The sequence below is a fragment of the Psychrobacter sp. PSP genome (assembly GCF_024085615.1).
Taxonomy (GTDB): Bacteria; Pseudomonadota; Gammaproteobacteria; order Pseudomonadales; family Moraxellaceae; genus Psychrobacter; species Psychrobacter pacificensis.
The window spans coordinates 230,686-346,028 of record NZ_JABLTF010000016.1; the positions used below are offsets into that span (position 1 = coordinate 230,686).

Sequence of the window (115,343 nt, forward strand, 5' to 3'; positions counted from 1 at the left end):
ACTACTATTTGCCTGAGGAGAGTTACTTACAATAGGACGAATACCTTCGACAAACTCTTCATAACCGTAAGCCTGATGAAAGCTCACCATACTAAAACGCTGCTGACCAGAGTTTTGGTTTTGATTGGACTGGTTATCATGCTGTGCCTGCTGAAACTCCGCCAATTGCTGTGACAACTCTGTTAGCAACACCATACTCTCAGGCAGTAAATACCATGCGCCGCTGTTATCTTTATCAAAATATGCTTGGTTGGCACGGTTTTTATAACTCACTGTGTCTGACGTCGTAGGACTGTGCATTTGCAATACAGACCAAGCGGTATTGCTTAGGTTTTTCTCTCGATCGTTTTGCAGTGCTTTTGTAGCAAAGAAAATATGATTAACCAATTCAGGTACTTTTACCAAATCTTGCTTTTTTGACTGAAGATCTAAAAATATCAAGCATACAACTTCGCGCCAGCTTAGGCTTTGCAACAGCTGCCCAAGTAGCGCTTCATTATCTGTCTCAGGCAGGTAATCGGTATATTGCTTCGCGATTTGGAGCAATCGATAGGTTTTGCCAGTACCCGCGACGCCAGTATAAATAATATTGGTCGGCTCGTGAGTAGACATATCAGACATAGCATCATCCAGTATTGAAAATTTATGAAATAAGACGTACCAACATCACGCTATTATAGCGCGGTGGTCTCGTAAGAGATTGTCTACTAAGCAGATCCGTGCATCACCATTGAGCCATTTTAATTATTTAAAACTATATCCTAGCAACACAATATAGATGACTGCTGTTTTATAAGCGCAGCAGTTCATGCTAATAATAGTAGGGAAGCAGCGGTTAATGTACCATAGTGTTTGTAATGGCTTTGCTAACACTTACTGTTTGCCACTATCAAAAACAACATTCGATTTATCTACATTAAGGAAATTTGTATGTCAGGATTATTAAAAAAACTGCCCGTCAAGCTGACCAATAAAAAACCAGCCAAAGTCTCTGACAGCACAAGATCATCCATCGAAAAACCTAGCAGCACGCTAAAACCAATCAGTAATCAATTTACCAAACTGTTGTCTGTGACCAAATATCTACCTGTCAGTGCACGCTCAAGTATTCTCTCAAAAGCCTTTGGCAAAGTTGTACCCTACGTAGGGACAACAGGCGTGTACTATGAAATGGTTGAGCCCAATCAAGTCATCGTCAGTCTAAACAATGTCAAAGCAGTACAGAACCACATTGGCTCAATCCATGCGGTAGCCATTACTTTACTGGCTGAAACAGCAACGGGATTTATCTTGGGCTTAAATCTACCCTCTGACCGTGTCCTACTGATTAAATCTTATTCCGTTAATTTTTATCGCCCGATCAAAAAAGGTCAAATTGCAGCCGTAGCCAGCCTATCTGATGAGCAGCGCTTGCAGATTTTAAATACGCCAAAAGGTGAAATGGTTATCCCTTGCGTCATTGATGACCGTGAATCTGATAGTGACCGCGACCCGATTGTAGTGGAGATGACTTGGGCTTGGATTCCAAAATCTGAACTAGAGGCGCGCCGCCAAGGCAAAGCACATGAAAATGCCTCAGAAAATAATACGGATACTACAGTAGATAAGGAGCAAGACGACACACTCTCTGCAGATGACGAGACTATTAATAACAAATAATCGATTAAACCGACATAACATTTGCTATCTGCATTTTGTGGCGCATCTAGCATGTTTATGATCAATCAACTTAATAAGGAAACAAGGATGTCCAAACTTAGCACCTATTTATCTATCGTACCACTGGTTGCTATGTGCTCATTAGGCTTGGCTGTTGGTGCTAACGCCAATCCGGCGACAGCTTCTGCCGCTAATATTAAATCTAGCCCAACTTTTTTGGGTGATGGCGGTCCCTACCCTTTCTCAGAAGCCGTACGTGTTGGCAATACATTATATATGTCGGGACAAATTGGTATTAAAGACGGCAAGTTGGTCAAAGGCGGTATCGACGCTGAAACCAAGCAAACATTAGATAATATCCAGAACACGCTATCCAAATACGGTTATCAAAAATCCGACCTGATCAAATGCACAGCCATGCTGGCAGATATGGATGACCTTGATGATTTTAACAAAGTCTATAAGGCAGAACTGTCCAAACCTTATCCTGCACGCTCAGCGTTTGGCGTATCGGAGTTGGCCGCAGGAGCGAGCGTTGAGATTGAATGCATCGCTGCCAAGTAATAGCAGTTGAAAACGTTACCCTGTTAATTTCGAAAAAAAAGATCAGATAACTGGCTATTTCGCTCAGTTATCTTTTTCTGCTTTTCAGACATTGCTCTCTAGACACTGTTCTCCAAATACTGTTTCTCATCGTTTATAGCTAAGCATTTATACCAGTATCGTATCATCCGTTAGGGCGCTTTCTTTCGTCACTCTCAGCACCTCTTCTAATGTCGTGCGCCCTTCTATCACTTTACGTAGACCATCCGCGCGAATCGATGGTGTCTGCTGGCGAGCATACGCTTCTAACTCATACTCAGCGGTATTACTATGAATCATACGGCGCAGCGTATCATCAACTGGTACGACTTCATATATCGCCGTACGTCCTTTAAACCCTGACTGATTGCATTTATCGCAGCCTACTGGCTTGGGTAGACGAATCGCATTACTTGCTGCATTTTCAATATCGCTGTCCAATACTTTCTCAATACCAATTTCGGTAAAAAGCTTGGCTTGTTCGGTGTCCGCTGCTTGCCAGCCATGACAATGTGAGCATAAAGTACGCACCAAGCGCTGTGCCACCACGCCGATCAGTGACGACGATAATAAAAATGGCTCAACACCCATATCTTGCAAGCGAGTGACCGCGCCAATCGCGGTGTTGGTATGCAGCGTTGATAAAACCAAATGCCCTGTCAAAGACGCCTGTACAGCGATCTCTGCCGTCTCTAAATCGCGAATCTCACCCACCATCACCACATCTGGATCTTGACGCAACATCGCACGCAGACTTTTGGCAAAGGTCATATCCACCTTATTATTAACCTGTGTCTGTCCGATACCGTCGAGCTGGAACTCAATGGGATCTTCGGCGGTCAAGATATTGCGCGTTTGGTCATTCAAATCAGTCAATGCCGAATATAGCGTGGTGGTCTTACCTGACCCCGTCGGCCCTGTGACCAAAATAATCCCATGCGGACGATGAATCAAGCGCTTCAGCTCAGTATAGTCATTATCAGATAGTCCCAAATACGTCATGTTAAGACGTCCCGCTTGCTTGTCTAGTAGACGCATCACCACGCGCTCGCCAAAGCTCGACGGCAGTGTCGATACACGCACATCAACTTCTCGCCCTGCCAGTCGTAAGCTAATACGCCCATCTTGCGGTACACGCTTTTCAGCGATATCCAGCTTGGCCATGACTTTGATACGCGAGACTAATAATGGCGCGAGTTGGCGTTTTGGCGTGATAATTTCTTTAAGCTCGCCATCGACTCGAAAGCGAACCACCAAGCGTTTTTCAAAAGTTTCGATATGAATGTCCGAGGCATTTAGGCGAATGGCTTCTGACAACAGCGCATTAATCAGACGAATAATCGGCGCATCATCTTGCTGATCCATCAAGTCTTCAGTCTCAGGGACGCTATCTGCTAAACTATCAAGATCCGGATGATCCTCAAGCCCAGCAGCGATATGCTGCGACTCTCCGGTATTACCAGCATAAGCCGCGTTCATACGTTTTTCAAAATCATCCGAGCTGACACTTTCGTAAGTTGGTACGCCGCGACTGCCTTGCTGCTGCAAAAACCGCACCGCTTCATTGATTGCGGATAATGGGGTGGCTTTCGTCAATACCAAAGTTGGCGGCAACTCAGGATCAATGGCAAGTATGGCCAAAATCTGATGGCGTTTCGCAAAGCTGTACGGCAACTGCATCATAAAGACAACCTAATAAATAGAGATAGTGTCAAATAGACAATCACACCAAAGCACTGTAAATACACTGAGCTTGACTGACCAAGCCTAAAAAGATTGCAAGTAAGATTGCATGAGTTTGTTATAATAACATTTTGTTTTAGACGCGTATTATTTTATGTGGTCGGCGTTTTTTATGTATCGCCACTCGCCTATTTTTACGGTATATATAGCCAACTTATCATGCGATTTTTTATTTTGCTAACAGTGCGCTATTATTGTCTACTGCACTTTTTTAATATTACTTAGAAATCTCGTTATATTTTTTCTGTCCACCTTGCCCGCTCGCCATTAGGATTTTTAGTTATGTCAGAGACCGTTAGCACTGCTACTCACCCGACACCACTTTTGCAAGATACCTTTACCGTTGGTAGTCGTACCTTTTCCTCTCGCCTGCTGGTCGGTACAGGCAAATATAAAGACCTGAGCGAGACTGGAGAAGCCATTGCCGCTTCGGCAGCAGAAATCGTGACCGTCGCTATTCGCCGTACCAATATCGGACAAAACAGCGACGAGCCAAACTTGCTCGATGTCATCTCCCCTGACAAATACACGATTTTGCCGAATACGGCTGGCTGCTTTGATGCCGAAACTGCCATTCGTACGTGCAAACTTGCGCGCGAGTTATTGGACGGGCACAATCTGGTTAAGCTTGAAGTATTGGGCGATGAAAAAACCCTTTATCCTAATATCACTGAGACCTTAAAAGCGGCGCAAGTACTGGTCGATGATGGCTTTGAAGTCATGGTCTATAGCTCAGATGATCCTATCGTCGCCCAAGAGTTAGAGAGCATGGGCTGCGTCGCTATTATGCCACTTGGTAGCTTGATTGGCTCGGGACTTGGTTTGCTTAATCGCCACACCCTCAGCCTCATCATCGAAAACGCCAAAGTACCTGTGTTGGTCGATGCAGGTGTCGGTACTGCCTCTGATGCTGCGATTGCCATGGAGCTTGGCTGTGATGGCGTTCTGATGAACTCAGCAATTGCCCATGCACAAAACCCTGTGATGATGGCACATGCCATGAAACATGCCGTATGGGCAGGCCGCGCCGCATTTTTGGCAGGTCGTATGCCAATGCGTAAGATGGCAACTGCTAGCTCACCGCAGACGGGCTATTTTTTCCAGTAAGCGCTTGCTCGGGTCAGCCCTAACAAAAAACCGATTATAAAATAATAAGACGGAAATCTGGTTGGGTCAGCACGCCGTCAGCTATCATTTTTATTCATTATCGTTTATTCATTATCGTCATAAAAGGATTTATTATGCGACTTCTCACAGCAGTCGACCAGTTGTTCTTACTTCTTGAGTCGCGTAAACAACCAATGCACGTTGGCGGATTGTTTTTATTTGAATTACCCGAGGGCGCTGATAGCGACTTTGTTTATCAGCTAGTAAAACAAATGCAAGAATCTGATGTACCGCCGAGCTTTCCGTTCAATCAGGTGCTAGAGCATTTGGTGTTTTGGAAAAAAGACAAAGACTTTGATGTTGAGCATCATTTACATCATGTGGCGCTACCGAGTCCTGGGCGTATTCGTGAGCTGTTGATGTATGTCTCAAGAGAGCATGGGCGACTGTTAGATCGTGCGATGCCTCTCTGGGAATGCCATGTCATAGAAGGAATTGAGCCAGAAGTAGAAGGTGGGCCTGAACGTTTTGCTTGGTATTTTAAGATTCATCACTCGCTCGTTGATGGTATCGCTGCCATGCGTTTGGTAAAAAAATCCTTATCACAATCCCCTACCGAACCCGTCTCGCTACCAGTATGGTCACTGATGGCGCGTCACCGTAATCAAATGAATGCTATTTTGCCTGCCGAAAGATCTATCAGGCGCATCATGAAAGAGCAGATATCTACCATCAAACCGGTATTTACAGAACTGATAGACAATCTGAAAAACCATGGTGATGAAGGCTATGTCGGTACGTTTGACGCGCCGATGAGTATTTTGAACAGGCGCATTTCCGCATCGCGTCGTATCTCGGCGCAGTCTTATGACATACAGCGCTTTAATAAAATTGCCGAAAGATTAAAAATCAGTAGAAACGATGTGGTATTAGCCGTCTGTGCTGGCGCTATTCGTCGTTATTTGATCTCAATGGATGCGCTACCCAGCAAGCCGCTGATTGCGTTTGTACCGATGTCACTGCGTACTGATGATAGTATATCGGGCAATCAGCTGTCATTTGTACTAGCGAATTTGGGCACACATTTGGACAACCCATTACGCAGATTGGAGCTGATCCATCGTAGTATGAATAATGGCAAACGTCGCTTTCGCCGTATGAATCAAGCGCAAGTCATTAATTACAGCGTCATCGCCTATGCATGGCAAGGTATCAACTTGGCGACTGGTATCTTTCCCAAAAAACAAGCCTTTAACCTCATTATTTCTCACGTTCCTGGTTCTGAGAAGCCGCTATATTGGAATGGTGCACGCTTACAATCACTGTATCCCGCTTCTATCGTATTCAACGGTCAAGCCATGAATATTACTTTGGCCAGTTATTTAGATAGAATTGAGTTTGGCATCACTGCTTGCAGTAAAGCATTACCGCGTGTCCAAGACATGCTCATGCTGATAGAAGAAGAGCTACAGTTGTTAGAAACTGTCAGTCAAGAGTTGGCGTTTGAAGGTATCACCGTTGAAGACAAACGCGCTAAAAAAACAAAAAAGCTGGCTCCTTAACGGAACCAGCTTTTTTATGTTTGACTCGCTCAGCGTTTAAGCCTGCTTATTTTATAATTAGAGCACATCGCCCCAAATTGGCACGACGGTTTGCATCAATGGCTTGAGCAGTTTGACGTTACAAGCAAAGATAGAGCCTGATGTCATAGAGTTGTGCGCGCCCGTGTGATCGACCACCACGCCGCGTGCTTCAGTGACGATAAGCTCACCTGCGGCGATGTCCCAAGGCTTAATCGACATCTCAAAATAGCCATCAAAGCGTCCAGCAGCAACATAACACAAATCAAGCGCCGCTGAACCCAGACGACGTACCTGACCACCAGCTTCAGAGATCTTTTGTAAGCTCTCAAAATGCTGCTTGGCATAAGAGATCACTTCGCCATTACGCTTACGCTCAAGCGGATGACCTGTGGTAAAGAAACCACCATCGATGGTTTTGCGTTCGCTGACGTTAATGCGGCGTTGGTTCAAACGTGCGCCTTTACCACGGCTAGCAGAGAACATCTCGTCACGGACTGGGTCATAAATGACACCGTGCTGCGTCACGCCTTTGTGCTGTACAGCGATAGATACGCAGAACTGCGGTACACCATGAACGAAGTTCTTAGTACCATCTAGCGGATCGATAATCCAGCACCAGTCGGCGTCTTCGCCGCGACCTTCTTGCATACCAAACTCTTCACCCAAAAATGAATGATTCGGATAGCTGGCTTTTAGGGTTTCAATCGTGAGCTCTTCGCTAAAGCGATCGATGCGCGTCACCAGACCATCAAGTCCTTTAGACTCGATATCTAACTCGATTTTGTGACGGTTTTGATGCGCATATAAAATCTCTTTACCAACTTTTTCAGCAGTACGCGCTGCGATGACGACCATGGGTTCCATAAATAACCTATTTGCTTGATGAATGAATATAAAAAATAAAACCAACTCTGTGCCCACAACATGCCAAACAGCCGCCGCATCACACCACATCTATGCGATTAGAAACGTGTCTTTTATAAATAAAAACTTATAAACGACACCCGCATTATACTAAAATTGTTCGATAAAAACGAAAAAACCGTCACGCTGACCAAGCCAATATTTTGGTGGTCATACAAACTGCGCAAGTTGTAAAAAAGTTGGCACCTACGGCTAGCAGGCGTTTGCTCTGTTTAAAGAGCGAGTATCTGTTTACAGTAATAGCTTTTAAAACAATAATTTGTAAATAATACTGCAAATCTAAAAAGTAAAATTTACGACAACAGTTGCTTAAGCTGCTTAATAACACCTGTCACATCCAAACCACAATCCGCCCACTGCTCAGCTTGCGATCCGTGCGCGATAAAGCGATCAGGAATACCGATGTTGCCAACAGCTGGACGCTGACGTTTAAAAGCAGCCGATTCATTGAGCAAGTATTCATTCACTGCACTACCCGCGCCACCCATAATCACATGCTCTTCTATGGTTGCGATATGCGTCACCCCTTGCGACAGTAAACTCTCAAGCATGGCTGTATCTAGCGGTTTTACCCAGCGCATATTGACCACATGTACCTGACACTCTAACGCTGTATCATCACTGGTTAAGCTCTCGGCCGCTTGCTGAGCAGTCGCAACCATCGTCCCAAAAGCCAATAGTGCTAGCTTATAAGGCGCATCATTGCTGCCCAATACTGACTCAATAACGGCTTCACCGATTTTATAAGTCTGTGCTGGCTGCTCGATAGCGGCGCCTGTACCGGTACCACGCGGATAACGAACTGCCGTACATCCTTGATACTCATAGCAAGTATTGAGCAGATGATAGCATTCGTTTTCATCTTTTGGCGCAGCAATCACCATGTTGGGAATGCAGCGTAAAAAGCTAAAATCAAACACGCCTGCATGCGTGGCACCATCTTCACCAACGAGGCCTGCACGGTCAATTGCAAACATGACATCGAGATTCTGTAGCGCCACGTCATGAATCAGCTGATCGTATCCGCGCTGTAAGAACGTCGAGTAAATCGCCACAATAGGTTTGACACCTTGCGTTGCCATACCGGCCGCTAGCGTAACCGCATGTTGTTCGGCAATAGCCACATCAAAAAAGCGTGTTGGAAAATGACGAGCAAAGTCAATCATGCCCGAGCCTTCTTCCATAGCAGGAGTAATCGCGAGCAACTTATCGTCTTCAGCCGCTTTATCGCATAAGAAATTACCAAATACTTGCGAGTATTTTAGCGCAGGTTTCGTGTTTTGCTTTAATGCTTCTGCAGATTTGCTCTGAGACTCATTATGAATCTCTGCTGGTAGCTTACTAATCGCGTGATAGCCGACCGGATCTAGTTCTGCTGGTGCAAAGCCTTTGCCTTTGGTGGTATAGATATGTACCAAAACAGGCCCTTTGACTTGCTTGGCAATTGACAACACACGTAGTAACTCAGGGATATTGTGCCCATCAAACGGACCAAAATAGGTAAAGCCAATCGCTTTAAATAAGTTATCTTCTAATTGCGGTACATCACGCATCTCTTTGTGACGTTTGCGGCGATCAAATGCTTGCATATCAGGACGCTGGCAAAGCACAGGCTCACCTGACTCAGAGATATCGACTTGGTAGCCCGACTCCCAAAGCATCGCTAAATGCCGCGAAAAACCACCGATAGAACAAGAAATCGACATATCGTTGTCGTTCAAAATGACTAGTAGATCGGCATCTTGTTGGACTGCATCGTTCATGGCCTCAAAAGCCATACCACCAGTCATCGCACCATCACCAATGATACAAGCAACCGTTTGCGCGAGGCCTTGATAGCGCAGCGCCAAGCTCATGCCCAAACCGGCTGAGATAGAGGTTGATGAATGCCCAACGCCAAATGTATCGTAGATAGACTCTGCACGCTCTGGGAATGCAGTCAGACCATCTTTTGATCTGATCGTTGCCAGCTGCTCACGGCGACCGGTCAGGACTTTGTGTGCATAGGCCTGATGACCCACATCCCATACAATCTGATCCTGCGGAGCATCAAGTAGGTAATGCAATACAATCGTCAGCTCAATCACACCCAAATTGGCGCCAAAATGCCCACCGCTTTGTCCTGCTGAATACAGCAAAAAAAGACGCAGTTCATCAGCCAGCGCAATCAGCTGAGTGGTTGAAAGCGTATTCATATCAGAAGGTGTGTTAATGGCATCAAGCAATGGCGTATGCGGACGCACGCGAGGAATCACAGTATAAGTCTGCTGTAAGCTCGATAGCTGGGCGGCAGAATCAGATACTGATGCAGATGAGGACTGAGACTTTGGGGAATGAAGTGACTGCTGCATAAACCGTACGATACCTACCAATCTGCTGACAAGACGTGTCTCCAATATAGCAATAGCTACAATTGAGAGACGTCAATAATATCTACATCATTATTGATGTAATCGACCATATAATTATTCATGCAACTTTACGTGTATATAGCTGCGCTACGTATCATATGAACACGCTACCACAGTAGATCGTGCCTCAAAACTACGTGCTTTAATACCAAGGACTATTATTATGCCCTATTATTTTGCATCAATATCGGATGTTAGTGACGACATAGTAATGTAAGGATAAAGACTTGTCACTGTATCCACCAAAATAGTATGGCATAATAGCATTTTTTTTTAATTGTCGCTTTAATCATCGTGCGTCGTCTGTGAACTTTGTGTGTTTTTATAATAAATACAATAAGCACGCGTTCTTTATGAAAAGGTTATACTGCTATCATCTTGGCCTTACCGTTCAGGCTAGAATGTTATCGCGGGTTTAATAGCATTATCACAAACCCTTCACCGCCACGACTTTAGGCTTATGCAGGACAGTAATGTCATATCAATTTATCACTAGTGCCAAACTACCCACTCGTCATGGCGAGTTTGATATTCATATCTTTGAAAACGACGAAGGCCAAGAGCATGTCATGCTGACCGTCGGTCTGTCTGTGGTCGATCAAACGACAGCACCTAGCTCAGATGACACGTCGTCGCAAAGACCAATTCCGCTGGTTCGGATTCATTCTGAGTGCCTAACAGGCGATGCGTTTAGCTCATTAAAGTGTGACTGCGGACCACAGCTCAATACTGCCATGCAAGCCATCCAAGAGTCAGGTTGCGGTGCGATTTTGTATTTGCGTCAAGAAGGTCGCGGTATCGGTCTGACCAACAAGATTCGCGCTTATGCCCTCCAAGATCAGGGACACGACACGCTGGATGCCAATCTCATGTTAGGCTTGCCTGCTGATGCGCGTATCTATGATATGTGTGGTCCGATGCTTGCCCATATCAGTGTCAACGCTGTCAGACTCATCACTAACAATCCAAACAAAGTTGCTTATTTGACGGAGCACGGTATTGACGTTGTTGAGCGAGTGCCTTTATTGGTCGGTGTCAACGATATGAACGCTGAGTACCTAGCGACCAAACGCGATCGTATGGGGCACATGCTCGATAAAGATTTTAATACAGCCATACACCTAAATAAATAGATGTCTTATGAGTATTTCAAATATAGATAACCAAGCAGACCTATCAACCGTAGCGTCAGAGACCACGCCAACCAGTCAAGACATCCTGCGCGTACGGGCGTTTTTGGTGGACCTACAGGCTCGTATCTGCGACGCCTTAGAGGCACAAGAACGCGATGGCGGCGGCAATGCAACTTTCGTCCCTGACGATTGGGAGCGCAAAGAGGGTGGCGGCGGTCGTTCGTGCGTATTGACAGATGGCACGGTCATCGAAAAAGCAGGCGTGATGTTCAGTCATATCCATGTCCACAATTTGCCTGCTTCTGCCACTGCACGCCACCCCAATATCGCTGGTCGCAAAGCGCAAGCCATGGGTGTGTCCTTAGTGGTACATCCCAAAAACCCAAATGTCCCAACCAGCCACTCCAACGTACGTTTGTTCGTGGCAGAAGCAGAAGGCGAAGCGCCGATTTGGTGGTTTGGCGGCGGCTTTGATTTGACGCCTTTCTACCCCGTACTCGCTGATTGTGTACACTGGCATCAGGTCTGTCATGATCTATGCGCGCCTTTCGGTGACCATATTTATGCTGATTTCAAACAGTGGTGCGATGAGTATTTTCATCTGCGTCACCGCGATGAGCAGCGTGGTATCGGTGGTTTGTTTTATGACGACGTCAGTACAGAGAGTCGCGGCTGGGACTTTGAGACTTGCTTTAACTTTATGAAGGCCGTTGGCAATGGTTACCTTGACGGTATCATGCCGATTTTTGAGCAGCGTAAAGATATGCCTTATACCGAAGCACAGCGTGAGTTTCAGCTCTATCGCCGTGGCCGTTATGTAGAGTACAATCTGGTCTACGATCGTGGGACTTTATTTGGCTTACAAAGTAACGGCCGTATTGAGTCGATCTTAGTCAGTATGCCACCTCTTGCCAGCTGGCATTATCGGTTTGAGCCGGCTGAGGGCACACCTGAGTTTGAGTTGACTGATTATTATCTCAAGCCGCGTGATTGGTTGGCTCTCTAAGCTTTTTTAAAGCTCAAGAATGTTAGGTTTGAGAGTGTAGGTCAGCGATTATCGTTGGCCTTTTTTATATCTAACAAACGATTTGCTAAAGGGGTTTTATATCATCCGATGATTACGAGGATATAACATTATATTGCTCCCATTCTGCCGATAAACGCTACAATAGTAGAGACTATTTCGCAGCCACTGTGCGCAAAAGAATCTTAAGAAATATTTTTATAATAATATTTGAGGTAAGGCAAGCGTGATAGCGATGCCTACTATTAGCCACGTTTAAAGGAGTAAGTCATATGGCACAGGTTTATACCAAAAAATCTTTGAAATCTTTTTTTAGCATCACCTTAATGGCAGCGGCGCTGGGTTTGACAGCGTGTAGCGGTGCAGGTGACGATCCTGATATCAAAGCGCGCCAAGACAGCATGAAAAGCTGGGGCGATGCGATGGGCGTCATGGGTGATATGGTCAAAGCCCCTGATACCTTTGATGCGGCGGTTTTCAAAGAGCAGGCATCATTCTTGGCAGAAGATGCGGCAAACCCTTGGAGTCACTTTGAAAACCAAGAAGCCATGGGCAACGCGACTGAAGCCGTATGGTCAAATGCTGATGGTTTCAGTGCTGAAGCGGACAACTTTCAAAAAGTGACGGCTGAGCTAAATGCTGCTGCACAGTCGGCTACTAGTGTCGAAGACGTCCAGGCTGCCTTTGGTGAAGTTGGTGCAAGTTGTAAATCGTGCCATACCGAATTTAGAGCAAAGAATGACTAACTTTTTGTACTGGCCTAGTATAATCAATCCTAAATAAAACAGATACATTATATATCAAGGTGGAACTGGTCTAAATTTTTCTTACGTGCTGTGCCTACGCTGCTCGATGCTGCGAAAAATTTATCCCAGTCCCACTGTATCGTTTTTATACTGAATTCACTATAGTTTGTAGAAAGACAAAAAAACCGCCATATCATTGAATATGACGGTTTTTTATTGCTCAAAAAACATCACGTGAAGACAGCTCTTTGAAATAACGCTCTAAGCAAATTACTCTGTCTCTGCTTTTTTGGCATTATCATCATCATTAACATTGTCATCTTGCTGCTTATTTATCTGCTTAACAATAGATTTCACTGAAGGATCGCTCAAATCTATTGTACGTATAGGGAAAGGAATATTGATACCGGCTGCATCCAGCGCTTTTTTGACTTCTACAATGACTTGATGAATAGAAGCGACTTTATTAGCCTGAGTGCCGTTATCAATAAACCAACGTACTGTCAAATCCATAGAAGAGCCGCCAAACCCTGTCGCAATTACGCTTGGCGTCGCTTTTCTCGATACGCTATCAACTTTATCCAAAGCTTGTAGAATCTCAGCTTTTGCTGTTTCGATATCATCCTCATAACCAATACCGACCGCCACTTGCAAGCGGCGCTGTTTGTAGGCGGTATTGACGGTTAATGCCGAGGTATACAGCTCCGAGTTTGGAATCACTACTTGCCGGCCATCATAAGTCTTGATGGTCGTTGCACGGATTTTGATATCTTCTACCGTTCCTTCGTAGTCCCCTGAGACGATTTGATCGCCGATACGAAACGGTTCTGAAATCAGCAACAAAATACCAGAGAGCAAGTTTTGAAAAATATCTTTAAAAGCAAAACCAATCGCAACCGAACCAATACCCAGCGCGCCGATTAATTTGGCTGGTGTAAATCCTGGAATAGCGACAACCATGGCGATCATAAAGCCAATAAACAGAATAAGCGCCCCGCCTATGCGCTGAAACACCTTCACCAAGTTTTGATGACGCACGCGCGCGCCTAAGGTTTTATGCACGACTTTTTTGAAAATAATCGACAACAGCCAAAAAATCCCCAACACAATGAGCGCCGCTATAAAATATGGAATGCGCTCGATAAAGCCACTTGCCAAGTCTTGCGTGGTATAGACCACTTGTTGATAGACGGTCACACCATCGGTTAGCGTGTTCGATAGGCGACTCACGTCGGGGGTGGGCATAAAGGGTTGCTCCTATTGCTGTTTTAGCGCGCGTTTAAGGGGATAAATAAATGAACATCTCACTGCTGTTTTGCCAGTTATGACATCAAATCAGCTTGTACGATTTCAATCCAGTAGCCATCAACATCCTTGATAAAGGCAATGTTTTTCATGCTGCCGTCTTCTGGACGTTTTTTGAACTCAACATCGTTCTTATCAAACCAAGCGATGGCTTCATCTAGGTTCGGTACGCTAAAACAAATGTGTCCAAAGCCTTGAGGGTCTTGGTTGCCATCATGATAGCTAAAGTCAGCTTTTGTCTCAGTGCCATAATTATGGGTCAGCTCTAAGATACCGCGCTGACGGAACGCAAAGATTTCTAAGTCATCACCAGCAGGCAGGTTCTCACGCTCGCTCTCAGTTAGCTTTGCCAAGAAATACAGATCAAACTCCATATCAGGGAATTTTTTGACCGCCAGCAACGTCATTCCCAAAACCCCAGTATAAAACGCCAATGACTTGGCAGGATCTTTGACGCGTAGCATGGTGTGGTTAAACGTAAAACCTGTCGTTTGCGTAGAGATTGACTGGACGCCATCTGTACTGATACTGCTCGCAGGCTGTGCGATGGTCGCATTATTATCGTTAGTAGACATAGTTATCCTAAGGTTATTCAAAAAAGAGTATTATAAATAAGCGAATCACGACTGTCATGATTCACTGCTGTCTCTCATCATAATAAAAAATGGCAAAATAATTGATAGGGTTTTGTAAGAATATGAACAAAGTATGTTCATGTTTAGATATATATTAGCTGTCTAAGAACCTCACCTTACCTGTCTCTAGGTCATACTCAGCACCCACAACAAGCAGTTGACCACTATTCGTCAAGTCCTCTAGTGCCCGCGATCCATGTCTGAGCTGACTCACTGACATACGCACATTGGCACGGATAGAGCGATCAACCAACTCATCGGCATCGACGTCTTGACCATTGGCCGTTGCCAGCTCATGCAAGTTATAGACACTTGGGCGAATGCGATCAACGATCGATTGCAAATTAGGAGAATAGTTCTGATCAGGATTGATCAAGGTCTCAACGCAGGCCGTGACCGCGCCGCATTTTGAATGTCCAAGGACTACCACCAACTTTGTGCCAAAGGCTTCGGCGGCAAATTCGATTGAGCCAATCTGTGATGGCGCCACCACATTGCCGGCCACACGTATGACAAACAAATCCCCCAAGCCTTGATCAAAAACAATCTCAACAGGTACTCGTGCATCCGAGCAGCCCAAAATAATCGCCAATGGATTTTGATCCTTGACCAATTCTGGGCGACGCTGCATATATTCATCGGTACTGGTGAGACTATCCACGTAACGGGCATTACCTTCTTTTAAAAGCTCAAGGGCTTCTTGACCTGTTGTTGGACGTATATCAGTAGGCATGAGAGATCCTTTATTATCAATAATATGAGAGTTATAAACGGCTTTATATACTTGTATGCAAACATAAATGGGCAGATGACTATTCACACTCACCCATCAGATGCCTTACGTTTGTCAGCCATACCGTGATTGTATAGGAATAGAGGCCAAAAAACGGTAAAAAATTTTGTTTAAATGTCGTTATACGCCAACTTATAACTGTAAAAATATAGCCGTAACCATCGCTGCTATGACGGTACGACTCGCGTAACTTATAACGAACTTGCACTGATTTATATCACGGGTTTGTTATAATACGCAGCAATCAGACAGCTATCAGGCAGCAATCAAATCGTGCTTACGCTCTTGCCAGTTTTTTGATGACATCGAGATACCTTGATGGCTGCATTGATTTACTGCTCTGATCTATTTGACGCTTAGGAACAGATATTATGACCGACCCATCGCCAAGCACGCACAAAACCTCTGCGTCACCTCAAAATGACAAGACGTTGCTGCAATTAAATGGTATCAAAAAAACCTACGATCAAACTGAAGTGTTAAAAGACATCAACCTTGATATCAAGCACGGCGAGTTTTTGACACTGCTTGGGCCCTCAGGCTGTGGCAAAACGACATTACTGCGCTTGATTGCAGGTTTTGAGCAGCCCAATGCGGGGACAATCTATCTAGATGGCGTACAGATGGCAGGCTTATCCGCTGATAAACGTCCGGTCAATACGGTATTTCAGCAGTACGCATTGTTTCCACATATGAGCGTCGCCCAAAATGTCGCGTATGGATTAAAGCTAAAAAAAGTGCCAAAAGCTGAGATTCAAGCTCGCGTCAGCGAGATGCTGGCTATGGTGCAGTTGGAGCATTTGGCCAATCGCAAACCGCAGGATTTATCTGGTGGGCAGCAGCAGCGCGTGGCGATCGCCCGTGCGGTGATCAATCGCCCCAAGCTATTACTACTCGATGAGCCACTATCCGCGCTTGATCACAAACTACGTTTGCAAATGCAATCAGAGCTCAAGCGTCTACAACGTGAGCTGGGCATTACCTTTGTATTTGTCACGCATGATCAAGAAGAAGCGCTGTCGATGTCAGACCGCATTGCCGTGATGAAAGACGGCATGTTCCAGCAAATTGGCACGCCTATTGAGATTTATGAGACTCCTGCCAACTTGTTTACTGCCAAGTTTATCGGCGAGACCAATCTGTTTAGAGCTGAGGTCAAGGGTGTCTATCCAGACCTTCCAGATCGTGATGGCAACGTGACCAATGGACGCATCGAAGTTGAAGTCTGTGAGGCTCAAGCGCAAGAAGGGCCAACAACGCTACGTAACTTGCGTCGACCCAATTTTGCCAATGATGTACAAGTGGGCGATATCGTCAATTTACTACTTCGTCCCGAAGACTTACGCATATATGATCCAAAAGATAATGAGCATAGCGGACTACTGGGGCGCGTCATCGAAAGTAATTATAAAGGCAGTACGTTAGACTCGATTATTGAATTGGCAAATGGCCATATCATTAAGGCCTCTGAGTTTTTTGATGAAGATGACCCAAGCTTTGATTACAAACTCAACGAAGGCGTCAAGGTCTCATGGGTTGATGGCTGGGAGTGGGTATTGCCAGAAGACGCTGACCATACAAACAAGGCGACTGTACAAAAGGATGGTAGCTGATGGCCCGCAACCACTTAGGCAGCAAAAGTCCGTTTCGTACGGCAACGCTCTGGCTGATCTGGGGTTGGCTACTGATATTTGCGCTATTACCAAATATATTGGTCATCGCGGTCAGTTTTTTAACCCGAGATAGCAGCGCCTTTATTAGCTTACCTATCAATATTGACAGCTATGTGCGCATGGTTGATCCGTTATATTTTGAGGTGTTCGTTCATTCATTGTGGATGGCAGGTATCACAACGGTTATCTGTCTACTGCTGGGCTATCCTTTTGCATGGCTCGTGTCCAAGGTAAAAGTGCGATGGCAGCCGTTACTCATGCTGCTGTTGATCCTGCCCTTTTGGACCAACTCTCTGGTACGCACCTATGCGTTAAAGCTGCTCTTCGCGAATAATGGCTTGATTAATAAGTCACTGCTGGCAATCGGTACCATTGATGCTCCTATCGATATTTTATATACGCAAGGCGCGGTCATTGCTGGTCTAACTTACTTATTATTCCCATTTATGGTATTACCGCTATATGCCGTGTTTACCGATTTACGCAATGACATGCTATTGGCTTCTCAGGATTTGGGTGCATCAAAAACACAGACCTTTTGGCATGTGGTACTACCACTGACGACGCCAGGGATTATCTCTGGCGTACTGCTCGTGCTGTTGCCTGCGATGGGTATGTTTTATGTGGCGGATATTTTGGGCGGCTCTCGCAACCTACTCGTCGGTAATATCATCAAAAACCAATTCTTAGACGCCCGTGACTGGCCGTTTGGTGCTGCTGCTAGCGTGTTATTGACAGTGGCAATGGCGGTATTATTACTGGCTTATCGCGCCAGTAGTCGCCGCATTGGCAAGACTGACTTTAACGAGGTGGCCTAATGTCTTATTCACGTAAGCTCAAGATTGGCAGTATCGCTGCCAAAGGCTATCTCGGTCTTATTTATACTTTGTTATATCTACCCATCATTGTTTTGGTGGTGATGTCATTTAACAAATCAAAAATTGGCTATAACTGGGGCGGCTTTAGCCTAAAGTGGTACGAGTCATTATTTAATAACCAAGCGATGCTCGATGCATTTTGGCACTCTATTGTCTTGGGTTTGGTCGCCGCTACGGTTTCGACTTTGATTGGTACGCTCACTGCGCTCGCACTACATCGCTATAACTTTCGTGGTAAAGGCTTGCTAAACGGGCTGCTATTTGTGCTGATGATGTCGCCTGAGATTGTACTGGCTATCTCACTACTGGCACTGTTTTTATTGATAGGTTTACAGCTAGGCTTTGTGTCTTTACTGATAGCGCATATCACTTTTTGCCTACCGTTCGTGGTCATTACTGTTTTTGCGCGTCTGAGCAGCTTAGATGAGCGGCTAATGGAGGCAGCGCGCGATTTGGGCGCATCTGAGTCGACGATGATACGTACGGTATTGATCCCCGTTATCTTGCCTGCGGTAATGGCCGGTTGGTTATTGGCTTTTACCTTATCGCTCGATGATGTGGTGGTATCGACCTTTGTCACAGGCCCCAGTTATGAGATTTTGCCGCTGCGTATTTATTCTATGGTGCGGGTGGGTCTCAAACCAGAAGTCAATGCGATAGGTACGTTATTGCTGGTCGCCTCGCTAGTATTGGTGGTCATCTCACAGCTATTATTACGGCGACGCTAGCAGCAATCACTCATTGACAACATCTATGAGTGAAAATCAACACAGTATCCACTATAATGAGTTCTTCTCACTTTAGCGGTTAGGTCTTATCATGCTTGAGCTTCGTCATCTTAATACCTTAACTGCGCTACGGGCGCATGGTTCACTTGCGGCAGCGGCCGATGAGCTACATGTCACGGCGTCTGCAGTCTCGCATCAGCTCAAAGAGCTAGAAAACTATTACGACGTCAGCCTCGTCAATCGCCGCACGCGCCCGCTTAGCTTTACACCAGCGGGCAAGGCCGTGCTAGCCTTAGCGGATAATATCATGCCGCAAGTCACGCGTACCAAAAACGATCTAAAGCGCTTGGCACATGGTCAAGCGGGCAGGTTACGACTGGCATCAGAGTGTCACAGCTGCTTTGATTGGCTCATGCCGATACTCAATCACTATCGCCGTGAATGGTCGGATGTCGAGCTTGATTTTGCCACGGGCTTTGAGCCTGAGCCGCATCATCTCTTGATGGAAGGCGATATCGATTTGCTTATTACCACCAGTGATTTACCGCTCGACGGTATTAGCTATCAGCCATTGTTTGAGTATGAGAGTCGCTTGGTGCTGTCACCAACGCATGATTTAGCGACGCAAGAATTTATTGAACCTAATGATTTGGTTAACGAGACATTGATTGCCTATCCGGTAGAAGCCAAACGCCTCGATATCATTGCCAACTTTATGACGCCAGCACAAGTGAGCTTTGAGAGTGTTCGTACCACAGAACTGACCGCGATGCTGATTCAGTTGGTCGCCAGTGAACGTGGCGTAGCGGCATTGCCTGATTGGGTGGTGGCTGAATATGAGAAAAAAGGCTGGGTGGTCTCCCGTCCATTGGGGGACGGCGTGTATTGTCAGCTTTATGCCGCAACGCGCACGGCGAGCCAAGATATGGCTTATATGCAGGGGTTTGCGAGTTTACTTGATGGAATTGTGAAGCCGTTGTAGTTTCATTACTAATTACTTTTTTATAGTGATGAAATATTATTCACCTTTTCATATCGTAATGAATGTTATGGTAAATAATGGTTCCCTAGCGAGGACTTAAATATTTGGCTGTGGGCTACTGGTATCAATGTTTTATCTCGCTGAAACAGTCACAATGTACTTCATGGTGTACATGAACTGAGCTTTTCGAATATAAAATTAACTAAGGGCTTTCTGCTAATAAATTATGATAAATACTGTATTTGCATCAAAGATCGATCTCTGGTTAGCTTTTTTAATATTAGGTTTTAGCTTATTACTCATTTTGGTGCCTGTAGGAGAATGGATATACAACAATAGTTCAATTAAAAGAACAATATTTATTAGTCTTTTTACTATGCCAGGTGCAATATTACTCTTATTAATATTTTTCAGCGTAAAGTACAGTTTGTCAGATGACGAACTGTTAGTGAATTATGGTTTTTCTACTCGAAGCATTTCATTGAAAGATATTACCCAAATCACTCCTACCAACAGTACGTTATCTGCTCCAGCACTGTCCTTAGATAGGATTGAGATAATATATAAAGGGGGTAGCATAGTGATATCACCAAAAGACAAAGATGGGTTTTATCATGCAATACAAGAACGTGTTCCTACATTAAAGAATGATGGTAATGATGGATTAATAAAGAATTAATAAAGAATTAGCCTATAGTTCGGTGCGCTATACAGGCATCGCACTGGCAGCCGTAACCAGTATCATTCAAGATATAGAGAAACTAAACGTGAAAAATATTAGTATTCCATTTTCTTTTTTAAAAGAAAACGATATTGTCTTATCTGAGAAGGAAGTCGATTTTGCTATCAGTCGCAAGATAATAGATTTACAAGACTTAGGAAAGATAGTTGACGTTTCCCTAATTAACTACCCTGACAGTAAATACTTACTTGAAATTGCTCTTGATATTTTATTGAACGGCAGCTATCTGAACCCTCATGTTCAATATTTAGAGATAGATGACAGTGGTGTAAGTAGAGAGAATGGCACCATAACTATAGATGATGAACGTGTAAATGATAGATTGCGATATATTATCTTACTTTGGTTATTTAAGAACAGACTTAACAGTGATGCTGACTTTAATAAGGTAAACAGCGTTTATGATGATTTTGGCTATCCTTCTGATATGGTAGGGTTTATCAGTTATATGCCTACTAAAGAAAGTGGCGATAAAGGAAGGAGCAACCTAATATATAATCACTGGCAGAGCTATCTAGAGACGTATAGCTATCTGTTAAAAACCTGACACTGTCATATTGACACAAACTATGCCGTCAAAACTAGAGATATAACCTAGTTACCTAGTCATCTTGTAATGTTGCGGTATACCCCAGCGGAACCAGTCATTATGCCCTCTAGACTCATTAACAGACCATTTAAAACAGACTGTATTTCGATAACCACTTAAATCAGACCACTCATTAAGCAGGTGATATCGATACAAGCTCAAAGTACGCACTTAAAAAAATAAAACCCAAGCGCGGTTGCTAATAATGTCAAGCCAACATGCAAACCAACGAGCGCTAAGCCTGCTAGCAGCCGCCCATCATGAATAAAACCAAATACTTCTGCACTAAACGTACTAAAGGTAGTTAACCCGCCCAAAAATCCGGTAATCACAAACACGCGCACATGATCAGATAAGTTGCTACCCATACGCTCGAACCACACCAGCGCAAGGCCAATCAGCAGGCCGCCCAAGACATTTGCGCCAAGCGTGCCAAGTGGTATCCAATGATGCAGTGGATTAAAGCGCGCTAAATAGCCACGTAAACATGCGCCTAATGCTGCTCCTAAGCCGATTGCTAGCCACTGCATAGACTGTCCTTAGTTCAAATAGGTTTGGTGGACAAAAGGCTCAATTATACGGCTGGCAACTCTGTCATTGGCCAGCGCGGAATACAGCTAACCGCCAGATCATCAGATTGCCCAGCTTGCAGGCGCTCAAATCCGGCATAAGCAATCATCGCACCATTGTCCGTACACAGCGCGGGCGGTGCATAGTGGACCGTTGCATTGATCTTAGCCAGCTCTGCCTCTAGCATCTCGCGCAGATGTATGTTGGCACTGACGCCGCCTGCAATGACCAGACGGCTCATACCTGCTTGCTTGAGTGCTTTGACGCATTTTTTTACTAGCGTATCGACCACTGCATATTGGAAGCTCGCGGCGATATCCGCGCGAATGTGCGGATCACTATCAGAGCCAGCAGTGTCTTTAATCAGGTTATGTACCGCTGTTTTCATACCACTAAACGAAAAGTCCAAACCTCGATGTAGCATCGGTCTTGGCAGTGCGTAAGCATCAGGGTTGCCAGCTTCTGCCAGTTTGGCAACATTAGGCCCACCGGGATAAGGTAAGCCTAGCATCTTAGCCACTTTATCAAAGCACTCACCCGCCGCGTCATCGATCGACTCACCCAAGATTTCATACTGTCCCACACCATGAGCGGCTATAAGTAACGTGTGACCACCAGAGACCAACAGCGAAACAAAAGGAAAAGCGGGCGGATTGGCACCCATAAGCGGCGCGAGCAAATGCCCTTCCATATGATGAATACCAATGGCAGGAATATCCAAACCATACGCCAGACTGCGGCCAAATAATGCGCCGGTCATCAACGCACCGATCAGCCCTGGCCCTTTAGTATAGGCAATCGCATCGATGTCGTTTTTACTCATATCACACTGCTCAAGCAGCTCGTTGAGTAAGGGCACGAGCTTACGAATATGATCACGACTGGCAAGCTCAGGTACAACGCCGCCATAGAGCGCATGTAGCTCAATCTGTGAGTACAGTACTTGCCCGACCAACCCTTGATTGTCATTATTGATCTGCTCGCTATCAAAGATCGCCAGCCCAGTTTCATCACAAGACGTCTCTAAACCCAATACCTTCATACTTTTGCCTTTATGCTTTTGTTTTCGGACTATTTTTTGCCGCGTTTTTATTGTATATCGCTTTAAAATTTTGAATAGCGAATCAAATCCGCTTCGCACAGCCAGTCATGTTGTTAAAATCGATAGTAATAGAAAACGCGCATAAAAAAACCGCCATTGTCAGTCACAATGACGGTCAGTTTAACAAATTTCAATGACTGGTATACTCTATATATACTATATCAGCTTACTGACGCGAGCATATAATCAACAGCGGCTTTGACTTGTGCCTCACTGACACCATTTACCGCTTGTGCTGGCATTTTATTAAAGCCCTTAGCGGAGTGCATGTATAGAGTCTCTTTATCTTTGGTCAGACGAGTCGCCCAAGCGGCTGTGTCACCATATTTCGGTGCATTCAATAAACCCGCTGTATGGCAGACTTTACAGTTTGACTCGTAAAGTTTAGCACCAGCATCTGCAGCGAGCACTTCAGGCTCAGCGACAACAGCAGTCTTTTCTTCAACCACCATGTCGGTAGTCTCAGATTCAGCCATAGGCTCAGGCACCGTAGTTTCAGATTCTGTTGCAACTGTTTCTTCAACACTCGTAGCAGCAGGTTCGTTGGCTGCGCTGGACGCTTCCGTAGTCGCGTTATCACTACTACAAGCGCTCAATACTAATAACGCACTTAGACTGATAACAGATAAACTCAGTCTTTTTATATGCTGCTGTATATCGATCATGACCTTACCTTTATTTGATGCGTCTGTGGCCAAATTTTTTGTAGCAGTTCATAGACTCACAATATTATATTACGAGTCTAATTAAAAGCTTATTCAGCAGGTGTTGCCATATCGGCGCTGTCAGTGGCAGCAGGCGCAGCCGCGGTATCAGCACTCTCTGTGGCTGGGGTTGTCGCGTCTGCCATGCTTGTATCCGCCGTACCTGCTTCAGCAGTGGCATCAGCTTCTGTCCCATCTGCAGCTGTTGCATCCGCCGCTGGCATCGGTGCCGCCTCTGGAAACTCCATGTCTTCTGCTTCAGGGGCGTTTGCGCGTGCCAGCTCAGCCGCTTCATCTACCATATCGATCGCCAATACTTCTTCGTGCTCTTCGCCGCCGCTACAAGCACTCACGCCCGCACCCAAAGCTACGATAAAAGCTGTGCTCAACGCTGTGTTTAATACTGTTTTTTTCATTCCAACATCCTCAATAAAATACGCACAAAACGGTTCATAGACCCTACAATATGGGAAATATCATAGCATAAACTCCCACTAAACCGTTATAGACCGTAGGGATTTTTTATTAACACTAAACTTTGTGCTCTAACTCACCTAAAACCTGACAGCTCAGCCTCGATACATTTTAAACAAAGTATAAATAGACAATAAACTGTTAAAATCATTGACTTTGTTGATATTTTTTATTAAAATACCTGCCCTTGCGCCAATGCGTGAGAATTGTCCTAGTTTGAGCTGATGCCTGTAATCTTGAGATATTACGGCTAAATACTAATACACAGCCAAACTAATGCCCTTATATCTCATCCTAATCGAGGAGTCTTCATGCCTGCAGTTAAGGTTAAAGAAAACGAACCAGTTGATATCGCTATCCGTCGTTTCAAGCGCGCTTGTGAAAAAGCTGGTGTATTATCAGACGTACGTAAGCGTGAGTTTTATGAAAAACCAACGCAAGTACGTAAGCGCAAAAAAGCTGCTGCCGTAAAGCGTTATAAGAAGAAGTTACAACGCGAAACTATTCGTACTACTCGTATGTACTAATCAATAATCTGATTAGTTAAGTACAAGTGCTACACTAACGCCACTGTTATCCATCGATATCAGTGGCGTTTTTTATGCTACAATTTTCGTTGTTACTGCTGACGCAATTTTTTATCAAAGCCCGCTCTCAGCAGGTTTTACCCAAAAAAACTTATTAAACAGTACCCAACAAATAGCATTTAACAAACGAATAAGGATAATAGCAGTGAGCCAACTTAAACAGACGTTATCAGACAACATCAAAACTTCTATGAAAGCTCGTGAGCTTGAGCGTGTCAAAATACTGCGCAACGTACAATCAGTCGTCAAACAGATCGAGATCGATCGTCAGACAGAGCTTGATGACGCGCAAGTATTAGAAGTGCTACAAAAGCAGCTCAAACAACGTCAAGAGTCGCTCACTATTTTTACAGAAAATGGTCGTGATGATTTGGCGGCCAAAGAGCAGTTTGAGATTGATATTATCAATGAGTTTATGCCACAGCAAATGAATCAAGATGAAATCATGGCATTGGTCAACGCGGAAATCGCAGAGCAAGGTGCCACTTCTATGCGTGATATGGGCAGCGTGATGGGTGTACTGAAAAACAAGACCGCTGGTCGTGCTGATCCTGCGTTGATCTCTAAAATGGTTAAAGATGCGCTACAAGGCTAATTTTTCGTTTTGGGTAGCAAGCCGGCATATGAGCTGCTATTACTGAAAATGATGTTGTCGAGCGCACCTGTTGTTGTACAAAAAACTGACTATTTACAAACCGCCTAAGGCTCAAAGTCTTTGGCGGTTTTTATTGCTTTGATTTCTGCATTGATATTGGCTAGCAATGGGCGCGCACTATTGCTTTGTGCTGTGGCTTGCAGGTTTTCAGTCAATTGCTTGGCCTGCGTCAGTGATGTCAACGCACTCTCATAGCGCCCATTCCAAAGTTGATCATAACTGCGATAACGCAATGCGTTGATCGTTGCAATATTAGCCAGTTGTGGTGACGTTGCGGTTTTAGCGAGCTTTTCATTAGCAAGCTGCAGACTTTGCCATGCATAGTGATCGCTTGGTTGTTGCTCTGTGAGTGGTTTTAGCAGTACTTGTGCCCTTAATGGCTGATTGCTATTGGTCAGTGCTTCCGCCAAATACAGACGCAAGTCACGGCGCTCAGGATACAGACGCTGCTGACTCTCTAAAATATCTGCAGCTTGTTGCCATTTGCCTTGTTCGCTTAAAAGCTGACTATAAGTAATCGATAGTAAAGGTTCTAGGCTTTGACGCTGCGTATTTGGGAGTTTATTAATCTGTGCCAATACCTCATTAGCCTCTTCGATGCGCTGCTGTTCTCCGTACCAACTCACTAAGGCAAGTTTGGCACCCAGACTATTTTTAGCAGCGGTTGTGAGCGTCACTTCAGAAGCATGTTTGCCAGTAGCTTGTACACGCCAATAGAGCAAATCAAACAAGGCTTGATGGCGCTGCTGCTGGCTCAATGACAGTGTGGGATACTGCCCAGCACGGCTCTGCGACTCACTCAGTCGCTCATCACTGAGCGGGTGTGAGCGCACAAAGCTTGGTAAAAAGCGATTTTCAACCTGATTGAGCTGGCTTTGTTGATTCATCGTGGCAAAAAACCGTGGCATTGCCCGAGGGTCATAGCCTGCCTGAGTCATGATTTGCATCCCTACTCGGTCGGCCTCGCGCTCATTGTTACGGCTAAAAGCCATGCTGCTATTCATAGAAGCTGTCTGGCTACCCGCCATTACAGCCGCCGCCGCATCACCATCGACTGCTGATGCGGCAATCGCAGCCAACATACCGCCTACTTGCATCAGTAAGGCTTTTTTGCGCTCGTCTGCGCTGTGCTCATAGTGACGTTGACTGATGTGCGCGACTTCATGGGCGATGACACTTGCCAGCTCATCCATACTTTTGGCGGCCAATATCGTCCCTGTATTGATCCCGATGACTCCACCAGGTGCCGCAAAAGCATTGATGCTGGGATTATCAAGAATAACTAAGCCAAGTGGTGCTTGCTGACGGGCTTGCGCATTCAATCGCCATGTCATGTCTTTTACCGTTTCTTGCACCCAAGGGTCGTGCTCCATTTTGACCCGACCATTGATGTTCTGTAATGACCACTCACCCAGCATTTTATTTTGGTATTGCTCAGCAAAGCTCAGTCCTTGCCCGCGCAAATTGGGTAGCTCTAACGATTGTGACTCTACTGTTTGCCATGAATGATTGGCAAATGGCATAGCTTGGCTATCATCACCATCCTTGCTATGAGCACTTGTAGCAATTACCAGAAATGTCACTGACAGTCCGATTTTGATACTATTTGAAAAAGATAAAACCACAGAGTTGCGGCTATCTGTTTGCCCAAATAGTTTAGATAGCGAGCTTTCCGACAGCTTATTTAACGAATGGCTGGTGGCTTTAATAAGTCGTGGCGGTCTATTAGCGTGGTACAAATTCGTATCCTATCAGATTGTTGACGACGTCTTTTCGACTATACGAGCTTGTTTGTATAAGGTCAATTCTACTATGTGCTTAGCTACCAATCACTCAGCCACCCGTCACGATTGTGCAACATGACTGTGTGATTCTAATGAACCGAACATGGCGTTGATTATATTCAAATGCAATTATACATCGGCTATTTGGTATAATGGTTAAACACAATAATAGTAAGCTCATGGTTGCCGTAAATAGATTGACGATATTCAAAAATAATTGTTAGAGCCTTTTTTGATAAAGAAACCGAAATACTGATACTTGTAAGGTTTGTATTATGTCCGCTGATAGCCAATTACCCATCAAACGTGCATCACACTCTATTTACTTATCAGCGAGCTTATCCGATCCAGAACAGCAAGAGATCAATCATCTGTTAGACTTGTTGCCAGTAGAGAATGATGGCCCAGATGTTGGCACTGAGACGAAAATAGATGAAGAGCAACCTTTACTAAATATCAAGCGTTTCGTCGATGGTCGCGGGCTTGCATGTCCAATGCCACTGCTGAAAACCAAGGTTGCGTTACGCGATGTAGCCGCTGGTGAATCATTATATGTGGTCGCGACAGATCCCAACTCACAATCTGATATCACAGCGTTTTGTCGTCAGAGTCAGCAAACACAAACGGGCGACTACTTAGCGTTAATCGTCAACGAAGTTACTGATTTGTCAGGCAATAGCATATCATTGCAGCGTTTCGCTACAATATATCACTTCATCATTACCAAAACTGATAGCAACTAAACGCTGCTGTCCTTTACAATTACAACTATAGAGATTTTTATCTGACTGTTTGCTTAACTATTTAACCAAGGTCAAGAATATGGCTACTACTACTTCTGATGCTGCGAATGCGAATAAAAAAGACAGCACAGCTCCTATAAAAAACGATGCGCGCGATGCGGCACTAAAAGCCGCAGCTCAGCGCCCACCTTATGATGCCAGTACATTAGGCAATACCAGTACGCGCGATTTGGTGCCAGCAATGCCAACCCATTTGGCAGCGCCGGGGGTTAATCTGGGCGCCTACATCAATACTGTGCATCAAATTCCGATCTTAACGCCTGTACAAGAGCAAGAATTGGCCCATCGCTATTATGATGAGGGCGATGTTGAGGCAGCGCGTCTGCTGGTGATGTCGCATCTGCGCTTTGTCATTCATATTGCGCGCAGTTACTCAGGTTATGGTTTGCCTCAAGCCGACTTAATTCAAGAAGGCAATTTGGGATTAATGAAGGCGGTCAAACGGTTTGATCCGAATAAAGGCGTGCGCTTAGTGTCTTTTGCCGTACATTGGATCAAAGCTGAAATTCACGAATTTGTCATCCGTAACTGGCGTATCGTAAAAGTCGCGACCACCAAAGCACATCGCAAGTTATTCTTTAATTTACGTAGTTTAAAGAAAACCAATAATCAGCTCACGCTAGAAGAAGCAGACGCGATTGCCAAAGACTTGAATGTTACGCGCAAGCAAGTGCTCGAGATGGAGTCACGCCTGACTTCTTATGATGCCTCGTTTGAAGCGCAATCCAGCGACGATGATGACGGTCGCTATGCACCGCAGCTGTTTTTGGAAGATGGCATCGATCCTGCTGAGCAGTTGGAAGAAGAAGACTGGGAAGAAAATAACTCGTCCGCCCTCATCGCAGCTATGGGAACATTGGACGATCGCTCACGTGATATCGTCGAGCAGCGCTGGCTCTCTGAGCAAAAATCCACTTTGCACGAGCTGGCCGCGGTTTACTCTATATCTGCTGAACGTGTCCGTCAGATCGAAAAAAACGCGATGGATAAAATCCGCGATGCCATGACCATTGATAGCGTGATCTTACCAGATGACATTCAGTAGCTCTAAAAAGATACGAGTTTTGCCATGCTAAACTGGATCGGTATTGCCGCGATTAATATGGTTATTGCTGTCGCTTTGGGTGCATTTGGTGCTCATGGTTTGGAGAATATTGTCAGCGCACAACAGCTTGAATGGTGGCATACCGCGACGTTGTATTTGTTCATACATGCGCTGGGTCTATTAGTTGTGGGCTTACTGATACGCTTAAAATATACCACTCAAGCTACGGCTTGGTTATTGCAAATCGGTATTATTATATTTGCCGGTAGTCTATATGCCATGACGCTTGGAGCACCGCGCTGGTTTGGCGCGATTACCCCCATTGGCGGGGTTCTTATGATTGTAGGTTGGTTATGGCTTGCTATCTCTACATTTCGACTTGAGAACTCAATGGATTAATCCATTCTACTCATACCTGCCGAAGATTGATTGATATTATGAGTATAGATACAAATAGTCGCCTATAAGATTAAAAGCATCTATACTGCGGTTAATACAAGGAATCTCAAATTATTAAGGAGGATTTTATATGAGCACCATTAGCGTTAATGGTAAAAACTTACAAACCACTCATCAGACAGTGCAATTAGTCATCAATGAACTTGGACTCAGTCAAGGACGCTATGCCGTTGAAGTAGATGGTGAGCTAACTCCAAAGAGTGAGCTGGCTCAATTGCGTATTGTAGAAGGTATGAATATAGAAGTCGTACAGGCTGTGGGCGGAGGCTAATTTTTTATATTTCAGTCTGTCATTAGTTTTTATTAATTATGAACTCTTAACCGCATCATTAGAGACGTACTAAAAAAGACCTCAACGTGTCAAACGTTCGAGGTCTTTTTTCTTTTATAGATCACCAATGAATGAAATAGCTGTTTATCAAATTTCTTATTTTTTAGCTCGTTCAGACGCTCTTGATGATTTGATTGCCCACTTAATCAACGTTATTCAAACCTATGATTAAGCTGCTGGTACTGCTTCAGCAGGCGTGGTGTCTTGATAGCGATCTTCACGCCCAGCACCCTGAGTCTTTTTGCGCTCTTGACGGGTCTTGTACTTACGTACTTGTCTATCAAGTTTGTCTGCCATCTCATTAATGGCTTTATACATATCATCTTCTAAGGCTTGGACAAACATTTCTTGACCTGAGACGCGCATAATTGCTTCAGCTTTATGGCTTTTTTTACCGCCATCACTTGCGCCACTATTGTCTAACGATAATATCACTTTAATACTCTGTATCTGATCAAAGTGTCGCTCTACTTTTTCAAGCTTTTCACGAACTGCTGTGTCCATAGCTTCGGTAACACTGATATGGTGACCACTGATAGAAACATTCATATTATTGTCCTTGTATTTGTAACTTACATTCAACAGATGAAGTCGCATTCCTGCTCTTATCATCCTGCCTTACCAATAATCTATCTAATGCCTCTAGTAAGATTTCGACGTATCCTTTTATCGTCTCCTTTATTCATTACAAGTAAATACTATAGATTGGCACTTAGATTTCGTTGTTGGTATGACTCTAATTTGTCATGAAAGAGGGATAGTAGCAAGACGTTAAATTGTAATTAAGTGTAACAATAGCTGTTGTTTCCATCATGTTTCTATATAATCAAAAAATTTTATTTTTTATATCTTGCCACAGAAATGTCAATGATTACTCAAAATTGTTGCAGATGGCTGTATTTAAACGATTAATACTTCTGTTTGCGCTGAGTAGATGAGCCAATATTCATGGCTTCACGATATTTGGCAACAGTTCTTCTGGCAATATCGATACCGTCTGCCAATAATTCTTTTTGAATACGGCTATCCGATAGCGGTTTTTTGGGATCTTCATCAGCGATGAGCTTTTTAATCATGGCACTGATGGCCGTTGATGAGATATCGCCATCCGAACTGCTGACGTGAGAAGAAAAAAAGTGCTTTAGTGAAAATAGTCCTTGCGGTGTCAAAATCGTCTTACTGGTCGTGAGACGTGAAACGGTGGACTCGTGTAGATTTACTTCTTCTGCGATTGCCTTTAGAATAAGTGGTTGCATGGCCGTTGCACCGTGCTGCAAAAACTCCTGCTGATAACGCACAATGCTAGTGGCTACTTTTAATAGGTTTTGATTGCGCTCCTCAATACTGCGGATAAAGAGGCGCGCATCGGTGAGGTTTTCACGCAGATATTGGTTGTCCGGACTGTCATCACCGCGTTTGACTAAATTGGCATATTCTTGGTTTACTCGCAGCTTCGGCAAGGTGTCAGGATTGAGGCGTACATGCCAACCGTCTTCTAATGCCTCAGTATTGGCAGTGGCTTTACGACTCCTAATGGGTGTGACTAATACATCTGGAATGTCGTAACTGTCGGGCTGCTGGGTATAATCAGGCTGGTTGATCTGAAAGAGTAATCCGGGTGAAGGGTTTAAGGTGCGCAGTAAGTTAAGCGCAGGGGTGATGTTCTCAGGGGCAAGGCCTGTCCGTTCAGTCAGCGCTTTGATATTGTTGCTCACCAAAAGCTCGCCCGCCGTTAGCAGCGCTTTTGCTTCTTTGAGATATGCAGTATTGGCATCTAGCTTGGATAACTGAATCGCTAGGCACTCACTCAAATGACGTGCGCCAACGCCAATCGGATCGCAAGATTGGATCATACGCAATACGGCCATGACCTCGTCGTACTCAACGCGTTCATCCCACTGATAAAAGTTGGCCATGGTATCAAAGCTCTGTAGCAGCTCATCGATATCAATTCGTATGAATCCCATGTCGTCCATAGAGTCCATCAAATACTCTGCAATCAATGTGTCCGTCTCTGATAGGCGCTTAAAGTTGAGCTGCCAACGTACGTGATCTTTGATAGTCGACGAAGTACCGCCCTGATAACTATCAAAATCCTCATCGCCTCTATTATTGCCTGCGCCTGTTGATGTCGAAGCGTAATTCTCTTTATCAAAGCTGCTAGCATCGAAGCTATCAGTGTCAAAACTGCTATCACTATCCATCGCTCCATCATCAATACGAGATTGCTGCAGTTTCTCCCAGCTGTCAGTGCTATCGTCACCATAGTCTGTATGGTTATCAGATCCTGCGCTAGATGCGTCACTGCTGCTTTGGTTCCAGCTATCAAGTGTTAATGACTCGCTTAGCTCATCTGCTCTATCGTCACGGTTATTCTCGTACTCGTCATCATCCTCTTCGATACGTTCAAGCAGCGGATTACTATCCAGTTTGGCTTGAACCTCTTGTGCAAGCTCAAGACTAGAGAGCTGCAGCAATTTAATGGCTTGCTGCATTTGCGGTGTCAGTTTTTGTGAGGTGCTTAGCGTGCTCGCCAATCCGAATGACATACTCATGGGCGGCTTATTACACTCCAGTCTTGGTCATATTGTATTTATTTTGCCAATTAAGGCGATGATGTCACCTTAACAGGACATGACGATAGCATTTTTTATCACAATTTTGCTACGTTAATTTATATCCTATCCAGATACGATTGGTATGTTTGTGATACAAATTTAGCATGTTTGCCTTAATAACCAACCGATAACTATGAATGGTTTGTTCAGCGTCATCAACATTTTATAATAAAAAACGTCATAAAAAATTGTCATGAGCAGCCATCAAGACTTACCCGTCACGGAGAATATTGTCATGACTGACACAACAATGCCCTCTCAATTTAGCACAGCTGCCATTCAAATGAACAGCCAGCAAGACATCGATAGCAATTTAGCGAATATAAAAGCGGCGATCATTGATGCCAAATCGCAAGGTGCTAAACTCGTTGTCGTACCTGAAAACTGCTGTAGCATGGGCCAGCAGTTTGCGACTGCAGAGCGTTTTGACGCGCTATCAGCGACGATGGCAGAGTATGCCCGCACTCATAATATATATCTACTGGCAGGCTCACTGCCTTGCCCTTATCGGCCTGATGGCATGATCGTTCCTGATGGTCGGCTGCGTCAAGTCAGTCAGTTGTTTGCGCCAGACGGGTCGCGAGTGGCACGATACGATAAAATTCATCTGTTTACCGCGACTGTGGCTGATAAGCAAGGCAGCTACAATGAAGCGGCGACGTTTGAGCCGGGCACGCAGACCGTGGTTGCGCCTCTTGAGTCAGAAGGCTCTGTCTATCAGTTGGGTATGATGGTCTGTTTTGATTTGCGCTTTCCTGCTTTAGCGCAGCGCTTACGTCAAGCAGGTGCTGATATATTAAGTGCACCGTCTGCTTTTACTTATCTGACTGGACAAGCGCATTGGTCGCTATTGTTACAGGCACGTGCTTTGGACAGTCAGTGCATGGTGATCGGTGCAGCACAGGGCGGCGATCATGCATATAAAGATGGCAATACTCGCCAGACGTGGGGACATACTACCATTACTGCTTTTGATGGCAGCGTTATTGCGAGCCATGATAGCAGTGAGCTAAATCTGTCTACGACATCTGACATAGATAAAGGATACGCCATCGTCATGGCATCATTAGACAAGCAAGCTCAAGTGCAAGGTCGACAGAAATTACCTATCTTTGATTGTCATCGTTTGGCATAACTTAAGAAGTCCCGTAGATTGCTTAAACCATAGATTACTCAATTAGGTAGGATTTTCATCATTTTGAGTGTGGGTGGCTCGTGGATGGGCGCGATCATAGACTTGTGTTAATTTGGCAAAATCAACGTGGGTGTAAATTTGCGTGGTACTGATATCGCTATGTCCTAACATCTCCTGCACGGCACGCAAGTCACCACTACCTGACAGCATGTGTGAGGCAAAGCAATGACGCAGTAGATGTGGATACATGTTTTGCGCAATACCTGCGCGAGTCGCCGCAACTTTTAGACGCTGCTGTACTGCTCGCGTCGATAGTCTGGTGCCGAGTTTTTCGCTAATGAACAAGGCGCTGTCCATCTGTTCGACCCATAGATTGCGATGCTGTAGATAGCGTGTCATCGCCTCTGCTGCCTTTGCACCTAATGGTACTAAGCGGGTTTTATTACCCTTACCAGTGACTCGCACCCGTAAATCAGACAAGTCCACATCAGCCATATCGAGTGCGACCAACTCGCCAACACGTAGACCACTACTATAGAGCAGCTCAAACATGGCTTTATCACGCAACCACAAACGCGCCTGCTCTGGCGTATCAGGGATTTGTTGATCGAGTAACTGCGTCAATAAATCCACATCAGCGATAGAGGGTAATGGTCTAGGGCTACGCTTGAGCTGATAGCCGGTCGTTGGATTGATACGCGCCAAATCCTCCTCTATGAGCCAACCATAAAAATGCCGAATCGCTGACAGCTCTTGCTGAACGCTAGCAAGCGCAAGCTTGTCTTCATCGAGACGCTGACTAATATGCTGAGCCAGTTGGCGCTTATCACAACGCGTCCACGTCAGACGCTTACCGCGTAAGAACAGTGCCAGTTGGTTTAAGCCAGCAAAATAAGCGGTCAGCGTATGCGGCGAGTGATTACGCACAGACAGCGTATTGAGCCAACGATGGACAGGTGCTAATAACGCTCGTAGCGCAGCATCTGACTCTATATTCGCCGCCAGCTCAGCTGATAGCCAAGGTGCCGTTTGCGTTGTCTGACCGTCTTGATGAGTGGACATAACCATATCAGAAGCACCCATGTTATTGATATCATTTTTCTAAAGACAGATATCAGCCTTCAGAACTTGGCTTAATACCTGCTTGCGCCATCAAACCATCTGGACTAAAGACTCCTTCATAAACAAAAGCAGTCGGACCTGTCATCATAACTGAATAGCCAGGCTGCCACTTGATGATCAAGCTGCCACCATAGAGCTGCGCGCGCACTTCTTCGCCTTCATCGAGCCAGCCCTCTCTTATACCGACTGCAACTGCTGCACAGGCGCCCGTGCCGCAAGCTTGCGTCTCGCCCACGCCGCGCTCATACACACGCAGACGAATATGACGCTGGTTCATCACTTGCATAAAGCCCACGTTGACGCGATCTGGGAACGCTGGATGGGACTCAATGGCCTTGCCTAACGTCTCAACCTCAGCGTCAAGCACGTCATCAACTTTGATAACGGCATGTGGGTTGCCCATATTAGCGACATATAGCTGTACAGGTGTGCCATTGACATCGAGGTGATAAGTGTTTTGGATTTTGGTCGTGGCTCTTGGGCTAAAGGGAATCTCATTTGGCTCAAACTTGGGCTTACCCATATCGACTTCTACCCAACCAAACCGATCAGTGGTCAAAGAGATAATGCCGCTCGCCGTCTCAACCCGTAGCCGCTGCTTAAATGACAGTTTACGTGCTTGGACAAAACGGGCGAAACAGCGCGCACCATTGCCGCATTGCTCCACCTCGGTGCCATCCGTGTTAAAAATACGGTAACTAAAATCAACATCGGGGCGCATCGGTGGCTCGACCACAAGCAGTTGATCAAAGCCAATACCTAGGTGGCGATCTCCCAATAACGCTACCAACTCCTTGGTCAAATCTAAGCGCTGGGTCACCAAATCGATAACCATAAAATCATTGCCCAGCCCATGCATTTTAGTAAATTCTATTAGCATATCTTTGATGTCCTATCCTATTTTTATGTATGGCTTATATTAGCACGCTGTCAGATACAATCATAATTATCACCGCTATCAAATACTAACTTATCGTTATACCTCAAACTCGATATACCCCATTCGAGTTTGCCATAAAAAACCCACCGTTATTATCACAGTGGGTTTTATTTATTATGCAAAAACAGTGTCAGTGTTGGCGTGTTGGCGGCTTTATTTATCCTGCCACAGTATTTCGTCAGCATACAATACTTCAACCGTTTCACGTTTGCGGATGAGCTGATGGTTATTGCCTGATACCATCACTTCGCTGGCACGCGGACGCGAGTTGTAATTACTACTCATAGTAAAGCCATAAGCCCCTGCGCCCGTCACTGCCAAGACAGCTCCTGCCTCTAATGACAGTAAGCGATCTTTTGCTAAAAAATCCCCTGTCTCACAAATCGCGCCAACGATGTCCCACGGCTTTGTACCATTTGTATCAATACCATCGCTCGGTAATGTACTTGGAATCACGGCCATTTCAGCTTGATATAAAGCAGGACGAATCAGGTCATTCATCGCAGCATCGACAATCGCAAAGTTCTTATGCTCAGTCGGCTTAAGTACATCGACTTGCGTCAATAGCACACCAGCATTGGCAACGATACTACGACCTGGCTCAAAGAATACGGTCAAACCAAGCTCGCTAAGCTTTGGTAATAAAGCCTCGGCAAACTCATCGATAGACACGGGCGTCTCATCAATATAACGCACGCCTAGACCGCCACCCAAATCAATATGACGCAGCTCAATACCATGATCGCACAGGCTATGTATCAGCTCAATGACTTTATCTAGTGCGGCGACAAACGGCGCGACTTCCGTCAACTGCGAGCCAATGTGACAATCAATACCAACGATATCAATATGTGATAAATCCGCCGCTTGCTGATAGACCGCTAAGGCGTCTTCGTGGGTAATACCAAACTTGTTGTCTTTAAGACCTGTTGAGATATACGGATGCGTCTTGGCATCGACATTTGGATTGACGCGTAATGAGATTGGCGCGCGTTTATTCAGTGCTGCCGCTACCTCGTTGATCAAGGTCAGCTCACTGATCGACTCGACGTTAAAGCAGCCAATACCTTGGGTCAGTGCGTATTCGATATCGCCGTAAGTTTTGCCAACACCTGAGAAGACAACGCGCGACGCGGCGCCGCCTGCAGCCAGTACGCGCATCAGCTCACCATGAGAGACGATGTCAAACCCAGCACCTGCCTGCGCAAGCACCCCAAGCACTGCAAGATTCGAGTTTGCTTTTACCGCGTAGCATACCTGATGATCGAGACTGGCAAAGCTATCGGTATAGGCTTGATAAACATCCAGTATCGCCTGCTTTGAGTAGACATAGCATGGCGTACCATATTGTTTTGCCAACTCATCAACACTAACCTGCTCCATATATAGCGCGTCGTCGCGATAGCTTAGCGCGGGCAGATGAGCGCTCAACGCTTTAGGATCAACATATAGACCGTGCTCAGTTTGGATAGTGACAGATTCGCCAGTAGCAACATCGGTTACGTCAGCAGGTAGTTCAGAATAACTCATATAAACATCTCTAATATAATCAGGGTATCAAGGGTAAGAATAAACATTAATAATCGTTAGGATCTGTACTCGGCTCGGGCAGTATTTGCTGTTCATCTAGATAGTCATTTTTTTGATAGGTATCATCATCAATACCAGCAAAAGCGGCATCTTGTGGATGGCTCGTACTATTTAGTACAGATGGGCTACCCTTTACCGTTTGGCTACTGGACTTTGGTAAGTACAAAGCGCCTTTTTGCCCGCAGCCTGACAACCCTACCATCATCGCACTGCCAATGACTAAAGTAATAATGGCGCGGCGACTGGCAAGTCTCCATAAGGCGATATACCCAGTTTCTGATGAGCGAAGTATAGTAGACATGGAGTGGATCACCTGTGAGCGTGTAGCGGTGTAAGTGCGATTAAAAATCGTAATAAATAAAGATCGAAAAAGGCAGCCCAAAAATGGCCAATATCAAAGTTTTAATCATAGCATTATGACACAAAGCTGTACGCATACTGAACAGCATTGGCCAATAAATTTGGCTCATAGTGGGGATTGATTTGATGCTTTCATCATAATTTACTGACGGTGTCGCTTGATAATTTGCGCATAAAAACATGTCTGATAGGAATTTGGACAATATTTCTTACAATTTTTGATATTCATAAGGCAGCTCTACAACAGCCAATAATCAATGGCTAAAGTACCTAAGAGCCACTAGCTATAACAGATGTACCAATATTTTGAACGCTTGATAGACACCAATTTTAAACCTTACCATTATCGCGGTATAGCTACAAAAATATGTTACATTATACCGCGGCCTTACGGCTATGCTGAGGCTCAGGCCTACGATTCAGCGGTACTGCTATATAGTAATAAGATACAACCATCAGCCTCAGTATGACTAAGATCGATCATATACTTGTTTGATAGATCAGCATGGATATGGCTAATCTTGTGTTAAATACGATCAATCTATCATCACCTTAATATGAACACGATGCGATGTCAGTGTCGTTTTTATCATAGTAATCTGACGATATGATGATTTTCAACCTACAAAAACCCACCTATAAAAACCAATCTAAGGATAGAGTATGAGCGACAGCCTAACCACCACTTTTGATGATAAGAACTCTGAAACATCAACCCTGACCAGCCCAACCTTGGTTTTAAACTGCGGCTCGTCTTCCATCAAATACGCGTTGATTAGTGATGACAACTCTACTCGTATCACCGGTCTTGCCGAAAACCTAGGTCTCGATACCGCCCGTATTAAGCACACGACCTTAAACGGTGAAAAACTTGAAATCTCTATTCCTGGTGGTCGCCATAAGCTGGCGCTACAAAAAATCCTTGAGCTACTAGAGCAGTACCACTTCATCGCCGTTGGGCACCGCGTGGTACATGGTGGCCGCGAATATTCCAAAGCCGTTCGCGTTGATGAGCATGCGTTAGAAGAAGTGAAGCGTCTCAAAATATTAGCTCCGCTACACAACCCTGCAAACGCACTGGGTATCGAAGCGGTTCAGGCGATCTATCCTGATATGCCGCAAGTGGTGGTGTTTGACACCGCTTTTCACCAAACCATGCCGCCCGTTGCTTTTCGCTATGCGCTACCCAAATATCTATACGAAGAGCATAAAATCCGTCGCTATGGCTTCCATGGCACATCACATGCTTACGTCTCAGAACGCACCAGCCAAATCACTGACGCAAAAGGCCCGCATGGCTGGCTAACAGCACATCTAGGCAATGGTTGCTCAACCGCCGCAGTATACGATGGCAAAAGTCTCGATACCAGCATGGGTCTGACCCCACTTGAGGGCCTTATGATGGGTACGCGTAGTGGCGATGTGGATCCTAGCTTGCACATGCACCTGAAGCGTCAGCTCGGTATGAGCTTAGAAGAAACCGACAAAATGCTTAATAATGACAGCGGTCTACTTGGTATCTCAGGACTGTCTAACGACTTGCGTACCATCGAGCAAGCAGCCAGTGAAGGTCACGAAGATGCCAAGCTCGCTATCGAGATGTTCTGCTATCGTGCTGGTAAATATCTGGCCAGCCTTAGCTGTGCGCTACCAGAGTTTACCGGTATTGTCTTTACTGGCGGTATCGGTGAGAACTCCAACATTACACGTACCAAAATCCTGGCAGTGATGCGTCATTTCGGTATCAAAATAGATGCTGACAAAAATGCCAGTTTGGTTCGTGGTAAAGAAGGCAGCTTCCACGCAGATGACAGCAGTATCGAGTTATGGGTCGTCCCAACTGATGAAGAGTGCCGTATTGCTCAAGAGACTCGTCAGGCATTGAATTTAATATAAGCGTGAGCGTGTTTGATACGCCATATCTATATAATTAACATTTGCTATAAGGCTATGGCGTACATACTCAGCACATTGCTCATTCTGCCAAGGATGAATTGAACTTAATAATAAAATAAACCGTAGGATACACTATGCAGACCATTTTACTTGTTCCCATTAGCCGCGGTATCGGTGTGACATCAGCCGCGCTTGGACTGATTCGCGCCTTTGATTATAACGGTATCAAAGCGGGCTTTATGAAGCCGTTTTTGCAAGACGATACCCTAGATAAGCAGCACAGCTTAGACAGCTCAAGCGCATTGACCATGCATGCCTTTGGTCTAAAGCCGCCCAAATCGATCAGTCGTCAGCACGTCGAGCGGATGTTGGGCGATGGCAACCTTGATGATTTGATGGAAGAAGTGATTGCCAATTATCACACAATAGATGATGGCCCTGACGTCATCATCTGTGAAGGTCTGGTGCCGACCACTGAGACCTCTTACGCTTCACAAATCAACCGCGCCCTCGCCCATGCTTTAGATGCCAAGATCATATTTGTTGGTGCCGCTGATATCAGTCAACCAGCGGCGTTGGCGGACAAGCTTGATGTGCATGCGCGCGAGTTCGGCGGTGTCATGGATGCGCGTACATTAGGCGTAATATTGATGCGGGTACAAGACGTGCCTAATACCTTTGAAAATCAACCAGTCGCTCCGGGTGAGGCGGTCGTCAGCTTAGATCCAACCTTTTTGCAAGAAGTGCAGCGTCTATCGCCTTCGTTCAATACCGACGCGTTTCGCCTCATCGGTGTCGTTCCCTTTAGCGATTCGTTGTCTGTACCGCGCACTTGGGACATTGCCACCGAGCTTGATGCCACTTGGCTTAACGTTGGTGAAGCAAAAACACGTCGTATCAATCGCATCAGTCTAACGGCGCGCTCAGTCGCTCGTGTCAATCAAGTGTTCAAACGTGGTACGTTGATGGTGGTCCCTGGTGACCGCGATGACTTGCTATTGGCCGCAGGATTGGCCTGTATCAATGGTATTCCGCTGGCAGGATTGGTCTTGACAGGTGGTATCCTACCAAGCGAGACCGTAACGGAGCTGTGGCAGTCGGCGCTCAAAACGGGCATCCCTATCATGAGCGTCGAGAGTGACAGCTATCAAACGGTACAGAGCCTTGTCCATATGAGTTCAGAGATTCCAAGTGATGACACCGATCGCGCTGAAGAAGTGGCGCGTTATGTCGCTGCCCATTTGGATTTGAGCTGGATTAAAGAATACTTTAGCCGTAATCATGAACCGCGCTTGTCCCCATCGGCGTTTCGCCATCAGTTGGTCAAAAAATCACAGCACGCTAAAAAACGTATCGTATTGCCAGAAGGTTCTGAACCACGTACCGTCGAAGCAGCCTGTATCTGTCAGAGCCGCGGTATCGCTGATTGCGTACTGCTCGCAAAACGCAGCGATGTCGAACAAGTCGCCAAAAATCGCGATTTGACGTTGCCAGAAGGTCTAGAAATCATCGACCCTGACACCCTTGATATGAGCAAATATATCGCTGCTGTTGTTGAGCGCCGTAAAGGCAAGACTGGCGCAGACGTCGCCGCTGAATATCTAAAAGATACGGTGTATCTTGGCACCATCATGCTACAGCTAGATGAGGTCGACGGTCTGGTTTCAGGTGCGATTCATACCACTGCCAATACCGTACGCCCAGCATTTCAATTAATCAAAACCGCGCCGCAGTACTCGCTCGTATCGTCCGTGTTCTTTATGCTGTTGCCTGAGCAAGTGGTTGTCTATGGTGACTGTGCGATCAATCCTGATCCGAATGCTGAAGAGTTGGCAGAAATTGCCATTCAATCGGCACAGTCTGCTGCTGCCTTTGGTATCGATCCAAAAGTCGCGATGATCAGCTATTCTACGGGCTCATCAGGCGCAGGCGCGGATGTCGAAAAAGTCGCTCGTGCCACCCAAATCGTCCGTGAGCGTGCGCCGAACCTCAAAGTCGATGGCCCACTACAATATGATGCCGCCTCGGTCATGAGTGTGGGCAAACAAAAAGCGCCTGACTCTCCTGTCGCAGGTCAAGCCAACGTCTTTATTTTCCCTGATCTCAATACTGGTAACACCACGTATAAAGCGGTGCAGCGTAGCGCCAATGTCATCAGCGTTGGACCGATGCTGCAAGGTTTGAATAAGCCAGTCAATGACTTATCGCGTGGCGCACTCGTTGATGATATCGTCTATACCATCGCGCTGACCGCTATCCAAGCGTATAGCGACCTGATTTAATCGCTATACGATTTGCCAATCAAAGTCCGTTATACCACCGACTATCATCATGATGGTCGGTTTTTTATTGGTGCTGTGGTGGTATAGTCAAAGTATCTCAAAAACGATAAGGTACTGCTAATATCAATTTTTGCAGCCTCTGTCTGCGCAAGCACAGCAAGCAAAAAAATTGATTTAACAGTGCCTAATGTAGTGGTATTAATTTTCACTGACTATAGGTGGTGATAGATAGTGGTGACAGATACTCGCCCGCCCTCTACAATAGCGCTATGATTCAGTTAATATAAAAAGGTTAGCTAATAAAAGAATGAGAGGTACCAAAAACAGCGTGCACCTCATTCTTTTATTTGCATTTATTTATGTCAAATACGAGCAATAACTCTCACGAAAAGATCTCTGCCCCTGCCATCCGTGCCTATCTTGGCGGCTCGTTTGATCCGGTACATAATGGTCACCTAGAAGTGGCTCTACACGTCTATCAGGACTTGTTGCCAATCGCAAAGCAGCAAAACCGCCCCTTGCACGTTTCATTATTATCCAATGCGCGCTCGCCATTTAAAACGCAGAGCACTGACCCTAAACACCGCTTAGCCATGTTGCAGCTCGCAACGCAAGACACACCGATACAAATCAATGAGCTTGAGCTATGGCAAGCGCCGCCTGTCTATACAATCGACACTGTACGCGCACTCAGACAGCAGTACCCTCATGATAGTTTGATATTTATCATGGGTATGGACAGCGCGCGCAGTTTGGATAAATGGAAAGACGGGTTAGGACTCACTGATTATGTCAATCTGTGGGTGTTTAATCGTGAGGATAGCGATCATATTAATGGTGGAGTTTCTGACAGGGCGACATCATTTGAAAACCCTATATCGACCTCGCAATATCTTGCTACCTTGCAATCGCAACTGCCGCCACCTTTACAATCACATGTAATCGACTCACCGATTGAGCTATTCACTCCAATTGCTCGATGCTTGGTAGATAGCTTAGAAACAGATGGCACTGACTTGAAAAGCGCTATGAAAGGACGCATTTATATAGATACGCGACCGATCACTGCCGTATCAAGCACGCAAATACGCGAACAACTACACATATTGGCGACTGAAACAAATAAAATGCCCGGCACTGACAGGCAAATCGCATCTATCGCAGCAATAAATGATATTATGAGCAATACTCACCCCAATTCATTAGCTAAATGGCTCAATCCTGCCGTTTATCACTATATTATCGCCCATCAGCTATATTCTGCTGCTCAATTCCGTTAAAATCGCCTTATCTATGTCATTTTGCCTATCCTGTCTCTATACGTGACTGACGACATATGATCAGTCGAATCAGACAAATTGACGTTTTACCCCTTTATTTTTAATAGTTACGATTGAAGAGATTAAAATTTATGATCAACACCATGACCGAAGAACGCTTAACCGTGTGCTTGAACATTGTACAAAGCGCGCTAGATGATATGAAAGCAAAGAACATCACTGTAATGAATGTAGAAGACTTAACTGACGTCACCGAGCGTATCGTCATCGCTGATGGTACCTCAAAACGTCATGTACGCGCGATGGCGGATAGCGTCGGCGCTGAAGTCAAACAAGCGGGCTTTATGCCGCTTGGCCGCGAAGGCGGTATCGACTCTGACTGGACACTGATTGACTTGGGCGCGGTTGTCGTTCATATCATGACCCCACAAGCGCGTGAGTTCTATGACTTAGAAGGCCTATGGTCATCACCGGATCAGTTGGCTGAGCTGGTCGCCACACCGCGTGAAAAGAAAACCGCTGGTCGTCGCAACAAAAACAAATAAGATTATTGAGTACAATAATCGCGTCATACTAAAAGCATAAGACCAAAAGACCAGAATCGTTATTTTGGTCTTTTTTTGTGCCGATATTTGGGGATACGCGTCATGATAATGCCTGATTAAATAGATAATTGCTGCAGAGGTTGCTATCATCTTTATCAATCACCATTGCCCAATTTTTGTTTTGATCTCAATGCTCATTAAGGATTGTCCATGTCTTCTACTCACCGCTCAAACCCTGAGATTAACCTACCCTTGCATGTGGCAAACGTAGTATGTGTCCGCGCAGGCAAAGCCATGCCCTTTACCCGTGATGAGATGAGCGCCATTGATAAAGCGCCCATTACAGCACCCGTCGCCGTCAATTTTATGGGATTGACCACTGACGAGCAAGCCGATCGCAAACATCATGGCGGCCCGCTCAAAGCCGTGCATCAACTGCCAATGGCCACTTATGAAAAAATCAATACAGAGTTTGACCTAAAAGTACGTATCGGTACGCTCGGAGAAAACCTCACCACTGAAACTGTTAATGGCTTGCCTGAGATGGATGAGTCTAACGTCTGTATTGGCGACGTTTATCAGTATGGCGACGACAAAATAAACGGTGAAGGTAGCGTGCAGCTGCGCATCGTCCAACCACGCCGCCCGTGCTACAAAATCAACGACCAAATCGGCCAATTTACCAAAGTGCCCAATATTGCAGCATGGGTCAGCAAGCAAGGTATCTCAGGCTGGTATTTTGAAGTAGTGCGTGATGGCATCATTAACGCGGATTTACCGGTCTATTTGGTAGAGCGTCCCTATCCGTTTGCCACGCTAGAGGCGCTATGGCAACTGGCTAATTCAAAAGAAAAACATGACGCTGAAGTGATTGAGCCTTGGCTAGCTATTGAGTGTTTGGAGGAGAGTTGGAAGTCTGTGCTTCGGAAAAAGATTTGAACAACTAAGAAAAAATATATCACTAAGCCATTTTAATGCACATTATATTTCGAAAATCAATATAGTATTTTAAGATCGAATTTTGTAAACTATTATCAATAATCCATATATTGTGCTTATAAGGTTCTTAAATACAATATATTGTAAACGCTCTCTTTATCTTAAAACGCAACTATAAAGTAGTTGCAAAACTCGTGTGCAGTTAGGTACTATATGTCTAAGTCAGAAAAACTTATAAAACGCTTTAGAACTGTTCCTACAGATTTCACATGGGATGAATTTGTTAAGCTGTTGTCTTTGCATGATTATCAGTTAGCGAAAGGTAGCGGTTCTAGAAGAAAGTTCATTAATAAAAGAACTGGCTTATCTATGAGTTTCCATGAACCTCATCCACAATCGATCATGAAGAGGTGCTATATACGTCAAGTTATTCAGCACTTTGATGATAATAAGGTATGGTCAAATAATGGCTAATAAACAATACTTCTCTTATAAAGGTTATACTGGTTCAATAGAGGTCAGTACAGAAGATTTATGCCTTTTTGGCAAAATTCAAATGATTCAAGACCTTGTTATGTACGATGGTGAAAATTTAGAAGAGTTAAAATTATCTTTTGAGTCTGCTGTCGATGAATATTTAGAGATGTGCGCAGAAGAAAATAAATGTCCTGATAAACCTTGTAGCGGTACCTTCAATGTTCGTATGTCAGAAAGTATGCATCGAAAAAGTATTCATGAATCTAATATTTTAGGTATTACTTTAAATAGTTTCATTTCCAAATGTGTGACAAACTATTTTGAAGAGAATACTCTAAAAGATAGTTATATATTTGTCGATAAAGATACGTTTATAGAACAATTCACTCATCCTAAAAGTTACTCTACAGTAGGTTCAGAAATTGATTTCGATTACGAATATTCAATTGAGCCTAAAACATTTACTGTTTCACAAGCCATACAGTAATAGAGGTAAAAGTTATGACTAAAGATAGCAATGCTAAAGCTTTATATACAATGACTGAGTTAACAGAACTTATTTTAAGAAATGAAGAAATTACTGAAGGACATTATTTAGCAGTTATAGTTCCAGATATAACGGGTGGACAGATAAAATCAAATACTGAAGACAAATCTACCCAAGGATTAATAATTGAATTTAATGCTATAAATCTAATAAAAGTAAACGAGAATACTGAAAATGCTGTTGATGCTAGTTGTTTAACATAATAGAAAGCTTGAAAAATTTTTAGTAAATAGAAGGTGAACTTTTTAGTTCACCTTTTTTGTATTTAATACATTATATGTTTCAGAAAAGAGCATGTCATGGCAAAAAACTTTACCGCTTTAGCATTAGCGACCTTCTTATCGCTACCTTTGATAGGCTGTATCACCACTCCCAAAGCGCAGATGGCGACGACCGAATCCTTCGTTATCGATAGCGACACTTATCAATCGACTGGCAAAAGCCAGCGCATCAAAACCATCGTCCTACACTACACCGTCTCAGACAATGAGCGCTCGATAAAGACTTTGACCACAGGCAATGTCAGCGCGCACTATCTGGTCTTAGACAATGACGATGACAAAATCTATAACCTCGTACCTGAGAGCGAGCGCGCTTGGCATGCCGGCGACGGCGGTTTTGCCGGTCGAACGATCCTGAATGACACGTCTATCGGTATTGAGATCGTCAATAAAGGTATCAAACCTCAATATCGAAACGTCCTCAAAAATAGCGAGCTTGACTATCATCCCTACTCGCATTTCGTCGAATTTGATGAGCTACAAATCAAAAAAGTCGCGCAATTGGTGCAAGATATTGCGCAGCGGTATGACATCTCTCCCAAAAACATCATCGGTCACGCGGACCTTGCCCCCTCGCGCAAGATCGACCCCGGTGCGAAGTTCCCTTGGCAGCGATTGCATGATGATTACGGTATTGGCGCTTGGTATGATGAAGCCGATAAGCAAGAAATTATGAATCGGCGTACCTTGGTCGCGCCAAGCGTGCAGGAGATCAAGCAAGCTTTTCGCAAATACGGCTATCAAATCAATAATAGCGACGAGTGGGACAAGCCCAGCCGCGATGTCATCTATGCGTTTCAATTGCATTTCCGGCCGCTAAAGCCAACAGGCATCATGGATATCGAGACCTATGCGATATTGCAGGCGCTCAATATGAAGTATGCTAGTCGGGATGATTTTTATTGAAGCGATACAAATATAGGCAGTTTAAAAAGATAACTGGCGCGACTGGCATGAATTTTTCGCAGCCTCTGTCAGCGTAGACACAGCACACCAGAAAACTCATACCAGTCAAGCGTGATAACATAAGGTCTATGTTTTATTATCGGACATAACAACAATGAAAAAGGACATATTATGAGCACCCTATTTAGTGTCAATTTAAACAAACTCGCCTTAATCAGAAACTCTCGTGGCACAGATTATCCCAATCTGCTGTACTTTGTAAAAAAGCTGATTGATCTAGGAGTTAAAGGCTTTACCGTGCATCCGCGACCTGATGAACGTCATATCAGATACCAAGATGTCTATGATATCAGTGAGTATCTCAAAGATTATCAAGATATCGAATTTAATATCGAAGGCAATCCGAATGAACAATTTTTAAAACTCATTCGCGAGGTCAAACCGCATCAATGCACCCTCGTACCCGATAGTGAAGACCAGCTGACCTCTGACCACGGCTTTGATATTATCAAATATAGCGACATGCTGTCCAAACTCAGCCATGAGCTTGAAGGCTTTGGCACACGCTGCGCCGTATTTATCGACCCTGATATCGAGCAGATTAAAGCCGTCATCGCTAGCGATGTGCAAACGATAGAGATGTATACCGAAGAATGGGCGCGCGCCTACAATAATGGTAAGAACGATTGCAATATTGATTTCGACGAGGTCAAGCAACGCTTTAGCGATTGTATTACCCTCGCCAGTGATAACGGCATTCGCGTCAATGCTGGTCATGATTTGAATTTAGACAATTTAGCCGATTTGCTAAGCCTTGGTGATATCGCGGAGGTGTCGATTGGTCATGCCTTTACTATTGAATCGCTAGAGCAAGGCATGGATAACGTCGTGCGTCAGTATTTGCAGATTTGTAGATAGAACGTTTTGATAAAACAGGTACGTTATGAGCTTACGTATTCACGCGCTATTTCATACCGATTATGCGGATCTAAGCTTTATCAAACAGTGGGCGCGCGCGCATAACCATCCGATCACCGTTAGTCGCTCCTACGATAACGACAACCTGCCAACGCTGGATAGCTTTGATTGGCTCATCGTGATGGGTGGGCCAATGAGCGTTCATGATGAGGATAAATATTCTTGGCTCATTAAAGAAAAGCGGCTGATAAAACAAGCTGTTGATGCCGGTAAAACAGTCATTGGCATTTGCTTAGGCGCGCAAATCATCGCGCATTGTTTGGGCGCTGAGGTGAAACCGTCTGCAGTCAAAGAGATTGGCTGGTTACCGATGCAATTGACCGAAGCAGGTCAAGCGCATCCATTATTACAAGATCTACCCAAAGACTTTACGGTGTTTCACTGGCACGGCGAAGGTTTTGACTGTCCCAAAGGCGCAAGCATTATTGCTGAGACGGACGCTTGGCCGAATCAGGGCTTTATCTATCAAACGCCAAAACACAAAGCGCGTGGCACTTGGGTATTCGCTTGGCAATGTCACTTTGAAGTCACCAGAGAGAGCTTACCGAAGATGGTATCCAATGGTAATGCGGCTATTCAAAGTGGACTGAAAGACTATCCCGAAACGGTACAAGCACCGGATGAGATATTAGCACTAGGCGATAAATATATCGAAGAAAATAACGCCAGACTTGCCACTATGTTTAATCGAATAGCATCGTCAGCAAATAAATAGTATAAGGAGTCAGTCATGAGTCATTCACAGCAAGATGAACAACAAAAACTTGAAGAGTATCTAGAAGCCAAAGCTAAAGAAGAGCAGGAAAATCAGCAACAACAAGAAGGTGAATCGCTGTCTGAATATGAGGCTTGTGTGCTTAGGGAGAGTGCTCGGGTAAAGGAGTTGATTGCTGAGGCTCAGAGAAAGGGTAGAGAGCTGTCAGAAGATAGATAATCATATAACATAATGCTTTGAATCAAAACTCTGATTGAAGCATATTTATTCAACATAAATCAACTTTTCTTCATACCCATAATAACCCATTGTAGTTAATAAATTATACGACTAACTATCTGTTCGAGCTACTTTAGTATCACTTATTTCTCAAAAATCTTCATGTAATCTATAATAGCTCTGGTCAAACTCTTCTATAGATTAGCCTAATCCTGCTGATGTATCAAAAGAATAAGGTGTTATTTCGTCTTTTATAATGATTGCTGGTTTGTCGAAAGCTAGACGTAATCCTAGCTCAAACATGACATTTGGATTTCTACCGCTTATATCGCAAACTATCATCGGATTATCATATAAGTTCTGAACAATACGTTTGTGAATAACGCCTATATCATCCGCATCACTCACCAATCTAGCTTCAAAATTAGCTTCTTTAATAGCAGATTCTATTATCCTTTTGACATCTTTCCAATGAGATTCAGGATAGCCTTCCATACTTGCAATAGGCATTACAATGCCACATTTTTTCGGTAAATTATCATCTGATTTTTCGTGTGGCTTGTTTTCGACTTTATTCGGTTCAGATTGGTTGTCCATTCTAATCTCCAAAGAAAACAATGAGTTCGTGGGGTGCGTCCAGCGCACCAATAATACTAAAATTAAAGTTTAGACTAATTTATCATAAAACGGTCATTCAGGAGCGCGTTTTAGCCCCGACTGTAGCGGTAACCTGCTGGTTTGGGCGAGTTGTGATGGCTAGGTTTTGGGGTGTCGACGCGAAGCAAGCGACGACCCAAACCGTAGCCAACGCCACGCCCAGACTGGCAGATACAAGCGGAAGGCGGGAAATAGCTCCCAATAGAACCAAAACCCAAACACAAAAAAGGTGAGCATTACGCCCACCTTTTCATTCTAAAAAACAGTTATCTACAATAATATTCTAAACCAACTTAGCCTATCTAAACCAAGCACAAGCGTTACGGAACATACGCATCCATGCGTCATCGCTTTCACACACATCCATAATCCCACCGAGTGCGTGACCAAGATAAGATTGACTGTTTTTGATCAATTAAGCTTCGGTAATTAACTCAGGCTTTTTATTCAATAAGCGCATTAATGTGACGGCAGCCCCTGTTGGGTTTCTAGTACCTTGCTCCCAATTTTGTAAGGTACGCGAACTGATATTAAGTTTATCGGCAAACTGCTGTTGCGATAGCCCTGTCTTAGTTCTTATTTCCTTAATACTAGGCACGTCATGGGTAAACTGGCGGCTAGGCTGAGCCTGTCCTTTAGCAATCGCCAATGCTTGATTTAGTGATGTAGATAAATCATCGTAAAATTCATTGCTCATGGCTATACACCTCTTTAATTTGTTGAGTCAGTTTGTATAAACCAGACTTCTCTTCGCTTGATAGAGAGGCTTGTTTATTCTTAGGATAAGCGAGCAGCATAAAAAATATGCCTTGACTATTCACAAAATAATAGATAATCCGAATACCGCCACTCTTACCTTGGTTAAGTGCCCATCTGGTTTTTCGAACGCCCCCTGTACCTTGAATCAAATCACCTTGTTCTGGATTATTGATTAGATTTTCCTGTAGCTCTTTATAAGCTTCATCATCTAATAGTTTCAGTACTTGCTTAGTAAATATTGGCGTTTCGATGAAATGTAACATTCAATATCCTTTATCTTTATCTCTTATTATATACGTCATTGAAGTACTTATCTATATGTTTTTTTCTGGATCTAATTAAGCTAAATATCATAAACACAAAAAAGGTGAGCTTTACGCCCACCTTTTTTTATTACCTCAAACAATATTCTAAACTAACTCAAACTATCCTAACGCAACCAAGCCCGTGCATTACGGAACATCCGCATCCATGCACCATCTTCATCCCACTGCTCAGGTTTCCAGCTATGATTGTAGGCTTTTAGGTTACGCTCAGGATGCGGCATCATGATAGTGACGCGGCCGTCAGTGCTACACAGACCCGTGACGCCGCCGACTGAGCCATTAGGATTTAATGGATAAGTCTCGGTCGGATGACCTTGACTATCGACATAACGCATGGCGAGCTGACCATGTTTCGCCATACCATCGATCTCAGTAGCGTTTAGGGTGGCAAGACCCTCACCATGCGCCACAGCGATTGGCAAGATGCTGTCTTGCATGCCTTTGAATAAGATGGACTTGGTGCGCTCAACTTTGACGTTGACCGTACGCGCTTCGAATCGTGCCGACTCATTTGCGATAAAGCGTGGAAAGTTTTCTGCACCTGGAATGAGGTCTTTAAGCTGCGCCATCATCTGACAGCCATTACAGACGCCAAGTGAGAACGTATTCGGACGGGCGAAGAAGCGGACGAACTGCATGCGTAGCTCATCATGGAACAAGATAGAGTTCGCCCAGCCAGAGCCTGCGCCCAGTACGTCACCGTAACTAAAGCCGCCACAAGCGACCAGACCATCGAAGTCACGTAGATTGATACGGCCTTCTAGTAAGTCGCTCATGTGCACATCGACCGCTTCAAAGCCCGCTTGGGTAAAGCCTGCTGCCATTTCCGTCTGACCATTGACACCTTGCTCGCGGAGGATTGCGACTCTTGGCTTATCTTCACGACTGTTCAGATATGGCGTCTCGATCTTTTGATTGAGATCGAAGTTTGGCGCAGCGATAAGACCTTTATGATTAGTATCGGCAATCAAGTCATACTCTTGTTGCACGCAGGCTGGGTTGTCACGCAGGCGGGCGATTTGATAGCTGACCTGTGTCCATGCTTGCTGCAATTTCGTACGGCTAAAGCGTAGCGTGTCATCACCCATGTACAAAGGCGTTTGGATTAATAGGTTGTCTTCTTCTGAGCTTTGACCAACAAGGCTGAGCATATCGCTGACGTTAAATTCTTCTGCCAACTGCATGAGCGCTGCGACGTTTTCTGGCAATACTTGGATGACTGCGCCCAGCTCCTCACTGAACAGTTGACCGAGTAAGTTGTCATCATCTAATGACAGCTTGATACCTTGACGGCTGGTGAACTGCATCTCTGCGATGGTCGCTAATAGACCGCCATCACCGATATCGTGATAAGCACTGATGACGCCTTGCGCGTTGCCCGCTTGCACAAAGTTAAAGAAGTCGATCAAATCACTTGGCTGCGCTAGATCTGGGCAGTCGTTACCGAGTTGGCTAAGCGTTTGCGCAAGGATCGAACCGCCTAGACGCAATTTACCTTTAGATAGGTCAATACGGTAGAACGCGCTGTCACCATTGATTAGCTCAGGGGTTAGCGTTTTTGCGACGTCAACGACAGGAGCAAACGCAGTCACAACCAAACTCATTGGCGAGACGACTGATTTGTCAGCGCCCTCTTCATCAGTCCAGTTAGCACGCATCGATAGCGAGTCTTTACCAACAGGGATAGCGATACCGAGTGCTGGGCACAGCTCTTCACCGATTGCATGTACTGCATCGAATAGTGCCGCATCTTCTGCATCATCACCGCATGCTGCCATCCAGTTCGCTGACATGGTGATGTCAGACAACTGAGCGATACGCGCGCCCGCGATGTTAGTAATCGCTTCGCCGACCGCTAGACGCGCAGAGGCTTTTGGATTGATAAGGGCAACAGGCGTACGCTCGCCGACACTCATGGCTTCACCAGTCATCGGCTGACCATCTAGCGCCACTAAGCCTGACGCCGTCACCGCACAATCTGATACAGGCACTTGATAGCGACCCACATACTGATCACGCACGACCATACCGGTGATAGAACGGTCACCAATGCTAATCAAGAATGATTTGCTCGCCACGGTTGGGTGACGCAATACATCGGTAATTGACTCGGCTAGATTAACATCACCCAGTTCTAATGCTGGTAACGTGCTATCAGTACGCTCAAAGCTGCGCTGCATTTTTGGTGTACCGCCGAGCAGTACTTGCATCGGCATATCGACTGGTTGCTCAGCTAATAGCTCGTCATCAACGATGAGCTGACGGATATCCGTCGCCGCGCCTAAGATGGCATATGGACAGCGCTCACGGGCACAGATTGCATCGAACTGATCTTTGCTCTCTGGGCGAATCGCCAGCACATAACGCTCTTGCGCCTCATTAGACCAGATGGCCATTGGCGACATGCCCGCTTCTAACGATGGGATCTTACGCAAGTTCAGATGCGCGCCCATCTCATGGTCGTTGACCAGCTCAGGCATGGCGTTTGACAGGCCGCCTGCACCAACATCATGGATCGAGACGATTGGGTTGCCGTCTTTACTGGCATTACTAGCGTCAATATCGTTACCAGCTAAGGCCCAGCAGCGATCGATGACTTCTTGACAGCGACGCTCCATCTCGGCGTTATCGCGCTGGACTGAAGCAAAGTCCAAGCCTTCATCAAGCTCGCCACTATCGACCGATGAGGCCGCGCCGCCGCCCAGACCGATTTGCATTGCAGGGCCACCCAAGACGATGAGCAAATCACCTTTTTTAATCGCATTTTTTTCAATCAGATTGCGTTTGATGTTGCCATAACCACCTGCCAGCATGATGGGCTTATGATAGCCGCGCATCTCGCTACCGTCTTTTGCCGCAGAGGTATCTAGCTGAAAGCTGCGGAAGTAACCGCATAGGTTTGGACGACCAAACTCGTTTGAGAAGTTGGCGCTACCTAATGGGGCATCAAGCATAATCTCAAGGCTAGTTGCCATACGATCTGGCGTACCGTAGGCTTGCGTGCTCAGTTGGCCTGACTGCTCCCATTTCTCGGACAGCTCTGGGATATGCAAGTGTGACACATGGAGTCCTGCTAGACCCGCTTTTGGCTTACCGCCACGACCTGTCGCACCTTCATCACGAATCTCACCGCCAGAACCCGTTGCCGCACCTGAATACGGAGCAATTGCCGTTGGGTGATTGTGCGTCTCAACTTTCATCAAGATATCGATGTCTTCTTGATGGAATCCATAAGGATGGATTGAATTGGCATCCATCGCGTCCGTTGGGATAGGATAAAAACGCATGCCATCAGACCCAGCCATCACAGCGGCGTTATCTTTATAGGCTGATAAGATGCCTTGTGGGTTCGACTGATAGGTGTTTTTGATCATTTGGAATAGTGATTTTGGCTGCACCTCACCATCAACGGTCCACTGGGCATTAAAGATCTTATGACGGCAATGCTCTGAGTTCGCCTGTGCAAACATCATCAGCTCAACGTCCGTTGGATTGCGACCTAATTCATTGACATACGCATTCATCAGATAGTCGATATCTTCGCTGGATAACGCAAAACCGAACTCGGTATTGGCCGACTCTAGCGCTGACTGACCTTGTCCGATGACATCGATATGATTCAGTGATGCTGGCGGTTCATCGTCAAACAGTTTATTCACGTCGTTTAAATCATAAACCAAGCTTTGGGTCATACGGTCATAGAGTAAACGCTCAGCCGCCGTTGGCAGCTTGTCTTCGGTAGCACCTTCTAGCGTCAGCGTATAAACAATCACCCGCTCAATACGATTGATCTTCAGCTCGCAGTTATTAAAAATATCGGTGGCTTTACTCGCCCATGGCGATATCGTGCCAAAACGCGGACTGACGATGACTTGGATTTGACGCTCTGTCGCAGCTTCTAGCGAGGTTTGCTCTTTTACCCCTAAAAGATCCAAAGCCTTTTTTTGCTCTTCACCTAAGAGCTCTCTTGAGAGTACAAAAACCTGCTGAGTACTGATTTGGGTCACGTTTAGATCGGTTTTTTGGGCAAACTGATTGATCAATTGCTGGGTCTGAAAATCGGTCAAAAACGGCTGTCCGGCGATGGTCATCATAAAGGCATAATCCGTAAGATCAAGGCATCTCTGCCATGCTAAGTAAATGGTCTGGGTATTATAACAAGAAGACCTATAATAAGCAGGTCTAAACCAAGATAAATTGCTGATAACTGATACGGTGTCGCCGCTAACTACATGCTCAATAACACAATCAATTCAATAATCCGCCCATGAGTGTTTAGCCCATGAATGTTTAGATAGCATTCAAATACAGTGACGACACTCGGCGTCGCAATTTTTACCTAACCCTCATACTCCTTACAAACACTCACATCGCATTACTGGGCACCTATATAAATGTAGGGCTGCTACTCGGTATTCTAGTTCCAGTTGTTAAGGGGGTGTTTTTAAAAGATGAATTACATCTACCTTGAATAAAAATGATTACTACAAACAATGAATCATCTAATCACTATAAAGAAAAGGGAATCCTCTATGAACAAACAAGAACAAATCGACAAAATCCAAGACGTTATTAAAGATGTAAAATTTGCAATGTTAAGCACCGTCAATAGTAAAGGTGACGTACATGCGTGGCCAATGACAACCAGCGAAGCGAGTATCGGTGGTAAAGAGATCTGGTTCATCGGTGATAAAACCTCAGATGTGGTCAAAGACATTCAGAACAACCAAAAAATTGGCTTGTCTTATGCTTCTAAAGATGAAAAAGACTATGTCTCTGTCAGCGCCAATGCTGAGTTACCAACGGATAAAAACAAATTAGAAGAACTGTGGTCACCAGTCTACAATGCGTTTTTTGAACATGGTAAAGAAGATCCAAACGTACAGTTAATCAAGGTCGTCCCACATGGCGTCGAGTGCTGGTTAGGTGGCAGCTCTACTATTAATATGTTCAAAATGGCAGCAGCAGCCCTACAAGATGGCAAAACCGCCGAAGATATCGGCGAGCAATTTGAAGTCACGTTGTAATCTTTAAGCCATACATTACAAACCAAAACGTCAATATGCCTCGGTTTATTGGCGTTTTTTATTGCTTTATTTTTGGTAAGGTTATTTTTAGACAGTATTTTTTGATTGATAAATCATCTACTGAATAAAATCACGCAGATAATTACAAACTTTCACAGGGTATTACAGACCAGCTGTATCGTTCTATTAGGTGATATCGCTATATTGATAACTGTTAATAGGCGTCATTGACCACCCTATCAGTACTCTAGATTACTCTTACCGAATAATAATTTTTACTCCAAATTTTAAATAGTAAAGGATAACTACGATGAGCAAGCAACAACAAATGGACACCATCCAAGAAATGGTAAAAGACATCAAATATACGATGATGACCACGCGCACCAGTGAGAACCATCTTTACTCATGCCCCATGAATACCACCGAGACCAGTATTGGTGCCAAAGAAATTTGGTTTATCGGTCACAGCCCTTGTGAGACCATCGATAACATCAAAAACGATCCACAAGTCAATTTGGCCTATGTCAGCCAAGACAACAAACAATATCTGTCTATCACTGGTAAAGCGGAGCTGGTAGATGATAAAGACAAGTTAGATGAGCTTTGGTCAATGACTTATAACGCTTACTTTGAAAAAGGTAAAGAAGACCCAAAAGTACAGCTGATCAAAGTCGTCCCTCATGGTGCTGAGTACTGGGCAAATGGTAATGCCATCACTAGTGCTGTCAGAATGGCGGCGGCGGCAGTCACTGACACTGCCATTGAAAAAAGCTTAGGTGAGAATTTTTCGATAGAGCTGTAATGCTTCAGTCGTTAAAACAGTAAGAATAGACAAATAAAAAACGCCAGTTGCATTAAGCGACTGGCGTTTTTTATGCAGGTTACGATTGTTTGTCTTACTATTAGCCGCTTTGCTTCAAATAAGGCCACGCAGCTTTGAGATAAATCATCATTGACCAAAGCGTCAATATAACAGCGGCGACCATCAGCGCATAACCGACCGTCTCAAGCGACTCCCAGTTTAATAACAGTACTGTAATCGCTATCATCTGAAAGGTCGTTTTTAATTTGCCCACATAGGACACAGCGACACTGGTTCGGTTGCCAAGCTCTGCCATCCACTCGCGCAATGCGGATACAGCGATCTCACGTGAGATGATGACGATCGCAGCGATTGCCATAATAATATTGGGATGCCATTGCACCAAAACGATCAAGGCCGCTGCCACCATCAGCTTGTCAGCAACTGGGTCCAAAAAGCGCCCAAACGCTGACATGACATTCAGCTTACGAGCAAAGTAACCATCTAGCCAATCGGTAATTGCTGCAATAATAAAGACGCTGGTTAATAATAAATGGCGCAATAGGCTATCGCTAAACTCACTCATCCCCACTCGCGCAATGACGTTGTCTGAGATTGCAGGCATACCGATGCCCATAGCAGGTGGCCAGTACGCAATCGCAACAAACAACGGAATCATCAAGATACGAGCAATCGTAAGATTGTTGGGCAAGTTAAAAATACTTTTAGTATTTTGCGAACTTGACGGCTCCTGCGTATGCAAATGCGTGCTCTCAGTCATGGCAAACCCAGTGTAATATCGACATAATAATGGCAGATAGCTTAGCATTTTTCCGTCATGCCGTCATGCCATCTCTTTAATGATTAAATGATTCAAACTATCAACATCGAGTCATTCGTTTCATAATGATATAACCCATTGAAATCATTTGTATCTTTTATTAAAAGCATCATAAAATTCTTAAAAACAATCTGCTACTTAATGTAACGTCCTATTATGTATAGGGCTCGATAGTTGGTCACAGGCTATTTACTTATCTGCGTCTTTCTTCTTACTTCCCAATGACAGAGTCTATGCTGTGATCGTGCAGCCGAGTATTTTTACAAAGTAATATACTGTAACCAAAACAGCCAAATAGGAGTCAGTCGGGTTATGATAGCAACTGTCACAAAACACTTGTACACTTAAATATGTAAGCAAATATATGTACCTATTGTATTGGTTATTATTGCCCTAATAAATGAGTGTATAGAAAGCCGATAACTATAATAAATCACGACCACGGAACTTGTGATCAATCTGCACAGCCCGTTTTCCTCAGCCCACAGCACCTCCTCTGTGGGCTTTTTTTTGGCTGGTAAACCATTGATTTATATATATTTATTATTTTTAATTAGTAAATTGACCACCAATTTGACCACCATTTGCTCAAAATTTTAATGTTTTGACCACCAATATTAATATAGTCATGACTGCCATTTACTTGACTGTGTTTTGAGTTTCAACATTTCTCAACACGGTAGGACGGTGTAATTGTTCAGGACTTGGCAAGCGGTGACCGCTGACATCTGCATATTTTTACGACCGCAAAATTAAAAGTTTAGGGGGTTGCTTTTTGTTTGCATGGGGTTGAATTGCTAATCCCTGCACACGCTCGGTAATGATACTTAAATGTGTGCGTATTTCGTGCGTTTCTGTGCATCTGCTAATTCACACCATTGGCGGTTATTCCAGTTCCTGCTTCCTTAAAAACGTTTGCTTCTATCGCTATCCATTTGCTGTATTGACTTGGCAGTAAATAGGAATAATAGAAAATGCGCTGTTTTGCTTCCTATTCTCCTTGCTTCCTTGCTTTTTGCTTCCATTCCCCAGTTTTGGCGGTATCTGCTCAATAGGTTTTTGAAAGATATAAAAAGGCGTTTACCTGTCCGAAAAGTCCCTTATTCTGCCTCGCGATACTTGTCGCAAAACTATCCAGCATGGGCAAAATATGCCCCGTGCGCGTACTGTTCCATAAACTACCCCTTAACGTGTCCAACAATTCATTTTTAGCCGCTGCTTAAGATGTCCGAAAATTCCCTTTTATGGACTCAAAGAATTACCCCAGTCCTTTTAAAGTAGTCCGAAAAACCACCCCTTTTATGGACTCCAAGTATTATTTTAACGGCTCTTTTTATGGACTCCAAAAACTACCCTCTAAGATGTCCAAAAACCCCCTTTTATGGTGTATGAAAGCCCTAAAACGTGCTGTTATTCTCTTTTAAAGCAGTCCGAAAAACTACCCCTTTTATGGACTCCGAAAACTCCTTTTTTATAGTGTATGAAAACCCTGTAATTGGTGTCTGCATCGCGTGCGCGCGCGTACTGTTCCATTAATTAGCTAAGCCCTTATACTGCATAGCTTTGTGACATTGGCAATGATGAGGGAATGCCATGCAAAATGTTAGCATTTGTCAACATTAGGTGGCGTGTGATTTGGTTTTCAATGTAAGGTTTTATCAGGTTTTGAATAACAAGTTTTAACAAGTCGGTGCCTGCATTAATCGGTTTTGAATGTACGGTTTTATACGGTTCTAACCTTGTAGTAATCATGGGGTGGTAGGTTCTGCCAGTAATGAAATGAATGTTAAGTTTTATTAGGTCTTAGATTAACACATGAAGTGCAATACCAAATGCAAGGTGAAAAAAAGACCTAGATGCGCTAGCATCAAAGTTTTTATCCACCGACCAAAGTGAGATTGCAACCATGAGCTATACACATCTAAGCCTAATCAGACGAGGATTCAAAAGGGTTTGGGCTATCAATCGCCAAGACAGGTGTGGTTTGATTATTATCGTCAGGCTGCGTAATTAAAATCTCCCAAGTTTATGTGTACGGATTTGACGGCAGGGGTCATACCAATAATTCTTTTAACTGCTGCCTTAGATACGGCTGCCATCGTTCTACCTCTCTTAATGTTGTTAGCTCAAGTTTTCAGATTGAAACTAACGTTGATTGAGGTTATCAGTATGGCTCAAGCCTGTATTATGGGCATCCTAACTAGGGTGAAGCTATGCCCTAATTGGGATGCAAGTTTATGCCTAGTTATTTACTTAGCATTAAAAAAGCCACACTTATTAAAGTATGGCCGCTTTATTATTGGCAGTGTAGTGTCAGTGGTTTAACCGTGTTTGGCCAACTATCAAACCTGCGATAAATCCTTCAGCACGTGCTATATGCTGTACAGCGGTATGCGAGCTTACTTTGTTAACGCTATCCTTACCATACTTGAGCGGCGTTAGGTAATACTCTGCTATGCCATTGGTGCTCATACGGTCAATATATTTTAGCTTTAAAATCTTGCCTTCTAAGGGTTTACATTCGCATAGAATGGTTACTAGTCTTTCTACTTTTAGTGCTTCGTCATCAGTGAGAAACATAGCGGAACGTATTTTGCTTTTCTCTACAACATGTCCACGCATTAGACTAGCCATCGGACTTGAATACCCTAAACCGTTGCCTTCTGCCAACACCCAGTTACCCCATGCTGTCAGCAATTCCTGCACTTCTATGCTTAGATCAATCATACAAAATCCAAAAAAAATACGGATGTAAAATTAGTTTGCTCATTGCTTCACATCTTAATAACTGATGAGTCGCTCCAGTATGCACAGCAACTAGAATCATGACACACTAACGTGAATTCGAACTTCTCTTGAGGTTATGCGGTTTTTTTCTTTCATTGGCCAGCGCCTCTTTTGCTACCCTAAAGCGATTTTCTAAAGATGTTTTACCTTGACGGAATATTGCTTCTTCAGTAGCTAACCCAATGATGGCAGCTTCGCTAGGAAATGCTGGTTTGTCTTCTGTTCCTTTTGGCGCTTTCATTATTTCCAACAATATACCTATAGTTGTCTGATAACTTGCGGCAGTATTGTCATCCAGCTCAACCGTAGCATTTGTAAGTTGCTTCTGGATTTCATCAAACTCCTTTTCTAAGCTTTCATACTTCTTCTTAAGCACTTCATATTTTTCTGTACACTCATCATGGTTCACTTTTGGTGTTTTTGACAAGCTAGAATCTATAACAGGTAATTGAACATCTACCAAAGGTTTTGCTGGCTCAATTCTCAACCAGTCATTGAAACCCTTGAGAACATAACCAATCCTGAAGAGATATTTCTGTAAATCTTCAGATTTAATAAGATCATCATCGAAAATGACCTCGTTGTTATCTATAGCCAGCTCAAACATCAGTTTATAGCTAATATAATCAGCGAATACTTCCGCGAATAAACTTTCGCCTTCATTTTCATCTATCAGACGTACTTCTATACCAGCAAGTAAGCAAGCCGCGGTTTTAATATCAAACCTTTCTAACTTGAAGTAATTTAACTGGCATGCATTAGGCTCTTCAGGTTTATCTATAGGCTTTCGATAAATAAAATGTATCTCATTCTCATCATATTGTCTTACCTTGTCCCTAACTACTCTAGCTGCTTCAGCAGTCAGTTCTAGCTTTAGTTTTTTGATACACCCTATGGACTCTAACTCTTCATAGGAGTAATAGAAGTCCCCTTTTAAATCATTTATTAAGCGGAGTGAAATACTCTTACTAAGAATTACCTTTGAGTGGCAATTCTCTAAAAAATTTCTAGTATTAACATCATAATCATGAGATTGGCTATGTTCAACTCGAGTGACACGCGAATATTTATCCATTAAATAAGACGATACTTCTTTATCAAAATTATTTAAGACAAGGTAGGAAGCTATATCATCTATATAATCTTTTGTAGTGCTGGCAACTAGATTTATAAAATCAACTGCGAGAATATATTTTTTCCCTTGAAACACTTCATCATCTAATACGCTCATATCACACCCCTACACCCTTAAATTAAATAGGTGCAAGGCAGTGACAGCATAAGGGTGTGTAAATAGCTGTCGTTCGGGGGATCAGCCCTAGCCTTGCATAGTTGGTGCTAAGCCTTAGCCTAGCTTTTGTGATTGTTGTTTGAAGCTGGCGTGTATGACGTTATCAAACTTGCCAGCCTTAATATCATCTAAGTAGTTTGCCCATTCATTCATCATACGTGTTCGTTCAGGTACGGCTTGCATACGGTTATAAGCCTTGCCGTACTTGTTAAGCATTTGGTGTCCTAGCTGTATCTCTGTTAGCAGCTCGTCATAGCCTAGTCGCTCCATCAGCATGGTTTTTGCGCTGGCACGGAAGCCGTGGGGCGTATGTACTTCTTTATAGCCTCTGCCCTCGTAATTGCTACCAATGCCAGTGCTATTCATAGATGGATCATTCAATACTTTATTAATGGCTTGCGGATCATGATGCGGTGCTTTCTTACGGTTGGCATTGTGGAATACATAATCATGACCACCCGTTAGCGTCTGCATTTGCTCTATGACGGCTATTGCTTGCGGTGCTAGTGGTATGACTAGGCTTTCTACCATGTCATCGCGCCTCTGCCCCTTTTGAGGGGTAAAAACCCATTGCTTAGCGTTTAGGTCAATGTCTGCCCATCGCATCGCGCATATATCACCTACACGGGCAAAGGTAAGCGTTAATAGTTTTAATATCGGTTTGTTATAGACCTGCTGGTCACTCAACCCGTCAATATCTCTTAATAAGACGGCAAAGTCTTTGGGGTCTGTCAGTGACGCATGGTGCTTGGTGCGTGTCGCTTTCAATGCCTTAGCACCTGATAGCTGGGTTACTGGGTTGTACTCAATGAAGCCTTTTAGCACAGCATGGGCAAAGATACGCTGCGCCATATGCTTCACACGGTTGCCTTTATGGACGTATTCCTTTTGTATGTCACGGCATAGGCCAAGCACTTGCTGACTTGTGATCTCACCAACTGGTAATTGACCGAAAGCAGTTACTAATGGCTTAAGGTAATTATTGATATTCCTTAGGGTGCTGGTCGCTGGCTGGTGGTCAGGGTTGCTTGTCAGCTCATAAAGCCAATCATCAGCCACCGCTTGAAAGGTGTTGGTTATAGCAGTAGCTTGTCTTGCACGTTCATTATCACGCTGGGTGATAGGGTCAATCATTTGGGCAAGCATTCGCATATTATCGGCGTGTGTCTGTCTTGCCTGCTCAAGCGTCAAAGCTGGGTATTGTCCTAGCGTCATCTCTTTACGCTTACCAGTGATAGGGTGCGTGTAGCGGTGCTGAAACTCTATACAGCCACCACGTAAGCGCAAACGTAAGCCAGCATAGCCACCAATGGTGTGATAAACGCGCTTTTGTCCCTGTGCGTCTTTGATCGCTCGCTTGATTTGGGTATCAGTTGTTAATGCTGCCATGACCACGCCCTTGTTACCTATTTACAGTGATAAATCTGACCACCAATTTGACCACCATTTATGTAACTAATTGGTGGTCAGTTGTGATAACACTAGATAATAGATATTAGCACGTAATGCACGTAATATATAGGCTAATACTAACTTTAGATAACGTGTGATAACACCAAAAACACCCCCTCTGTGGGCTTTTTTTTGCCTCGCTATTTATAACAGGCTCAAATCTCGATACCTATCGCTATAAATACGTAAAAACCTTTCTAGGGACTGGCAGCCGATAGATTCAGCCAGCCAGCAATCAACTCATATAGATCGTGCCCTACAGACTGCCTCTACTGTCTGCCGAGCTACCTGATAGCAGCTTTCGATATTGCCGCGTGCGCACCAGTCACCACTGACAATCCACTGTCTGGTTTCATCGACTAAGATACCTAGCTCTTTAGTATCTGTATCTATTATAGTAGCCGCATAGCGCCAGCGATGACAATCTGTTTGGCTTGGAGCACTATCTTTGTCCCAGTTTAAGGCTTGCTGCGCTGCCATTAATAACGTGGCTTTGACTGTCTCCAAATCATCATCGACGTGGACTTGTGACCAGTCATTACGCGCATGAATGGTGATGCTTGGTAATAGCTCATCACGAACGGGTTTATGATGCTCAATAAATATTCTATCGAGTACCTCACTATTTAAATAAGCAACATCCCATTGCGGTGCTGTTTGAGAGTTCAATGTTTCAGGTAATTCTTGGGCATTGTCCCAACCGAGCATCAACGTATAGCAGGCCTGCATCTGCGGCTGGGTGATGTTAACTTGCTGACTAAATCCACTGTCTGCCATCAGCTCTACTGCCTGACCGTTTGGTGCAGTACAAATGACCCAGTCAAACCAACCGAGGCTCTCCCCTGTCTCATCAAATAGCTCAGTTTTTTTATCATCTGAGTGAGTGGTATGCCTACCAAGCGGAGCCACACGCGTCTTAAACACTATGTTTGTGTGCTTGAGCCCAGCGGCCAATTCACGTCCCCAACTGGTCATTTTTGGCGTGCTGATATAGCGCGCGTGCACGGTATCCCACTGCTCTTTACTTTGGATATCAGGCGATTGACCATTATCATTTGCGGGTGTCAGCTCAACCACTCGGGCACACCATGGCTGTAGCAGCCCTGTCTTTAGCCAAGGGGCAATAAATTGCTGGAACTCAGCGGTTTTTGCCGTAAAGAACTGTGCCCCAAACGCCCATTGCCAGTTGCGGCCCGTCTCACTGTCAGTGCGATAGCGCGTTGCTAGACGGCCCACACTGCGTGACTTTTCAAATATCGTGATGTGCGGTGCATTTGAGCACACATTGTCAGTGTCCAAGATACGCTCTAGCAATGTGGCAGTCAGTAGCCCTGTCAGACCACCACCGATGATCGCGATTTTTGGTGAAGATTTATCCGTTGAAAGCAAAGTATGATCAGTCATAATGACAGGAAACCTTATCGAGTATTATGGCAAAACGATCTCTTATATGGCGGGCAACTAGTAGGTAGCAATGTTCGTTGACCATTGATATTGAATCGTCAAAACGCCGCAATATCAATATCGTCTGCGTAAAAAAGCCATGCTATTCACGATAACATGGCTTTTATTTGACGTTGCTGAACGGATATCAAAGTTGAAATAGCACCGTTCGCGTGCCCGATAGACGGGCTAACGCAACTACTCTCCGCGGCTCGCTTTGACTTCTTCTACCAAATCATTGATCACTGAGCTGTCCGCCAGTGTAGATAAGTCGCCCAATCCGACATACTGACCTTCTGCCAGCTTACGCAGGATGCGACGCATAATCTTTCCTGAGCGAGTCTTTGGCAGCGCATCCACCATATAAATAGCATCTAAGGTCGCAATCGGCCCAATCTCGGCACGCACATGACGTTTTAGCTCCGCTTTTAGATCGTCTGTTTTTTCTTCGCCAGACTTTAGAATGATAAAGGCACAGATACCTGTCCCGCGAATCTCATGCGGCATACCAACAATCGCGGCCTCGGCAGTAGCCGGATGAGCAACCAATGCACTCTCAATCTCTGCCGTACCCAAGCGATGCCCTGAGACGTTTAGCACGTCATCCACGCGGCCTGTGATCCAATAATGTCCGTCTTCATCACGCTGCGCACCATCACCTGTGAAGTAATAGCCGGGATAATCGCTAAAATAGGTTTTCAAAAAGCGCGGATGGTCATTGTAGATCGTACGCATTTGCCCAGGCCAACCAGTACTGATGACCAAATTACCTTCGGCAGCGCCTTCCATGATTGCGCCTTCAGCATTGACGACTTCAGGTTTAATACCATACAGCGGCGTCATCGCGGCACCTGGCTTAAGATCGACCGCTCCCGGAATCGGTGCCATCAAAATACCGCCTGTCTCGGTCTGCCACCACGTATCGACAATGGGACACTTGCTGTCACCAACGACATGATAGTACCAATCCCACGCTTCTGGGTTGATTGGCTCACCGACTGAACCCAGCAAACGCAGGCTTGAGCGATCCGACTCACGTACAAAGGCATCACCCTCTTTCATCATCGCTCGAATCGCCGTTGGGGCGGTGTATAAAATGGTCACGTCGTGCTTGTCGATGATGTGTCCGATACGTGCCCATGTTGGATACTCTGGCACCCCTTCAAAAATGACTGTCGTGGTGCCATTGGCGAGCGGTGCATATGTTGAGTAGGTATGACCTGTGATCCAGCCCACATCTGCGGTACACCAATAAACGTCATCTTCTTTGACATCAAAGACATCACGGAAGGTAGACAAGGCATAAGTGATATAACCCCCTGTGGTATGCACAACGCCTTTTGGCTTACCCGTTGAGCCAGAGGTATACAGTAAGAATAATGGATCTTCGGCATTCATCACTTCAGGCTCACAGATCTCTGATTGTCCATCAACGAGATTGTGATACCAAACATCGCGGCGACCGCTCATCGGTATAGAGTTGCCTGTGCGGTGGACGACGATGACTTTTTCGACACTGTCTGTGCCATCCATCTCAAGAGCATGATCGACATTGGCCTTGAGCGGTGTGTGCTTGCCGCCACGTAAACCTTCATCAGCCGTAATCACAACTTTTGAGCGGCTGTCTATCAAACGATTGCCCAGACTCTCAGCAGAAAACCCACCAAATACCACAGAATGCACCGCACCAATACGCGCACATGCCAGCATCGAGACCATGGCTTCTGGTATCATCGGCATATACAACGTGACCCGATCCCCTTTGCCAACGCCAAGCTTGCGTAGCGAGTTGCCTAGACGACAGACTGCTTCATGTAATTCTTTAAAAGAAATAATCTTGTGTAGTGAAGGGTGATCCCCTTCCCAAATAATAGCTGGCTTGTATGGATCTTTTTCGAGGTGACGATCAAGACAGTTGACGGAGATATTCAGCTCACCATCTTCAAACCATTTAATACTGAAATCGTCTAAGTCATAATTGACATTGCTGACTTTGGTCGGTTTTTTTATCCAGTCGATCAGCTCAGCACGCTTCGCCCAAAACGCATCATTTGCTTCGGTTGATTCGATAGATTGATTGTAGTCTTCGAGATACTTTTCAGGGGTGGTATTGGCAGCAGCCATAAACTCGGCTGAGATTGGAAATGATTTCTGGGTCATAGTATTGGTCCTTTTAATTATCATGACTTACATAGAAAGTCGTCTATAACGACTACCCATGCAGGCAATAAGAGTCATCTTCCATAATGCGTGACACTCAGCGATAGTTTGACAAATAAGCGTGTCGGTTGCAAGACATCATCAGTCAATCATAACAATTTCGCTGTACATCTGTATACTTGGTGATTGATAGCAGCGGTTATTGAAGAATTATTAGTAAGGATTATTGCAACATCACAATCAAGAGTGCGCTTGATATGCAGATGCCATGTCACAGCTCATCGGATATCACATTTAATCCTTGTAACCTCAAATGAAATATGGACAATAGCTGCCCTACCGATACTGCTTTAGACAACACCGCCGATCTGTATTATTAACACATACAATTGGTTTTGTTATCACCTTTTTTTAAATGATTGTTTTACGAGACCGCAATGACTAATCACCACAATGCACAACCCTCTACTCACTATGACGTCATCATCGTCGGCGCTGGCGCTTCAGGATTATATTGTGCGCTCACCGCAGGTCGCCGTGGTCGTCGCGTTTTGGTCATAGATCACGCCAATAAAGCAGGCAAAAAGATTTTGATGTCAGGTGGTGGCCGCTGCAACTTTACCAATTACTTTGTGGAGCCTGAGCATTTTATCGGTGCCAATCCTCACTTTTGTAAGTCGGCACTGAGTCGCTATCCAAGCTGGGAGTTTATCGGCATGGTAGAGGCGCATCAGATTCCCTACCATGAGCGTGAACACGGACAGCTATTTTGTGATGATTCTGCCCAAGATATCCTCACTATGCTCCTTGATGAATGTACGGCTGTCAGTGTGCAAATCAAGCTCAATACCCAAATCAATCATGTACAGACGACTGACCATGATAAAGCAAAACGGTTTGAGCTAATAACCAGCAAAAAGCTTGGCAAAAAAGACGTCGCAAGCGAGAGTCAATCGTCACAGACGCGCTATCGTTGTGAGTCGTTAGTGGTAGCCACTGGTGGTTTGTCTATTCCAACGATGGGCGCAAGCGGCATTGGCTACGAGCTAGCGCAGCAGTTTGGGCATACACTGATAGCAACCGATGCCAGTCTCGTACCATTTACCTTCACGGACAAAACAGGCAAGCTGATTCGTAGCTTAGCAGGCATCAGCCTACCAGTCATTGCCAGCAATGAGCGTATCTCTTTTAAACTGCCTGTACTGTTTACCCATCGCGGGCTTTCTGGCCCTGCCATGCTCCAGCTATCGAACTATTGGCACAGTGGTGAGACGATCAGCATTAACCTACTGCCCGATGTAGATGTCACCGATATTTTACTCACCCGCAAAAAGTCACACCCACGCCAACTGATCCGTACTGTATTGGCAGAAAACACAGACAACGCACTACCCAAAAAACTATTGGCAGCACTACAAACCCAGCTTTGGGACGATATCAAAGATACTGAGCTTGCCAATATCAAAGATGAGCGACTGAGTGAGCTTGGCGCTACTCTCAATGGCTGGCAGCTCAAGCCCTCTGGTACTGAAGGCTACCGTACGGCTGAGGTCACACGCGGCGGCATAAAAACTGACGAAGTATCCTCAAAGACCATGCAAAGCAATTTGCAAGAGGGCTTGTACTTCATCGGCGAAGTGCTCGATGTAACAGGCTGGCTTGGTGGTTATAACTTCCAATGGGCTTGGGCCAGTGGCTTTGTGAGTGGCGAGGTGGTTTAAGAAGCAGTCGCATTTGATAGCATAAAATAAACACGACATAAGTTCATTACACTATAGAATTATAGTATAATATTCACTTACTGTTATTTATGCTAGATAGAATTGCGAGGTACTCGATGCGCCCAATCAAACAGATTCATGGTGATAAAGCACCGCATTGGGTCGGTGACGGATTTTTTGTGAAAACATTGATCAAGGGGCTGTAGTAGATAAGGATTAAATATCACACCATTTTCTCAGGAATTTTAGCTGATTAGATGGTGAACCATAGTTAAATCTAAACTCACATTCTTTTAAAAATAAATGGAAGTTCTTCTTATCGATCCCATTATACTTTCTTAGAGTTCGTTTAGACTGGTTCCAAAAGTTCTCAATGCCATTGATGTGATTGTTTTTACCGCAAGTAAACTCTTTAGAATGATTGACTCTGAAATGTTTAAACTCACTCACATCTAATGCATTGTAACTTCGATAGCTATCCGTATAAACAAAGCTGTCAGGCTTGATTTTACGCTTAATAACAGGCATTAGAGTAGTCTGTTTGGTGTCTGCTACGACAATGGTATAAACCTTACCGTTTCGTTTTAGAATACCAAATACAGCGGTTTTACCAGCAGCCCCGCGACCTCTTTTACCTTTGCGTACACCGCCAAAGTAACTTTCATCTAATTCGACTTCACCATCAAAAAGCTCATCAGCTTCTAATGAGAGATGGTAATCTATCACAAGTCTTATTTTATGATAAAAAAGTGCAGCACTGTTAGGCTGGATATTAAGCAAATCTGCGGCTGTTCTAGCAGTCACTTCAGCCGTAAAAAACTCTAACAGCCTTCGCTGTATTTTTTTACTTAGTTTACAATGGGTTATCTTCATAAAAGTAGTCTAGCATAGTGCTTATCTACTACAGCCCCTTGATCAATTATGTCGATGACCAACCAGACTTCAATTACAGTCATACCGATCCATTTTTACTATTTGATTATGGCGAGCCGACGACGTTTGCACCAAATCCTGATTATCAGACGCAGCCACATGGCATTGGCAAACACCCTCATAAAGGTTTTGAGACCGTCACCCTCGCGTACTCAGGTGAGATCAGTCATGCTGACTCAATCGGTGGGCGTGGGGAGATTTTGGAAGGCGATGTGCAATGGATGACCGCTGGTCGCGGCATTCTACACGAAGAGTTCCATTCTGAGGCGTTTGGGCAGCGCGGTGGTGTGTTTAGTATGGTGCAAATGTGGGTCAATCTGCCAAGCGCGCACAAGCTGACTGATCCTAAATATCAATTTATCAAACGTGCTGAGATGCCTATCATAGAATTGGTGGACAGTCGCGATGCCGACTCTCAAGATAATCTTACTAAAGATGCTGTTGCTCAAAGCGCTGACAAACAAACGGTCATCGGTCAAGTTGCCATCATTGCAGGTGACTGGCATGGCGTCACAGGTAATGCGGTAACCTTTACGCCCATTAACCTATGGGATATCGCGCTGCATACCGCAGGCACAACGATACTCGAAGTACCTAGCACGCACAATACCCTGCTTCTCGTACAAGAAGGCCGAGTACTGGTCAATGGCACATCTATCAGTGCAGGCAATCTGATTCAGTTTGCAGCGCCGATTGAACCATCTGTAGATTCTCAACCTGTACCTTTATCTGATGCTGCTACCGATACTATTGAGCTCACCTATTCTACCGATAACGATGAACACACTCCTGCCAAACTACTGTTGTTAAGTGGTGAACCTATCGGTGAGCCTATCGCAGGTCACGGCCCCTTTGTAATGAATACCCAAGATGAGCTACGACAAACGTTCCGTGATTATCAAACAGGCAATTTTGGTACATAATGAAAATAGAAGCACAAAAAAGCCCTCTGACTACCGATAGTCAGAGGGCTTTTATGAAGCATAATTTAGCTATTTAGTCAGCAGAACCGACAAATAAACTATTGCGCCTGATCCATAAACGGATAATCAGTGTAGCCAACCGTGCTGCCACCATAGAAGCTCTCTGGATGCTGCTCGTTGAGCGGTGCACCCTCTTGAATACGTTCAGCGAGATCAGGATTGGCAAGATAATCACGACCGAATGCTACTGCGTCGATATAACCTGCCTTGATATTTTTTTCTGCTTTGTCCGCATCATAGCCTCCCGCCGCGATGATGGTCTGATCGAACGCATCACGGACACGCTGACGGAACTCATCGCTATACGGCGTACCCCCTGCCCAGTCTGGCTCTGACAGATGCAAATACATTAGACCACGCTTGTTGATTTGCTCAATCAGCCAAATGTTATCGTCTTCTTCGTAGCCTCCCTCAACATTGTTGAACGTGCCAAGTGGTGAAATACGAATACCCACGTGATCAGCATCCCATGCCTCTGCGCAAGCATCAATCACGTCCAAGGTTAGACGCGCGCGGTTTTCGCGGCTGCCACCGTACTCATCGTCACGCTGATTGGTATGCTTGGCCCAAAACTGATGCAGCAAATAACCATGCGCGCCATGAATCTCAATACCATCAAACCCCGCTTCCTGCGCGCACTTGGTTGCATGTGCAAAGTCAGTAACCACTTGCTGAATCTCATCAAGACTGGCTGGGCGCGGCGGCGTGGCATCCGCGCGAATGGCTTGGTTGTCACTATCACGCAATGAGGTACGGATACCTACATCGACATCTGAGGCTGAAATTGGCGCACGGCGCTCAGGTTGTACGCTTTCATGTGAGACAAGTCCTGTGTGCCATAGCTGGACGACAATCTTGCCACCTTTGGCATGGACATTGTCAACGATGGCTTTCCATGCAGTGACTTGATCTTGAGTATGTAGCCCTGGTGCGCCTGCATAGCCTTTTGCTTGAAACGATACTTGCGTCGCTTCAGTGATGACAAGGCCCGCCCCTGCACGCTGCGAGTAGTACTCTGCTGCCCATGTGATAGGGACATCGCCTGGCTCAACGGCACGCAGACGTGTCAGTGGAGCCATCATAATGCGGTTTTTTAGCGTTTGTGTGCCCATTTTTACAGGCTCAAATAAAATATCGTGTGCCATAATCTGTCCTATTGGTTATTGTCGCTATTTATGATCTTTAGTTATAGCAACCATCATTCATACTGATTATTATCGAATGCTGTTTAGAAAAACTTATAATATCATTAGTAAATCTACGTTTAGCGCCTACATTTATAGGGGATAGATTTCATTATTCCAAGCAATATTTACAAACAGATACAACAATATTCACCTATACAAATCTTCGTATTTGTTTACTACGAAGACTGTTTACTAAGCCTTAAATACTGTTCATCTGGGCCTTGTCTTTTGGCTTTAGCATTTTCTTAATTGATAGCTCTAATGACAGATATGTGCCGATTAATATCACAATCGAACCAATGATGGCTTGTATATTTAGCGCCTCGCCAAGCAATAGATAGCCCAAAATAATCGCAAAAATTGGAATGACTAACGTGATACTCGTGGCACGCGTTGGCCCAATATTTTTGATCAACTGATTCATAAAAATAAGGGCAATGGCGGTTGAAAACACACCGATACATATTACAGATACCCATGCCTTTATGCTGATCGCTTTGCCATAAGGGAACTCTGTAAAAGTCACCGGCAGCATGATAAGGCTACCGATGATGAGTGAACCTGCCGTGATCGCAACTGGCGAGACATCGTATAAGTAGTTTTTGGTGATGTTTGCGCCAAGCGCATAACCCACACAAGCGAATAGCGCGTAGCCCATCGGTAATAATCCCTCGACCAAGCCTTTACCCTGATCGCCACCACCAAATAAGCTTTCGCTCATCAATATAATCACCCCAACTACCCCAATCACCAATCCAAGCGCTTGTTTTTTGGACAGTCTGTCTTTAAAGAAGACGCGAGCGATAAAGCCGCTCATCATCGGTACGGAAGCGTTTAGTACGGCGAGTACGCCTGCATTCACTGACTGCGCAGAAAAAGAAAACAACACAAATGGCAATGCGGCAGAGAATAAGCCAACCAGCGACAGCATTTTCCAGTGCTGTTTGATACCAACTCTGTTTTTCTTTTTTAGCAGTACAAATACGAGCATGACCAATCCTGCAAAAATCACCCGCAAACTGGCAAATGCCAACGAACCAAATTCAGGCACGCCAACCCGATAAAACACAAAAGAGAGTGACCACATAAAAGAGAGGGTCACAAAGATGATGAGATCACGGTTGGTCATCGGATAATCCTATTAAGCACGTAGACTGCATTTGCCAACTCGTGTCGGTCATAACCGTCTGATATGTGGTGGAGGTTAATGTGCTAATAAGGCACTATGATGGTAAATCTATAACCACCTTGTATATTGCTTTTTATAGGTGTCATCGCACATTCTTATGGATTAACCTGTCTTATTTAAAGCCATTTCACGATGTCTAGCTTTTCTATATCTTAGATAACTGGGTAAAATACTTTATCGAGCGAAAAGCCAGTAGACGCTGCTACCCTACAATTTTTCTACTTTAGCCTATTTCAGCGCTTTATTATTTATATACTGGCAAACTCCAAAGTCACTCTTGAGTCATTACCCTCATCAGTATGTATAAGAATAGAACCTATCTTGATATCGAAGCTTTCTAACAATAAGACTCATCGATAGACAATCTTAATAATATCAAAGTATAAGCAATGCCATCTAATCAGTAGGAGGTTTCCTTAAAAATATAATAATTGATATTTGTTTGCTAATTTTTTACTATCTATTTACTATCTAAGAGGTATTGGCTCGTATCTGGCGATACAAAAATAGATGACAAATTACACAAAAAGCTAAACTGTCAGTATGAGGGCGCTGAAGGTGCAGCGATGAGTTATAGCTTTAGGCAGGTCTCTTATAACCTGCCAGGACTTGGCAAAATGGCCACATCTAATCAAGCAAACTACAATGACCGTAATGAGATCACTGGATGGACGACCACCGTCAATGATGAGCCAGCCATTATCAGATATCGTTTGCCAAGCAATCAGCGTATCGTCAGTGATGCCTATGCGCAGTCTGGCAAAGCGGTGATGCAGTGTTATCTTAGTACCAAGTCGCAGTGGGAGATTTGTGCTGAATAAAGTTGAATGCTCTTTAGGCTTGGGTTATATCTCTGTAAACTCACTTATAGCTACGATGCTCGAGATTGCCATTTAATATTAATAGATAGTAAGTGGCAATCAAACACAGAAGCCATTCGTATTTTTTTGGATAATATGAGAAGAGAAGAATATAATAGTTTGAATTGAGACATTTTGACGTAGGTTCAATTGTACTATTGATCATTCACTGTAACTGCCTAGTTAATTGCTAATTCTCTTCTTCAAATCCCAAGAATTTAAGTCACATTCACAGTGGTAAACTTCAATACCTTGTTTTTTCCAGCTCTGAATTAATAATGCGTACTCATCTTGTGAGACTGTTGCTGCTCTCGATATATTTTTATAAACATTTTTGCCTAAATATACTTCTTTTATTGAGCTTTTAGGGATAGAAAAACAGTATAGCGGTCGACCTGCTATTGTGATTTTATTGAAGTCTCCAAAAACTCCTTTCCCGCTGTGATAACTAGCTTTAAGGCTTTTAACTTCTTTTACTACTCTCACCTCTTCTTCGTAAGCCCAGTCTAATGATTTATATAAAAAAGCTCTTTTTGCAAGATTAAATATATTTCCTTCAAATAGAATATTTTGACCAATATCCATTAACTCATCTTCACTTATTAGATCTAAGTCATTGTGCAGTTTAGTTTTTGTATATATTACCTCACCAAGCTGATACGGAATAAAATTATCAGAAAGTGAATGCAAGTTAGCTTCTTCAACATCAATTCCAATAACAACTCCCTGATGAGAATCTCCATAATGAGCCCACATCAAAGGATTTAGTGGTTGTCTAGTTAAAGATAGAACAACGTATCCTCGAGAAAATCTATTTCTACAAGCATTTTGAGCAATTTTGGATGTTGTGAAAGAATTTGATTGTGCTTTAAAACCCAAAGCAGTACATTCGAAAGGATCATTGAAATCCTCTAGATGAGTAAAACCAATGGATGAAGTTTCAATAGCTTTCATCGCGCCTGATAATGACATGTATTTGTATAAAATCATAAAACCCCTTCTATGCTAAAAGTAGATTACTTCTGTAAGCTTAACCTTTTATATTAATTAGGTCTTGGCTACAGATCACTTTAGATCACTTTCTTAAAAAATTTTATAAACATATTAGGCTTTTCTAAATTATTCTTCTTATTACAACGACATTGAATTCTAACGCCGCATCGGTAAGAATGTCAGTGCCTATTTATAACGCTCACTCTATAAAAACTATCTGAAAGAAGGATCTATCATGAAACTACGCATCTTAAAGTCTGCGGTGACCAATCCGTGGTTCAATCTTGCCACCGAGGATTGGATATTTAATACGCTCAATCCCGACTCACACACGCTTTTCTTATGGCGCAACTCTGAGACCGTGGTCATTGGTCGCTCACAAAACCCATGGGTAGAATGCAAGACGGATAAGATGGCAGCAGACGATGTCTTTTTGGCGCGGCGTCAAAGTGGTGGCGGTGCGGTATTTCATGACTTGGGCAATACCAATTTTACTTTTTTATCCCCAAAACACGCGTACGACCAAACGGCCAACTTTACCATTATCATCAATGCGCTAAAAAAACTGGGTATAGATGCCACCTTATCTGGTCGTAATGACATGCAAGTCGGCGATAGAAAAATATCAGGCAGCGCCTTCAAACACGCCGCCGATCGCAGCTTTCATCACGGGACACTGCTAGTCAATGCCAATATGCAAAAGCTTGGCGACTATCTCAATCCGCATCCCTTAAAGCTCAAAGCAAAAGGCATCAAATCGGTACGTGCGCGCGTGGCAAACTTGGTAGAGTTCAATGATGCCATCAATCATGAGACCTTGTCTGATGCGATTATCGAGGCGTTTTGTGAGTATTACGGAGAGACTGCGCCAGTTGAGCAGTTGGATGAAGCCAGCCTTTCCCAGCAGCCGGCTCTAAACGCTTACTACCAGCAGATGGCTGACTGGGATTGGCGCTTTGGCAAGACGCCTGAGTTTAGCCATCATATCGAGACGCGCTTTGATTGGGGCATGATGGATGTGCATATGGATGTCAAGCAGGCTGTGATTACGGAGGTTGTTATCTTCTCTGATGCGTTAAATATTGAGCTGATTGATTTGCTCAAAGAGACATTGACTGGTGTGAAATATAATAAGCATGAGATTCAAGATGCGCTTGCCGAGCTAGCAAAAGCGCAACCTGAACTAGCGACGCAAGTTAGTGATTTTGAAGGGTGGTTGGTTGGTGAGATGAATGCTTGAGCTTGTAGTCTGCTGATATCTTGATCTTATATGTCTTTGCATCTCACTTAGCATTTTAGAGGTAGCTATTTAAAGTTAATCCGTTAAAAAAGGTGGAGTGACTCATGGAACAAATCGCCATTATTTTCTTTGCACTGAATTCTTTTTTGGGGATGGAAGACAATACTATTTCAGCCGATAAAACGACTGTGACGGTATACCCTCGACGCCAAATAATAGAAATCACTCAACAAGACTTATTTGCTATTGTCCACTCGGATACAGATGCAACCTACGTCAAACGACAGTGGGCTAGCGTATCGGCTCACTCACAGCAAGGTACTGGCTGGGCAAAAGCATTAGCGCCTTTCCCGAGTAAAACGATAACGCTAGTAACGGTTAATAACCAAGTTCAGCCACAGCTAACGCTAAGTTATAACGATGAGAAAGATTTGCGTGCGATGGGTATCTGGTATAACGCTGATAAAAATCATTTCTCTATCAACCATGTACCCCAAGATAATCTGCAAACGACAGAGGGTGAATTAATAGGAAAATATTGGGTGTTTAACGCAGATCAGCCTTTTAGCTTTACCCTTGAGCCGTTCAAAGCGCTACCTCAGGTATACCAGAATCTTAAACAACCGTTAACACAAATACTGGCTGAAGACGATGATCTAGTACAATAGCCTCTCACTAACATCGCTCTACACTTAAAGCCTTTTTCATTAAAATAATTACGATATAGTTAGATTACTATAAAATCGATACAATAAGATTCAACGTTATTTTTCGCAGCCTCTGGAGACGCAGTCACAGCAAGCAAGAAAAATAGCGTTGAATCAAATGAATTTATTGTCCTGTATTGTTTTTATTTAGACTTGACTATACTAGACTGAAAAATAAAACTAAATAAATAACGCACTAACAACCACATTTTCCAAAGCAAAAAAAGCAGCCAGATAATCTATCTTGCTGCTTTTACATTTAACTCAAGCTATCTAACTTTTAGATTTCTGCCGCGACTTCAGCACCATCACGAATCGCACGTTTGGCATCTAGCTCAGCGGCGAGCTTAGCACCGCCGATGAGATGGTATTGCGCGTCTGGCGCATCGCCAACGTTTGGCATCAGACTGGCGACTGACTCTTGACCTGCACAGACGACGACGCTATCGACACGGAGTAGCTGGCTTTGACCTTGAGAGTTGGTGACCCAAATACCTTCGTTGGTGATTTTGTCGTACTGCACGCCAGCGACTTGGATGACGCCGTGCGATTTGATATGCGCGCGATGTACCCAGCCCGAGGTTTTGTTGAGGCTACTACCCAGACGGCCTTTGCTACGCTGCATTAAATACACTTGGCGAATGGGCTTAATCGCTTTGGGTCTGACCAGTCCGCCATCACTTTGATAGTCAGTATCATTGGTTACACCCCATTCCTCGCGCCACTCGCTGATGGACTGCGGTTCAGGGCGATAATCTGGATCTTTTAGACCTTCAGGGCCGATCTCATCCAGCGATTGTCCGTGATTGGCAGTCAGATATTCACTAACATCAAAGCCAATACCGCCCGCACCGATGACCGCCACGGTGTTGCCCACGGCTTTTTCGCCAGAGAGCAATTCAGCGTAGCTGATCACTTGTGGCAGATCAGCCCCTTCAAGCTTACCTGCGAGACTTCTAGGTACAACGCCAGTGGCGACGATAACATGATGGAACTTGGCTTTTTCCAGCATGTCTTTATCTACAAAAGTATTGAGTTTAATCTCGACGCCTAAGTGCTCAAGTTCATTGATATAGTAGCGAATGGTTTCAAAGAACTCTTCTTTGCCCGGGATGACTTTGGCGTAGTTGAACTGTCCACCCAACACATCTTTGGCTTCAAACAAGGTCACTTCATGACCACGTAAGGCGGCGACATGAGCGGCTGACATACCAGCGACCCCGCCACCGATAACGGCGACTTTTTTCGGTTTCTTGGTTTTTTTGTAGACCAGCTCAGTCTCATAACAGGCTTGTGGATTGACCAAACAAGTCGAGCGTTTGTTTTCAAACGTATGATCGAGACACGCTTGGTTACAGGCGATACAGGTATTGATACGATCTGTCTGACCGTTTTTGGCTTTGTTGACCCAGTTTGCATCCGCCAAGAATGGACGCGCCATTTGAATCACATCTGCCTGACCATCAGCGATGATTTTTTCTGCGGTATCTGGCATGTTGATGCGGTTGGCCGCCATCATCGGGATGCTGATGTGTTTTTTGATCTCAGCGGTGAAATCAACGAAAGCGGCGCGTGGTACGCTGGTGACGATCGTCGGGACACGCGCTTCATGCCAGCCGATGCCCGTATTCATGATCGTCACGCCCGCTTCTTCTAGCGCTTTTGCCACGGTGATGACTTCATCCATGACGTTGCCATCTTTGACCAAATCAATCACTGACAAGCGGAATAGGATAATAAAATCTTCACCCACGGCTTCGCGAACAGCTTTGACCACATCGACGGCAAACTTCATCCGGCCATTGATATCGCCGCCGTATTGATCACTACGCTGATTGACGTGGCGCGATAAAAACTGATTGAGTAAGTAGCCCTCAGAGCCCATGATTTCGACGCCGTCATAGCCTGCTTGTTTGGCAAGACGCGCTGAACGAGCATAGTCTTTGACTGTCTGCTCGATATTTTTTATGCTCATCTTGCGCGGTTTAAACGGCGAGATTGGGGATTTGATTGGGCTAGATGACACCGCAAAAGGGTGATAGCCATAGCGACCACTGTGCAATATCTGCATGATGATTTTACTGTCATGCTTATGCACAGCACGAGTGAGGCGTTGGTGATTGATGACGTCAGCTTTGGTATTCATCGTACCGCCAGCAGGCAACAACCAACCTTCGCGATTGGGTGAGATGCCGCCTGTGATCATCATTGCCACGCCGCCTTTGGCACGTTCTGCAAAATACGCCGCCAGCTTACCATAATTATAAAAACGGTCTTCAAGCCCTGTATGCATAGAGCCCATGACCAAGCGGTTTTTTAGCGTGGTAAAACCCAAATCTAATGGCTCAAATAAATGTGGATAATATTCATTAGTGCTGGCGGAATCGATCGTATTGGCAGAACGGCTGGCGGTCATATCATTTTCCTTATGAATGGTTTTTTTGGACTATTTTTGCAGAACAGACATACTATAAGATGTAGCGTTATCAGTATCGTAACACACCGCTATTATCACTAGCTATGCAGACAAACGACTGATGAGTGAGCACTATTTAGCGACGATCAGAATACGATCGTGAAGTGTGCCAATTATCACACGAACTTGTGGCGTATCGTTAGGTTATTACGATAAAACCCGCTCCAGTGTTGACAATGTTTTTTTATAATCAGACAACTATTTTATCACTTCCTCCTCACCGCCCATTAGACTAATCGATAAACATCGACTATTCTAATTTAACACCTTTCTATGTTAAATTACGGTGCTGCGTTACCCTATTGACGCGTTATAAAAATACGATAAAGGATTATCATCATGACAGATTTTCATACTGGCCTCGGCAAAAACGCTGCCAATTATCAACCACTCACCCCTATTGATTTTATTATCCGTAGCGCTCAGGTTTATCCCGATAAGACTGCGATCATTTATGATGACCTTGCACACAACAATCTCACTCAGACATGGCAACAGACTTATACGCGCTGCCGTCAATTGGCGGATGGCTTACGCAAACTGGGTATTGATAAAAACGATACGGTCGCCGTCATGCTACCAAACACGCCAGCGATGGTCGAATGCGCCTTTGGCGTACCCATGTCAGGCGGCGTACTCTGCACGTTGAACACGCGCCTTGATATCAACGCCCTGACCTTTTGTTTGCAGCATTCAGAGGCCAAGGTGCTGATCTTGGATAGCGAGTTTGCGGAGCACGCTGAGATCATCAATGAGACCTTCCCAAACCTCATTGTCATTCACGCGACCGATCATGCTATCGATGTCGAGCCGTTTGGACAGATGAGCTATGAAGCATTGGTTGCCAGTTCAGACAGCTTGGATAATTGGGAGATGCCAGCGGATGAATGGGATGCCATTGCCCTGAACTACACCTCTGGCACAACAGGCAAACCAAAAGGCGTCGTTTATCATCATCGCGGTACTACGCTCAATGCGGTGTCGAATATTTTGGATTGGGATATGCCAAAGCATCCGACCTACTTGTGGACGTTGCCGCTGTTCCATTGTAACGGTTGGTGCTTCCCGTGGAGCATCGCTGAGCGCGCTGGGGTCAATGTCTGCTTGCGTAAGATTGATGCGGATTTGATATTGCAGCTAATTGCCAAGCATCAAGTGACCCATTACTGCTCTGCGCCCGTCGTCCATAACATGATTGCTGGCGGCAAACCTGAGTATAAGGAAGCCATTACGCATACCGTCAAAGGCTGGGTCGCTGGGGCACCGCCATCTGAAACCATGCTGGCAGCAATGGAAGCGATGGGCTTTGATATCTCTCACGTCTACGGTCTCACTGAGGTCTATGGGCCAGTGACCGTTTGCGCTGAGCAAGAAGAATGGAGTGATCTTGATGTCGCCACCCGCGCCCAAAAGAAATCACGTCAAGGCGTGACCTCACACTTAATGACAGGGTTTGAGGTATTTAAACAAGGCACGACTGAGCCAGTCGCCGCCGATGGCGAAGAGATGGGTGAGCTGGCACTACGTGGCAATATGGTGATGAAAGGCTATCTAAAAAGCCGCAAAGCCACTGAAGATGCCTTCACTGATGGCTGGTTCCGCACGGGGGATTTGGGTGTCAAATACCCTGATGGCTATATCAAAATCATGGACAGACTCAAGGATATCATCATCTCAGGCGGTGAGAACATCTCTAGTATCGAGGTCGAAAATGTCTTATACAAGCTCCCTGCCATTGAGAGCTGTGCGGTCGTCGCCGCGCCACATGATAAATGGGGCGAAGTGCCCGTCGCCTTTATCGAGATTCATGAGGGCAGCACCTTGCAACGCGATACGGTAATAGCGCATTGTAGTCAGCACTTGGCAGGCTTTAAAGTGCCCAAATATATCGTCTTTGCCGAAATCCCAAAAACCAGTACGGGTAAAGTACAAAAGTTTGAGCTACGCCAAGCAGCCAAATCGTTGGCGCACGAAACGTCAAAAGTCACTGCGAGTGCTAAGTGATCTGACAATACATTAAATCCTGTCATCAACTAACATTCATAAAAAAGGTCAATCACATATACGTGGCTGACCTTTTTTAATGTTCACATTATTTAATTAGCCAATTTTTGGCTCAAACCACTGATAGACCAGCATTCCTACGACCATCGCAGGGATAAACACATACGCTTGCCACTGACCCGTCCCGAGCAAGACAATGCCTGGCCCCGGGCAAATACCCACCAGCCCCCAGCCGATACCAAACAACATGGCACCGATAATCAGTTGTTTGGTGATGACGGTTTTGCTTGGCATGTCAATGGGCGTGCCAATCCAGCTATTCTCTTGACGCTTGGCCAACAGCACACCAAAAAATGCAACGAACAACCCACCACCCATCACCAGGGCAAGGGAGATATCCCATGCGCCAAACACATCCAAGAACCCTTGTACTTTTACAGGGTCCGTCATACCTGACACCAGCAGCCCAAACCCAAACAGTAACCCTGCCAGCAATCCGATTATATTTTTTAGCATCGTCGTATCTCGCTATTATTATCTTCTATTAACTATCATATGTCGTGCGTGCTTTAGTCCTACTAGCAATCTCATGGCAATCTGCCATTGAGCATTTATAGTAGCCCTAGGACATGACGACCGATATACACGGTCACAATACCCAACAGCATAAAGGTGACGGTCGCGGCCAGTGAGCGTGGAGATAGACGTGCATTACCACAAATACCATGCCCACTGGTACAGCCTGAGCCAAGACGCGTGCCAAATCCGACCAGTAACCCTGCGGCAATTAACAGTGGCAAAGAAGTGCTAATCTCTACGTTAGGTAGCGGTCTTGCCAGCCTGTACAGCACGGGCGATATGACCAAACCCAGTATAAACAGTATCTGCCACATCTCTACACGCTTGGGTTTTAGCAAGCTTGAAAAAATGCCACTGATACCCGCTATACGGCCGATACCGAGCAGCAAAATAACTGTCGCTACCCCTAGCATCAGACCACCTACTAGAGATATCGGTGTAAATGCTTGCCAGTCTATTTGTATACTCATAACGGACTACCCATTTAGGTTTATTAAGTATTTGCTTAACGTTCGATTTATATAAATACATTATATTATAAAATATAATAAAAGGGTAAAAAAATACTGAGCACGTATGATGATAATAACGGCTCAGTATTTTATGATGATAAAAGCGTCTTCAGAAGTACTTATAAAGTTAGCGGTATCATTTTAAAAGGTTTCTCAATCATAACTACTGGCTTAGTACTTCATCCAGTGCGGACTCAAAACGCGTGACCGTACCATCGATATCGGTTAATTTATCCAAGCCAAACAGACCCAAACGGAACGTCTTGAAGCTGTCAGGCTCACCTACTTTTAAGGGTACGCCAGCGGCGATTTGCACACCCGCTGCCGCAAAAGCGCTGCCTTTATGCATATCATCACGATCGGTATAAGATACGACAACGCCAGGCGCTTGAAAGCCTTCAGCCGCAACGCTCTCGATGCCTTTGGCTTCTAGTACTTCACGAATACGTTTGCCAAGCGACCACTGCGCCTCACATAGCTTATCAAAACCAACCGCTTTGGCTTCATTCACCGCATCACGGAACTGGCGTAAGCTGTCTGTCGGCATCGTCGCGTGGTAGGCATGACCGCCGTTTTCGTAAGCGCGCATGATATTTAGCCATTGCTTTAGATCAATACTGAAGCTATCAGACTCTGTGCTGTCTACTTTTTTGACCGCCGCCTCGCTTAGCATGACAAGACCAGCGCCTGGTGTACTGCTCCAGCCTTTTTGCGGCGCGCTGATAAGCACATCGATACCCAAGTTTTTCATGTCTAACCAGACACAGCCTGACGCGATACAGTCGATAACCAACAATCCACCGACGCTATGCACAGCCGCGCTCAACGCTTTGATATAGTCATCTGACAAAATCATGCCAGACGAAGTCTCGACGTGCGGCGCAAATACCACTGCTGGCTGCTCTTCTTTGATTTTAGCTACCGCCGTGTCGATATCCACAGGTGCAAACGGCTTTGGTAACTCGCTATCATCTGCACGATTGGCAGTGAGTACGGTAGACGATTTGGCAATTTTGCCTTTTTCTAAAATCTGCGTCCAACGATAACTAAACCAACCATTACGAATGATGAGGCAATCTTCGTCATTTGCCAGTTGACGCGCGACCGCTTCCATACCATAAGTACCAGAACCCGGTACGATCGTCACGGCATCCGCGTTGTAGACAGATTTTAGATCACTAGATAAGTCATTCATCACTTGCTGAAAGGCTTTTGACATATGGTTTAGCGCACGATCAGTGTAGACCACTGAATACTCTAATAAGCCGTTTGGATCGATATCTTGACGTAATGCAGGCATGGAACACTCCTAGTATATGATTAGATGATGACTGTTTCTTAATTTTTTGGACCTTATTTTTATACCATAATATGGGGATAGGAAATAATATAGATACTAATATCGTTAAGTACCATAGATGATTGGTATCAACCGAATACTCATATCGAACAAAAATGAAGAAGATATAGGATAGACAAGATAACCCTTTAACCCAGCGCTACTGTCTTTAATGATGAGGTCATGTGTTGTTTTGATACTTAGATTAACACACCAAGTGCAACGCTAATTAATATTATAGAACGCCTGCATAGGCGTTTTAAACCCTAATCGTTTTCTTGGTCTGTTGTTTAGTTTGTTCTCAATGTCCTGTATTTCATTATCTTAGATGTGTATAGCTCATGGTTGCAATCTCACTTTGGTCGGTGGATAAAAACTTTGATGCTAGCGCATCTAGGTCTTTTTTTCACCTTGCATTTGGTATTGCACTTCATGTGTTAATCTAAGATATCAATGCTTCAGATTCATGATATGCAAACGCACTGACTCTAATACACATTAATGAGGGCTATAAACATGGGGCGAAACTATTTCTAGTCACATTATAGTCACGACATGAGCGAGTCTCATCACCCTATGTTAAGCCAAACTGTCTTGACCCAAATCATCCATAAGATTTGATAGTAGCACTGATGCTAGAGGTTGACAACGATACGCTCAGGCACTGATATGGCTTGCGCGATTAGAGTTTTATTGGTAAGTGTTCGTTGATCGACACTGTGAGAACATCAGCGCCCGCGATGGGCATCCTGTAGCCCAGACACCACAAAATCTAGCAAATCGCTATCACCTTCGCGGGCCGCTTTACGCATGAGCTTGGATGGTGCGTGCGTCAGTGTTTGAGTCAGGCGCCGTGACAGCTCAATGAGAATATCTTCTGGACTGATATCTTTTTGTTGCAGCTTGGCAATGGACTCATGCAGTAGCTTATCTACTTGATTTTGAGTACAGGTACGATACTGCTGGATGTCTTTACCCACTTGGCGAACTTGGAAGCGACGATCTATTTCAACGACCAATTGACTGACTAAAAGTTCTGCATCGACCGCCGCTTGCCGACGCTGCTCGATGTTGCCAGCAATCACATGCTGCAAATCATCGACAGAATACAGATAGACATCATCCATACGACTGATGGTTGAGTCAATATCACGTGGTACGGCCAAATCTATCATTAGCATCGGCTGATAACGGCGACGCTTAAGCGCTTGCATGGTCATGGTTTTATCAATCAATAAATCCATGCTGCCACTACAGCTGCTGACAATATCGGCGTCTGCCAATACTTGCGGCAAATCTTGCAAGGGTCTGACGTCTATACGGCGATTGGGACTACGTAACTCAGCCGCCAATGCCTCAGCACGCTCAGGATTACGATTACAAATAATCACTCGCCCAACGCCAAGTCCTGCGATATGGGTGGCAACCAAGCGATTCATCTCACCTGCCGCGACGACCAATAGCGTACGACTCGGCAAGTCATCAAATATCTGCGTGACCAATTTGGCCGCCGCAAAACTCAGCGATACCGCTTGCGCCCCAACTTGCGTCTCGTTACGTACTCGTTTGGCAGCGGCAAATACTTGATCAACGATCCAACCGAGCTGATTGCTCAATACTTTTTGCTCTTGTGCCAAATGCACAGAGCGCTTGATTTGACCAAGTATTTGCGGCTCACCCAGTATCATAGAATCCAGCCCCGCTGCGACTCTTAGCCAGTGGGTCAATGCGTGCGTGTCGCGGTGCACATAGAGATAAGGATCGATATCTACGAGTGGCAGCTGTTTGAATTCAGCAAGCCACGTCTTAATCTTGAGGATATGAGCGCTGATCATGCTTGATGTGACATGAGCACTGCTACTAAAATCATTATGAGAGATGGCGTGATCTGTCTGCTCATTGACTGCCGAGCTTGATGAGTGTGAGTGGTGCGGGGTCAACGTATGGGGCACAAGCGCGTAGATCTCAGTTCGATTGCAAGTGGAGACAATCACACTGCCATCCGTGAAGGATTCTATTTGCTCAAGCGCGACATTCACATCGTCACCCACCAGCGCCAAGCGCTCTCGCAGAGCGACTGGTGCAGTTTTGTGATTGACCCCAATGACCACTAATCTCATTATCGATAGACCATAAACATGACGCCTAGCTGCTCACTCACGCTATCTTATTATTTTTAAAAGACAGTTTTTGACGACAGCGCTGAAAGGAAGACCCTAAAAACCGCTTATTATATCATTATTGCTGGCGTTAATTAACACTCACCCATCTATGATAGCGATATCTCTGTATCTGGTCGCAAATGTAACAAATCAACTACCGATATGATTGATAAAATCAATGGATGTATTTTGGCAAATAGTCGCTAAGATCATCATAAATCATTCGCTTAGTGTCGCCTAACTTGTTATATTTCCACAGTATTCTGATCAATATACCTATTTGTATAAAAGTCTTAGCAAGATAACTCATGCTTAAAACAAGTATTAGTCATAGCCTATCAATAGAATGATGATTGCTCAGATATGAGTAACACGGATGCTATTGTTTATACTGTTCATCCGCTCTTATAATATTTGTCATGGGTACTCTTTACCACTATTTGATTTGAAATGATTAAAATAAAATTGCCTCAGCTATGTAGGTAAACCATGGGCGAACACGACTATCTATGATGTTTTTTGGATCATTATCTAGATCACAACCTCTTTATAACGAGCAATCTAGCCTCCGCGCTTTATTGCAAGTCGTTATTGATCGTTTGTGCCAGCGTTATAAGCTAGCGTTGTCATTGGCCGTCTGTTTATGCCTTGCCGTACCTGCACATGCCAGCCATGCTGATACAGAATTGGCCGCAAAAACGCCACCAGTAGCAGTCATTACTAGCGATAACAGGGCAAATAATAATGCTACTTCTAGCACCTCTATCAGCACGACTGTTCATAAAAACAGCCAAATGACAGATAGCGTAACCAACATTGATGGTCTAGCGCCAGCCAGCCTATGGCAGCCTGAACTCAACGAACCCAGTTTATATGCTCTATTAGATGCAGAGTTTGCTGCGGATCGTGATGACAAACAACGTGCGATGACGATCTATAAGCAACAATCTTTTAAAGAAGATGCCACAGCGGTATTTGAGAGGGCGCTAACTCTATCATTGCGTAATGAAAGGGTTGAGGATTCATTAGCCTTTGCGAAATCATGGCAAGACCAGAATCCTGATCATGTACCTGCTTGGTTTTATGTGGCGCATTTGGCACTACGGGCACACGACTATATCTTAGCTGGCGAGACCTTAAACCGCATCTTGCGTTACGATCCGCGTGCAGATTTGAGCGAAATCCTTATCGGTATTTATCCCAATAATGACGATGACAAACGCGAGCTGCTTGCCGCTTTGCAGCCACTAGATAGTGAGCAAAATGCTTCACTGTCCGTATTAAAAGCTGGTTTACTTTACCAATTTAATGAGCCCGAAATCGCTATCGTGCATATCAACCGTGCGCTAGAGCGCCAGCCTGATTATGTGCCTTTTATCACCCTAAAGGCTGACATCTTGCGCAAAATCGTCACCTCTGAAACTGTGGTCAACTATATAAGCCAAGCACGCTTGCGCAATCCTGATAGCAAAAGTTTGTACCTGTACGAGATTCGCTACTTATTAGACTTAAAACAAAGCGAGCAAGCTTGGAAACTATTGCTCGAAGCCCACAGCCGCTTTAACGACGATGCTGAGATTACCTTGTTAGCAGCACTAGTGAGCTTGGATATCGAAGAATATGCGAGTGCGGATGATCTACTCAATATGCTTGCCAAAAACCCCGCTTACCTTGACCAAGCTTATTACTATCTCGGTATCAGTGCTGAGCGCCAGCAGCAGTTTGATAAAGCCAAATACTATCTCAATGCCGTGATGCAAGAAGACTTAGTATTAGAAGCACGTCGAAAAGTGGTCGCATATGAATTGCTCAATGACGACGTCGACGCCGCCATTGCTACTTTAGAAAAGCTACGCAAAGACTTTACGGTGTTCGCCCCTGACACCTTTGTGATGCAAGCCGATATTTTGTGGCAGCAAAATGAATCAGAAGAAGCCTTACGTCTATTGACGCGGGCCGCTCGTAAATATCCTGATAATGAGATGTTACTCTTTGCCCGTGTCCAACTGTTAGATGACAAAAGCGACTATGTCGTCAAACGTACACTCCTTAATCATTTGCAGGCGCTCGATCCTACCAATTTATCCTATCAGCTCAGTTATGCACAGTTGCTATTGGCCAACGAGCGTAGCTCTGAGCAAGGTCTGGCACTCGCCACAGCAATTATCCAGATTCGCTATGATGATCCGCGCTACGATAATGACCTTCATCTACAGGCCCTAAACGTACTGGCGGGTAATGCACTGGCCAAAGAAAACTATAAGCAAGTCATCGATTATCTGCAAACGCCTTACGATGTGCTCCCAACCCTGCGCTCAGGCACTCTATTACTGCGTGCTTATCAAGGTCTTGGCAATAACGAAAAAGTCGAAGCACTACTCGCAGATTTGCAACAGCGCTTCTCCTTTGGACAACACAATATCAATGACAGCATACAGCTATATTGATAGTGGTTTTTCAAAATAACTGTTGCGGCATGATGCCATTAGGCTTGACACGTCACAAAGCACTTATCAATTACAAGGGACGTATAAGAAGCTAACAGCCGTGCATAACTGAGCAACAAATAGCCCTTAAGCTAATATCTTTGTTAACCTGTCCATTTTCCCATTTTGAGAGCACATTATGTCAGCATCAACGATGTCTTATAAACCAAATAAACTGGCTTTGCTTACTGCGATAGCGACTACAATGGTTATTACCTCTGGCTGTCAGTCACTAAAAACAGCCAACGCGACCAATCAACCAACCACGATGCAAGCTCAAAACGCAGATCAGCCCAAAAAGCTAGAGAGCTTTAATATCACGGGTAAAATTGGGGTGACCATACCTGCTAATGACACCTCAGGTACCCAAGGTGGTAGTGCGTTTTATGCATGGGGACAAGAAAACGATCGTTTTGCTATTGAACTCATCGGCGCGCTTGGTATTGGTAAAACCAACATCGAGTACAATGGTCAAACCGCGACGCTAGTCAGTGAAAAGACAGGTACATTGACCGCTGATGACCCTGAGGAACTATTACAAAAAGCCACTGGCTGGCAAGCGCCTATCTCGCAAATGCCTTACTGGATTTTTGGTCGCCCCGCGCCCTCAGATAGCGCTCCGCAGCTAGATGCTCAAAACCGATTGATCAGCTCAGTCAATGGCGACTGGAGTGCCAGCTTTACTTATAAAGGGAATGACAAGCTCCCTAGTAAAATCAGCGCTGTACAACCACAGGGCAATAAAGTGGTGATGACGATTAATCACTAGTCCGTCATTACTAGTGTATCACCACTGAAAAATCAGCCCCTATTGCTCATTACCATAGTCGTTTATGTCCGTACTTTATGATGAAAAAACATGATTGAAAACATAGCCGAAGCATCTGACTCTACTGTTACGCGTTTATCCCCTGCAAAAATCAATCTATTTTTGCATATTACAGGCAAGCGTGCTGATGGTTATCATAATTTGCAAACGGTGTTTCGCCTGCTCGATTGGGGCGATTATTTGCATTTTTCACTCATGGATGATGTTGTGATACAAACGGCTGATAATAAAGCAGATGCCAACACGCTCTGTCATCAGCTATTAGTATTAGCTGGTGCAGAGGCGATAACTGCCAATATAGAAGACAACTTAATCTTCAAAGCGGCGCGCGCATTGCTCGCGTTTGCCATACAGTCAAACACGCTGCCCGAGCAGTTAGCACCAATTACTATCAGGTTAGACAAGCATTTGCCTATGGGCGCAGGATTGGGTGGTGGCTCATCCAATGCCGCAACGACTATGCTGGCACTTAATGAGCTTTGGCAGCTTAACGTTACTTGTGATGCGCTGATAAAAATCGGTGCAAAGGTAGGTGCAGACGTGCCAATCTTTATCTTTGGTCAAGATGCCATTGCCATGGGTATTGGCGAGCAATTAACTGCCATCAATTTACCTGACCAGCAGTATTTAGTCTTAACGCCTGAGGCGCATATCAATACCGCTACCCTATTTGCTCATCCTAAGCTACATCGAGATATCACCCCTCTATCGATTAAAACCATCAAAAACCAGTCCAATGATTATGTTCAAAATTTGAATACGCCCTATCATAATGTCTTTACACCAGTAGTGACAAGCTTCGCTCCTGCTGTTGCAGAGGCTTTAGATTACTTAAAAGGGTTAGAATCGCAAGCACTGGGTACAGCACGCATGACTGGCTCTGGTAGCGCGGTATTCTTGCCGTTAGATGCGAGTATTGCCTCTGATAAAGCGCTGTTGGTAACATGGATTGAAAGTGCGCCTTGTTCGGGGTATGTGGTGGGGAGTTTGTAACGTGAATGCTTTATATCTAAAAAAATGCTCAATAACAAGTATGGTTTTTGTTTGCTTATCATTAAGTCTAACTGGGTGTACATCGCTACCTAAGTCTTATGATGAACCTAATTCCAAGCGTTTGTCTGATAATGTAATTTTACCACCGCAGCTAGGAATTGAATTACAAGCTAACTCTCAGAATATATCTACTTCTGAGCAGCACCGTAAAACCAGTTCACCTGCTGAACTATTTACTTACGCACCGGCTCTTTCAATGCGCGAAATCAATTTTGTTTTGAAAGGCAAATACGTTATAAAAGATAACTGCTTATACTTTGTTCAGAACGATGATAAGTATCTTAGTCCTATTTTTTATCCCGATAGAGCCATTCTTTTTGAGAATGAACAAGCCATTTCTGTAAATGGAACCAAAGTTAAGCTCGGTGAGGAGGTTGTCACTAGCGGTATAATTAAAGAGCGTATAGGTAGTTACTATTTACGAAAAGGTGATATTGTCATTGAAGACCCAGAGAATACAGCTTGTTTGACGGAACCTGCAATATTTATGAGTGGTAGAGTGGTCAATCCTCTCGTACAAAAGTAACTCGCACAGCATTAGCTTACGATTGACAGGCTTAATAAAAAGACCCCTATTCACTACAATAGTAGCGATGCAACTCAGGCTAATTCACTTAGTTTCGAATAAATCCCAGAAAAAGGCGCAAATGACTTGCAAAATCTGAAAATTTACTTATAATAGGTCGCCACAATAGGGGTATAGCCAAGTTGGTAAGGCATCAGGTTTTGATCCTGACATCCGTTGGTTCGAGTCCAGCTACCCCTGCCATTTTTTAGTACGAAGCGTTAGACATACATTGAGTATAAGCGGTTTATACATAACCTCTTATGCTATTGTCATTGACAACGTTATCCCAGTTTCGGTATAGTTCGCAATGAACACCGCTAGGGAAAGGTTATGTTTTAGGCGGCTCAATCGTTTATAACATAACTGACAGGTCATGACACCATTCTAAGAATGACGAATTAGTCGCTATTAGCTTTCGGTTGTTCGTAGCCTAGACATTACAGGGGTATAGCCAAGTTGGTAAGGCATCAGGTTTTGATCCTGACATCCGTTGGTTCGAGTCCAGCTACCCCTGCCATTTTTTACTGTAATAGTAGTCTTCAATCTTTTTCACCACTCTTTTCTTAATTTGAGCAGTTTGTCACTGCTTAGCGGTCGCTGCTTGAGTCAATCAATAGGACTTCTGTCATGCCTTATTTGGCGATTTTTACGGGCAATGCCCACCCAGAATTAGCAAAAACCGTAGCCGATCATCTTCACATACCTCTTGGTAAAGCTGACATCACGCGTTTTTCTGATGGCGAAATTGCCGTGGAAATCAAAGAACACGTACGCGGTAAAGATGTGTTTATCATGCAGCCGACTTGTGCACCGACCAACGACAACTTGATGGAAATCATGATGATGGCTGACGCTTTGCGTCGCTCTAGTGCTGGTCGTATCACAGCTGTCATGCCATATTTTGGTTATGCGCGTCAGGATCGTCGCCCGCGCTCAGCGCGTGTACCTATCTCAGCAAAAGTCGTCGCTGACATGCTGAACATCGTTAGTATCGATCGCGTGATGACAGTTGATTTGCACTCAGATCAGATTCAGGGTTTCTTTGACATTCCTGTAGACAATATCTATGGTACGCCAGTACTCCTAAACGACCTACAAAAACAAGATTATGACAACATCATGGTGGTTTCACCTGATGTTGGCGGTGTGGTTCGTGCCCGTGCAATGGCCAAGCAGTTAGGCGATACCGACATGGCGATTATCGACAAGCGCCGTGCTCGTGCCAATGAGTCACAAGTGATGCACATCATCGGTGATGTTCGTGACCGTGATTGCGTCATCGTTGATGATATGGTCGATACGGCTGGTACATTATGTAAAGCCGCTGAAGCACTAAAAGAGAATGGTGCACGCCGCGTCTTAGCTTATATCACTCACCCTGTCCTATCAGGTAATGCACTCAAAAACATCAGCGAATCTGCGCTAGACGAAGTCGTCGTGACTGATACGATTCCATTATCTGCCGAAGCAAAAGCCTGTAGCAAAATCCGTCAGGTCAGTATCGCGCCAATGCTTGCTGAGAGCTTACGCCGCATTAATAATGAAGAATCTATTAGTGCGATGTTTGATGCTTAATATGAGACAGTCATTGCTATAAATTTTAATAACATTGTAGTGACAATAAAAATTTAGTCATAAAAATAATAGCGTCAAGTATCAGTACTTGACGCTATTTTTATGTACGTACTTTGCGTAGGTCTTTATTATTACTACAAAATCCCGTATAATGCGCGCCTGTGCTGACCGTTTGTTTTATTTAATCAGGCTAGCATTATCAAAAGTGCTGATCATGCTGAATAATAATGGCTATTTTGGTAATTTTTACTATAAAAATCATTGTTATAAGCAAATGGCTAACATCGATAGTTGTGTCATTTATACGCAACGATAGATATTAGCTCTCATCACGTATTAGTGGATTGGTCGCAAATCCACTTTTTTATGACCAGACACTTCATCATTCTTTTTATAGGATTATATCCATGAGCAATAATCATTTTGAACTAAACGCTACTGATCGTTCTGCTGACCTACAAGGTAAAGGTGCGAGCCGCCGCCTACGTAAGCAGAACCTAGTTCCTGCTATCATCTATGGTGGTGGTGAGCAGCCAACAGCGATCTCTATCAAAATCAACGAGCTAGTAAAAGCACTTGAGTTTGAAGCATTCTTTTCACACATCTTGACCATCAATGTTGACGGTACCGAGCATCAAGCTGTTATCAAAGACTTGCAGCGTCATCCTGCTAAAGGCTTCCCAATGCATGCTGACTTCCAGCGCGTTGTAAAAGGTCAAAAAATCCACATGAACGTTCCTGTGCATTTTGTTGGTCGTGAAGAAGCGCCAGGTACTGCTGCTGGTGGCGTATTGTCTACTTTAGTATCTGATATCGAAGTGATCTGCCTACCATCACAACTTCCTGAATATCTAGAAGTAGATGTATCTGGTATGGAAATCGGTGATTTGTTCCGTCTATCAGACATCAAACTTCCTGAAGGCGTTGTGATTCATGAGCTTGAGCTAGAAGACGGCCATGACCGTACTATCGTTAACATGCAGCCACCAACGGTTGAAGAAGTTGACGAAGATGCTGACGACGTTGATGCTGATGAAGTACCAGCAACTGAGCAAAACGACGGCGCTGATGCTGAAGAAAGCAACGACGACGAGTAATATACTATGTCTAGGTAGCATTTTATTTTGTGCTACTTAGTAACAGACTCGTTTAGTTAAGAAGACAGCAGGCGATTTGAAATCTCCTGCTGTTTTTGTAAGTAGGGCGTGTTGAACATTCGACCATGGCACTGACAGCGACTATTTTTTAGGCGATTCGATGTTAAAAATAATAAGCTTAGTCACTCTAAGCGCTTATTTTTAACGATGAAGCGGCAAAAAAGAGTCCTGTCCCCTGCTTTTATCGTTGGGGCTGATGCTAAAATTGCCCCATACTGCGTTACAAATCTCGCTAAGGCATCTGCATTATCGTCGCTTTGTGCCTTGTCTGGAACAATTTTAGCGATCAGCAGTGCCTATTTGCGAATGTTCAACACGCCCTAAGGTTTGAGAATATACTGTCTATCAACATTTCAAACCTTATCCTTATTTATCAAATTTAAGCAGGGTGTTTTTATGGCCATAAAGCTTATTGTCGGTCTTGGTAATCCTGGTCAGCAGTATATGTTTACGCGTCATAATGCCGGATTTTGGTTTGTCCATCATTTGGCGCAACAATTCAACATCACGCTCTCCCCTGACAAAAAATTCCACGGGGTGACAGGACGTGGGCACATTCATGGCTCTGATGTGCGCTTACTTATGCCGCTCACGTTTATGAATAAATCTGGTCAGTCAGTCGTGCCTATGGTAAATTTTTATGGCATCAAAAACGACGAGTTATTGATTGTTCATGATGAGCTCGATATTCCAGCTGGCAGCATCAAACTCAAAACCGACGGTGGTCACGGTGGTCACAATGGCTTGCGTGATATTACGCCGCATATCGGTAATGACTTTCATCGTCTGCGTGTGGGTATCGGCCATCCTGGTCACAAATCTAAAGTCAGTGGACATGTGCTCTCAAAAGCGTCTCCCGATGAGCAAATCGCCATTGACAGCGCATTGACGGCGGCTTTTGACGCGCTACCACTATTGCTAGATGGTGATATCGAAAAAGCACGTTCACAAATTAATGGCTTTAAATTGCCTGAATAAAATATTACCTCTATAGTAATAGCCTTTTATTTTGGTAGGTTTGTCCCCATTAACCTTTTGATTTAGTTATTTAATATCAGTTACGCTAAGGAAGCAACCTATGCTACTTAATATGCTTAAATGCAAATTACACCGTGCTCGCGTTACCCATGCTGAGCTTCACTATGAAGGCTCATGCGGTATCGATGGTGATCTACTAGACCTAGCTGGTCTACGTGAAAACGAATCTATCGATATCTATAATGTGACCAATGGCAAGCGCTTTCGTACCTATGCTATCCGTGCTGAGGCAGGCTCTGGTATTATCTCGCTAAACGGTGCAGCAGCACACATGGCAGACCTAGGCGACATCGTGATCATCTGTGCTTACGCGCATTTCGATGAAGTTGAAGCATCGACGTATCAGCCAAAACTGGTCTATTGCAACGAAGACAACACAGTTAAAGACACAGCAAATATCATTCCTGTACAAGTTGCTTAATATGACAGGATGGTGAGGTTTTGGTAAATTTAAGATAAACACAAAGTTACATCTTTGAGTTAACTGCTATTATTACTAAAAATCTCGATGCTATGAGGAAAGCTGAATCTAAATCAAGATTCGGCTTTTTTTGTGCGATTTTTATTTATTAAACTCATATTTTTCATCATATATAAGGAAACATACCGATGTGGTTGGCGGTGATTGCAATACTGATTGGGTTAGCAATTTTGGTTTGGAGTGCCGATGTCTTTATTGACGGAGCAACAGCATTGGCAAAGAAGTTTAGCGTACCAAGCTTCTTAATTGGGGTATTAATATTGGGCATCGGCACATCAGCACCTGAGATGGTCGTGTCAGTATTAGCAGCGTTAGAAGGCAGTCCTGAGCTGGCTTTAGGCAATGCTTACGGCTCAAATATTATTAATATTGCTTTAGTACTCGGTGCAACCGTACTGATTAGCCCTATCATCATCCGTAAAGGTATCGTAAAGCGTGACCTGCCGCTGCTACTGCTAATCACCGCCATCGCTGCATGGCAGCTACGTGACGGCATATTGAGCCAAGTGGATGGTCTAATATTGCTTGTATTGTTGATTGCGGTATTGGGATTACAGATCGTATTGAGCATTCGTGAGGGCTATCATGAGCATGAAGAGGACATTGATAATGCAGATTCAGATGCGACAGAGCCAAGCGTAGCGCGTGGACTTGGTAGCTTACTGCTCGGTATGCTGATGCTGGTAATCAGCTCGCGGGCGATCGTTTGGGGAGCGGTCGAATTGGCAACGCTCTGGGGTCTCAGCGAGCTCATCATTGGCTTGACGATTGTTGCGGTTGGTACATCACTGCCTGAGCTGGTATCAAGCATGTCAGCAGCGCGTAAAGGCGAACACGACATGGCACTTGGCAATATCATTGGTTCGAATGTTTTTAATACGTTAGCGGTCGTAGGCCTAGCTACGGTGATTGCCCCGATTGCTGCTGATCCAGTGATTTTGTCACGTGATGTGATGGCAATGGGGCTACTGACGGTATTACTCGTTGCTCTGTGTGTGTTTGCCTTTACAACAAAGCGCCAGTTCGGTCGTACGTCAGGCGCTACTTTGGTGCTTTTCTTTGTCGGTTATACTGCATGGCTGATTCAAAGCGTTAGTATATAACTTTCACTTTTGTATGTTTTGAGCCTTGCTGGCTATTTTATAATCCTAAGACTTTTTCTTACGATTTTTAAAACCGCGCCATAACCCTTCATGTGCCACTTTTGGCATTTTTAGGGTAATGGTGTTGGATAGCATATCCTGTACTGCGAGACCACGAGGGTTGAACAGACAAAAAACATAGTTGAATACCAGTCCAAGAAACGCGCTGGCTAATAAGGCGGCGCGTGACCCATCAATAAGACTACCGATAATGCCAAAGAGTAATGGCATCAGACAAGCAGCCAAGATACGCTTAAATGACTGTCCCCACGTGAGCCACTGACCAGCATCATTGATGGTTTTCAATCGCCACGTTTGCATCCCCAATGTCTGACCACCACGGCGCCAAAATATCCCATAGAATGCCACCAGTGTCAGAACAAACGACGGCGTCATAATGGCGTTTTGATACCAAAGCGGTAGTGACTGGGCCTGTGAAGACTCGGTACCCGTCTCCATCGTTAGCAGCGTGCCAACTACGGTCAATATCGTACCCACCAAAAATAACAATGCCAGAATCAACATACCATCATAAAGAATGGCTACGACACGAACCATGGGCTTGGCAATGGTGGGCGCTGCATTAGGATCTTGCTGCACAAAAGCGCTCGGTTGCGGCTTTGATTTATTGACAGATTTTGACGGGCGTTTAGAGGAACTTTTTGGCATGGTACGAGCTCATAGCAAGCAGTGAATAATAACGCTATTGTACCGTAAATGACTGGTCTATCGTACATTATCCTAGATGACCATCTAATCATATTGACTATAGTTGCAAAGCGATTGACAGCAAGTCACCAGTACGAAGCCATCAAGCCCCGTGATAGATTACAAAAATGATAGACATAAAAAAATCGCCAATTGTCATAAGACAGGCGATTAATTTAGTTGATTATGCAAATGGTGCGCTTGGAGAGATTCGAACTCCCGACCCCTTAGTTCGTAGCCAAGTGCTCTATCCAACTGAGCTACAAGCGCGTACTTTGCAAATCATTTACCGAGTTGTTAAAAACAATTTCAGTAAATTAGGTTGGCTATTATATAGATAATATCGCTTGTGTCAACATCTTTTTTAATTAAAAACAAAATATTTTTTGATTTAATTATTAAGAATGTTTAACGCAATATACTGCGTTACTACTCTAATAATAACTGAATAAATGGCGGTGAAGGAGGGATTCGAACCCTCGATACGCTTACACGTATGGTTCCTTAGCAGGGAACTGGTTTCAGCCACTCACCCACTTCACCTAACGATTTAAGACATTTATAAAAATAAACATAGTATTGATGCTAACAATACGTCTTATGTTGTGGGCGAGTATTATAACAAAGCCAAAACGAATTGCAAGCCTTGTCTGCCGATTTAATGAGGCTTTTCTCATAATTATAGTTAGATTACTATAAAATCGATACAATAAGATTCAACGTTATTTTTCGCAGCCTCTGGAGACGCAGTCACAGCAAGCAAGAAAAATAGCGTTGAATCAAATGAATTTATTATTCTGTATTGTTTTTATTTAGACTTGACTATATCGATATAAATGCTTTTCTCGCCTTTTAATACTTAGATTAACACACCAAGTGCAACGCTAATTAATATTATAGAACGCCTGCATAGGCGTTTTAAACCCTAATCGTTTTCTTGGTCTGTTGTTTAGTTTGTTCTCAATGTCCTGTATTTCATTATCAGAGACTTGTCTAAAGTCACAACCCTTAGGCAAGTACTCTCTGATAAGGCCATTGGTATTCTCGTTGGTTCCTCGCTGCCATGACGCATAAGCATCGGCAAAGAAGAAAGGGCTAAAGAGCTTTTGTTTCACCTTCTTATGCTGAGCAAACTCTTTACCATTGTCAGAGGTAATGGTCTTAACCTGCAACCTCACTGGCGCTAAGAGTTCTATCATTGCCTCTGATACTTGCTGTGCTGTTTTATGACCCACACGCTTCATCTTCAGCAGCCCCGTTTTACGTTCAACGAGCGTGACAATCGCTTGCTTGTGATGCTGACCGATAACGGTATCCGCTTCCCAATCTCCAATACGTGAGCGTTCTTCAACAATACAAGGGCGCTCATGAATCGAGACTCTGTCATTGATACGGCCTCGAGTCTCAGCGGTTAGACGCTGCCGGTATGGTTTTCCTTTACGTCTGAGACACTGCCACAATGTACCGCCCTGCCTCTTATCACGCCAAATATAGCGATAAATGCTCATATGACTGATACCAGCATGAACGCCAGATATTTGCTCAGGACTCCAGTTCTCTTTAAGCTTGTCTGTCACCCATGCCCAGAGGTCAGTCACAATAGTTGTGGCGTTGTTAGCCCGTCTGTCACAAGCCTTGTTATTAGCATGCTTTGCTCGGTAACCTCGTAGGCTTTTATTACGCCTAAGCTCTCTTGATATGGTACTGGGACTTCTGTTTAACACCCTCGCTATAAAATTAATACTATGTTTTGCCCCTTTAAGGGCATAAATCTGGTATCGTTCACCTAGGCTTAGATGTGTATAGCTCATGGTTGCAATCTCACTTTGGTCGGTGGATAAAAACTTTGATGCTAGCGCATCTAGGTCTTTTTTTCACCTTGCATTTGGTATTGCACTTCATGTGTTAATCTAAGATACTTAAAATTACGCCATATTGCAAAAAAAATACCACTGCTAAATTGATGATTCAGAACAGTCTCATTTGTTTTGATACTTTATACTTAATCTATAGGTACTAGACTGAGATAGATTTTTTGGCAGTAGGTGGCTATAGTATTTATCACTGATTATAAAATACCTAAAAGGAGCGGTTATGCGACCTGTCGTACTGTGTTTTTCTGGACTGGATCCCTCAGGCGGTGCTGGATTACAAGCGGACATTGAAGCCATCGGTCAATCTGGTGCGCATGCGGCTATTGCTTGTACGGCAGTCACGATTCAAAGCTCACAGCAGGTATTTGGTTTTGAAGCTTGTGCGGCAGCGCTAGTGAAGTCTCAAGCCACTGCGGTGCTTGACGATTTACCTGTCAAAGCCATCAAGTCTGGTATGCTGGGTACCACTGACAATATCGCCATGCTAACCCAGTTATTTGCTGAGCAAATAATAAGCACAAATATTCCGTTTGTATTGGACCCTGTATTAGTCGCCAATAGCGGTGGCAGTTTGGGCGATGAGAAAACGCTGGTGCGCGCGTTTAGGCAGCTGCTACCCTATGCCACCTTGATTACACCCAATACGCATGAACTGCGCGCGCTGAGCGGCGAGCAGGATTTGCACAGTGGTGCGAAAAAACTATGCGCGCAAGGCGCTCATGCGGTGTTGGTAAAAACCTCTCATGATTTTGACAGCGGTGATATCGAGCAGTATTTATATATAGAGGGCGAGATGGTACATAAGAGCATCTTACCGCGCTTAGAGGGTGAATTTCATGGCTCAGGATGTTCGCTTGCCAGCTTTATTGCTGGGCGTTTGGCGATGGAAGATGATTTGATTGATGCGGTAAAATCCGCAGATAACTGGAATACCCAGACATTGCGCGCGGCTGACATACCGCACCCTGATGATGCTCAGGCGCAATTAATACCCAATCGCTTTATCCACTCTTAATTTCTTTATAAAGTAACAACATAAAGTATTAACGTTCATCAATAGCAGACATAAAAAAGGCGCTCTATATTTTATAGTGCGCCTTTTGGCATGGGATGCGTTATTTATTCTCTGTGATTTAGAGAAACCAATTATCCTAGCATTGGCATAAAGTTTGCCGACAAGCCGCCGATGAAGATCTCAAGCAGATAGAATACAAAAAAAGCAATCATCGGTGATAAATCAAGCATGCCTAAGTTCGGCGTAATACGACGGAACGGTGCCAAAATCGGTTCTGCTAGCTGAATGATGATACCAATAATAGGATGCTGGGATTGGGTAAACACCACGATCCAGCTGACGATAATAGACCCAATCACCAAGTAGCGACACATGCGTAAAAAATCTAACACTAGGCTGATCGTCCCTGTGAAAAATAGCGGCACAGGGGCAATCCCTTGATGCGTCAATGCTGCTTTTCCAGAAATATCAATCAGACGAATCAAAAACATTAAAACGATAGCCGCAATGCTAATACGTCCCTGTCCGACCGTTGGGAAGATACGCCCAAACACATCGACGATATGGGTCGCTTTATAGGCAGGTGCAATCATCGGGTTGCGCGCATCCATCCCTGCAAATTGCAGCATAAAACGAATAAACACCAGCATCATAGCGAATGTGGTGACCAGATCAAAAACTTGAAATAACATGTTGTTCATGAAGGGCTACTCAATGGGACATTGTTGACAGATTTTAGGATGACAACTGTCATTATCAGATGCGAATCATCATACAATACAGGTCAGCTGTTGAGCCTGACCTACTTTTTGGGTCGTTGCTTACTCAATTGCTAATCAATAACTATTTACTCATCTCTTCACTAAGCGCTTGGCTACGATCATAGCACGCTTGCATGGCTTCACCGATTTGGCGGCCAATCTCATTGGCTTGCATAGACTCAACAGCGGCTTGAGTGGTACCGTTTGGAGACGTCACTTTGCGGCGCAGCTCAGCAGGCGCATCCTCACTATTCATGGCCATTTTTGCCGCACCAAGCATGGTTTGCATGGCAAGTGCTGAGGCTTGTTCTTTATCAAGCCCTAATGCCACTGCGCCATCGACCATCGATTCGATAAAGTAAAACATGTACGCTGGCGCTGAGCCTGACACGGCAGTCACAGCATGCATGTGTTCTTCATCATCAACCCACATGACCAGTCCTGAGGCTTCCATCACCGCCGTTGCCAGCTCTTTTTGTTCGGCTGAGATATTATCTGTACCGTAGAGACCGGTTGCACCCATCTGAATCATCGAAGGCGTGTTTGGCATGGCGCGCACGATATTACTATAGCCGCCCAGCATGCTAAACAATAGGTCAGTTGACAGACCTGCGGCAACCGAGATGACCAACTGATTGTCCAATGCATCAGCAAAAGCACCAACCACCACTTTCATGATTTGTGGTTTTACTGCCAGTACCACGATATCAGCACCGATCACAGCAGATTTGGCATCCGCCATTGGGTCAACGGTGTTTAGACCTTTAGCCGCTAGTTGCTCACGGATATCGCCGCTAGGATCGGCGACCGTGATTAGACTTGGTTTGATGCCGCAGCTCACAAGCCCACTAATAAGCGCTTGTGCCATATTTCCGCCACCAATAAAACTGATTTTCTTATTATCTAATACCGACATACTTGTCTCCTAGTCACAACATTTAAAAGTATTCAACGTAACATACTGATATATAAAACGACACTCAGTTTATCATACTGCTCCTAGTATCGTTTGATAAATTCCTGCCGTCTACAACGGCAGTAAACCTAGTTAAAACACGCAACTGACATCGACTATGACATGGTTTAGCTGTTAGATTGAGAAATAATTTTTATAAAATATTTTGAGGTGTCAAATATGTTTTTTATTCGTAAGGCCATTCAAAAAGACTTCAAGGTATGGGCAGCACACTTATGAAAGCCTCATTGCAAGATATAACAGCCGCTATAGTTTTGTTTCATCTACTCAACTACGCTTATAACATTCTTAAAAACATCGTCGATATCACTACCTAGATTTTTGGTATTGATCGAAAAGTCATTTTTCAATATCCACCTATCAAAAGGCGATAATAATAAGATAGGAATCTCATTTTTAGCGTGTTCTTTATCTAAGAGTACGACACTGACCACAACCAAGCTTTCTCGCAGCCATAATGGAATACCAAGCGTTTGATACAGTTTTTTGCCTGATTGTGAACGTGTCGCCAATGCCGTCTGCACACGCTGTTTGCGATCTAATGGTTTTATCTTTAATACTGCATTGAGTGCGCCTATATGACATTCTATCAATCTTGCCAGCGCATCTGGATACACTTGCAACTGCCAGATATAGTCTTCACTGCGACGAACAGTCAGTAGTGCAAAATCACTCTCTGCTGATTCATTTGTTGTCAAATCCAAACTCGATAATGGCTGCGCTTGTACCATTAGTGGTCTATCTAACCAAGACAACCATTCATTGCTTAGCCGGTAGAGCTGCTGGCGATAGCGGCGAACAACATAGGATTGCGTACGAGCTTGCCAAAACAGCTCAGTTTGGTGATCATGGTCGCTGCGCTGAGTAAGATTCCATACGTCATCGACGAGCTGCTTAGCAGGCGGTAATGGCTCATCTTGACCCAGCCAATGATGCAGTAGTTGCCGCTGGCGATAAATGGGCAATACTTGCAATGTATCGATATTGAGCACGCGCTGTGCTGCTGGTAGCTGTAGGCTTTCATCAGCTGTCTGCTGCATATCTTGCTCAGCCTGAACATTGACAGTGGCTTGCGCATCGCCTAATAGCTGCGCACTGCGAGCAATATTATCAATGACATTGGGGTTATAAGTTGCTAGTACTGGCATGATATCGCGGCGCAGTCCGCTACGGACATTATCACCCGTCTCGTTGGTCGGGTCATCGATATAAGGCAACGCTAAGCGCTTGGCATAATTACTAATCGTGGCGCGCCTCACCGTAAGCCAAGGTCGCCATAATGCATGGCGTCGTCCATGCTGCGTTTGTACTCGCCATGGCTGCATACCTGATAGACCATTGACCCCAGCGCCTTGGATCAAGCGCATCAGTACCGTTTCGGCTTGGTCGTCGGCGTGATGTCCTAGTAGCAGTACATCATCTTGGTTGATATGCGCACGCATGGCGTTATAGCGGGCTTGCCGCGCGGCTTGCTCATCACGACCTGTCACTTGTGCTCTTAGGATATGACAAGGTATCTGCTGCATCTTAGCCCAATTCGCGACATGCGTTGCCCAATGCTGACTATCGGCTTGCAAACCATGATCAACATGTAACAGCTGCGGCAAACATGGCAATCTGCCTTGCCGATAGAGCTGCACACATAACGCTGCAAGCGCCAATGAATCACGCCCACCACTACAGGCTAGCCATAGGCGACGACCATGCAGCTGCTCCCTATAGTCATTTATACTGCCCAATAATGCATCTGCCAATGTCTCATCAATTGGCAAATCATTGATTGGTCTAATAGGATGCGTGAGGATGGCACTGCTGGTCATAATCAGCCTTAGTTTTAGATAGATAAATTCATGAGCAAATTAATAGACATAAAAAAACGCGCCATTGAATGACACGTTTTATTTTAGCATTAAGACTCAGTCTCTAATATGAAAAGCTTAGCACATGCTTTGCATTAAGCAGGCAGCATCACTTCTGAGTTAAACGTCTTTAATTTTTCGTAGCGGAGCTCACAACGCGCTTGAGGATCCAAATCTCTGATTTCATCAAGCTGCTCAGTGATCAGTGATTTTAGAGCTTCCATAACGGGTTGTGGCTGCACATGTGCGCCCTCACCTTCATCGATGACGGCATCAACCAAACCTAGCTGGTAAAGGTTGATGGCATTTAATTTCAGAGCTTCACTGGCATCTGGTGCTTTTTCAGCGGTTTTCCATAAGATAGATGCACAGCCTTCAGGAGAAATGACCGAATAGATGCTGTTTTGCAGCATGTTGACTTTGTCGCCAACGCCAATTGCCAATGCACCACCTGAACCACCTTCACCGATAATGGTCACGATGATAGGCACTTTTAGGCTAGAGAATACCGCGATACTCTCTGCAATCGCTTGCGCTTGACCGCGCTCTTCTGCGCCAACACCAGGATAGGCACCTTGAGTATCGACAAAGGTCATCACAGGAATATTGAAGCGCTCTGCCATTTTGACCAAGCGAATCACTTTGCGATAGCCTTCAGGGTTGGCCATACCAAAATTATGCTCGATACGCTCACGAGTACTGCGACCACGATGCTGACCGATGACCATTACAGGTTGATCATTGAACCGTGCCAGACCGCCCAAAATGGCTTTGTCATCGGCAAAAGCACGATCGCCGTGCAACTCATCAAATTCAGTAAAAAGCTGATTAACATAGTCCATAAATAATGGACGCTTGGCATGTCGTGCAAGCTGCACACTATCCCAGACAGTGCTCATAGACGCTTCCCTTTAATCATTATACTTAATGTATTTATGTTTAAGAATAATATCGTTATCGGTGTTCAGATAATGAAAGTACAGTTGTAAACTGAGTAGAAGCTATAGTAGCACATCTTATATAGCATGACATTATCGACAGCACTGCTTTTGTTACGTTAGTCTTTAACTCGATACGGACAATGGTAACGGTTCAGTTGCTTGCGCCTCTACCACACTAAGCTGTACGCCCCATTTGGCAAACTGCTCAATCTCTGTGCGCAAATCAGCAACCAAAAACGCATAATGCTCGCTGCTATCAGCCACCGTGATTTGCCAGTCGCTATCACTGATGACCTTTAATTCTAATTCTGGCAGTTTATAATCACTACGGCTATGATGCGCGAGTACCGCAAGACGCAATAGCAAGCACAGATAAACGAGCTGGTTTCCCCCGATCTGACAGGTCTGCTCGAACATATCGGCTTTGAGCTTACGGCGATGGTTGAGCATCAACTGCGCCATACGCTTTTGATCCACTTGTGAGAACCCTGGAATATCAGAATACTCAAGCAAATAGGCGCTGTGCTTATGATAACTGCTATGACTGATTGCAAGGCCAATCTCATGCAAAAACGCGGCACGTCTGAGTAAGTCACAGTCATCGCTTGTTAGGGCAAGCTTATCTTTTACTTGCTCGAACAGGTTACGACTGGTTTTTACCACTTGCTTGGCTTGCTTTTTGTCGCCTGAATAACGCTTGATAAGCGCGAGCACACTGCGGTCACGCACATCTTCGCTCGCAAAACGCCCCAGCATGTCATACATCACGCCTTCACGTAATGCCCCATCTGAGTAGGTAATGGTCTCAACGCCTAGTACCTTCATCACCGCACGCAACACTGCCACACCTGCCGGAAATACCGCTTTACGGTGGTCTTTGACGCCTTCTAGCTCGATATCATCAATATTGCCAATCTTAAGCAGCAATCGCTCTAGTTTTTTAACGCCTTTATAAGTAATGCGTTCTTGCTCATCGGCCCAGCCTTTGGACACAAGGACATTACGCACCGCTTTGATCGTCCCACTTGAGCCGACCACGCTGCTCCAACCAGTCTTTTGGTAACGACCATTGATTGCCAGTACTTCCTTGCGCGCGCCTGAAATCGCATTGTTAAAAGCCTCTTTGGTAATGAGGCCATCAGAAAAGTACTTCTGTGTGAATGCGACGCAGCCCATTTGTAAGCTTTCAGTCAATAAAGGATCAAACTCTTGACCGATAATAAATTCCGTCGAGCCACCACCAATATCAATAACCAAGCGCTTGTCGCTACTCTCATTGGTATGCGAGACGCCCAAATAAATCAAGCGTGCCTCTTCGCGACCAGCGATAATCTCAATGGGCTTGGGCAAAATCTTATTGGCTTTTGCAATAAAATCATTGGCATTTTTGGCTTGGCGCAAGGCGTTGGTCGCAACCACACGAATACGCTCTGGCGGTACAGAATCCAGACGCGCCACAAACCGACTCAAACAATCCAGACCACGCTGTGCAGCTGTCTCGCTCAAGATTTTATGCTCATCCAGTCCAGCAGCGAGCTGTACCTTTTCAGACATAGAGACTACTTTGCGCACTTCCCCATGATCAAGACGGGCAATGGCTAAGTGGAAACTGTTGGAACCAATATCAATGGCTGCCATCATTTCATCATCGCCGAGTGGCGGGTTTGTAAGATAGTCAGTAGGCATAAGGCAAGTTGTCACCGTATTAGAGAGAGTGTGTAGTTTAACAAAATCAGGTACGACATAGATATAAAATCATAGGTATAGAAAAAGCAGCCGCCACACAAATCTGGGCCATTTTGCCATTAAAGCATTTATCCTAAATACGCGCAAGCGCCGCAAAATCATAGCAAAAGTGTAAAACCACTCTATCAAAGGCTAATGACCAAGCCTACATCTAACGCTTGTGTTAGCAATATCGGTTTGCTACATTGAAAGCTCATAATATTGTGATAAAAAACCGTTATTTACTGCTTTTACATCGGTATAAATCACATCGAAATCCATCAATTATTTACCTAAAAACTGCCGACAATGGATAGTCGATAAACCCGCCAGCAAGGACGCTAACCGCATGAATCAAACAACCGAAAAAAATGCGACCGAAACCGCTAATACCCATAACAGTACCAGAACGGATATGATAAAAACTGAAGCGTCACCCAAACAGGCGTTTTATGATTTTTATTTAGACGAGCATCAAAACATGGCTTGTCGCCGTCTCCATTTTGCAGGTAGCAGTTTTGGTTTGTTAGGATTGGCAAAGTCAATCAAAACTGGCTCGGTAAAGCCTCTCGCAAGAGGTGTCGCAGCAGGATATGCCTGCGCTTGGGTCGGGCATTTTTTCTTTGAAAAAAACAAACCCGCCTCGCTTAAATTTCCGCTAAAAAGTTTTGCTAGTGATTTTCGTATGTATGGCGATGTCCTGCGTGGCAATTTAAGCCTAAAAGATCACAAATATGACAAACGTACAAAAAAACCAGCATCATAATTTATTATGAATGCTGGTTTATCTTTCAAATGTCTAAAATTTGAGAGATTTAGAGTGGGTTAACCCTTTGTTATCTCTGCAAATATCTCATCAGCAGCAGTAATCGATGCCTCGATATCTTCATTGCTGTGCTTGATTGACATAAAGCCTGCTTCATACGCAGACGGCGCTAGGTAGATACCGCGATCTAACATACCGTGGAAGAAGGTATTGAACACCTCCATATCGCACTCTGTCACATCATCAAAATTACTTGGGGTTTTGGTATCAGCATCTTTGACAAAGAACATACCAAACATACCGCCCAATTTATTTGTGCGCAGATTGATGCCATGCTTATCCGCCGCCGCTTGGAAGCCATCGACCAGATGATCGACTTTGGCAGCTAAGTCTTCGTAAAAACCTTCTGCCGTTAGGTCTTCAAACATCGCAATACCGGCACGCATGGCGAGTGGGTTACCTGATAGCGTGCCCGCTTGATAAACGCCACCAATGGGCGCGATGCACGACATGATTTCTTCTTTACCGCCAAACGCACCAACTGGTAGACCTGCACCGATGATTTTACCAAAACAGGTCAAATCAGGCGTGATACCGAAATGTGCCTGCGCACCGCCCAGACCCACGCGGAATCCTGTCATCACTTCATCAAAAATCAATACTGCGCCATTGTCCGTACACTGGGCACGCAACGTATCATGAAACTCTTGTGTTGGGATTACCATATTCATGTTGCCAGCGATCGGCTCTAAAATCACGCAAGCAATCTCGTCGCCCCATTTTTCAAAGCAGTCTTTGATCGCTTGCGGATCATTATAAGGAATCGTGATCGTGTGCTTCGCAAAATCGGCTGGTACGCCTTTAGACGTTGGTTCACCGATATCAAGCATGCCTGAGCCTGCTTTGACAAGCAGACTGTCTGAATGGCCATGATAGCAGCCTTCGAACTTGACGATTTTGTCACGCTGAGTATAACCGCGTGCCAAACGAATCGCACTCATGGTCGCCTCAGTCCCCGAGCTGGTCATGCGAATCATCTCAACGCTCGGAACGAGCTCACAGATTTTATCAGCGACCGTGGTTTCAAACGGCGTTGGTGTTCCAAAGCTCAAACCATCATCGGCGGCTTGTTTGACAGCGTCGATGACTTTTGGATGCGCGTGACCCAAAATCATTGGGCCCCAAGAACCCACATAATCAATATAGGCATTGTCTTCGGTGTCATAAATCTTGCTGCCATTGGCGCGGTGCATAAAAATTGGCGTACCGCCGACCCCTGCAAAGGCACGGACGGGTGAATTAACGCCGCCTGGAATATGTTTGCGAGCTTGCGCAAAAAGCTGTTCGTTTTTAGTACTCATAGCTATTCTCTATTTATAGGTTTTATATTCTGTCAGTTCTGTATTTTCTAAATGTCGTCAGTCTTATATTTGTTTATTATCGAATCTTTCAAGACATTTTTACAATTTACGCTTTTTTGACGACAGAAGATTTCAGCTTCATTGGGCCATAACCGTCAAGTTTACAATCAATATCGTGACCATCGGTTGCGTCTGGCAATAGGCGAATACTTTTCGCTTTAGTTCCAACTTTAATGACAAGTGAAGAGCCTTTGACCTTTAGGTCTTTAATGACCGTAACGGCATCGCCGTCCTGTAACTCATTGCCAACCGCATCACGAATGACGGCATCTTGCTCTTCCGTTTGTGCCGCATCCGTCTCAGCCGCCGTCCACTCGTGAGCGCACATCGGACATACCAGTAACGCACCATCTTCATACGTATATTCAGCATCACATTTCGGGCAATTTGGTAAGCTCATCATATCCTCGGCAGTCATCAGACGTTGGGTTTATTGTAGAGCGGACATTGTACCGTAACTCGCCATTTTTAACCAATTTGTACCGTTGAAAATGGCGCACTACACCCAATTTAATGCTTAACCCACACTGGAGCGCCCCACTTATTGATGACGTTTTTGTGACACCATTTTTGTGGTACTCTTCTTAACCCTATTGACATTTTTGCTGACACGTTCTGTCAGTAACAACAGCGTCTATATTAAAGCGCACCTATAACTTTTATCGCTTCGATTTCATCTATATATCTTAATTATTAAGCAGAAGGATAATAACAATGACACAATCTCCAAACCCCTCAGCATTGCCGCAGTTTTCGCAGTTGACCATTCAAGGCGAGGATGCCGAAAAATTCTTGCAAGGGCAATTGACTTGTGATGTCACCAAACTTGGGCTTAGCTATCAAGCCGCTGCAATCTGCAACTTAAAAGGTCGTATTGAATTTGGTATTTGGATCAAAAAACAAGCCGAGAAGCACTATGATGTGGTCATCAGCAGCGATTGTGCAGATGCCTTACAAGCTCATTTAAAAAAGTTTGGCGCGTTTTCTAAATTTGATACCAGTGAGTCGATCGCGATTTATCCGTGTGTGTTAGCAGACGAACCAACCTTTAGCCATAAGGACGATCACAATACCGCTAAAGACACGCAGGATTGGATGGCGTGCAGTATCGCCACTGGTAACTATTGGATTGTCGCGGCGACTCAAGGTGAGTTTCAGCCGCAAGAACTGCGCCTGCATCAGCGTGGCGGTATGGACTATGATAAAGGCTGCTACTTGGGCCAAGAAGTCATCGCCCGTATTTATTTTAAATCAGCGCCCAAAGCGTTTTTGCATTATGTCAAAGGCACAGGCGCACTACTCCCCGCGGCAGGCGACAAACTCGATAAAATCCAAGTGGTGAATGCGATAGAAAATGACAATGGATTTATAGCCCTTGTCGTTGCTCGTCCTGAGCAATTGGCAGAAAGCGATTTGAATATATTGGACTTGCCAGCCGCACTACAGGTGGATGTTGCGCGCCCAAAGTAAAATCAAGCTGAAACAAATAGGCGGCGCAGCAACGGTGATGGCAAGCTAATACACGGCTGCCGTCATGATTAACATGAGCATAGAGAATCCCATGACACATATTGCGGTACTCGGAGCAGGCGTGGTGGGCGTGACCACCGCATGGTATCTACGTCAAGCAGGCTATGATGTGACTGTGATCGAACGCGAATCGGCGGCAGGGATGCAGACGTCTTTTGCCAATGGTGGTCAAATATCGGTCTCTCATGCGACGCCGTGGGCCAATCCTGCCACCCCGATGAAAGCGCTCAAATGGTTGTTTAAGGAGGATGCCCCGCTGTTATTCCGTCTGCGTGCGGATAAGGATCAGCTCAAATGGGCGATGCAGTTTTTGCAAGAGTGCCGCGCTGATCGTGCCGATGCCAATCTGGTGCAAATGGTACGCTTAGGGTTATATTCTCGCGACGCCTTACAACAGCTACGCGCCGATATCGGTATCAATTATGAGCAGCAAACACGCGGTATCATGCATTTTTATACCAGCCAAGCTGAGTTTGATGCGGCGATTGAACCCACTGAGCGCATGCAAGCGCTTGGTTGTGAGCGCCATGTGATTGATATCAATAATGCCGTCAACTTGGAACCTGCCCTCTATCCGATTGCGCATAAACTCACTGGTGCAACCTACACCAGCCGTGACGAATCTGGTAATGCGCACCTATTTACGCAAAGACTCGCACAGCGCTGCATTGATACGGGTGTACAGTTCTTATATGATACTGAGATTTTGGCACTTAACGTCGATACCGACTCTACCCATCGTCATGTACACAGTATTACCATTCGCCCAAAAGGCGAAAACGCACAGACTTTCACAGCTGATAGTCATGTGATCGCGCTAGGCAGCTATAGCGTTCCTCTGTTAAAACCATTGGATATTCGCGTGCCTATCTTTCCAGCAAAGGGCTATTCAGCCACCTATACGGTCAATCCACGAGCGCCGCATTTAGCGCCTTTTGTCAGCCTGATTGATGATGAGTTTAAGCTGGTGACTTCACGTTTGGGTGATAAGTTGCGAGTGGCAGGCACCGCAGAGTTTAATGGTTATAATTTAGACTTAAATGCCACGCGCTGTGAGGCCATTACGCGCCGAGTGCAGCAATTATTTCCAAAAGGTATCATCGCAAATTCGGTTCAATATTGGACAGGACTGCGCCCAATGACCCCATCGAACGTACCTTTGATTGGGCGCGCGCATTGCGGTCAAGTCAAACATGGTAGCCATAACGCGTCAGCCACTTTTGACAATCTATGGCTCAATACAGGACATGGCACGTTAGGCTGGACGCATGCTTGCGGTTCTGCAAAAGCCATCAGCTTATTGATACAAGGTGAAACGCCCAACGTTGATTTTGATTTTGTGGGTACAAACAGCTGACTGAATCTCTAGACACTATAAAAAAACTATCTCCATAAAAAAGCAGGCGCTTACATCGTGTAAGCGCCTGCTTTTTACTTTAAAAAAATTGAACTTATGCGATTGCACTATCTATTGAGTTTTCTAATACCGCATTAGCCACATTGTCTGCGTTAGCGCCCAACGCCTCTAATTGCACAGGTACGCCATTAACGGCGGCATTACCACTCAACTGATCAATTAAGGTATCGTCTGTTAGGTCATTAACACTGACACCGGCATGCGCTTGCGCAATCTTCTGCTTCACCCCTTTACGTCCATGACCAAAGCCATGCGGAATACTGACGACGCCGGGCATCAGCTCATCAGTCACCTCTGCTGCAATAACCACACTGCCTACGCGAGAGGTCACTCTCACGTCTTGTCCGTCTTCAATACCATGCTGTGCTGCCGTTTCTGGATGCAGCATTAACGTACAACGAGACTTACCTTTGACCAATCGATAACTATTGTGCAGCCATGAGTTATTGCTACGTACATGGCGACGTCCGATGAGCAAAATCTCCTGATTATCATACTGCTGCATCATTTCTTTGATCCGTTCCAAATCTGCCTGATAAAAATCAACATTGAGATTGATTTGCTTATCGGCATGCTTGATCGCCTCCGGCAACATACGATGCAGTGGTCCTAAATCAATACCGTGTGGATTGTCTATCAGCGCATCCAACGTGACGTCTTTATAAGGTCCGTACTTGAGACCTTGCTCAAGTAAGAATTTCGGTCCAAACGCTTTTGTCGCGGCACGCTCTTTTTGTACCGCTTCTGGCGCGTCTTTATCCAAGCGATCGGCAAGCTCTAGATAAATCTCCCAGTCATGCTTCTCATTCTCTGTTTTGCTAAATAAAGCAGGCGAGTATTTGGCAACATTGTGTACAGCAAAACCATTAAACGTAATGTCGTAATGGTCACGCTCGAGTGGCGAGACGGGCGGCAGGATAATATTGGCATGACGGCTGGTCTCAGTCACAAAGTAATCAAGCGACACCATAAACTCAAGCCCTGATAAGGCCTCATCTAGCTTTTCACCATTTGGCGTGCTAAGGACAGGGTTACCGGCGACACTCATAAAGCCTTTTAACTGCCCTTCTCCTGCGACTAACATCTCATCCGCCATCGCAACCACTGGATATTCGCCATTAAAGTCAGGTAGACTGCTCACGCGGCTATGGCGTTTGCCCAAATAACCTGGGCCCGAGCTATTGACCACATCGACAGCAGGATTGGGGAACATGAGTCCGCCCACTTCATCTAAGCGTCCTGTGACGATATTGATGACCATGGACAGATATTGGCTGAGCAAGCCAAACTCTTGCACCGAGATACCCATACGGCCGTAACAGACCGAGCTTTCGGCTTCACAAAACTCTTTGACGATACGTTTGATTTCAGCGGCGGTAATACCTGTAATATCTGCCACCGACTCAGGGGTGAACCCTTCTGCAAATGATGCAATACGATCAATCTCTGGTGCCAAACCTGCCACTCGGCTATCTACCTTGGCATAGCCTTGCGCGTAGATTTCATTGAGCATGGCCAATAGCAATAATACGTCTGTCGCTGGACGAATAAAGTGATGTTCGCTGGCGATATCTGCGGTTTCGGTACGCCTTGGATCGATCACCACTACTTTGCCGTCACGTGCTTTGATGTCTTTGAGCTTTTGACGCATGTTGGGCGCAGTCATGATACTGCCATTAGAGGCCAGCGGGTTACCGCCGATGATGAGCATATACTGCGTGCGATTCACATCCGGAACAGGGATGCGGAGCATATGACCGAACAGATGCATGCTGACGATATGGTGTGGCAGTTGGTCAATTGAAGTGGCAGAAAAGCGACTACGCGTCTTTAGGCTGGTCAATAGCTGCTTGATAGTCAGCATACCGCCCATGTTATGGACATTCGGGTTACCCAAATACACCCCAAACGCATTTTGACCATATTTTTGCTGAACAGACTGAATACCTGCAGCGACTTTATCTAACGCCTCAATCCAACTGATCGATTTCCAACCGTCCGCCGTTCTCTCGACAGGCCCTCGCAAACGATCAGGGTCTTCGTACAAATCCTGCAAAGCAGTGGCTTTCGGGCAAATGTAGCCTTGAGAAAAAGGATCGTTTTTATCCCCTTTGATCGATAAGACTTTTTCGCCATCGTGCTTGATCTCGATGCCGCACATCGCCTCGCATAAAGTACAGGTTCTAAAGTGGATTTGTTCGTTGTCCGTCGCGCTAGCCGCTGTAGTGCCCATAGTCATACTCCCTTTTATGTTTTATAAATCCTAGCTTTCATGAGATATATCATGAGCCGCTATGGTTGCTTCCTTGCAAAAAATTGGCAAATAGGGTATCAAAGCTGATATTCAATGTCGCAATCGCTTGCTCCCTCGAGTAGCGCTGCTGATGACAGCCTAGTATCAGCTCATGTACTTGCGCGGCTGCCATATCCACACAAAGATTAACAGCGCTGCGTTCACAAGAACGATTGGATAGCTGTAATCCCTGCATAAATATCTCCGTCCACTCCTCTTGTATGTCTGCGACTAGATTACCCAGTCCATTATTGAGTGAGGATTGGTTCTCTATATCGGCAGTGAATCGCGGACGATCTTCGAGTAAGTGCTGAAATAGCGCAATATTCTGAAAGGTAGAATCAAAAATCATTATCAGACATTGCTGACACTGCTGATTAAACTCTTCCTTAGTCAGCACGTCATAGTCTTTTAGCATATTGACCCATGCCAGCCGCATTGGCGATAGATAGTGGTCTTTTAACTGAGCGCTGAGCTCGTTCTGTAGCGCATCCAAGCTCTCAAAATGATTATAAAAACTGGGCTGCGCAATACCTGCCCCTTTAGCCACTTTATTCATGCTCATGCCCTGAGCACCTTCTAGACTATAGAGCCGTAACGCGCTTTTTAATAAGGCACGCCGCGTTCTAGCTTTTGCTTGCTCACGTTTTGACTCTATGGGGGCGTTTGTATTTTGCGCTAATGCATTCAATATAGAGGTATCCCTACTCGATAAATGATTATGTCAACACGCCAGTAATTTACCTGAAGTGCTATTGTGCTAAAAAAGTGTGATGATAGTCACATATTGATTACTATTTTTAGACTCGTCATTTTTAAACCCACAATAACTTTTACTAATTATGTTTCGACTATAAGGTTATAGTCATTTAAACGATAAGTCTATAGCCAAATTCGTGGAAGGATAAGACCTTAAGTGCCGTTGCTACCATGGCAGTCATCAAGCGCCAACTACAGCGTACGGGTAAAGCAAAGCTGCCTAAACCAAATGTATCGCCAATATTGTCACTACTTAGTGACCGTATCCGTCTCAGCAAATTGACCAAACGTTACCAGCGTTACCTCGCTAACCTCTAGCAGAGTATAATTGATCCAATTTGAGAGTGGTACAAGGCAACCGAGTGCAGATGTATCTGTCATACTTCAAGCGAGGTTAATGCTGTAACGCTTTTTTAGTGGATTGGCTATATCTTAACAAGCTGGCTCTTATCTTATATTGCAAAATAAACAAGCAGATGACCTATTTTTAGGTTTCTGCTATTTATTCGTAGGCTATTTATTTTACGTAATATTGGTTTTTTATCTTATTCTTACTTAATGACAATTATTGATTTGAGCATTTTTATTACGCATGGCAGACGTAATTTACGCTTTACTACTACAGCGAGTTGACAGATAACACATAATGCACGCTCACTATAATTAAGTAACACTATAAACATAGCGTATACAGACAGCTGAATTGAAACGTCCTATATTTAATACCACAAGATAATTGGTAACAGCCAATAATACTTGTGAACTACTAAAATAAGAAAATCAATAAATAAGTAGCTCTAACAAACGATATTCATATCGTCAATAAACTCAAAGACTATTTGATGAAAGTGAATCAAACAAGATAAAAGGAATATAATCATGAATAAGAATACTTTAAAAGGCGAATGGAAACAAATAAAAGGCTCAGTAAAACAAAAATGGGGTGAGCTGACTGATGACGATTTAGATCAAGTGGAAGGTAGCCGTGATAAGCTGGTTGGTCGTATACAAGAGCGTTATGGTCATGCCCAAGATCATGCTGAGCGCGAAGTAGATGACTGGCGCCGCGAAAACAATTACTAATTCACTTTTTTTATAAAATAAAGTTTTTTGAAAAAAAGATGTTTCTATTATAAAAATAAAAAGCCGCATGATAAATTATGCGGTTTTTTTGTGTCAGGTAGATAATGATGTCAGTTAGATAATAGTTTAGATAGAGGTTTCTCATACTATATAAAACTGTTTAGCATTTCCCAGACACGATAAAACCGCATAGCAATAAATTGTTATGCGGTTTTATCGTTAACTGTCCATGTTACCTATCACGACTGCTTTCTATGCATCCTTGCACAAATATTCAGTGATTGTGATACTGGGCATCCTGCCCTTATTACAGCATCTAATCTTAACTGCTGCTATCAGCAATGGGTATGTGTCCTTACTTCAACTATTATTATCATCCTGATGCTAATAATTGAATCATTATCCTTAATGCGGCTAACTCAATCCTTAAGTCACACTCCCTAATGCCGTGTAACCATAATGCCTAACTCTCACTCTCATGTTAAGTCGCGTAAACGTCATTGTATGTAAGCATATGCTTACAACGATTTAATCATTCTCAATAATTACAACTTATTAACGCAAATGACACTTAATATAAAGCTTTGTATCCTATGATAGATAATGTAAGAAAACATTTCTAAAAATAGTTTTTTTAGTGATAGTAGCTCTTAACACCTATCTGAGTATGGCTGTATCAACATATTTTAGAACCTTCTACCTTTGACTTATATAAGCATTCTTATTGCAAGCTCTCTGAAACCTTATAGGATATTGCATCATGAAAACTCTAAAACCGTTTTCCTTTAAGACAACCATATCTACTGTTTTTATCGTTGCTCTATTGGTTACCACTGTCGGTTGTGCTGTCGTTGGTCCTGGCTATGATAACC

Annotated in this window: 105 protein-coding genes and 4 tRNA genes (2 of these 109 only partly in view); 58 read left to right on the forward strand and 51 right to left on the reverse strand. The window is 44.5% G+C overall.

Annotation, left to right across the window (positions count from 1 at the left end):
* Window positions 1-621 carry the beginning of an AAA family ATPase gene (locus tag HL061_RS07015; protein ID WP_252962659.1) on the reverse strand. 843 nt of this gene lie to the left of the window's left edge, so only the first 621 of its 1,464 coding nucleotides appear in the window; it begins with the start codon at window positions 619-621; its stop codon lies beyond the left edge, outside the window.
* A 309-nt stretch (window positions 622-930) separates the two neighbouring features.
* Here HL061_RS07015 and HL061_RS07020 point away from each other — a divergent pair, with 309 nt between their 5' ends.
* Both HL061_RS07020 and HL061_RS07025 read left to right on the forward strand, forming a co-directional pair.
* Window positions 931-1,659, forward strand: coding sequence for a DUF4442 domain-containing protein (locus HL061_RS07020; RefSeq protein ID WP_186475192.1), 729 nt, complete (start codon window positions 931-933; stop codon window positions 1,657-1,659).
* Between the two features lie 87 nt (window positions 1,660-1,746).
* Window positions 1,747-2,223, forward strand: coding sequence for a Rid family hydrolase (locus tag HL061_RS07025; protein WP_228724640.1), 477 nt, complete (start codon window positions 1,747-1,749; stop codon window positions 2,221-2,223).
* A gap of 147 nt (window positions 2,224-2,370) precedes the next feature.
* On the opposite strand, the gene gspE is transcribed toward HL061_RS07025, so the two are convergent.
* The gene (gene gspE / locus HL061_RS07030; protein WP_252962660.1) at window positions 2,371-3,924 is read right to left on the reverse strand and encodes a type II secretion system ATPase GspE; all 1,554 of its coding nucleotides are present in this window, start codon (window positions 3,922-3,924) and stop codon (window positions 2,371-2,373) included.
* A gap of 384 nt (window positions 3,925-4,308) precedes the next feature.
* On the opposite strand from gspE, the gene HL061_RS07035 reads away from it, so the two are divergent.
* Complete coding sequence (locus HL061_RS07035) at window positions 4,309-5,091, forward strand: thiazole synthase (protein ID WP_201587609.1); 783 nt, start codon at window positions 4,309-4,311, stop codon at window positions 5,089-5,091.
* A gap of 134 nt (window positions 5,092-5,225) precedes the next feature.
* Window positions 5,226-6,653 (forward strand): wax ester/triacylglycerol synthase family O-acyltransferase, encoded by a 1,428-nt coding sequence (locus HL061_RS07040; RefSeq protein WP_252962661.1) that lies wholly within the window; start codon window positions 5,226-5,228, stop codon window positions 6,651-6,653.
* Window positions 6,654-6,710: 57 nt separating this feature from the next.
* On the opposite strand, the gene HL061_RS07045 is transcribed toward HL061_RS07040, so the two are convergent.
* Together HL061_RS07045 and dxs are read right to left on the reverse strand one after the other, a co-directional pair.
* Window positions 6,711-7,538, reverse strand: coding sequence for an inositol monophosphatase family protein (locus tag HL061_RS07045; protein ID WP_071003709.1), 828 nt, complete (start codon window positions 7,536-7,538; stop codon window positions 6,711-6,713).
* Window positions 7,539-7,891: 353 nt separating this feature from the next.
* Window positions 7,892-9,949: a 1-deoxy-D-xylulose-5-phosphate synthase gene (gene dxs, locus HL061_RS07050; RefSeq protein WP_252962662.1), complete on the reverse strand. Its 2,058-nt coding sequence runs from the start codon at window positions 9,947-9,949 to the stop codon at window positions 7,892-7,894.
* A gap of 533 nt (window positions 9,950-10,482) precedes the next feature.
* Here dxs and ribA point away from each other — a divergent pair.
* The 3 genes from ribA (at window position 10,483) to HL061_RS07065 (ending at window position 12,912) form a co-directional block, all read left to right on the forward strand.
* Entirely contained in the window at window positions 10,483-11,142 is a 660-nt protein-coding gene (gene ribA, locus HL061_RS07055; protein ID WP_252962663.1) for a GTP cyclohydrolase II, read from the forward strand.
* Between the two features lie 7 nt (window positions 11,143-11,149).
* On the forward strand, window positions 11,150-12,148 hold the full coding sequence (gene hemF, locus HL061_RS07060; protein WP_252962664.1) for an oxygen-dependent coproporphyrinogen oxidase: 999 nt from the start codon (window positions 11,150-11,152) through the stop codon (window positions 12,146-12,148).
* A 290-nt stretch (window positions 12,149-12,438) separates the two neighbouring features.
* The gene (locus HL061_RS07065) at window positions 12,439-12,912 is read left to right on the forward strand and encodes a cytochrome c (RefSeq protein WP_186475199.1); all 474 of its coding nucleotides are present in this window, start codon (window positions 12,439-12,441) and stop codon (window positions 12,910-12,912) included.
* Window positions 12,913-13,182: 270 nt separating this feature from the next.
* On the opposite strand, the gene HL061_RS07070 is transcribed toward HL061_RS07065, so the two are convergent.
* From HL061_RS07070 to HL061_RS07080, 3 genes are all read right to left on the reverse strand, one after another.
* The gene (locus HL061_RS07070) at window positions 13,183-14,157 is read right to left on the reverse strand and encodes a mechanosensitive ion channel family protein (RefSeq protein ID WP_252962665.1); all 975 of its coding nucleotides are present in this window, start codon (window positions 14,155-14,157) and stop codon (window positions 13,183-13,185) included.
* Between the two features lie 77 nt (window positions 14,158-14,234).
* Window positions 14,235-14,792 (reverse strand): lactoylglutathione lyase, encoded by a 558-nt coding sequence (gene gloA, locus HL061_RS07075; protein WP_252962666.1) that lies wholly within the window; start codon window positions 14,790-14,792, stop codon window positions 14,235-14,237.
* Between the two features lie 154 nt (window positions 14,793-14,946).
* Entirely contained in the window at window positions 14,947-15,585 is a 639-nt protein-coding gene (locus HL061_RS07080; protein ID WP_093067434.1) for a carbonic anhydrase, read from the reverse strand.
* Between the two features lie 431 nt (window positions 15,586-16,016).
* On the opposite strand from HL061_RS07080, the gene potA reads away from it, so the two are divergent.
* The 6 genes from potA (at window position 16,017) to HL061_RS07110 (ending at window position 21,195) form a co-directional block, all read left to right on the forward strand.
* Window positions 16,017-17,258 carry a spermidine/putrescine ABC transporter ATP-binding protein PotA gene (gene potA / locus HL061_RS07085; RefSeq protein WP_093067429.1) on the forward strand — a complete coding sequence of 414 codons (1,242 nt, stop codon included), beginning with the start codon at window positions 16,017-16,019 and terminating at the stop codon, window positions 17,256-17,258.
* On the forward strand, window positions 17,258-18,136 hold the full coding sequence (gene potB, locus HL061_RS07090) for a spermidine/putrescine ABC transporter permease PotB (protein WP_093067426.1): 879 nt from the start codon (window positions 17,258-17,260) through the stop codon (window positions 18,134-18,136). Before potA ends, potB begins: the two co-directional genes overlap by 1 nt.
* Window positions 18,136-18,924 (forward strand): spermidine/putrescine ABC transporter permease PotC, encoded by a 789-nt coding sequence (gene potC, locus HL061_RS07095; protein WP_071002411.1) that lies wholly within the window; start codon window positions 18,136-18,138, stop codon window positions 18,922-18,924. The genes potB and potC overlap by 1 nt, the downstream gene beginning before the upstream one ends.
* 91 nt (window positions 18,925-19,015) lie before the next feature.
* Window positions 19,016-19,906 (forward strand): LysR family transcriptional regulator, encoded by an 891-nt coding sequence (locus tag HL061_RS07100; protein WP_071002412.1) that lies wholly within the window; start codon window positions 19,016-19,018, stop codon window positions 19,904-19,906.
* Window positions 19,907-20,132: 226 nt separating this feature from the next.
* Window positions 20,133-20,585 (forward strand): PH domain-containing protein, encoded by a 453-nt coding sequence (locus HL061_RS07105; protein WP_071002413.1) that lies wholly within the window; start codon window positions 20,133-20,135, stop codon window positions 20,583-20,585.
* A gap of 88 nt (window positions 20,586-20,673) precedes the next feature.
* Window positions 20,674-21,195 carry a DUF2247 family protein gene (locus HL061_RS07110; protein WP_197496645.1) on the forward strand — a complete coding sequence of 174 codons (522 nt, stop codon included), beginning with the start codon at window positions 20,674-20,676 and terminating at the stop codon, window positions 21,193-21,195.
* Between the two features lie 200 nt (window positions 21,196-21,395).
* Here the strand turns inward: HL061_RS07110 and crcB are convergent, their stop codons facing one another.
* From crcB to HL061_RS07130, 4 genes are all read right to left on the reverse strand, one after another.
* Entirely contained in the window at window positions 21,396-21,767 is a 372-nt protein-coding gene (crcB, locus tag HL061_RS07115; protein WP_071002415.1) for a fluoride efflux transporter CrcB, read from the reverse strand.
* Between the two features lie 44 nt (window positions 21,768-21,811).
* Entirely contained in the window at window positions 21,812-22,849 is a 1,038-nt protein-coding gene (gene tsaD, locus HL061_RS07120) for a tRNA (adenosine(37)-N6)-threonylcarbamoyltransferase complex transferase subunit TsaD (protein ID WP_071002416.1), read from the reverse strand.
* Between the two features lie 221 nt (window positions 22,850-23,070).
* Window positions 23,071-23,574, reverse strand: coding sequence for a c-type cytochrome (locus tag HL061_RS07125; RefSeq protein WP_071002417.1), 504 nt, complete (start codon window positions 23,572-23,574; stop codon window positions 23,071-23,073).
* Window positions 23,575-23,663: 89 nt separating this feature from the next.
* Window positions 23,664-24,029 (reverse strand): hypothetical protein, encoded by a 366-nt coding sequence (locus tag HL061_RS07130; protein WP_071002418.1) that lies wholly within the window; start codon window positions 24,027-24,029, stop codon window positions 23,664-23,666.
* Window positions 24,030-24,398: 369 nt separating this feature from the next.
* On the opposite strand from HL061_RS07130, the gene rpsU reads away from it, so the two are divergent.
* On the forward strand, window positions 24,399-24,614 hold the full coding sequence (rpsU, locus tag HL061_RS07135) for a 30S ribosomal protein S21 (protein ID WP_010195908.1): 216 nt from the start codon (window positions 24,399-24,401) through the stop codon (window positions 24,612-24,614).
* A gap of 205 nt (window positions 24,615-24,819) precedes the next feature.
* Window positions 24,820-25,269, forward strand: a complete 450-nt coding sequence (locus HL061_RS07140) for a GatB/YqeY domain-containing protein (protein WP_058025631.1) — start codon at window positions 24,820-24,822, stop codon at window positions 25,267-25,269.
* A 104-nt stretch (window positions 25,270-25,373) separates the two neighbouring features.
* On the opposite strand, the gene HL061_RS07145 is transcribed toward HL061_RS07140, so the two are convergent.
* A complete protein-coding gene (locus HL061_RS07145; RefSeq protein WP_227517119.1) occupies window positions 25,374-26,912 on the reverse strand; it encodes a M48 family metalloprotease in 1,539 nt (512 codons plus the stop codon).
* Window positions 26,913-27,388: 476 nt separating this feature from the next.
* On the opposite strand from HL061_RS07145, the gene HL061_RS07150 reads away from it, so the two are divergent.
* The 4 genes from HL061_RS07150 (at window position 27,389) to thiS (ending at window position 29,691) form a co-directional block, all read left to right on the forward strand.
* Window positions 27,389-27,856, forward strand: a complete 468-nt coding sequence (locus HL061_RS07150) for a sulfurtransferase TusA family protein (RefSeq protein WP_252962667.1) — start codon at window positions 27,389-27,391, stop codon at window positions 27,854-27,856.
* A gap of 241 nt (window positions 27,857-28,097) precedes the next feature.
* Window positions 28,098-28,961: an RNA polymerase sigma factor RpoH gene (gene rpoH / locus HL061_RS07155; RefSeq protein WP_201587611.1), complete on the forward strand. Its 864-nt coding sequence runs from the start codon at window positions 28,098-28,100 to the stop codon at window positions 28,959-28,961.
* Between the two features lie 24 nt (window positions 28,962-28,985).
* Window positions 28,986-29,360, forward strand: a complete 375-nt coding sequence (locus HL061_RS07160) for a DUF423 domain-containing protein (RefSeq protein WP_252962668.1) — start codon at window positions 28,986-28,988, stop codon at window positions 29,358-29,360.
* A gap of 130 nt (window positions 29,361-29,490) precedes the next feature.
* Window positions 29,491-29,691 (forward strand): sulfur carrier protein ThiS, encoded by a 201-nt coding sequence (gene thiS, locus HL061_RS07165; protein ID WP_058025626.1) that lies wholly within the window; start codon window positions 29,491-29,493, stop codon window positions 29,689-29,691.
* Window positions 29,692-29,919: 228 nt separating this feature from the next.
* Here the strand turns inward: thiS and raiA are convergent, their stop codons facing one another.
* Window positions 29,920-30,300 (reverse strand): ribosome-associated translation inhibitor RaiA, encoded by a 381-nt coding sequence (gene raiA, locus HL061_RS07170; RefSeq protein ID WP_252962669.1) that lies wholly within the window; start codon window positions 30,298-30,300, stop codon window positions 29,920-29,922.
* Between the two features lie 359 nt (window positions 30,301-30,659).
* Entirely contained in the window at window positions 30,660-32,306 is a 1,647-nt protein-coding gene (rpoN, locus tag HL061_RS07175; RefSeq protein ID WP_071002424.1) for an RNA polymerase factor sigma-54, read from the reverse strand.
* Between the two features lie 298 nt (window positions 32,307-32,604).
* Here rpoN and HL061_RS07180 point away from each other — a divergent pair, with 298 nt between their 5' ends.
* The gene (locus tag HL061_RS07180; RefSeq protein ID WP_071002426.1) at window positions 32,605-33,504 is read left to right on the forward strand and encodes a nitrilase-related carbon-nitrogen hydrolase; all 900 of its coding nucleotides are present in this window, start codon (window positions 32,605-32,607) and stop codon (window positions 33,502-33,504) included.
* Window positions 33,505-33,546: 42 nt separating this feature from the next.
* Here HL061_RS07180 and HL061_RS07185 read toward each other — a convergent pair whose 3' ends face one another.
* The 4 genes from HL061_RS07185 to HL061_RS07200 form a co-directional block, all read right to left on the reverse strand.
* Window positions 33,547-34,572, reverse strand: a complete 1,026-nt coding sequence (locus tag HL061_RS07185; protein ID WP_071003710.1) for a tyrosine recombinase XerC — start codon at window positions 34,570-34,572, stop codon at window positions 33,547-33,549.
* 46 nt (window positions 34,573-34,618) lie between these two features.
* On the reverse strand, window positions 34,619-35,506 hold the full coding sequence (gene dapF, locus HL061_RS07190; protein WP_071002428.1) for a diaminopimelate epimerase: 888 nt from the start codon (window positions 35,504-35,506) through the stop codon (window positions 34,619-34,621).
* Window positions 35,507-35,719: 213 nt separating this feature from the next.
* Window positions 35,720-37,096, reverse strand: a complete 1,377-nt coding sequence (lysA, locus tag HL061_RS07195; protein WP_071002430.1) for a diaminopimelate decarboxylase — start codon at window positions 37,094-37,096, stop codon at window positions 35,720-35,722.
* Window positions 37,097-37,142: 46 nt separating this feature from the next.
* Window positions 37,143-37,457 carry a lipoprotein gene (locus HL061_RS07200; RefSeq protein ID WP_071002432.1) on the reverse strand — a complete coding sequence of 105 codons (315 nt, stop codon included), beginning with the start codon at window positions 37,455-37,457 and terminating at the stop codon, window positions 37,143-37,145.
* A 722-nt stretch (window positions 37,458-38,179) separates the two neighbouring features.
* On the opposite strand from HL061_RS07200, the gene HL061_RS07205 reads away from it, so the two are divergent.
* The 12 genes from HL061_RS07205 (at window position 38,180) to HL061_RS07260 (ending at window position 48,581) form a co-directional block, all read left to right on the forward strand.
* Window positions 38,180-39,412 carry an acetate kinase gene (locus tag HL061_RS07205; RefSeq protein ID WP_071002436.1) on the forward strand — a complete coding sequence of 411 codons (1,233 nt, stop codon included), beginning with the start codon at window positions 38,180-38,182 and terminating at the stop codon, window positions 39,410-39,412.
* A gap of 134 nt (window positions 39,413-39,546) precedes the next feature.
* Window positions 39,547-41,694 (forward strand): phosphate acetyltransferase, encoded by a 2,148-nt coding sequence (pta, locus tag HL061_RS07210; protein ID WP_071002438.1) that lies wholly within the window; start codon window positions 39,547-39,549, stop codon window positions 41,692-41,694.
* 359 nt (window positions 41,695-42,053) lie between these two features.
* Complete coding sequence (locus tag HL061_RS07215; RefSeq protein ID WP_071002440.1) at window positions 42,054-42,974, forward strand: nicotinate-nicotinamide nucleotide adenylyltransferase; 921 nt, start codon at window positions 42,054-42,056, stop codon at window positions 42,972-42,974.
* Window positions 42,975-43,105: 131 nt separating this feature from the next.
* Entirely contained in the window at window positions 43,106-43,519 is a 414-nt protein-coding gene (gene rsfS, locus HL061_RS07220; RefSeq protein ID WP_071002442.1) for a ribosome silencing factor, read from the forward strand.
* A gap of 210 nt (window positions 43,520-43,729) precedes the next feature.
* Window positions 43,730-44,458, forward strand: a complete 729-nt coding sequence (locus tag HL061_RS07225; RefSeq protein WP_156770981.1) for an MOSC domain-containing protein — start codon at window positions 43,730-43,732, stop codon at window positions 44,456-44,458.
* Window positions 44,459-44,671: 213 nt separating this feature from the next.
* Window positions 44,672-44,932 carry a type II toxin-antitoxin system HicA family toxin gene (locus HL061_RS07230; RefSeq protein WP_071002444.1) on the forward strand — a complete coding sequence of 87 codons (261 nt, stop codon included), beginning with the start codon at window positions 44,672-44,674 and terminating at the stop codon, window positions 44,930-44,932.
* Window positions 44,925-45,422, forward strand: a complete 498-nt coding sequence (locus HL061_RS07235) for a type II toxin-antitoxin system HicB family antitoxin (RefSeq protein ID WP_071002446.1) — start codon at window positions 44,925-44,927, stop codon at window positions 45,420-45,422. The genes HL061_RS07230 and HL061_RS07235 overlap by 8 nt, the downstream gene beginning before the upstream one ends.
* Before the next feature lie 14 nt (window positions 45,423-45,436).
* Window positions 45,437-45,685: a hypothetical protein gene (locus HL061_RS07240; protein ID WP_071002448.1), complete on the forward strand. Its 249-nt coding sequence runs from the start codon at window positions 45,437-45,439 to the stop codon at window positions 45,683-45,685.
* Between the two features lie 96 nt (window positions 45,686-45,781).
* On the forward strand, window positions 45,782-46,669 hold the full coding sequence (locus tag HL061_RS07245; RefSeq protein ID WP_071002450.1) for an N-acetylmuramoyl-L-alanine amidase: 888 nt from the start codon (window positions 45,782-45,784) through the stop codon (window positions 46,667-46,669).
* 171 nt (window positions 46,670-46,840) lie between these two features.
* Window positions 46,841-47,587 carry a pyridoxine 5'-phosphate synthase gene (locus HL061_RS07250; RefSeq protein WP_071002451.1) on the forward strand — a complete coding sequence of 249 codons (747 nt, stop codon included), beginning with the start codon at window positions 46,841-46,843 and terminating at the stop codon, window positions 47,585-47,587.
* A gap of 25 nt (window positions 47,588-47,612) precedes the next feature.
* Window positions 47,613-48,362: a type 1 glutamine amidotransferase gene (locus HL061_RS07255; RefSeq protein WP_071002452.1), complete on the forward strand. Its 750-nt coding sequence runs from the start codon at window positions 47,613-47,615 to the stop codon at window positions 48,360-48,362.
* A gap of 15 nt (window positions 48,363-48,377) precedes the next feature.
* Window positions 48,378-48,581, forward strand: coding sequence for a hypothetical protein (locus HL061_RS07260; RefSeq protein WP_071002454.1), 204 nt, complete (start codon window positions 48,378-48,380; stop codon window positions 48,579-48,581).
* Window positions 48,582-48,782: 201 nt separating this feature from the next.
* Here HL061_RS07260 and HL061_RS07265 read toward each other — a convergent pair whose 3' ends face one another.
* The 5 genes from HL061_RS07265 to purL all read right to left on the reverse strand — a co-directional run bounded on the left by HL061_RS07265 (window position 48,783) and on the right by purL (window position 54,417).
* Window positions 48,783-49,178 carry a hypothetical protein gene (locus HL061_RS07265; RefSeq protein WP_071002456.1) on the reverse strand — a complete coding sequence of 132 codons (396 nt, stop codon included), beginning with the start codon at window positions 49,176-49,178 and terminating at the stop codon, window positions 48,783-48,785.
* A gap of 159 nt (window positions 49,179-49,337) precedes the next feature.
* Entirely contained in the window at window positions 49,338-49,475 is a 138-nt protein-coding gene (locus HL061_RS07270) for a hypothetical protein (RefSeq protein WP_156770982.1), read from the reverse strand.
* 178 nt (window positions 49,476-49,653) lie between these two features.
* Window positions 49,654-49,935 (reverse strand): NadS family protein, encoded by a 282-nt coding sequence (gene nadS / locus HL061_RS07275; protein ID WP_058024381.1) that lies wholly within the window; start codon window positions 49,933-49,935, stop codon window positions 49,654-49,656.
* The gene (locus tag HL061_RS07280; protein WP_025643795.1) at window positions 49,925-50,260 is read right to left on the reverse strand and encodes a type II toxin-antitoxin system RelE/ParE family toxin; all 336 of its coding nucleotides are present in this window, start codon (window positions 50,258-50,260) and stop codon (window positions 49,925-49,927) included. The genes nadS and HL061_RS07280 overlap by 11 nt, the downstream gene beginning before the upstream one ends.
* A 167-nt stretch (window positions 50,261-50,427) precedes the next feature.
* Complete coding sequence (gene purL / locus HL061_RS07285; protein ID WP_252962670.1) at window positions 50,428-54,417, reverse strand: phosphoribosylformylglycinamidine synthase; 3,990 nt, start codon at window positions 54,415-54,417, stop codon at window positions 50,428-50,430.
* Between the two features lie 438 nt (window positions 54,418-54,855).
* Between purL and HL061_RS07290 the strand changes: the two genes are divergently transcribed.
* Both HL061_RS07290 and HL061_RS07295 read left to right on the forward strand, forming a co-directional pair.
* Window positions 54,856-55,350 carry a pyridoxamine 5'-phosphate oxidase family protein gene (locus HL061_RS07290; protein ID WP_252962671.1) on the forward strand — a complete coding sequence of 165 codons (495 nt, stop codon included), beginning with the start codon at window positions 54,856-54,858 and terminating at the stop codon, window positions 55,348-55,350.
* Between the two features lie 310 nt (window positions 55,351-55,660).
* Window positions 55,661-56,155 carry a pyridoxamine 5'-phosphate oxidase family protein gene (locus HL061_RS07295; protein ID WP_252962672.1) on the forward strand — a complete coding sequence of 165 codons (495 nt, stop codon included), beginning with the start codon at window positions 55,661-55,663 and terminating at the stop codon, window positions 56,153-56,155.
* Window positions 56,156-56,255: 100 nt separating this feature from the next.
* On the opposite strand, the gene pgsA is transcribed toward HL061_RS07295, so the two are convergent.
* From pgsA to acs, 6 genes are all read right to left on the reverse strand, one after another.
* Window positions 56,256-56,936, reverse strand: coding sequence for a CDP-diacylglycerol--glycerol-3-phosphate 3-phosphatidyltransferase (pgsA, locus tag HL061_RS07300; RefSeq protein WP_071003712.1), 681 nt, complete (start codon window positions 56,934-56,936; stop codon window positions 56,256-56,258).
* Window positions 56,937-59,309: 2,373 nt separating this feature from the next.
* Window positions 59,310-59,723, reverse strand: coding sequence for an antiterminator Q family protein (locus HL061_RS07305; protein WP_240365793.1), 414 nt, complete (start codon window positions 59,721-59,723; stop codon window positions 59,310-59,312).
* A gap of 106 nt (window positions 59,724-59,829) precedes the next feature.
* Window positions 59,830-61,014 (reverse strand): hypothetical protein, encoded by a 1,185-nt coding sequence (locus HL061_RS07310; RefSeq protein WP_252962673.1) that lies wholly within the window; start codon window positions 61,012-61,014, stop codon window positions 59,830-59,832.
* Between the two features lie 114 nt (window positions 61,015-61,128).
* On the reverse strand, window positions 61,129-62,463 hold the full coding sequence (locus HL061_RS07315; RefSeq protein ID WP_252962674.1) for an integrase arm-type DNA-binding domain-containing protein: 1,335 nt from the start codon (window positions 62,461-62,463) through the stop codon (window positions 61,129-61,131).
* A gap of 303 nt (window positions 62,464-62,766) precedes the next feature.
* Complete coding sequence (locus HL061_RS07320; protein WP_071002466.1) at window positions 62,767-63,930, reverse strand: NAD(P)-binding protein; 1,164 nt, start codon at window positions 63,928-63,930, stop codon at window positions 62,767-62,769.
* Between the two features lie 237 nt (window positions 63,931-64,167).
* Window positions 64,168-66,129, reverse strand: a complete 1,962-nt coding sequence (gene acs, locus HL061_RS07325; protein WP_071002467.1) for an acetate--CoA ligase — start codon at window positions 66,127-66,129, stop codon at window positions 64,168-64,170.
* 437 nt (window positions 66,130-66,566) lie between these two features.
* Here acs and HL061_RS07330 point away from each other — a divergent pair, with 437 nt between their 5' ends.
* Window positions 66,567-67,850: an NAD(P)/FAD-dependent oxidoreductase gene (locus HL061_RS07330; RefSeq protein WP_071002468.1), complete on the forward strand. Its 1,284-nt coding sequence runs from the start codon at window positions 66,567-66,569 to the stop codon at window positions 67,848-67,850.
* A gap of 216 nt (window positions 67,851-68,066) precedes the next feature.
* On the opposite strand, the gene HL061_RS07335 is transcribed toward HL061_RS07330, so the two are convergent.
* Window positions 68,067-68,723, reverse strand: a complete 657-nt coding sequence (locus HL061_RS07335) for an IS1595 family transposase (RefSeq protein WP_252962675.1) — start codon at window positions 68,721-68,723, stop codon at window positions 68,067-68,069.
* Between the two features lie 17 nt (window positions 68,724-68,740).
* Between HL061_RS07335 and HL061_RS07340 the strand changes: the two genes are divergently transcribed.
* Complete coding sequence (locus HL061_RS07340; RefSeq protein ID WP_237182774.1) at window positions 68,741-69,706, forward strand: pirin family protein; 966 nt, start codon at window positions 68,741-68,743, stop codon at window positions 69,704-69,706.
* A 98-nt stretch (window positions 69,707-69,804) separates the two neighbouring features.
* Here the strand turns inward: HL061_RS07340 and HL061_RS07345 are convergent, their stop codons facing one another.
* Window positions 69,805-70,911: an alkene reductase gene (locus tag HL061_RS07345; protein WP_071002472.1), complete on the reverse strand. Its 1,107-nt coding sequence runs from the start codon at window positions 70,909-70,911 to the stop codon at window positions 69,805-69,807.
* A gap of 241 nt (window positions 70,912-71,152) precedes the next feature.
* On the reverse strand, window positions 71,153-72,082 hold the full coding sequence (locus HL061_RS07350; protein ID WP_071002474.1) for a DMT family transporter: 930 nt from the start codon (window positions 72,080-72,082) through the stop codon (window positions 71,153-71,155).
* Between the two features lie 626 nt (window positions 72,083-72,708).
* On the opposite strand from HL061_RS07350, the gene HL061_RS07355 reads away from it, so the two are divergent.
* Complete coding sequence (locus HL061_RS07355; RefSeq protein ID WP_071002476.1) at window positions 72,709-72,963, forward strand: hypothetical protein; 255 nt, start codon at window positions 72,709-72,711, stop codon at window positions 72,961-72,963.
* Window positions 72,964-73,185: 222 nt separating this feature from the next.
* Here HL061_RS07355 and HL061_RS07360 read toward each other — a convergent pair whose 3' ends face one another.
* On the reverse strand, window positions 73,186-73,992 hold the full coding sequence (locus tag HL061_RS07360; RefSeq protein WP_071002477.1) for a DUF2971 domain-containing protein: 807 nt from the start codon (window positions 73,990-73,992) through the stop codon (window positions 73,186-73,188).
* A 238-nt stretch (window positions 73,993-74,230) separates the two neighbouring features.
* Here HL061_RS07360 and HL061_RS07365 point away from each other — a divergent pair, with 238 nt between their 5' ends.
* The gene (locus tag HL061_RS07365) at window positions 74,231-75,235 is read left to right on the forward strand and encodes a lipoate--protein ligase (protein ID WP_071002478.1); all 1,005 of its coding nucleotides are present in this window, start codon (window positions 74,231-74,233) and stop codon (window positions 75,233-75,235) included.
* A gap of 104 nt (window positions 75,236-75,339) precedes the next feature.
* Complete coding sequence (locus tag HL061_RS07370; protein ID WP_071002480.1) at window positions 75,340-75,903, forward strand: hypothetical protein; 564 nt, start codon at window positions 75,340-75,342, stop codon at window positions 75,901-75,903.
* Window positions 75,904-76,222: 319 nt separating this feature from the next.
* Here the strand turns inward: HL061_RS07370 and HL061_RS07375 are convergent, their stop codons facing one another.
* On the reverse strand, window positions 76,223-78,358 hold the full coding sequence (locus HL061_RS07375; protein ID WP_252962676.1) for an NADPH-dependent 2,4-dienoyl-CoA reductase: 2,136 nt from the start codon (window positions 78,356-78,358) through the stop codon (window positions 76,223-76,225).
* A 399-nt stretch (window positions 78,359-78,757) separates the two neighbouring features.
* On the opposite strand from HL061_RS07375, the gene HL061_RS07380 reads away from it, so the two are divergent.
* Complete coding sequence (locus HL061_RS07380) at window positions 78,758-80,422, forward strand: AMP-binding protein (RefSeq protein WP_240365782.1); 1,665 nt, start codon at window positions 78,758-78,760, stop codon at window positions 80,420-80,422.
* 96 nt (window positions 80,423-80,518) lie between these two features.
* Here HL061_RS07380 and HL061_RS07385 read toward each other — a convergent pair whose 3' ends face one another.
* The 4 genes from HL061_RS07385 to hemA form a co-directional block, all read right to left on the reverse strand.
* Complete coding sequence (locus HL061_RS07385) at window positions 80,519-80,938, reverse strand: DUF6691 family protein (protein WP_071002483.1); 420 nt, start codon at window positions 80,936-80,938, stop codon at window positions 80,519-80,521.
* Between the two features lie 95 nt (window positions 80,939-81,033).
* A complete protein-coding gene (locus tag HL061_RS07390) occupies window positions 81,034-81,471 on the reverse strand; it encodes a YeeE/YedE family protein (protein WP_071002485.1) in 438 nt (145 codons plus the stop codon).
* Between the two features lie 205 nt (window positions 81,472-81,676).
* The gene (locus tag HL061_RS07395; protein ID WP_071002487.1) at window positions 81,677-82,813 is read right to left on the reverse strand and encodes an aminotransferase class V-fold PLP-dependent enzyme; all 1,137 of its coding nucleotides are present in this window, start codon (window positions 82,811-82,813) and stop codon (window positions 81,677-81,679) included.
* Window positions 82,814-83,580: 767 nt separating this feature from the next.
* Window positions 83,581-84,972: a glutamyl-tRNA reductase gene (gene hemA / locus HL061_RS07400; protein WP_071002488.1), complete on the reverse strand. Its 1,392-nt coding sequence runs from the start codon at window positions 84,970-84,972 to the stop codon at window positions 83,581-83,583.
* A gap of 551 nt (window positions 84,973-85,523) precedes the next feature.
* On the opposite strand from hemA, the gene HL061_RS07405 reads away from it, so the two are divergent.
* From HL061_RS07405 to HL061_RS07455, 11 genes are all read left to right on the forward strand, one after another.
* The gene (locus HL061_RS07405) at window positions 85,524-87,461 is read left to right on the forward strand and encodes a tetratricopeptide repeat protein (RefSeq protein WP_071002489.1); all 1,938 of its coding nucleotides are present in this window, start codon (window positions 85,524-85,526) and stop codon (window positions 87,459-87,461) included.
* Window positions 87,462-87,639: 178 nt separating this feature from the next.
* Window positions 87,640-88,269 (forward strand): lipoprotein insertase outer membrane protein LolB, encoded by a 630-nt coding sequence (lolB, locus tag HL061_RS07410; RefSeq protein ID WP_071002491.1) that lies wholly within the window; start codon window positions 87,640-87,642, stop codon window positions 88,267-88,269.
* A gap of 90 nt (window positions 88,270-88,359) precedes the next feature.
* On the forward strand, window positions 88,360-89,322 hold the full coding sequence (ispE, locus tag HL061_RS07415) for a 4-(cytidine 5'-diphospho)-2-C-methyl-D-erythritol kinase (RefSeq protein ID WP_071002493.1): 963 nt from the start codon (window positions 88,360-88,362) through the stop codon (window positions 89,320-89,322).
* 1 nt (window position 89,323) lies between these two features.
* Window positions 89,324-89,908 (forward strand): hypothetical protein, encoded by a 585-nt coding sequence (locus tag HL061_RS07420; protein ID WP_143007399.1) that lies wholly within the window; start codon window positions 89,324-89,326, stop codon window positions 89,906-89,908.
* A gap of 167 nt (window positions 89,909-90,075) precedes the next feature.
* Window positions 90,076-90,151 (forward strand) — tRNA-Gln (locus HL061_RS07425).
* A gap of 240 nt (window positions 90,152-90,391) precedes the next feature.
* A tRNA-Gln gene (locus HL061_RS07430) sits at window positions 90,392-90,467 on the forward strand.
* A gap of 110 nt (window positions 90,468-90,577) precedes the next feature.
* Entirely contained in the window at window positions 90,578-91,525 is a 948-nt protein-coding gene (locus tag HL061_RS07435; RefSeq protein ID WP_057758042.1) for a ribose-phosphate pyrophosphokinase, read from the forward strand.
* A 407-nt stretch (window positions 91,526-91,932) separates the two neighbouring features.
* The gene (locus HL061_RS07440) at window positions 91,933-92,622 is read left to right on the forward strand and encodes a 50S ribosomal protein L25/general stress protein Ctc (protein WP_071002496.1); all 690 of its coding nucleotides are present in this window, start codon (window positions 91,933-91,935) and stop codon (window positions 92,620-92,622) included.
* Window positions 92,623-93,078: 456 nt separating this feature from the next.
* Window positions 93,079-93,660: an aminoacyl-tRNA hydrolase gene (gene pth / locus HL061_RS07445; protein WP_071002498.1), complete on the forward strand. Its 582-nt coding sequence runs from the start codon at window positions 93,079-93,081 to the stop codon at window positions 93,658-93,660.
* A 100-nt stretch (window positions 93,661-93,760) separates the two neighbouring features.
* On the forward strand, window positions 93,761-94,141 hold the full coding sequence (panD, locus tag HL061_RS07450; RefSeq protein ID WP_010196068.1) for an aspartate 1-decarboxylase: 381 nt from the start codon (window positions 93,761-93,763) through the stop codon (window positions 94,139-94,141).
* A gap of 188 nt (window positions 94,142-94,329) precedes the next feature.
* A complete protein-coding gene (locus HL061_RS07455; protein ID WP_240365774.1) occupies window positions 94,330-95,304 on the forward strand; it encodes a calcium/sodium antiporter in 975 nt (324 codons plus the stop codon).
* Window positions 95,305-95,349: 45 nt separating this feature from the next.
* Here the strand turns inward: HL061_RS07455 and HL061_RS07460 are convergent, their stop codons facing one another.
* From HL061_RS07460 to HL061_RS07475, 4 genes are all read right to left on the reverse strand, one after another.
* Window positions 95,350-96,012, reverse strand: coding sequence for an RDD family protein (locus HL061_RS07460; RefSeq protein ID WP_252962677.1), 663 nt, complete (start codon window positions 96,010-96,012; stop codon window positions 95,350-95,352).
* 232 nt (window positions 96,013-96,244) lie between these two features.
* A tRNA-Arg gene (locus tag HL061_RS07465) sits at window positions 96,245-96,321 on the reverse strand.
* 183 nt (window positions 96,322-96,504) lie between these two features.
* A tRNA-Ser gene (locus tag HL061_RS07470) sits at window positions 96,505-96,594 on the reverse strand.
* Between the two features lie 341 nt (window positions 96,595-96,935).
* Window positions 96,936-97,862 carry an IS30 family transposase gene (locus HL061_RS07475; RefSeq protein ID WP_025643743.1) on the reverse strand — a complete coding sequence of 309 codons (927 nt, stop codon included), beginning with the start codon at window positions 97,860-97,862 and terminating at the stop codon, window positions 96,936-96,938.
* A 283-nt stretch (window positions 97,863-98,145) separates the two neighbouring features.
* On the opposite strand from HL061_RS07475, the gene HL061_RS07480 reads away from it, so the two are divergent.
* Window positions 98,146-98,940: a hydroxymethylpyrimidine/phosphomethylpyrimidine kinase gene (locus HL061_RS07480; RefSeq protein ID WP_240365772.1), complete on the forward strand. Its 795-nt coding sequence runs from the start codon at window positions 98,146-98,148 to the stop codon at window positions 98,938-98,940.
* 131 nt (window positions 98,941-99,071) lie between these two features.
* Here the strand turns inward: HL061_RS07480 and HL061_RS07485 are convergent, their stop codons facing one another.
* The 5 genes from HL061_RS07485 to ppx all read right to left on the reverse strand — a co-directional run bounded on the left by HL061_RS07485 (window position 99,072) and on the right by ppx (window position 105,163).
* A complete protein-coding gene (locus tag HL061_RS07485) occupies window positions 99,072-99,641 on the reverse strand; it encodes a YggT family protein (protein WP_093067270.1) in 570 nt (189 codons plus the stop codon).
* A 142-nt stretch (window positions 99,642-99,783) separates the two neighbouring features.
* On the reverse strand, window positions 99,784-100,617 hold the full coding sequence (gene proC / locus HL061_RS07490; protein WP_240365769.1) for a pyrroline-5-carboxylate reductase: 834 nt from the start codon (window positions 100,615-100,617) through the stop codon (window positions 99,784-99,786).
* 323 nt (window positions 100,618-100,940) lie between these two features.
* The gene (gene tilS / locus HL061_RS07495; RefSeq protein ID WP_252962678.1) at window positions 100,941-102,497 is read right to left on the reverse strand and encodes a tRNA lysidine(34) synthetase TilS; all 1,557 of its coding nucleotides are present in this window, start codon (window positions 102,495-102,497) and stop codon (window positions 100,941-100,943) included.
* Between the two features lie 134 nt (window positions 102,498-102,631).
* A complete protein-coding gene (locus HL061_RS07500; protein ID WP_071002508.1) occupies window positions 102,632-103,435 on the reverse strand; it encodes an acetyl-CoA carboxylase carboxyltransferase subunit alpha in 804 nt (267 codons plus the stop codon).
* A gap of 165 nt (window positions 103,436-103,600) precedes the next feature.
* A complete protein-coding gene (gene ppx / locus HL061_RS07505; RefSeq protein WP_071002510.1) occupies window positions 103,601-105,163 on the reverse strand; it encodes an exopolyphosphatase in 1,563 nt (520 codons plus the stop codon).
* A gap of 454 nt (window positions 105,164-105,617) precedes the next feature.
* On the opposite strand from ppx, the gene HL061_RS07510 reads away from it, so the two are divergent.
* Entirely contained in the window at window positions 105,618-105,968 is a 351-nt protein-coding gene (locus tag HL061_RS07510) for a DUF962 domain-containing protein (protein WP_212564567.1), read from the forward strand.
* Window positions 105,969-106,027: 59 nt separating this feature from the next.
* On the opposite strand, the gene hemL is transcribed toward HL061_RS07510, so the two are convergent.
* Window positions 106,028-107,329, reverse strand: coding sequence for a glutamate-1-semialdehyde 2,1-aminomutase (gene hemL / locus HL061_RS07515; RefSeq protein WP_240365767.1), 1,302 nt, complete (start codon window positions 107,327-107,329; stop codon window positions 106,028-106,030).
* A gap of 106 nt (window positions 107,330-107,435) precedes the next feature.
* A complete protein-coding gene (locus HL061_RS07520; RefSeq protein ID WP_071002514.1) occupies window positions 107,436-107,789 on the reverse strand; it encodes a zinc ribbon domain-containing protein YjdM in 354 nt (117 codons plus the stop codon).
* 314 nt (window positions 107,790-108,103) lie between these two features.
* Here HL061_RS07520 and HL061_RS07525 point away from each other — a divergent pair, with 314 nt between their 5' ends.
* Together HL061_RS07525 and HL061_RS07530 are read left to right on the forward strand one after the other, a co-directional pair.
* Complete coding sequence (locus HL061_RS07525) at window positions 108,104-108,859, forward strand: folate-binding Fe/S cluster repair protein (protein ID WP_252962679.1); 756 nt, start codon at window positions 108,104-108,106, stop codon at window positions 108,857-108,859.
* 91 nt (window positions 108,860-108,950) lie between these two features.
* Entirely contained in the window at window positions 108,951-110,276 is a 1,326-nt protein-coding gene (locus HL061_RS07530) for a D-amino acid dehydrogenase (protein ID WP_186475250.1), read from the forward strand.
* A 94-nt stretch (window positions 110,277-110,370) separates the two neighbouring features.
* Here HL061_RS07530 and HL061_RS07535 read toward each other — a convergent pair whose 3' ends face one another.
* Together HL061_RS07535 and HL061_RS07540 are read right to left on the reverse strand one after the other, a co-directional pair.
* The gene (locus tag HL061_RS07535; protein WP_252962680.1) at window positions 110,371-112,569 is read right to left on the reverse strand and encodes a molybdopterin oxidoreductase family protein; all 2,199 of its coding nucleotides are present in this window, start codon (window positions 112,567-112,569) and stop codon (window positions 110,371-110,373) included.
* 49 nt (window positions 112,570-112,618) lie between these two features.
* Window positions 112,619-113,320 carry a TetR/AcrR family transcriptional regulator gene (locus tag HL061_RS07540; RefSeq protein ID WP_289116141.1) on the reverse strand — a complete coding sequence of 234 codons (702 nt, stop codon included), beginning with the start codon at window positions 113,318-113,320 and terminating at the stop codon, window positions 112,619-112,621.
* A 239-nt stretch (window positions 113,321-113,559) separates the two neighbouring features.
* Here HL061_RS07540 and HL061_RS07545 point away from each other — a divergent pair, with 239 nt between their 5' ends.
* The 3 genes from HL061_RS07545 to HL061_RS07555 form a co-directional block, all read left to right on the forward strand.
* Entirely contained in the window at window positions 113,560-113,706 is a 147-nt protein-coding gene (locus tag HL061_RS07545; RefSeq protein WP_240365761.1) for a hypothetical protein, read from the forward strand.
* A 561-nt stretch (window positions 113,707-114,267) separates the two neighbouring features.
* Window positions 114,268-114,471, forward strand: coding sequence for a CsbD family protein (locus HL061_RS07550; RefSeq protein ID WP_240365760.1), 204 nt, complete (start codon window positions 114,268-114,270; stop codon window positions 114,469-114,471).
* A 760-nt stretch (window positions 114,472-115,231) separates the two neighbouring features.
* On the forward strand, window positions 115,232-115,343 hold the 5' end (the start) of the coding sequence (locus HL061_RS07555; protein WP_252962682.1) for a hypothetical protein. It continues 473 nt past the right edge of the window; 112 of the gene's 585 nt are visible here — the first part of the coding sequence; the start codon lies at window positions 115,232-115,234; the stop codon falls past the right edge of the window.

Bases quoted from the DNA above. Each gene is read 5' to 3' on its own strand.
- HL061_RS07020 (WP_186475192.1), top strand. From the start codon at position 931: ATGTCAGGATTATTAAAAAAACTGCCCGTCAAGCTGACCAATAAAAAA.
- HL061_RS07025 (WP_228724640.1), top strand. From the start codon at position 1,747: ATGTCCAAACTTAGCACCTATTTATCTATCGTACCACTGGTTGCTATG.
- gspE (WP_252962660.1), bottom strand. From the start codon at position 3,924: ATGATGCAGTTGCCGTACAGCTTTGCGAAACGCCATCAGATTTTGGCC.
- HL061_RS07040 (WP_252962661.1), top strand. From the start codon at position 5,226: ATGCGACTTCTCACAGCAGTCGACCAGTTGTTCTTACTTCTTGAGTCG.
- HL061_RS07045 (WP_071003709.1), bottom strand. From the start codon at position 7,538: ATGGAACCCATGGTCGTCATCGCAGCGCGTACTGCTGAAAAAGTTGGT.
- dxs (WP_252962662.1), bottom strand. From the start codon at position 9,949: ATGCAGCAGTCACTTCATTCCCCAAAGTCTCAGTCCTCATCTGCATCA.
- ribA (WP_252962663.1), top strand. From the start codon at position 10,483: ATGTCATATCAATTTATCACTAGTGCCAAACTACCCACTCGTCATGGC.
- hemF (WP_252962664.1), top strand. From the start codon at position 11,150: ATGAGTATTTCAAATATAGATAACCAAGCAGACCTATCAACCGTAGCG.
- HL061_RS07065 (WP_186475199.1), top strand. From the start codon at position 12,439: ATGGCACAGGTTTATACCAAAAAATCTTTGAAATCTTTTTTTAGCATC.
- HL061_RS07070 (WP_252962665.1), bottom strand. From the start codon at position 14,157: ATGCCCACCCCCGACGTGAGTCGCCTATCGAACACGCTAACCGATGGT.
- gloA (WP_252962666.1), bottom strand. From the start codon at position 14,792: ATGTCTACTAACGATAATAATGCGACCATCGCACAGCCTGCGAGCAGT.
- HL061_RS07080 (WP_093067434.1), bottom strand. From the start codon at position 15,585: ATGCCTACTGATATACGTCCAACAACAGGTCAAGAAGCCCTTGAGCTT.
- potA (WP_093067429.1), top strand. From the start codon at position 16,017: ATGACCGACCCATCGCCAAGCACGCACAAAACCTCTGCGTCACCTCAA.
- potB (WP_093067426.1), top strand. From the start codon at position 17,258: ATGGCCCGCAACCACTTAGGCAGCAAAAGTCCGTTTCGTACGGCAACG.
- potC (WP_071002411.1), top strand. From the start codon at position 18,136: ATGTCTTATTCACGTAAGCTCAAGATTGGCAGTATCGCTGCCAAAGGC.
- HL061_RS07100 (WP_071002412.1), top strand. From the start codon at position 19,016: ATGCTTGAGCTTCGTCATCTTAATACCTTAACTGCGCTACGGGCGCAT.
- HL061_RS07105 (WP_071002413.1), top strand. From the start codon at position 20,133: ATGATAAATACTGTATTTGCATCAAAGATCGATCTCTGGTTAGCTTTT.
- crcB (WP_071002415.1), bottom strand. From the start codon at position 21,767: ATGCAGTGGCTAGCAATCGGCTTAGGAGCAGCATTAGGCGCATGTTTA.
- tsaD (WP_071002416.1), bottom strand. From the start codon at position 22,849: ATGAAGGTATTGGGTTTAGAGACGTCTTGTGATGAAACTGGGCTGGCG.
- HL061_RS07125 (WP_071002417.1), bottom strand. From the start codon at position 23,574: ATGATCGATATACAGCAGCATATAAAAAGACTGAGTTTATCTGTTATC.
- HL061_RS07130 (WP_071002418.1), bottom strand. From the start codon at position 24,029: ATGAAAAAAACAGTATTAAACACAGCGTTGAGCACAGCTTTTATCGTA.
- rpsU (WP_010195908.1), top strand. From the start codon at position 24,399: ATGCCTGCAGTTAAGGTTAAAGAAAACGAACCAGTTGATATCGCTATC.
- HL061_RS07150 (WP_252962667.1), top strand. From the start codon at position 27,389: ATGTCCGCTGATAGCCAATTACCCATCAAACGTGCATCACACTCTATT.
- rpoH (WP_201587611.1), top strand. From the start codon at position 28,098: ATGCCAACCCATTTGGCAGCGCCGGGGGTTAATCTGGGCGCCTACATC.
- HL061_RS07160 (WP_252962668.1), top strand. From the start codon at position 28,986: ATGCTAAACTGGATCGGTATTGCCGCGATTAATATGGTTATTGCTGTC.
- thiS (WP_058025626.1), top strand. From the start codon at position 29,491: ATGAGCACCATTAGCGTTAATGGTAAAAACTTACAAACCACTCATCAG.
- raiA (WP_252962669.1), bottom strand. From the start codon at position 30,300: ATGAATGTTTCTATCAGTGGTCACCATATCAGTGTTACCGAAGCTATG.
- rpoN (WP_071002424.1), bottom strand. From the start codon at position 32,306: ATGAGTATGTCATTCGGATTGGCGAGCACGCTAAGCACCTCACAAAAA.
- HL061_RS07180 (WP_071002426.1), top strand. From the start codon at position 32,605: ATGACTGACACAACAATGCCCTCTCAATTTAGCACAGCTGCCATTCAA.
- HL061_RS07185 (WP_071003710.1), bottom strand. From the start codon at position 34,572: ATGGTTATGTCCACTCATCAAGACGGTCAGACAACGCAAACGGCACCT.
- dapF (WP_071002428.1), bottom strand. From the start codon at position 35,506: ATGCTAATAGAATTTACTAAAATGCATGGGCTGGGCAATGATTTTATG.
- lysA (WP_071002430.1), bottom strand. From the start codon at position 37,096: ATGAGTTATTCTGAACTACCTGCTGACGTAACCGATGTTGCTACTGGC.
- HL061_RS07200 (WP_071002432.1), bottom strand. From the start codon at position 37,457: ATGTCTACTATACTTCGCTCATCAGAAACTGGGTATATCGCCTTATGG.
- HL061_RS07205 (WP_071002436.1), top strand. From the start codon at position 38,180: ATGAGCGACAGCCTAACCACCACTTTTGATGATAAGAACTCTGAAACA.
- pta (WP_071002438.1), top strand. From the start codon at position 39,547: ATGCAGACCATTTTACTTGTTCCCATTAGCCGCGGTATCGGTGTGACA.
- HL061_RS07215 (WP_071002440.1), top strand. From the start codon at position 42,054: ATGTCAAATACGAGCAATAACTCTCACGAAAAGATCTCTGCCCCTGCC.
- rsfS (WP_071002442.1), top strand. From the start codon at position 43,106: ATGATCAACACCATGACCGAAGAACGCTTAACCGTGTGCTTGAACATT.
- HL061_RS07225 (WP_156770981.1), top strand. From the start codon at position 43,730: ATGTCTTCTACTCACCGCTCAAACCCTGAGATTAACCTACCCTTGCAT.
- HL061_RS07230 (WP_071002444.1), top strand. From the start codon at position 44,672: ATGTCTAAGTCAGAAAAACTTATAAAACGCTTTAGAACTGTTCCTACA.
- HL061_RS07235 (WP_071002446.1), top strand. From the start codon at position 44,925: ATGGCTAATAAACAATACTTCTCTTATAAAGGTTATACTGGTTCAATA.
- HL061_RS07240 (WP_071002448.1), top strand. From the start codon at position 45,437: ATGACTAAAGATAGCAATGCTAAAGCTTTATATACAATGACTGAGTTA.
- HL061_RS07245 (WP_071002450.1), top strand. From the start codon at position 45,782: ATGGCAAAAAACTTTACCGCTTTAGCATTAGCGACCTTCTTATCGCTA.
- HL061_RS07250 (WP_071002451.1), top strand. From the start codon at position 46,841: ATGAGCACCCTATTTAGTGTCAATTTAAACAAACTCGCCTTAATCAGA.
- HL061_RS07255 (WP_071002452.1), top strand. From the start codon at position 47,613: ATGAGCTTACGTATTCACGCGCTATTTCATACCGATTATGCGGATCTA.
- HL061_RS07260 (WP_071002454.1), top strand. From the start codon at position 48,378: ATGAGTCATTCACAGCAAGATGAACAACAAAAACTTGAAGAGTATCTA.
- HL061_RS07265 (WP_071002456.1), bottom strand. From the start codon at position 49,178: ATGGACAACCAATCTGAACCGAATAAAGTCGAAAACAAGCCACACGAA.
- HL061_RS07270 (WP_156770982.1), bottom strand. From the start codon at position 49,475: ATGCTCACCTTTTTTGTGTTTGGGTTTTGGTTCTATTGGGAGCTATTT.
- nadS (WP_058024381.1), bottom strand. From the start codon at position 49,935: ATGAGCAATGAATTTTACGATGATTTATCTACATCACTAAATCAAGCA.
- HL061_RS07280 (WP_025643795.1), bottom strand. From the start codon at position 50,260: ATGTTACATTTCATCGAAACGCCAATATTTACTAAGCAAGTACTGAAA.
- purL (WP_252962670.1), bottom strand. From the start codon at position 54,417: ATGATGACCATCGCCGGACAGCCGTTTTTGACCGATTTTCAGACCCAG.
- HL061_RS07290 (WP_252962671.1), top strand. From the start codon at position 54,856: ATGAACAAACAAGAACAAATCGACAAAATCCAAGACGTTATTAAAGAT.
- HL061_RS07295 (WP_252962672.1), top strand. From the start codon at position 55,661: ATGAGCAAGCAACAACAAATGGACACCATCCAAGAAATGGTAAAAGAC.
- pgsA (WP_071003712.1), bottom strand. From the start codon at position 56,936: ATGACTGAGAGCACGCATTTGCATACGCAGGAGCCGTCAAGTTCGCAA.
- HL061_RS07305 (WP_240365793.1), bottom strand. From the start codon at position 59,723: ATGATTGATCTAAGCATAGAAGTGCAGGAATTGCTGACAGCATGGGGT.
- HL061_RS07310 (WP_252962673.1), bottom strand. From the start codon at position 61,014: ATGAGCGTATTAGATGATGAAGTGTTTCAAGGGAAAAAATATATTCTC.
- HL061_RS07315 (WP_252962674.1), bottom strand. From the start codon at position 62,463: ATGGCAGCATTAACAACTGATACCCAAATCAAGCGAGCGATCAAAGAC.
- HL061_RS07320 (WP_071002466.1), bottom strand. From the start codon at position 63,930: ATGACTGATCATACTTTGCTTTCAACGGATAAATCTTCACCAAAAATC.
- acs (WP_071002467.1), bottom strand. From the start codon at position 66,129: ATGACCCAGAAATCATTTCCAATCTCAGCCGAGTTTATGGCTGCTGCC.
- HL061_RS07330 (WP_071002468.1), top strand. From the start codon at position 66,567: ATGACTAATCACCACAATGCACAACCCTCTACTCACTATGACGTCATC.
- HL061_RS07335 (WP_252962675.1), bottom strand. From the start codon at position 68,723: ATGAAGATAACCCATTGTAAACTAAGTAAAAAAATACAGCGAAGGCTG.
- HL061_RS07345 (WP_071002472.1), bottom strand. From the start codon at position 70,911: ATGGCACACGATATTTTATTTGAGCCTGTAAAAATGGGCACACAAACG.
- HL061_RS07350 (WP_071002474.1), bottom strand. From the start codon at position 72,082: ATGACCAACCGTGATCTCATCATCTTTGTGACCCTCTCTTTTATGTGG.
- HL061_RS07355 (WP_071002476.1), top strand. From the start codon at position 72,709: ATGAGTTATAGCTTTAGGCAGGTCTCTTATAACCTGCCAGGACTTGGC.
- HL061_RS07360 (WP_071002477.1), bottom strand. From the start codon at position 73,992: ATGATTTTATACAAATACATGTCATTATCAGGCGCGATGAAAGCTATT.
- HL061_RS07365 (WP_071002478.1), top strand. From the start codon at position 74,231: ATGAAACTACGCATCTTAAAGTCTGCGGTGACCAATCCGTGGTTCAAT.
- HL061_RS07370 (WP_071002480.1), top strand. From the start codon at position 75,340: ATGGAACAAATCGCCATTATTTTCTTTGCACTGAATTCTTTTTTGGGG.
- HL061_RS07375 (WP_252962676.1), bottom strand. From the start codon at position 78,358: ATGACCGCCAGCCGTTCTGCCAATACGATCGATTCCGCCAGCACTAAT.
- HL061_RS07380 (WP_240365782.1), top strand. From the start codon at position 78,758: ATGACAGATTTTCATACTGGCCTCGGCAAAAACGCTGCCAATTATCAA.
- HL061_RS07385 (WP_071002483.1), bottom strand. From the start codon at position 80,938: ATGCTAAAAAATATAATCGGATTGCTGGCAGGGTTACTGTTTGGGTTT.
- HL061_RS07390 (WP_071002485.1), bottom strand. From the start codon at position 81,471: ATGAGTATACAAATAGACTGGCAAGCATTTACACCGATATCTCTAGTA.
- HL061_RS07395 (WP_071002487.1), bottom strand. From the start codon at position 82,813: ATGCCTGCATTACGTCAAGATATCGATCCAAACGGCTTATTAGAGTAT.
- hemA (WP_071002488.1), bottom strand. From the start codon at position 84,972: ATGAGATTAGTGGTCATTGGGGTCAATCACAAAACTGCACCAGTCGCT.
- HL061_RS07405 (WP_071002489.1), top strand. From the start codon at position 85,524: ATGATGTTTTTTGGATCATTATCTAGATCACAACCTCTTTATAACGAG.
- lolB (WP_071002491.1), top strand. From the start codon at position 87,640: ATGTCAGCATCAACGATGTCTTATAAACCAAATAAACTGGCTTTGCTT.
- ispE (WP_071002493.1), top strand. From the start codon at position 88,360: ATGATTGAAAACATAGCCGAAGCATCTGACTCTACTGTTACGCGTTTA.
- HL061_RS07435 (WP_057758042.1), top strand. From the start codon at position 90,578: ATGCCTTATTTGGCGATTTTTACGGGCAATGCCCACCCAGAATTAGCA.
- HL061_RS07440 (WP_071002496.1), top strand. From the start codon at position 91,933: ATGAGCAATAATCATTTTGAACTAAACGCTACTGATCGTTCTGCTGAC.
- pth (WP_071002498.1), top strand. From the start codon at position 93,079: ATGGCCATAAAGCTTATTGTCGGTCTTGGTAATCCTGGTCAGCAGTAT.
- panD (WP_010196068.1), top strand. From the start codon at position 93,761: ATGCTACTTAATATGCTTAAATGCAAATTACACCGTGCTCGCGTTACC.
- HL061_RS07455 (WP_240365774.1), top strand. From the start codon at position 94,330: ATGTGGTTGGCGGTGATTGCAATACTGATTGGGTTAGCAATTTTGGTT.
- HL061_RS07460 (WP_252962677.1), bottom strand. From the start codon at position 96,012: ATGCCAAAAAGTTCCTCTAAACGCCCGTCAAAATCTGTCAATAAATCA.
- HL061_RS07475 (WP_025643743.1), bottom strand. From the start codon at position 97,862: ATGAGCTATACACATCTAAGCCTAGGTGAACGATACCAGATTTATGCC.
- HL061_RS07480 (WP_240365772.1), top strand. From the start codon at position 98,146: ATGCGACCTGTCGTACTGTGTTTTTCTGGACTGGATCCCTCAGGCGGT.
- HL061_RS07485 (WP_093067270.1), bottom strand. From the start codon at position 99,641: ATGAACAACATGTTATTTCAAGTTTTTGATCTGGTCACCACATTCGCT.
- proC (WP_240365769.1), bottom strand. From the start codon at position 100,617: ATGTCGGTATTAGATAATAAGAAAATCAGTTTTATTGGTGGCGGAAAT.
- tilS (WP_252962678.1), bottom strand. From the start codon at position 102,497: ATGACCAGCAGTGCCATCCTCACGCATCCTATTAGACCAATCAATGAT.
- HL061_RS07500 (WP_071002508.1), bottom strand. From the start codon at position 103,435: ATGAGCACTGTCTGGGATAGTGTGCAGCTTGCACGACATGCCAAGCGT.
- ppx (WP_071002510.1), bottom strand. From the start codon at position 105,163: ATGCCTACTGACTATCTTACAAACCCGCCACTCGGCGATGATGAAATG.
- HL061_RS07510 (WP_212564567.1), top strand. From the start codon at position 105,618: ATGATAAAAACTGAAGCGTCACCCAAACAGGCGTTTTATGATTTTTAT.
- hemL (WP_240365767.1), bottom strand. From the start codon at position 107,329: ATGAGTACTAAAAACGAACAGCTTTTTGCGCAAGCTCGCAAACATATT.
- HL061_RS07520 (WP_071002514.1), bottom strand. From the start codon at position 107,789: ATGAGCTTACCAAATTGCCCGAAATGTGATGCTGAATATACGTATGAA.
- HL061_RS07525 (WP_252962679.1), top strand. From the start codon at position 108,104: ATGACACAATCTCCAAACCCCTCAGCATTGCCGCAGTTTTCGCAGTTG.
- HL061_RS07530 (WP_186475250.1), top strand. From the start codon at position 108,951: ATGACACATATTGCGGTACTCGGAGCAGGCGTGGTGGGCGTGACCACC.
- HL061_RS07535 (WP_252962680.1), bottom strand. From the start codon at position 112,569: ATGGGCACTACAGCGGCTAGCGCGACGGACAACGAACAAATCCACTTT.
- HL061_RS07545 (WP_240365761.1), top strand. From the start codon at position 113,560: ATGGCAGTCATCAAGCGCCAACTACAGCGTACGGGTAAAGCAAAGCTG.
- HL061_RS07550 (WP_240365760.1), top strand. From the start codon at position 114,268: ATGAATAAGAATACTTTAAAAGGCGAATGGAAACAAATAAAAGGCTCA.